Below are 115,343 nucleotides of genomic sequence, written 5' to 3'. Positions count from 1 at the left end.
CGCGTCGTGCCTGGTCGCAATCCCGCTGTCCCGTAATCCCTGTGGATCGGCGCGCGGCGTCGGAGGCGGTGCATCGCAAGGGGAGGGGCGTCATCGCACTGGACGCATTCGGGCGTTCCGACAACGTGGCAAGGTGCCGTAGCTGTCGTCGTGCGCCGCCAGGGACTTACGGGACAGCCCTTTACCACCGTGCCGCCCTACGGCGTTCTCTGACAACACGGCAGCCCCGCCGGGATCCGACGGGGCTGCCAACCAGCGCAACGGACCGTGGCCGTCACACCTGAGCCACTGTGCCGAAATCCGGCTGCCCGGGAGCGGACCGATTCGGCCCCGGCGGGCAGCACCGTCCTCCCGAAGCCCGGGCACTCGGCCACGACGTGCCCGACGAGATTCCTGCATACCCATTTTCCGGACCCACAGCTGTGAACCGGGTCGGCAACCCCGGTGCCGACCAGCTGCAAGCACCAGCGCGGCTGCTGGCGGGAACCTACTTCTGCAGGAAGGACTTTGGCGTCATGACCGCCCTCGCACATCGGACGGCGAGCAGGTCAGCTTCACCACGTCCACGGCCGCGACGTCCAGTGCCTGCGCCGCGGCACAGAATTCTCCCGGCGCCGCCGCGCTCAACATCCGCATCGGTGACAGCTGTTGACCCGGAACTCGTCGAAGCAGGCCAGCCGTTCCTCGTCTGAGTCAGCCGTGCTGGTGCTGGACAAGCGCGGGCGGTGTCCTACTCATGTACCAACCCTCGACGCGGGGGCCGACGAGGTCGGACGGCCAGCCTGCCGTCTCGACGGCGGCATCGTAGACCGCGTCACCGAACGCCACAATGGCCTGGTGCGGGTCCGCTGACTCCCTGAGCTTGGCCCACGGCAGACGAACCAGACCGGCGTCGGGGTGCCAGGCGGCGCCCTCAACACCCCAGGACCGGCCCCCGAGACCGTCCGGCTGGGGCCAGATGTACGCGTACATGCCGACGTTCGGCGCCTTGGCATCCCCAAGTGAGAATCCCACAGACACGTACGCGTCGAGCTGGGCGTTCTGCATGAAGGGCGGCTGGTGGGGCGGCGGCACGGTGGGCTGCGCCCGGTAACGCGTGGCGGACAGGTCGAAGCCGCCCCACATCACACCGACCCGGGGGTGGTGTCCCAGGAAGGGGGCCTGCCACGCCTCGAGCCCGTCGGCGGCGAGGTTAAACGCTGTCCAGATCAGTCGGGCCGCGTGGCCATCCCAGGTGCGTTCGACGTTGTCGTCCTCGAAACGCGGCGGGGCATCCGGAATCTCGCAGATCAACGAGCTGCGTGGTCGGTGTATGCCGAGCTCGTCCACCGCATCGCAGAAGGACGCGTAGAACGTCGCGACTGATCCCTGAGACAAGGGCACCGTCCGCGAGCCACTGTCAGCCTCGATGACCACGCCACCGTCGAGCAAGTTGTAGTGCACCGTGAAGGTCACGCCTTGCTGCCGAAGGGTTGGCGTACTGAGCCCCCGGGGGGTGACATCGAGGACGATGTTTCCCCAGCCGACTTCGAAGGGCTCGTCAAGGGTGTACTTGCCTGCGACCTGTACCACCCGGTTCACGTAGTCGACCGTGGGCGCCAGGTCCTCATAGTCCAGCGTCGGCCACGCATTGAGACGTTCGCTCACGGGGAGCCTCCCAGCGTGTCGATGGGATCAGCGGGAGAGGACGTTAGGTGCCGCGCACGTTCCCCGTGCAGCGACGGGCGGGCCTCGGACACCGAACTGCGATCCAGTACTCAATTTTCACACGCGGGTCAGGGACCTGCCCGCTCGGTGGCGCCGGGCGTCCGACGTGCTGGGCCACCGTTCACGCCATGAACGGTCAGGCACCGCGGAGAGAAGACTGTTCAGCTCTTGGTGCAGGTAGGCGAGCCGGGGGTGACGGCCCGGGTGAACACGAGCGTTGGGGCAGGCCAGGCAGAGCATGAAGTCCGCTCCGCAGCCGCCTATCGCGTCGAGCCAAGGGCTGGAGGTCTCGTCCCCGTCCAGTCCGCAGTCACGATCTGTTCGTGGCCGGGGTGCGGAGCGTCGGCGAGGTCGCCGCGAACACGACAGCTCGGGCTTGTTCGAGCGCCTCTTGGGCACCGGACACGAAGACCCGTTGGACGTGCTCGTCGGGAAGGACGTAGATGCTCTCGTGTGTGCCTTGCGCGTGCTGAAGGGGACGGCCCTCCCGCGTCACCGTGGTCCGGCGGGTCCGCTGGAACGGTGCACCGATCAGGTCGTGCGTGCGCGCCCAGTACTGTGCGGCGCCGTGCCCGATACCGAAGGACGACGGGCCCACCGAGCGGGGCCGCTCCGTGTGCTGGTGGTGTGGCCGTTTGGGGTACTGTCTGCGCGCGACCATCAGGAGGTCGGTGCCGGGCGCCATCCGGATGGCCAGAGAGCGTCCGTGCGCAGTCGCCTCGAGCGCCAGCCATGGGCCGCCCCCGTCTACGGACCGGCGCGCTCCACTGGGACCTCTACCAGGATGCAGCGCGGCCTGACACCTACTTGGAGGTCTTCCTGGTGGCTTCCTGGATCGATCGGCGATGCCGTGCGGCGGACTGACGCCGACGTGCGACGGGCAGTGAACCGTGGCTCCCGATGTCGGCCCGGGCCCGACTTCGCAACACCGGGTTACCGAGGGCCACGCCGAGCCGCCCTCACGGACGCCACTCGTATCCGAGTAGTTGCGAGACGTCTCTCTGCATTTCGACATGCCGTCCGGGTCGCCGTCGGGCACACCGTGACCGGCGTGCCGGTGCCGGCGCATGTACCGCCGCGCGAAGTCAGGAATCAAGCTGAGGGGGAACGTCTGATCGCACGAGACGGACTTGCGCGGCCGGTATGCGACTGGGCAGGTAGACGAATCCGTTGCCGTTGTCGAGGAGCAACCCCTCATCGATGCCGTCTACGGACCAGAGATCGACTGCCCCACCGGTGTTGTTGATGATCTGAAGGAAGAACTCTGCTTCCTCCTCGCCCTGACAGACGAAGACTCCCTCCACCTCAGGGCGGCGACTGCCGGCGATCCCCGGCGCGGCGCCCATACGGGTCCAATCCAAGCCGTGCTGTGCGATCGACTGCCGATTGAGTACGGACGAAACGTGAAAGAGGTTCGACGTATGAAACACGCCAGGAGTATAGGAGGCAGTGAGGCTTCCAGCCTCAGGTTGAGCGGATCTTCGCGTGGGCGAAGATCCGCACCGGCATCACCTGGCGTGACCTGCCCGAACGCTACGGCCGGTGGAAAACGGTCTCCGAGGCCGCGACCGCAACGGCCTAGTAACTGAGCTCTGCGAACCAGTCGTCCCGGCCCCGGCGGGTGAGGTCGAGGATGTGCCACACCGGGCTGAGCAGGTCGATGCCGCGCTGGTCGATGTCGTCGGACATCCGGGGGTGTGCCGAGTAGAAGTGGCGTACGGAGCCGTCGTCGTCGCGGGTGAACACCGATACCGTCGAGTCCTGGTTGCCCTCGGCATCCTCGCTGCCGAGATCGTACTTGAAGGTGCTGGACCCGGCGCTGAGCAGCCGCAGGTTCCCCCACTGCCGGTCTCGTGCGTGCGCGCGGAGTGCGGGCAGGTCGGCTGCGGCGACAATTGCGAGGTCGACGTTCTGCGCGACATGGTGGGCGATTCCGTTGAACCCGTCGATCCACATCGTGCACATGGAACAAGGCTGCGTCTGCTGCTTGCCGTACATGAAGTGATAGACGACGAGGTCTCGCCCGGGCCGGGTGAACAGCTCACTCAGTCGCACGGCCTGCACCGGCGCATCGTCCGAGTGGAGATCCGGGGGGCCTTCCTCGAATACGTAGTCGTCGACGACGGGCCCCAGCGGCAGCCGGCGGCGCCGGTCGGCGACGCGTTCGCGGTGGCGCATCAGCTCGATCTCGGCCAGGCGCAGCTCCTCCCGGGCGCTGACGTGTTCGGCCGACTCCCCGGTGAGATTGGTCGGACGCATCGCTACCTCCTCGAGGGACGGGCACGGAGCTGCTGCCCTGGTCACCATTGTCTGTTCCCGCACGAGGGCTCGCGAGGCGGTGTGAAGAGCCTTCGGCGGGGTGTCAGGCCCGTGCTTCCTGTTCGCTCGGACCGGACAGCACGCCGACCAGGGCGGCCAGCGCCGACGCGAGTGCGGTCGATCCGGCGGGGTGGGCGGCGCCACCCGGTTCGGGCATGTACAAGTCCCGGCGGATTTCGATCATCAGCGCGCTGACACGCGGGTCCACGCCGTAATGCTTCAGCGGCACGTACGTACCGGAGAAGGGGCTGTTGATGCCCGTGCCCCCCAACCCGGCGAACGCCTCCTCGGCCTGGGCCAGCAGACCCGGCGGTGTGTGGAAGGCGTCGGTGCCGAGGCAGATCGGTGGGCGCAGCCCGGTGCCGTGGAGTTCGTAGGGGAGCGGAGCCGACGGATAGGAGTGGACGTCGATGACGACCGCGCGTCCGGTGGCCGCCAGGCGTGCGTCGACAGCGGCGGTCATTGCTGCCGCGTACGGGTGGAAGTAGCGGTGGATCAGCGGCTGCGGATCCACGTGCGGTGGGCGAAGCGGCTCGCGGTGCGTGGTCCGTGTGTAGACCGCGCCCATGCCGACGGCCAGCATCTCCTCGCGTTCGTCGGGGAACCGTTCGGGATCGATGACGAGCCGCGACAGGCCGTTGACGAATCGCCACGGCGTGAGAGGCGCGGCCGCGGCTGCCTCGGCGGCCAACTCGGCCGTGTGGGAGTCCGTGATGTGGTCGAGTTCGAGTTCCAGGGCCTTGTCGTCCAGCTCGATGGCGGCGCGTACGTGATCGGGGAGGACACGTGCCGAGTGCGGTACGTGCAGTAGGACCGGTGACGCGGGCGCGCCGGGCAGAAGCTGGAACGGCGGGAGGGCGTGGCCCATGGGGAAGGGTTCCTTCGGAGTGGCTCAGGTCAGGGGTGCGGGCGTGGGCGAGGCGGAATACCGTTCGTGAGCTCCCGATGCGCCCTACCTGATTGTCTGCGAAGTCGGCCTCGCCCTCTGTGCAATCGCGAGGAACGGGACCCGTTCATGCCACGGCCCGCCGCGCGTACACCTCGATCTCGATCTTCATACGGGGGTCCGAGAGGCCGCACATGAGCATCGTCGCGGCCGGCCGGACTTCGCCGAAGCAGCGGCGCAGGACCGGCCAGCAGCGCTCGAAGTCCTCGCGGTCGGGCAGTAGGTAGCGAACCCGTACCACGTCGCCGAAGGTGCACTTCGCCTCGACCAGAGCGGCCTCGATGTTGCGCAGACACTGCTCGGCCTGGTCGACCACGTCGTCCGAGATCGTCATGGTGGCGTAGTCGAAGCCGGTCGTCCCGGACACGTGAACCCGGTCGCCGTCGACCACGGCACGGGCGTAGCCGATCTGCTCCTCGAACGTCGAGCCGCTGAGGATCGCATGTCGCTCTCTCATGCGCTGAACGCTAGGGGGCCCGACAGTGATACGTCTAATACAGCCACGGGCATGACCTGATATCTCTAGGCGTATGGAGCGCCCCGAACTTCCCCTGCCGCAACTGCACGCCTTCACGGTGCTCGCCGAAGAACTCCACTTCGGCCACGCGGCCGCCCGTCTGGGCATCGCCCAGCCGCCGCTGAGCCAGCAGATCCGCCGCCTCGAGGACAAGGTCGGCCACGCCTTGTTCACCCGTGAACCAGGACGAGTCACCCTCACCCCGGCAGGCCGTGAGCTCCTGCCCGCCGCCCGGCGGGCCCTCACCGATCTCGCCGACGGCCTGAGCGCGGCCCGGGCTGTCGGCAGCGGCCGGGCCGGCCGTCTGCGGATCGGTTTCGCCGCCTCGCTTGCCCTGACCGTGCTGCCCGGCATGCTGCGCACCTTCCGGGACCGGCACCCCGATGTGCATCTGGACATACACGAGATGACCACCGTGCCGCAGGTCGCTGCACTGCACGACAACACGATCGACATCGGCCTGCTGCGCGAGCCCTCCGCCGGTGAAACGGAGCTCGCCCTCAAGACCGTGCTGACCGAACCCTTCGTGGCGGTCCTGCCGGCCGCACACCCCCTTGCCGCCCAACGCACGGTCCGGTTGGGCCAGTTGGCGGACTCCCCCTTCGTTTCGCTGCCCAGGGAGGTCGGACCGCAGTTGCACGACCGGATCACCGGCCTGTGCACCGCAGCAGGTTTCACACCCCGTGTGACCCAGCGAGCGGTGGAATGGCAGACCGTCTGCGCCTTGGTGGAGACCGGCCTGGGGGTGTCACTGGCCCCGGCGAGTATCCGGCGCATCCGTCTCAAGGGCGTCGCCTTCCGCAGGATCGATCCCGATGACGCCCGCACACGCGTCGCCGTCGCGTGGCGTAAGGACGACCCGAACCCCCTGGTCGCACGCCTCTTGGCAACCGTCGACCACCTGCCGGACTGTCCGTAGCCGATCCACCCCCAAGAGCAGACGGGAAAATCTGTCTGCGGCGGTGCGTTGTGGACCGTACTATCGCGCGCATGAAGCTGCTCTCCGTCAATGTGGGCAAGCCCCGGTCCAACCCTTGGAAGGGGCTCAGCGCGACAGGGATCGACAAGCGGCCCGTTCATGGTCCGGTCGCCGTCACTGCCCCGGGCCCCAAGGGCACCGGCGCGGTCGGCCTCGCGGGTGACCGTGTCTATGACGTGAAACACCACGGTGGTTCCGATCAGGCGGTCTACGCCTACGCTCGCGAGGACCTCGACGGCTGGGAGGCCGAGCTGGGCAGGTCGCTGGACAACGGTGTCTTCGGGGAGAACCTCACGACCGTCGGCCTCGACGTCAACGGTGCGCTGATCGGTGAGCGGTGGCGCATCGGACCCGAGGTGGTCCTCGAGGTGTCGTGCGCCCGGATCCCGTGCGCGACGTTCCAGGGATGGCTGGAGCGCGACGGCTGGATCAAGAGGTTCACGCAGGCCGCGTTGCCGGGCGCGTATCTGCGGGTCATGGAGCCGGGAGCCATTCGCGCCGGTGACCCGGTCGAGATCGTGCACCGGCCCGCCCATGATGTGACTGTCGCTCTCTCGTTCCGTGCGATGACACGTGAACCGGAACTCCTGCCGCGCCTGCTGGTCGCCGACGCGCTGCCCGAAGAGGACAGGGAATCGATTCGCAGGCGCACGACCGCATAGACGGTCGATCTACCGAGATCATCCGTGTGCAGTACGACCTTGCCGCGGTCCGCTTCCCATAAGGGTCGTCGGCCGCGGCCGTTCCCAGCCCGCCCGGTCTCCCTCCTCTGTCAGGGCCCGGCTCCCTGTCAGCGGCTGAACTCCCTCCGGCGCCTCCCGGCCACCCGGACCGGGGCCTGTCCGGCCGTACACTCTGTCGGCTTGTCCGCGGCCGTCCCGTTCAAGCGGTCGTGCGGCGCTGAATGAGACCTGTTGCGCCGAGGTTCGTGCGCACCGGTTTCGAGGCCGCGTGTCATCGATGGACTGGTCGTACACCGCCCCGGATTCCCTGTGGGCGCGCGCTCATAATCTGTCGCCCGGCCATGAATTCGGAACGCTTTCCTGCTATTACGGTGAGTGAATTCAGTGCCCTCGATATGACGCAGGCCACATGATCTGCGTCACTCTTGTGCCGTTTTGAGGCATTTGCCGTGTGGGGTGAGCCATATGGCCCGCGTCACTCTGAAGGTGGGTAGTAGGTCGATCAACGGGCGTATCCGGGCCCCGACGGTGCTCCGTGAATCAATTCCGACACCCGGTACTAAACCCCATAGTAAGAGGTGGTCATTGACCAGGGATTCCCTCCTGATTAACAATTCTTGGCATCACCCCCCGACAGAACAGGAATTACCACGTGCGGATCACCACGATGCCCAAGAAGTTCGCTCGCATGACCAAGACCAAGAAGATCTCGCTGGGCATGGTCGCGGCCGGTGCCGCCGTCGTGGCCGGTACCGTCGTCAGCGCCCCGGCCGCCTCGGCCGCCACTCCCGCCCAGTCCGGCGGCAACGTCGACGCCTGGATCAAGGAGTCGCTGAAGGTCATGCACGCCAAGGGCATCCCGGGCACCTACGAGGGCATCCGCAAGAACCTGATGCGTGAGTCCTCGGGCAACCCCCAGGCCATCAACAACTGGGACTCCAACGCCATGAAGGGCATCCCCTCCAAGGGCCTGATGCAGGTCATCGACCCCACCTTCAACGCGTACCACGTCGCCGGCACCTCTACGAACATCTACGACCCGGTCGCCAACATCACGGCCTCCGCCAACTACGCCGCGCACCGCTACGGCTCGATCGACAACGTCAACTCGGCCTACTGATCCGGCCCGACGAACCACCCCGGTCGCCCAGCACGTCCCGGGCGACCAGCACCCCGCACAGAACCACCGGGCGCAGAACCGCAGGCCGCGTCCCCACGACCGGCCTGCCCACGACCGCCGCTCCCACAGCCACCGACGGCACGCCCCCACCCGTGGCGCACCCCCACCCCGTGGCTGCGGTCGAAGCGGCACCGGTCGGCACGACGTACGACGCGGACGATTCCGGGGCGCCGGTCGGCACGACATGCGACGCGGACGATTCCCCGGCCGGCCGGCCGGTCGGCACGGCCCCGCTGAAATCCCTGGCGGGCGCGCGACGACAGCTAGAGCACCTCGCTGCGTCGTCGGAACGCCGGAATGCGCCCGGTGCGATGACGCCCGCCTTGCGATGCACCGCATCCGACGCCGCGCGCCGATCCGCCAGGGATTACGTGACAGCCCTCAGCCGACGGAGCCGATCAGCGGGTAGTGGTCGGAGAGATTCGTGTACGTGTAGTCCGTGCCCCAGCTGGAGACGGTCCAGGGCTCGCTCTGCTCCTTGACCACCTTGTTGGTCCACCCGGACGGCTTCGCGTGCCCGGCGCGGTGGAGGACGTAGTCGAGATCCTCGCGAGGGTCGTCGGGATAGCGGTACGAGGCGATCGAGTTGTCCTGGGTGTCGAAGGAGTACGGGTGCCCGGTGCGGGCATCGGCTCCGGCAAGTCCGGCATCGGCGAGCATCGATGCGTACTCGGGCGAGCGGGAGTCGACGTTCATGTCGCCTGCCACGATGACCTGTTCGGACGCGGGAATGTTCTTGGCGTCGAGGAAGGCGTCGATCTGCTTGAACTGGCGGCTGCGCATCTGCGCCGCCTCACCCGTCGCGCATCCGGAGTCGGTCGACTGCGCGTGGGTTCCCACCACATGCACCTTCGTGCCGTTGACGTTCAGCTCGGCATAGACGAAGCCCTTGTTGGACCACCAGTCGCTGCCGCAGGCGTCCTTGTAGATGAACTGCTCCTTGCGGACGATCGGCCACTTGCTCAGTACGGTGACACCGCCGTCCTCCGGAGTGACGGCCGAGTAGGCACCGCCGGTGGCGTCCCAGCCGCTCTTGCTCCGGCCCACCACCGGCGTCCGATACGGGTACTGGGCGGACGCGTTCTGTGCCAGCGCGTCGGAGGCGGAGTTGTCGAAGGCCTCCTGGAGCACCACGACATCATTGCCCTGGAAGAACGATGCCCGCGCGATCTCCGTCGCCCGGTGGTCCTGACCCCAGTTCGGATACAGGTTCTTGCTCATCAGGAACGTGTTGTAGGTGAGAACCCTCAGCGACGGGGTGTCGGCGGCCGCCGCCTGAGGAGCATGTGCGGCCAGCGTGACGGCGACGAGCGCGGCGGACAGAGTTACGCCGGAGGTACGACGGAGCGCGGTGAGCGGCACGGGGTCTCCTGCTTCTGCTGATGGGGGGTGGTTCGAGCAACCCACATCAAATCAGCGGGAGTTACTCATGGGTAGACGCCGGGTGTCGGGATTCTCTCCATCGGTGTACCAATGGTGTGGGGGATCCGGCGCGCGTCGCTGCCGGTTCCGGTCGACGGGCGGTCAACGCGCCGCCCCACACGGCGACTTCGGTAACACCTCCATCGACCGGTCGGTCCGCGTACGACCCGGGCACCGTGCGGGCCGAGGCCGCAGACGGCCGCGCACCGAGACGTGACATCCGCAGCCCCGGCGCGGCGCACAGCTCGCCGGCTGCCGTCGCGCAGTGCGTGGAGGCGGCGGCGAAGAGTGGAATGGGCAGGGCGAGCACGCGCCCGCCGCCCGCTGCTGTCCGATCGCCGGGACCCACTGGCCGCTGCGACCCGTGGGGCGCCGTCGTTCGGGGCCACATCGCACACCCGAGCCAGGCCCTCGCTCCCGCATCCCGCGCTTTTCGCAGCGCCCTGAACCCGACGGGGAAGCGTTACCGGCAGTTCAGAATCATTTCGTCCTCCCCGTCGGCCTCTGCGCCCGGCGGCGGAGCGGTTACGGTTCAATAGTGACCGCCTGGTCCCGCGGAACCGCGATCTCCATCGGGCCCGGGGCCGCCGGCATGGCGTGGCACGGCGGCCGTACGACAGGACAGGCAGGGCCGGTGTGATGAGGACGTTCTTCGCGCCCGAGGAGTCCGAGGAATTCGAGGCAGCGCGTTCGCTGCTGATCCGTCGGACGGTTCAGTGGGCCCGCGAACGGGGCGAGAGCATGGACCCCTTCGTCGTCGAGACGGCGCTCGACTATCGCCACCGAGGTACCCGCGACGGGCGGCTGGGGCTTTGGGAGCCCCGGCACATCGAGGAGTATCTGCTGGACTGGCTGCCGCGCACGGTCACCGTGCTGCCCGGCGAAGAGCCGGCGGATGCGCCCGGCACGCTCGCGGCCCTGCTGCGCTACCTCGACGCGATGGGCCTCAGCGACCCGCGCGGGGCCTCGTCGGCCGACAACCTTGCTGCGATCGAGACCCTCGCACCTCGGTACGCCCCCGCGATGGCTGACCGAGGCCGCTGGGGAATGGCGAAGTTCTGGGCGGTCACCGCTGCCGAGCAGGGGATCGATGTCCGGGATCCGGCGGCGCTCGAAAGCTTCGTGGAGCAGGCTCAGCAAGGCGAGGCGCCGTACGACCAGGACGTACTGGACGAGGTGTTGCGCAACCACCTGACACGCGGCCCGTCAGAGGTGACACGCGCCGAACCGCAGCTGCCGGTCCTGCTGCCCGCGGAGAAGGAACTGCGGGCACGCGCCGAGATGTCCCCCGCGCTGCGGTGGCTGCGAGGGATCGCCGACTGGGCGGGCCATGAGGGGCGCGTGCTCACCGCCAAGGGCAACCTGCGAATGTCGGACGCTCGAACCCTCGTCGCCGAGCTGGGGACAGGCGATGTGGTGGATACGGTGCGCTCCTCCACGCAGCTGCCGAGGCTTGGGCTCGCGGTCGAGTGGGCGAAGAAGGCCCGGCTGGTACGGGTGGCCAAAGGTCGGCTGTACGCGGTCGCCAAGGCGCAGCCCCTGCTGCGGGACCCGCTCGCGCTGTGGCGGCACGCCTTCGAGACCTTCCCCGAGCTGCGCGTGCCGCTGCTGGGCACCCGCAGCGGCCGACACGCCGGGTCGCTGCTCTTCGACAGCTTCGAGGACACCGTGCCCGATGTCCTCAGCACCCTCTACAGCCTGCCGCACGCCATGCCCTGGCCCCGGCTGCGCGATTCGTTGCACCTGCGCTACCGCGCCGAGCACGAACTGACCGGCCGCTACGCCTGGCAGACGGAACTCGGACACGCGGACCGTGATCTGCGCACCGCACTGGACGTGCTGGAGGACCTGGGCGCGATCAAGCGGCACGACGGGATGGCCGACCCGGTCTTCCTCGACATACCGCTCGAGGAATCCGTGCTGCCGCCCGCCGGGATGCCGCCGGAGCTCGCCGAACTCTTCGGCGCCGTTGCCGGTGGACACGGGGACAGCGAGGACGCCGCAGAGCGGAGCAAGGTGCAGCGGGCGGAACTGACCGATGGCCCCGTCGAGTTGATCCGTCTCACGGCCCTCGGTCACGACTCCGTACGTCGCCGGCTGCTCGCCGAGGGACGTGATGCCCCGCGGGTCGGTGAACTCGCCCATGCCTCCGCCGCCGGGCTCCTCGGTGTCATCGCCGAGCACTACGACCCGGACGCCGCCCGCACCGAACTCGCCGCCTGGGTCGCTGCCCGGGAGAGCCCCGCCGAGGCGCTGCAGAAGCTGACCGACGCGGTGCGCGCGACCCCGTTCCGTACCCGTGCCGAAGCGATGCTGGACGCACTCGTCGACGCGTACCCCGACGGCGAAGCCCTGCTGCGCGGCCTGCGCGGCGACCCGCTCCTCGGCCCCACCGCCCTGAGTGTCCTGGTGCGCCGGGATGTCCTCGGTGCCGAGGACCTCAACGAGCCCGAGAGCCTCGTGATGGTCGCCGAGAGTCTCCTCCAGCTCCTGGAGACAGCGGGCCCGGAAGGGTTGCTCGAAATCCTGGGAGGCCGGGAACTCTCTGCCCACAAGGCTCTTGAGGCCGCCCTCGCATCCGGTCACCCCGACCAGGCAGGTCTGGCGGACCTGAGGACGGTCGCCGAGCAGGCCCGTCGGCGGCCGGCCGCGCATCTCGGCCGCAGCCATCAGCGGCGCCTACCGGGCGCAAGCGGCAGGGGCAGGGACGGCAGGCGGCGGCACTGAGCGCGGCGATCGTCGGCAGCCCCAGCCTGCACGCCGACGTGGTGGCCCTCCTGTCCACCGATCCGGACACGGCGGTGCGCGAGAGAATTGCCCACCGCGCGGACCTCGGACCTGCCGAGCGCCACGCGCTCGCCGCGGACCCTGACCCGAAGGTCCGGCTGGCTTGCTCCCTGGTGTCCGAGCCAGGACTCCAGGGCCGTCACGCAGCGACACACTCCACGATGCCCGGAAAGACGTCGACCTCACGCGGCCATCGCCACCGCGGTCTTGCTGAGCGAGGCGTCAGGCGCCGGGGCCCGGTCGGCGAAGACGACAACCCGCAGTAGCGCGAACCGTCCGATCCCCGCCAGAGCGGACGCCGAAAGATAGACCGCCTGCTCCACCAGGGCCGAGGGCTCGGACCGGACGGCGTACAGGCAGAACAGCGCCCCTGTCGTGAACGCGTAGCTCACGGCGACGGTCACCCCGGACTGAAGATGGACCCCCCATCCCTTCCGCCCGCTCCGGAAGGAGACCCGCCCGTGCAATTCGGTGGCGACGACCGTGGAAACGACGGTGACCAACGCGTTGGCGACGGCCATCGGTATCCGGTCGTTGAGCAGTACGAGTACCCCGCTGGACGCCAGCCCGACACCGCCACCACACACGACGAACCGCACGAAGGCCGCGACGAGCGGATGAGGAGTGCGCGTCCGCGGACGCGAAGGGGCGGTCACGAGGGCCTCCGTGGGCTGGTCGGAACGGTGTTTCGATTCCACCCCGGAACCTACGGACCGGGCGTCGTCCGAGCGACCGGGCTTGTCCCCGACTTCGCTGGGGGGTATCCCCCAGCTGTCCCCTGGGGGCAGCCCCTGGGTACCCCCGCAGAGTTGCCGCAGGGGGACTTCGAGGGGACGGCGGAGGCCGCTGCCGTCGTGACGGAGGGTGAGCCCGTCCGCTGCTGCGGCGCGGTGCCACCGGGCGCGGCGTTCGCGGTCCGGTGACGACCGCGTGGCACGCTCGGGTTGTGTGGGCGCGATGGTTGGTGAGCGCGAGCGCGGGGTCACGGGCGAGGCGGCGGCCGTGGTCGGCCCTGGGCCGACTGACGGATTTCTGAGATGACTTGAGGCCACCGAGCGATGCGGTCCCGGCGGGTGAACCGGTACCTGCGTGGTCGGCCACCGGACTGCTCCACGCACCCGTCGTACCCTTCGGGACCCGGAGCGAGGTGTTTGCAGGCCGCCGTGAGCCGGTGCCGTCCGCACCCCGATGGGCCGCTCGCGGATCCGTGTCCTTGCCCGCAAGAAGGTCCGCGCCGCTGCTGAAGGCGCCAAGGAAATTGGCGAGTACACGCTCATTGTCAGGGTCGCGACGAAGGAGTTACATGGTCCCTGCACGCGGACGAAAGCGCTTTCTGTCGTCCGGGACACCCCGGTCGACTGCCCCTTCGCTGCCGCTGGGAGGCTGTATGACACCGCCCCGCACCAGACGCTACTCACTCGCCGTCGCTGCACTCGCCGCGACCGCCTCGCTCGCCGCCGCCACGATTCCGGCCCAGGCGGCGCGCCCCTCACCCCTCCACACTCCGCTGCGAGCCCAGGCCGTGGCGGCGTACGACTTCGGGCACCCGTACCCCACCGATCCCGGTCGCGAGCGCGACATCGGACGCTCCGGCACCGCGCTCAACCTGATCAACGGCGGCTCCGCGATGCGCGTCGCCGACGAGGCGTACCCGGGAGCTTCGCCTGCCCTGCAGGTGCGCCAGCAGAACCCTGCAACTGCGGGCAACGACGACTGGAAGGCCGGCGCCTGGGACGCCGAGGGCATGTCGTCCCTCGACGCCTTCCGCAGTGCCCGGGGCGCCACCGTCATGGGCTGGTTCAAGATGACGGGCGACAACCCCGCCCTCAACTCCAACACGGCCGATCCGAGCGACCGCTACAACGCGATCGGGCTGGCCGGCGTACTGTCCGGAACCTCCGACGGTCACGCGGTGCGCGCGCTTCTCGAACTCATCCAGGTCAACGGTGAGTTGAAGCTGGTCGCGCTGGGGAGACGGCTGGACAGCGGTGCCTCCCAGACCTTCGCAGCCGACTTGCCCTGGCAGGAGCTGCTGCCCCTCGGTGAATGGGTCCACCTGGCCGCGACGTTCGACTTCCGCGACGGCACCCTCGCCCTCTACCGCGACGGCAAGCCCCTGGACGGCTTCTACGTCACGCCGGGCGACCCCTGGGAACTGGCCACCACGCCGGCGCCACACCGCGCCTCACCCACCGATCCCCGCGGCATCAAGATCGGCGGCAGCTTCCCCCAGAACACCCGGGAGAACAACGCCTGCGACTGCCGCATGGACGATCTCCTGTTCCTGAACCGCTCGGTGTCGGCCGGAGCGGTGGCGGCGGAGTACCGGCGCATGACGCGGGGCCACTGACCCTTCTCGCCCCCGGATCGTCCTTTCCCTACTTGTCACGCCAGCCCGAAGGGACCCGCATGGCGTCACGACGTACATACCGAAGGCACTGGGCGGCCGTGGCCGTCAGCGCAGCCCTCGCACTGGGCGGTCTCGCCGCGCCTTCCCACGCCGACGAGCCCGCCGCGGCGACAGCCGCCCTGACCGACCCCATTCCGCAGAGGCCCGTCCAGTCCAGGACGGGCCTCGTCCTGCAGGAGTTCGCACAGTTCCCCAAGTCGGAACCCGTGCCGGCGCCGACGGATCCCCGCCTGATGCGCCACGCCCGGATCAACACCATCAACGAACTCCCCGACGGCTCCGGCCGGATGGCGACCCCCGACCTCAACGGAACCCTGTACCTCACCGACCCCGGCACTGCGACGCGCACCTCAGGGGGCACCCCGCACCCCTATCTGGACGTCAAGGCGGCATTCCCGCACTTCTTCTCGGGCCGCGGCCTCGGTCAGGGCCTCGGGTACGCCGCATTCCACCCGCAGTTCGGCACGAACGGGCGCTTCTACACCATCCACACCGAACTCGCCTCGCAGGCCACCGAGACTCCCGACTACCGGCAGGCCGGCACGCTCACCTACCACGGCATCATCACCGAGTGGACTGCCGACGACCCCTCCGCGGCCGTCTTCCACGGCACCCGTCGCGAGGTGCTGCGTATCGGCTTCACCGGCCAGGTCCACGGCATCCAGCAGATCGACTTCAACCCGACCGCAAAGCCTCACGACGAGGACTACGGCCTCCTCTACCTCGCGGTCGGCGACGGAGGGCAGGGCGTCGGCAACAGCGAGCCGCAGAACCTCGCGCTCCCGCACGGCAAACTTCTGCGGATCGACCCCGCGGGCCGTGACAGCGCCAACGGCCGGTACGGCATCCCCAGGTCCAACCCGTTCGTCGGTGAGCCCGGTGTACTCGGGGAGATCTACGCCATAGGCATGCGGGACCCGCACCGCTTCAGCTGGGACGCGGGCGGCAGCCACCGTATGTATCTCGGTCACATAGGCGAGCACGCCATCGAGTCGGTGTACGAGGTCAAGGCCGGTGACAACTTCGGCTGGAGCGAACGCGAGGGCCCCTTCGTGTTCGACAAGCAGGCCACCGACCCGTGCGCCCGCATCCTTCCCCTCCCCGCCGACGACGCCCAGTACGGCTACACCTATCCGGTCGCCGCCTACGACCATGACCCCGGACCCGACTGGAACTGCCGGTCCGATGTGGGCCGCGCCATCGCCGGAGGCTCCGTCTACCGCGGCAAGGACGCGCCGGCGCTGCGCGGAAAGTACATCTTCGGCGACCTCGTGGACGGCCGGATCCTGGCCGCGGACACCCGCGACATGCACCGCGGCGGCGAACTCGCGCCGCTCGAACAGCTGATGCTCTTCGACAAGTCCACCGGAAAGACGGTCACCATGCGCGACCTCGCCGGTGACCAGCGTGTCGACCTGCGCTTCGGCACCGACCGCAGCGGCGGCCTGTACATCGTCTCGAAGGCCAACGGCAAGGTCTGGAAGGTGACCGGGACCCGCACCTTCGCCGACTGCGAGATCGGCAACACCCCCACCACCCACACCACCGGTCCCGGCAACTGGGCGCCGGTCACCCCGGCCAAGTGGGCATACACACCAAGGGAGACGATCATGACCGAGCCGGGCGTCGCCCGCCCGGGACCGCGCCGCCCCTTCGAGTACGCCGTCCTGACCGCGGGCCCGCGCTACTCGTCCGTCACCATCGAGGCGGAGGTACGGATCGACACCCCCGTCGAGATCACCAACCGTGACGTCATCCTCATCTGGGACTACCGGTCGGACACCCGGTTCCAGTACGCACACCTGTCGAGCGACAACACCATCTACCCGCACAACGGTCTGTTCACCGTCGACGACGCCGACCGGCTGCGCATCGACGACCAGTGGAACGGAACCTACGGCGCACCTCCGGCGATCAAGGACGACGGATGGCACAAGGTGCGGCTCACCCACTGCGCCGACACCGGTGAGACCGCCGTCTACCTGGACGGCAGCCGCAACCCGCTGATCACGGCGACCGACCCGGTCTTCGCTTCGGGCCGGGTGGGCTTCGGATCCTTCGACAACGCGGGCCGCGTCCGCCACCTGAAGGTGACGGGCACTCGGGCCGACGACTGACCACGCGGGAGCGGGCCGAGACCGTCGGCCCGCTCCCGCACCGTCACGAAAGGTCGGGGCTCAACGTGCACAGGGTGCGCAGAACCACTCGACTGCTACGTCCGTGTCACGGAATTCGCGGGCACGTGGTCTCATGCCGATTCGACGGGAGTCCCGCGGCCTTCCACCCGGTCGAATTCGCCGAGCAGACACGCGCCGCCTGAAACGTCCCGGAAATCCCCTGTGCGCCAAAACCTCTACGCTCGAGGAAGAAGCGGGGAGAAGCAGACGGGAGACGAGCCTGTGGTCGGCGCCCCAGAACCTGAACCGAGCCCGCCCGGAGCGGGCCGCCTGCGCTCGGTGTCCGGGCAGGACGTACCGCTGCGCCACCACGTGGTGCACGGCTACCGTCGTGCGTACCGGATCGCCGGGGACGGTCCCGTGATCCTGCTCATCCACGGCATCGGCGACTCCTCCGCGACATGGGCGGATCTGATCCCCGACCTGGCGCGCAGCTACACCGTCATCGCCCCCGACCTCCTGGGCCACGGGGCCTCCGACAAACCGCGGGCCGACTACTCGGTGGCGGCATACGCGAACGGCATCCGCGACCTGCTCGGGGTGCTGGACATCGAGCGTGCCACCCTGGTCGGTCACTCGCTTGGCGGTGGCGTGGCCATGCAGTTCGCGTACCAGTTCCCCGAGCGGACCGACCGGCTGATCCTGGTGAGCACAGGCGGTGTGGGGCGCGAGGTCAACCCCGTCCTGCGGGCGGTGTCGCTGCCGGGCGCAGACCTCATGCTGTCCTCGCTGAGACTGCCCGGCATGCGCAGCCAGGTCGACCTCTTCACCCGACTGATCAAGCTTCTCGACACCGACCTGGGCCAGGATGCCGCAGAGTTGCTCAACGTGGTGGACGCCCTCCCCGACGCCACGTCGCGCAGCGCGTTCATCAGCACCCTGCGGTCCGTGGTCGACTGGCGGGGCCAGGTCGTGACGATGCTCGACCGCTGCTATCTCGCGGAGGGCATGCCCACGCTGCTGCTGTGGGGATCGCGGGACAGCGTGGTGCCGGTCCGGCATGCCTACGGCGCGCACGCGGCGATGCCCGGCAGCCGCCTGGAGATCTTCCAGGGCGCCGGCCACTTCCCCTTCCACAGCGACCCCGCGCGCTTCCGAGCGCTGGTCGAGGACTTCATCCGCACCACGGCCCCGGCCGACTGGAGCCAGGAACGATGGCGTGAGCTGCTGCGGGTGGGACGGCCCAGCAGCGGGGCGGGGGAGTTGGACGCCCCGTACCACCGGGCCGTGGAGCGCGACCGGCGCGAGGCGAGTGAGCGCAACGCCACGTGAGGGTGACGGTCTCCGCTTGCCGGGCTTTCGGAGCCGGTCCGGTCGTTCCCGGCCCGCCCTCAGACCTCGTCGGACAGAAGCTCCGACGCCCTGCGGGAGGTGAGCGGCCGCGTCGACCGGAAGCGCCGGAACGCGGCTGTCGGCGGCACACCGCTCCCGTGCCTTCCGGGAAGGCGCGCAGCGCCGAAGTCCCTACCGCATAGTCGAGTTGTCCGGGCTGATCAGGGGAGCGTGGCTCTCCACGAAAACCTTCAATGCGCCCTGGTGCTCCTCGGCGTGCGCCGTGGCCGTGCCGCCCAGCTCCCGCACCCGCTGCATCGTGTGGTCGAAGAAGTCACGCGAGGACGGCATCAGTTCGGCCAGTCGGATGTCCTCGTAGCAGGCGGCGAGGCTGTTCCCGTCGGCGCGGAGAGTGATGGCGAACGACTTCTCCTCGGTACGACGGACAAGTTCTTCACGGGCGCCCGGATTCCACGGGGCCCAGTGGCCGACGAACGGCAGGATCCTGTCTGGCCGGCGCTGCCGTGAGTAGGCGACGACGACCGCCTGGAGGTCCTCCCACCACGGCAGCATCAACCGGGGCGGGGCGGCCCAGTACACCGTGCCGTTCGTGTCCTGCACACGAAGGGAGTCGGAGCCCAACTCGTCCGCCTCGTCCTCGAGCTGCTCCTCGAAGGGGGCGGTGAGCTCGATGAAGGCGTGGCAGCACACGGGGTGATCGGAAACGGACACCAGGCCGCGAAGCGGACCTCCCAGTGACACCAGGTTCCGGTCGTACATGTAGCCGAGGTGCCGTTCGATGTCCGTCCCTGCGTGCTCCGGGGGTGCGGCCACGCTGATGGCGTTCGGGTTGTAGGTGTTGTCGGGGCGCAGGACGATCTGCACCTTTACCGGCAGGACTGTTTCATCCCCCGGTCGTGAACCCCTGGTGCTCACCGTTCCGCGCTTCTCGGCGGCGGACAGTTCGCGCTGGACGAAGCGCTGATAAGTGTCGACCGTGTCGTCCCAGAGCCCGACACCGAGCGCGAACTTCGATTCCCCCGCCGGGATCACGAGGTTTCCCGTCCTGGGGTCGAGTGCGAGCGAGCCGAGTTCCTTGCCCACCGGTGCTCCCTATTTGTATGAGGCGTGTCCTTGCCCGCCCGGAGTTGTCTCGCGAACGGTAGGAAAAGGGTATGAGCCCGCCCTTGCCGCTCGTACGCGAGGTCGTCGCACGAGCTCACTCCTTGGCGGGCCGAGCGCAGAGGCAAGGGCCTGGACAGCGGCCGACCGCCCGGACACGACCTGCGCCGGGCGCGTACTGTCCCGCGCCGGCACAACCCTCGGCGCCCTCCGGATGTCCCACAGGTGAACTACGGACCTCGGACACCCTTGGAGCCCCCCCGTGCGCACACGGATACGGACGTACGCCGCAGCAGCCACCGTCGTTGCTGCGGCCACCGCCGGGCTGAACCTCCCGGCCTCGGCTGCCGCTCCCTCGCGGACCGTCGGCGACTTCAACGCCGACGGGTACGCGGACCTCGCCGTCGGAGTACCGGACGGCGCCGTCAGCGGCAAGGCGAGGGCCGGTTACGTCAACATCGTCTGGGGCGGCCCGAAGGGAATCGGAGCCTACGGAAGCATCCGCATCAGCCAGGCCACCGCCGAGGTCCCCGGCACCCCCGAGCCGGGTGACCGCTTCGGTGCCTCCGTGGCACTGGTGGACACCAGCGGGGACGGCGTCGCGGAACTCCTCGTCGGCGCCCCCGGCGAAGACGTCACCGGTCGCGGCACGGACGCGGGCTCGGTCACCGCGGTGGGCGGCGCCAAGGGCGGTCCGGGCCCGGGCTCCGTGGTCCTCAACGGCCCGTCGGCGTCGGCGGCCTTCGGCCTCGCGGTCGCCTCGGCCGACCTGACCGGCGACGGCAGCAGGGACATCGTGGTCGGTGGCAAGGACAAGGTCGTCCTGCGCACCGCCGACGGCATCTACACCACCGTCCTCACCGCCCCGATGGGCGGCCGCTCCCCCGTCCTCACCAGTGGTGACTTCACCGGGGACGGCACGGCGGACCTGGCCGTCGGGTACTGGACGAACACCCCGTTCACCCAGTCGCACGTACGTCTGTGGGCCTGGGACGCGACCGAGCAAGCCATGGCCAACACCTGGAACACCGACAACGCCGGGGTCTCCGCCCTCGCCGCGGGCGACTTCGACGGTGACGGCCACGACGATCTGGCGCTCGGCGAGTGCCGGGAGATCGCCGACGAGAACGTGGACGACCCGTGCGGCCCCGAGGAGATGGCAAAGGGCGGTGCCATCCACGTCCACTACGGCAACACCACACCCGGCAGCTTCGGGTCCCGCGAGCAGACCCTCGACCAGGACACGGTCGGCGTTGCGGGCGTCGCGGAGGCCGGTGACCGTTTCGGCGCCGCTCTCGCCGTCGCCGACATCGACAACGACGGCCGCGACGACCTGATTGCCGGTGCCCCCGGCGAGGCGATCGGTACCCGCGCGGGTGCGGGCGCCGCGACCCTCCTGTTCGGCGGCCCGACCGGCCTCGTCGACGCGTGGGGCGAGGGCCACTCCGTCGGGTTCCAGCAGGACACCCCGCGCGTGCCGGGTGCCGCGGAAGCCGCCGACGCCTTCGGTACCGCCGTCGCGACCGGCGACTACGACCACGACGGCAGGGCGGACGTGGCGGTCGGCTCCCCGGGTGAGAACGTCGGTTCGGGTGGTGTGTGGCTGCTGCCCCGGGCGAGCGTCAACGGCTCCTTCGCCTTCACACCTGCCAAGCTGGGCCTGCCCTCCCCGTCGAGCGCGCTCGCGTACGGCAGGTATCTCAGCGGTCGGTGACGGCCCCCGAAGCTGCCGAAGGCCGGCCGCGGGTTGACCGACGGCCCTGCCACGAACCGTGGTGGCACACGCGCCCGGAGAACCTGGAAGATCGCGCAGATTCGGACGGGACCGCTCACCCGGCGTGTAGGAGTTCATACCTGCCATCGACACTCGGCCCGAGCCCCGAGCGCGCACGTGGACGCCCGGAGTGATGCCCTGGCGGCCCGAGGACCTGGCACACTGCGGGCGAATCGGCCACGGGTGATGCGGCGTTCGGCGCAGTTGCTGCGCCGAACGCGTGGGTGCCGGTCGATGCGATCGGCGTGCCGTGGCGGGTGATGGAGACGCACGGCGAGTCGGTCCACAGTTCGCCCGCGACTGCCAGGACGCGCTGTCCCGCTCCGAGTTGCGAGGTCACATGAGGGTGAATAACGTGACATTCGGTCGCAATGCCCAGAATGTGAACACCGGCATCTCGATGCCCCCTGTTTCCGACTCGAACCCGGGTTGAATATTTCCCCGGGCCGCCGGGGTTGCGTGCCGGATTTCGACTGCCGACGACGAGGAAACCGGTCGCCCGAAAATGCGGAAATGGCCTGAGGAGACATTCATGCCCGAGACGTCCCGATGGCTCTCGCGACGAAAGCTTCTATTCGCTTCGGCCGCTGCGACGACGGCGGCAACCGCGGGAGCCTTCAGCCGGCTGCCCGAGAAGCCGGTCGGTGTGAACGGGAGCGAGAGCGTCGAGAGCATCCGGCCATTCCGCGTCGATGTTCCGGAGTCGGATCTCGCTGATCTCCGTCGGCGGATCATTGCGACGCGATGGCCAGACCGGGAGACCGTCCGGGATCAGTCGCAGGGCGTCCAGTTGGCGACCATCAAAGAACTGGCTCGCTATTGGGGTGCGGACTACAGTTGGCGGAGGATCGAGGCAAGGTTGAATTCCTTGCCGCAGTTCCTGACCAAGATCGACGGACTCGACATTCATTTCATTCACGTTCGCTCCCGTCATGCGAACGCGCTGCCGTTGATCTTGACTCACGGCTGGCCGGGATCCATTCTGGAATTCCTCAAGGTGATCGACCCGCTCACGAATCCCACCGCGCATGGCGGGCGTGCGGAGGATGCCTTCCATCTCGTCATACCGTCGATGCCGGGCTACGGATTCTCCCAAAGGCCGACGAGCGTCGGGTGGGGTCCCGACCGTATCGCGCGCGCCTGGGCCGTGCTGATGGAGCGTCTGGGATACACGCACTATGTTTCCCAGGGCGGCGACTGGGGGGCGGTGATCTCGGACAAGATGGCGATACAGCGACCCGCGGGCCTGCTCGGCATCCACGTCAATTTTCCGGCCACGGTGCCCGCGGACATCGCGAAGAAACTCACTTGCGGAGACCCGGCCCCGGCCGGCCTGTCCGCCGATGAGAAGCGGGCCTACAACAAGCTTGCTGCTTTTTACAAGACGGGATCGGGCTACTCCGCCATGATGGTCACCCGTCCCCAGACCGTGGGATACGGGTTGTCGGACTCGCCGGTCGGACTGGCCGCCTGGATGTACGACAAATTCGCCGCCTGGACGTACAGCAACGGTCATCCCGAGCGTGTGCTCAGCAAGGACGAGATGCTCGACGACATCACGCTCTACTGGGTCACGAACACCGCCGTTTCTTCCGCCCGTCTCTACTGGGAGAACAACGCCAACAATTTCAACGCCGTTTCGGTTTCCATCCCGGCCGCCGTCACGGTATTCCCCGGCGAGATCTACCAGGCACCGCTGAGCTGGACGAAGCGTAGCTACCACAACCTCATCTACTTCAACAAGGTCCACAACGGCGGTCACTTCGCGGCGTGGGAAGTGCCGGACATCTTCACCAGCGAACTGAGGTCCGCATTCAGGTCACTACGCCCCGATGCACAGAGGTCGGTCGGGAAGTGACCTTCTGGTCGGATTCGATCCAGTGGGTCGGTGGGTGCGGACAGTCGGCCGATCAGCGACCGGCGTCGGTCGGTGGTTCCGCAGTGCCGATGAAGTTCCCGGCCATGGATCGGATACGGACCGACCAGCCCAGTGCTGTGAGGTGGTCCGTGAGGGTCCGGGCATCGTGGAACACCTTCACGATGCGGTACCGGCTGCCGTCATCGAGCCGGCGCAGCGCCGTGGGGGTCGGCTGGTTCGTGAGGACCTCCTCGTATGCGGCTGCGGCGGGGCCGTCGTCGATGAAGATTGCTTTGCCGCCGGGCGCGAGCGCGGCAGCGACGGTTTTCCAGAAGTCGGGCAGCCGCGTCGGCGGGACATGGGAGAGCCAGAAGGCGAAGAACACGGTGTCGTAGCGTCGCGATGGCTGCCACTCGAACAGGTCGGCCTGGAGGAACTGGACGGTCGGGGAGGCGGTACGTGCACGAGCGAGGGCCAATACTTCGGCTGCCGCGTCGACAGCCGTCACCGAACGTGCCCGCGCGGCGAGCAGACTGGTCCACTGGCCCGTTCCACAGGCCAGCTCCAGCACATCCCCGGCAATCGGGAGCTCATCGACGACAGCCAGTAACCTCTGCAGGTCTTCGTACTCCGCATAGGGCTGGTCGTATTCGGCAGCACCGGCCCTGTAGTAGGCCATCTGTTCCGTCAGGAGAGCGTCGTCATCCAATGCAGGTTCCTCGCATCCCGGTTCGGCCAGAGGTAAGCGCTCAGCTCGTCGGCTTGGTCACCCCCAGACACTGTCGGCCTTCCCCTTCGGGCAAGGTCAAGAATCATGGGGGCCTCCGTTTGTGGAGCTCCGCACATGGGTGCTCCCGGGGATCCGGTGCGAATCGCCCGGCCGGATCGTGTCGATCACCTGACGGTGAGAGGGCAGCGGGGGCAGGGGTCGGGATGAGCGACTACGACAGGCCCAGGTCGGGGTCCAGAACGGCCCACACCGTCTTGCCGGGCCCGTCGATGCTCGGATACCAACCCCAGCGGTCGGTGAGTGCGGCCACCAGGAGGAGGCCGCGACGTCCGTCCAGGTCTCTGGACGGGTCGGCCAGGGCCGGGACGCTCTCGCCGCGTGAGTCGGTGACCTCCACGCGCAGGCTCGCACCCTCGGCCGACAGGCGGAGGCGGAAGTCGCGGCCGGGTACGCGCCCGTGGCGTACGGCGTTCGCGCTGAGCTCCGCCACGATCAGAGTCAGCACGTCGTGGGCGTCGCTTCCGTAAGGGATTCCCCAGGCTTCGAGGCGTTCCCCGGCCAGGCGTCGGGCGAGACGGGCGCCGCGTGGGGTGGAACTGAAGCACATCGTGAAGTGACGCCAGGGGAAGAGGGGTTGGCTGGTGCGGGTGAGACGTGCGGGGAGTGGCTGCTTGCTCGTCATGCCTTCATGGTGACGCTCGGTGGCGTAGCGTGACCAGCGGTGACGCGCCGTCGGGTGTCGGTTGTACGCGACGGCGTGCGGTGTGTACGAGGCGCGCCGCGTGACGAAGTTCGGGGCGCGGCGTTGGGCCGGTGAGGTGGTGGGGCCGATGGACTCTTCGGAGCCGATGGACAAGGGCGAGCAGGGTGTACGGGATGGTGCCGGGACCCGGCCGGAGGACGAACCGGGATCGGGCGTGGTGACCGCGTTCGGCAGACAGCTGAAGCTGCTGCGGATTCGAGCGGGGCTGGAGCGGCCCGAGTTCGGGGAGCGCGTGGGGTACGCCGGACAGTCGGTCGCGTCCTTCGAGCAGGGGCGGCGTATCCCGCCGCCGAGGTTCATCGACCGGGCGGACGAGGTGCTGGATGCCGGGGGCGTCCTCAAGGCGTTGAAGGAGGAGATCGGGCGGGCGCAGTACCCCGCCTTCTTCCGGGATATGGCGCGCTTGGAGGCGGAGGCGGTCGAGCTGTGTGTGTACGACACCCACGTTGTCAACGGGTTGTTGCAGACCGAGGAGTACACGCGTGCGTTGCTCGCGATGCGTCGCCCTCTGCTGGATGAGGAGACGATCGAGCTGCGAGTGGCGGCACGCCTCGCCCGACAAGAGATCTTCAACCGCTGGCCCGCGCCACTGCTGAGCTTCGTTCTCGAAGAGTCAGTTGTGCGTAGGTGCCTTGGTGGGAAGGCGGTGCTGCGAGGTCAGCTCGAACAGCTGCTTCTCATCGGCAGGAAGCGCAATGTGGAGATTCAGGTCATGCCGCTCGACCGTGAGGACAACGCGGGAGTGGACGGCCCATTCACCGTCATCACGCGCAAGGGTGGCGAGCAGCTCACGTACATGGAGGTCCAAGGCCGAAGCAGTCTGTTGACGGATCGCGAAGAGGTCCGTCTCGCCGCTGCGCGCTATGGGATCATCCGGTCCCAGGCTCTCACTCCGCGAGAGACCCTGGGATACATCGAGAAGTTGCTGGGAGAGCTATGAACACCGCAGAGACCCCGGGTGCCGTTCAGGAACTCACCTGGTTCAGGAGCAGTTACAGCGGTGCCGAGGGCGGTCAGTGCGTGGAGGTCGCCAACGCCCCCGGAGCCGTACACATCCGGGACTCGAAGGTCGCCGCCGGACCGGTCCTGACCGTCTCTCCTCACGCGTGGGCCGGGTTCGTCGGATTGGCCGCCGACCGGTCGGTCTGAGCAGGGCGCAACCTCGTGGGACCTGCCGCGCACCGCCGCGTCGGGTCCCACGCGTATGTCTGGCCCGAGCCATCAGGCTGGGTCGTCCCCTTCCTCATTACGGATGACGGCCGAGTATCCGCCACGCGGTGCGGAAGGCGCCGCGGTTCAGGGCGGACTGGAGGCCCTTGTCGGGCCGATTCACGCTGCGCGTCGTTGACACGCGTCAGGGGCTGTCCGAAGACAACCCCTGACCTCGTGCTCGCTACTTGCGCAGTTCGACCGTGAAGCCGCGCCCCGTGGAGACCGACGGCGTCTTGATCTCCGTGATCCCGGTCGCGGGGTCCGTGTACCAGCCCGACGCGGCCGAGGCGAGGGCCGTTGCGGAGGTCAGCCGCTGGAGGCGGCTGCCGTTCAGGACCACCTGCGACGGTGCGTCCTTGCCGTGCACGGTGAATCGGTACGCCCGGGTGGCAGGCTTGCCCTCGTAACTCCCCACACTCGCACCGACCTCGATGGTGGTGCTCGCCTTTCCGTGGGTGGGTGCCTGCACGCGTACCTGTTGCGTCGCCGAGGCGCCCTCGGTGAACTTCCGGGTCACGCCGTCGTCCTCGTACAGGGTGTACGTGCTCGTGCCCTGGGGGTACAGGTCGTAGTCCAGCTCGTGCCGGTCCCGGGTCTGCCAGGACGTCGTGCCCTTCGGCCACATCGGCACGATGGAGCCGCCCTTGACGAACAGGGGCAGGGTGTCGATGGGCGCGTGGTAGCCGTTGACCGTGGTCGGGCCCTGGTATGTCTTCCCCGTCCAGTAGTCGGTCCAGGTGCCCTTGGGCAGGTAGATGCCGTTGCGGGTGTCGGAGTCCTCGTAGACCGGGGCCACCAGGAAGTCGGAGCCCGCCAGGTACTCGTACTTGGCGTTCGCGCCCAGGGTCTCGGGGTCGTCCGGGTACTCCAGCCACAGCGGGCGCACCGAGCCCACGCCGGTCTTCGTGGCCTCGGCGGACAGGGTGTAGAGGTACGGCAGCAGCCGCTCCCGCAGCTGGAGGTACTTGCGGTTGATGGAGGTGTACGGCTCGCCGTCCACCCAGGGCTGCTGGTTGATCTTCTGCTTGGTCGTCAGGTCCGTCGCCCAGCCGTCCATCGTCATCAGGGCCGGGAGGAACGACTTGGCCTGCAGATCGCGGGCGTACATCTTGGCGTCGTGGCGGTAGATGCTGCCGACGTCACCGGTGTTGTACGCGATGCCGGACATGGTGGCGCCGGCGTAGGTGGGAATCTGCCAGCGCACGAAGTCCCAGGACAGCGACTGGTCGCCGCTCCACAGGACGCCGCAGCGCTGCGCGCCTGCCCAGGAGACGGGCAGCCAGACGAAGCCGCGGGCGTCGCTGTTGTCCTCGATGCCGGCCTTGGCGTCGTCGCAGGCGTCCAGCGCCATGCCGTACCCCTGACCGACCCAGGCGACGTCGAGCTTGGCGACCCGCTGCCCCGCCTTCACCTGGTCGGCGAGCTGGTCGAGGCCGTTCTGGGTCCAGAGTCCCAGCTGGGCGTTGTGGTCCTGGAGGCCCTTGGCGGTCTCCGGCAGGTTCTCGTAGCCGCAGCCGTAGCCGTCGTTGACGAGCATCCAGCCCAGCGGAATCTGGTTCTGCGTATAGCCGTCGGCGACCTTCAGGGCGTCCAGGGTGTGGCGCTCGCCCTGGTTGGCGTTGTGCAGGTAGCAGTCGGCGTCACCCGGTTCGAGGCCGTACACCGGCGGCATGAACGGCTTGCCGACCAGGGAGGTGTACTTGCCGATCACCTTCTTCGCGTCACCGATGAAGTAGTACGCGTCGAGGCGCCGTTCCTGCTGGCCGGTCTGGACCGGGGAGCCGAAGTGGTAGACGCCGGGCGCGAAGGTGTTGCGGTAGACGCCGTAGCCCGCACTGGAGAGGTAGAAGGGCTGGGAGTTGTTGTAGCCCCCTTCGTTCCAGTTGGTGTTGTTGGCCACGTAGACCGTCTTGTCGCGGTGCGAGAAGCTGCCGTTCTGTTCGCCACCGCCGAAGAACTGCTCGTCCGCGCCGCGCTCCAGGCTCTGCCGCATACCGCCGGTGGACCAGCGCAGGGGCTTGTCCTCCTGCCAGATACGGGTGCGGTTGTCGGCCTTGTAGAGGCCGAAGCGCAGTGGCTTCTTGTAGACACGCAGGACGGCGTCGGGGGAGCGGATGCCGTAGTAGTCGCCCTTGTCGAAGGTGCTGGTGTGTTTCTGCACCGTGGGCTGCTTGCGGATGATCGCCGAGCCGGCCGGGTCGGTGAACTCACCCGAGGGGGATGCCTGGAGGCGGAGTTGGCCATCCGTGAGGAAGTCTGCCTTTGCCTTGAGCTCTCCGGCTTCGATGGAGTAGCTGCCGTGCCCCCCGCTGAAGGAGGTCAGGTTTCCCGAGTCGGTGGTCTCCGGCAGATAGGCCTTACCCGTGAACGAGTTGTCGGTGACGTCGTACGGCACGACGATCACGTGGTACGTACCGTCGGCCCGGGGGATCACCGTGGCCTCGGGGTCGGCCGTGCCCGCGCTGGAGGCGACCTGCTTGCCGGCGGAGTCGTAGATGTACATGTCGAAGTCCTCGGCGGGCTTCTGCCACTCGATGGAGATCGGCACACCACCCTCCGGGTTGTCGTCCCAGTAGCCGTCGGGGGTCGACACGGTGAGGTCGAAGCGGTCGCAGACCTTGTTGTCCGGGTCCTCGGCGGCCGGCGGACAGTCGTCGGGGCCGCCGACCGTTCCCTTGGGATAGACGGGGCTCTGCCACGTCACGCTTCCGTGGGCGTCATCGAGCACGGCACTCGCGGGGGTCGCCGCGTGGGCGGGTTCGGCGGGGGCGCCGAGCAGAGCGGCGGCCAGAGCGGCGGCGAGTCCTGCCGCGGCCAAGGCCGGGCGGCGGGCTCGTTGGTGAAGTCTTCGCACGGGATACATCCCTTCGAAACAAGCACTGGATGTTTGCAAATGCTCGAACATGCGTCAGATCGCGCAACTTCTCGCGCGAGGATTCACCATTACGCAGGTGCATGTCAACGGGTGGTTGCAGGGTCCGGAGCAACTCGGAGGGTGTTGTGATCAGAGTTGTGGAGAGAGTGATCGCGATTGGCATCGAAGTTTCACTCCGCATCCCTATAGTGGTGCCGCGTTGATCGTGGGTACGCAACGCGAGTCGCCGCCACCGAAGGAGTCAGCTCGATGACGCGCCCCTCAACCACCGAACCCACGCCCGCGGAACCACGGGGCGCCGGCTGCCCCGTTCGGCACGGCGCGGGCGCAGTGCCCCTCAGCGGCCCCGAGTTCCATACCGAGCCCCAGACCCTCTACCGCACCGTGCGGCGCGAACACGGTCCCGTCGTGCCCGTCGAGCTGCCCGGCGGGTTCCCCGCCTGGCTGGTGATCGGCTACCGGGAACTCCACCAGGTCACCAGCGACGGCGAGTTGTTCCCCCGGGACGTCGGCCTCTGGAACCAGTGGCCGCACATTCCCGACGACTGGCCACTGCTCCCGATGGTCGGGCGCCCGATGCCCTCGATCTACTTCACCGCGGGCGCCGAGCACCGCCGCCACGCCGAAATGGTGGGCGCCGCCCTGGAGGGCGCGGACCCGTTCGAAATCCGGCGCCACTGCGAGGAGTTGGCGGACCGGCTCATCGACGGCATCTGCACACGCGGCACCGCCGATCTGGTCGCGGACTTCGCCGAGCCGCTGCCCGTGCTGGTCCTCGCCCGACTCGTCGGCTTCCCCGACGCGGAAGGGGCGGACATCGCCCGGGTGCTGAAGGACCTGGCCGACGGCGGGCCCGACGCGCAGAGCGCGTATGCGAGGTTCGGCGAACACATGCAGCGGCTGGTCGCGGCCAAGCGGGCGGCGCCCGGGGACGACGTGACCTCTCGGATGCTTACGTACCACGAGCCGTTCACCGAGGAGGAGTTCGCCCTCGACCTGATGGCCATCACGGCCGCCGGGCACCTGACCACCGCCGACTGGATCAGCAACTCCCTGCGGCTGATGCTCACCGACGAGCAGTTCGCCGACTCCCTCTCCGGCGGCCGGCACAGTGTCGCCGAAGCGATGAACGAGGTTCTCTGGGAGGAGAGCCCGACCCAGATCCTGGCCGGTCGCTGGGCGGCCCGGGACACCCGGCTCGCCGGCCGGTCGATCCGGGCCGGGGACATGCTGCTGCTCGGCCTGGGCGCGGCCAACTCCGATCCGCATGTGCGGCAGCATCTCTCCACCGGCCACCCGTCCGGCCAGGGCGGCAACAGTTCACATCTGGCGTTCAGTTACGGCGAGTACCGCTGCCCGTTCCCCGCCCAGGAGATCGCCGAGACCATCGCCCGTACCGGAATCGAGGTGCTCCTCGACCGGCTGCCCGATCTCGCCCTGGCGGTTGCCGCGCAGACACTCGTCCGGCGGCGGTCCGCCTTTCTGCGCGGGATGGAATCGCTGCCCGTCCGGTTCAGCCCCGTACGTACGACAGGAGACTTCTCTTGAACTGCCCTCACGCCGCTGCCCACGAGGCAGCCTCGGCCGGCGCGACCGTGGTCATCGACCCCATGGTCCAGGACCTGGACGGTGAGACGGCGCGGCTGCGCGATGTCGGACCGCTCGCCAGGATCGAGCTGCTCGGTGTGCCGGCCTGGACCGTCACCCGGCATGCCGAGGCCCGTCAACTGCTGGTCGACCCGCGCCTGGTGAAGGACATCGAGGCGTGGGGGCTCTGGCAGAGCGGAGCGGTGACGCACGCCTGGCCGCTGATCGGCATGATCGATGCCGGGCGCTCCATGTTCACCGTGGACGGCGAGGAGCACCGGCGGCTGCGCACCAAGACCTCCCAGGCGATCACACCGCGCCGGCTCGAAGCGATACGGCCGAACATCGAGAAGTTCACCGAGGAGCTGCTGGACGCTCTGGCCGAACAGGGCAAGGACGGCGTGGTCGACCTCAAGTCCGTGTTCGCGCAGCCGCTGCCGATGCGGGTGGTCGGCATGCTCATGGGCGTCGAAGAGTCCGAGCACGCCATGCTGACGAAGAAGTACAAGGCTTTCTTCTCCATGCTCACCCCGCACGAGGAACGGATGGCCCTGCTCGCCGAGCTGGACGTCTTCTACGCCGGACTCGTCCGCGAGAAGACCGCTCGGCCGACGGACGATCTCACCAGTGCGCTCATCCTTGCCGAGGAGGGTGGGGACCCGCTCACCGAGGAAGAGGTGGTCGGCAATCTCAAGGCCATGGTGGCGGCGGGGCACGAGACCACCATCGGGCTGATCCTCAATGCGGTACGGGCCCTGCTCGCCCATCCCGACCAGCTGCGCCTGGTTCTCGACGGCGAGATCCCGTGGGAGACGGTGATCGAGGAGACGCTGCGCTGGGACACCCCCACCACGCATCTGCTGATGCGGTTCGCCACGGAGGACATTCAGGTCGGCGACGACGTGATCGCCAAGGGGGAGGGTGTCGTCATCTCCTACCGGGTCATCGGCCGTGACATCGAGCAGCACGGACCGGATGCCGATGCCTTCGACATCACCCGGCCGACTCCGATCCGCCACATGACCTTCGGTCACGGCCCGCACATCTGCCCGGGAGCGGCACTCTCGCGGGTGGAGGCCGGGGTCGCTCTGCCTGCGCTGTTCGGGCGCTTTCCCGGGCTGCGGCTTGCCGTGCCGGACGAGGAGATCCGCAAGCTGCCGGTGATGACGCAGAACGACATGGAGGCCTTCCCGGTTCTGCTGAACGGATGAGTCACGACGGGGGCCGCGGTGTCGAGCGGCCCCCGTACCGGGCCGGTCGGCTCGCGACCGTGGCCGCGGCTCAGGGAGACCGAATGAGTCGCGCCGCTGCCTCGCGGGTCTGCTTGGATCCGAACCGGGCGACGTCAACTCCCCAGTCGTGGAGGGTAGATGGACGGGCTTCGGTGAGACATCCCGTGAGTTCCCCTGAGCGCTAGAGGGAGTCCGGCCTGCTGGCCGGGGGTTTCGGGTCCGCATCCTGACTTCCACCGATTCAACCGGGCCGGGTGGAGCCACCCACTGCTGGTCGGTGCCATCGACCTCGACGGCTGCCCGGTGCTCGGTCTCGTCTGGGACCCCGGGGACCACTCCGTACGGCACCACGGTGAGCGGGCATACGGTCAGGTCTACCCTGCCACTCTTGAAGCCCGCGCCGGCGAAGCGGTACTGCGCTGGACCATCCCGCCGTACGACCCTGACCGGTGAACCGCACCCAGGCAGGAAGAGCGCCGGAAGAATCCGGTTGAGCTGGATCGTTCAGCCAGGCGCACGGTCTCATCGTTTCCGCGATGGTCGAGCTGCGGCTGTCTCAGCGCCACATCCTGCACCGGGACTCAGCCCGTGATCCGAAAGATTCGGACAGTCGGGGGACCTGACCCAAGGATTTGACGGCTACAGGCCTGCCCGGGTCAGCAGCCACTCCATGCGCTCGACGGGAAGGAACGGCGAGGCCCCGGCGGACTCCGCGACGCGCTCCGAGGAGTCGGTGAGGAGTCGGAACAGGGAAGGGAGCGGGAGATTGCGGTGGGGCGCGACCGCGCGGCGGACACGGTCATCGGGGTCGGAGGCCAGCTTCTCGGCGAGTTCCGAGGGTAGATCCGGATCGCGGGGCGCGAAGGAGCGGAGCCGGGGCTCACGGTCCGTGGCGAAGCGGCGCAGGACGTCTGAAGCGAATGTCAAGACCTCCCTTTCGTCCCACCAGAATGTGAACTTGTCCCGCGGGCGGTAGCGGCGCTCGATGCTCTCCGCGGTCGCCGGATCAACCAGGTGCGGGGCGGTGCGCGCCATGGTGAGGCGAACCATCTCCTCCTCGTCGTCGAGCAGCCGGGCCACCGCGTTGGCGGGAACGGCCTTGCTGGCTGCCGCCGAGACGCGGAAGCTGACATACGGCGAGTCGATGTGCGGCAGCGGATCGGCCGTAACCCAGTCCAGGCGCAGGATCCGCAACTCCATAGGTGCGGCGACGCCTTGATACCACTGCAGGACTGTTTCGTCGTCGGCGTCGGGGCCCGGGTCGGCCATCGAACGAGCAATTTCATGGACCGAGGCGTGGATCTGGGCCCGCACGTGTTCCGGCGTGTCAGGCCGGGCGAAGACCTGCACCCGCACGCTCAAGGCCGGATCGACGGCAAGGACCTCGCGGACCGATGGCGGCAGATCGGGATGCCGGGCGAGCTCAGCGCGTACCTCGCTGTCCGGATCCTCGGCGAGCCGCTGGACGGTGTTCGCGTCGAGAACGGCGTGAATCACCGCGCCCGCCCGGGTCACGGGGTCCGCCAGCAGTGCCGGCAGCAGGTCCGCGGGCGGTATCGGGTGCGGCCGATGCGCGAAGTAGGTCGAACAGGCTGCGGCGCGGACCTTGGCCTCGGGATCGGTCAGCAGGATCCGGCGGACCGCTTCGGGCGCTTGTGTCCAGCGCTCGGCCAGCGTGGCGCGGATCGCGGGGTCGGAGTCGGTGGCGAGGCGGGCCCGGAGGTCGGGCGGCGTGTGATGGCCCTGGGCCAGGTATCGGCGGACCTGTGGATCGGGATCGTCGATGAGCTGTTCCAGCATCTCCCTCGGTGCCGTCGCGGCGTGGACAACGAGCGCGGACCGAACCGCCTTGTCCCGGTGGGTGGCCAGACGGATGCGAAACCGGTCCGGCAGTCGGTCGTTGAGAGCCAGGCTGTGCAGGAGCCAGTGGTCGTCGATCGCGATGATCTCGGCGAGCATGTCCTCGGTAAGGTCCGGACGGCTCGCCACCTTTCCCCCACCTCGCCGCCATGCGAACAGTCGCCGGACCATGGGAGCCGGCAAGGCGGAGTTCATCGCCAACCCGTCCATCACCCTGTCGAGGTGGACCGGTGTCAGGGCTTCAGCGTCCATGCGGCCAGGATGCCAGGCGGGCTTCGATGCGACACTGCCAAGCGGCTGATGATGCAGACCGAGCAGGTCCTGGCCCAGAACCACGGCGAGGGACAGTGAACTGCCGAAGAGGGCGACCTTCTACCGGCTCGTGAACGACGTCGCCAAGAACGACGAGCTCTTCGGCTCGGCAACGGTGCGCCCTCGGTGGGCACTTCGCCCTGCAGGCCCGTTCACTCCGTCCATGGCCCCCGGCCCGGAGAGATCGTGTCGATCGATTCCACCCGGCTGGACGTGATGGCGGTGCTGGACGACGGCGTCGTGGCCGTCCGGAGCTGACGATCGGGGTCGATGGCACGACGCGCACGATCTGTGCGCCCACGGCGTACCCGAGGCGGCATCGCGTGAGGCCTGTAGGCGGCGGATGCCCGCGGGTATCCGCACAGAGGTCTCCGAGATATGCGTGCGCGATGCGTTGACGCAAGGTCTGTTCGACTCTACGGTCCCGTTCGAAGTTACGAGCGCCATCCGATATGTCGAACAATCCGGAAACGATCAAGAACGCTGAGGTGGGGTGTGAACCAACCTTCTCTTGACCGCAGGAAGGCACTTGCGGGTCTGGGCGGCCTGGCCGCTGCCGGAGCCGTCGGCTTCGGGGCGGCGGGCTGTGCGGCTCCCGCGAGTGCCACCGCAGGCAAGACCGGTCTGCGGTACTGGCACCTCTTCGGAGGTGGCGACGGTGTCAACATGGCCGCGCTCGTGGATGCCTTCCGCAAGGAACACCCCGACATCGACACCGAGGCGACCCAACTCCAGTGGGGCACGCCCTACTACACCAAGCTCGCCATGGCCGGCGCCGGCGGACGGGCGCCCGATGTGGCGGTGCTGCACCTGGCCCGGCTCGCCGGCTTCGGCCCAGGCCGACTGCTGGACCCCTTCGACCTGGACCGGCTCGCCGATGCGGGGATCACCCCGGACCGCTTCCCCTCGGACGTCTGGCAGCGGGGCGCGGTCGACGGCAAGCAGTACGCCATCCCGCTCGACACCCACCCGATGGTTCTCTACTACAACACCGAGGTCTGCAAGAAGGCAGGACTGCTCGACGGGTCGGGGAAGCTGCGGTCCATCACCGGCGCCGCGGAGTTCACCGACGCCCTGCGGGCTGCGAAGAAGGCCACCGGTGCGCCCGCTCTGACCGCCGAGACCCTGGGCCCCGACTGCATCACTCCCTGGCGTCTCTTCGCCACCTTCTACTCGCAGACCGGCGGCACCGTCCTCACCGAGGACGGCAAGGGCCTCGCCCTGGACGACGCCAAGGCGCTGAAGGTCCTCGACTACATGGCGACTCTCACCAGCGAGGGACTGATGGTGCGCCGCACCGACTACCCGGGTGCGATCGGCGTGTTCAACGGCGGCAAGACGGCTTTCCATCTCAACGGGGAGTGGGAGGTGTCCACCTTCACCAACTCCAAACTGCCGTTCTCCATGACCCGGGTGCCCGCCCTCTTCGGCCGGCCCACCGCCCAGGCCGACTGCCACTCCTTCGTCCTGCCCCACCGCAAGGACCGTACCGGCTCCGCCTCCGACGAGGCCGCCCACACGTTCGTCGCCTGGATGCTCAAGCACTCCGTCGACTGGGCCAGAGGCGGCCACGTGCCCGCCTATCTGCCCACGCTGTCCGACCCGGACTATCTGGCCCTCCAGCCGCAGTCCGCGTACCGCGACGTCATCGACGACGTCGCACTCGACCAGCCCGCCTGGTTCGCCGGCTCGGCCTCGCCCATGTGGATCGAGCTCGGTGCCGTCTTCTCCGGAGTGCTCACCGGATCCCGTACCCCCGGCGGCGCCCTGCGCGAGGCGAAGAACCGTCTGCGCAAGCTTCTGGACACCCGGAACCCGCTCGGAAACGGAGGCGCCACATGACCGCCACCACCACCGTCGCCGCTCCCGCCGCGCCGGACGAGGCTGCCGCGCCCCGCGCCGTGGGTGTGCGCCGCCGCTGGACCGAGCACGGACTCCTCTTCATCGCACCGTTCCTCCTCGTCTATGCGCTCTTCCTTATCTGGCCGCTGGCCTCGGGTGTCGGGATGAGCCTGAGCAGCGACAACATCAGCGGAGCCGGCGGCGAGTTCATCGGCTTCGACAACTACGCGGAGGCGCTGCGGGACCCGAACGTCTGGTCCTCGATGTGGAACACCGTCTGGTTCACGATCCTGTCCACGGTCCCGCTCGTCCTGACCGGAATGGTCCTCGCGCTGCTCGCCCACCACCTCCGTGTCGTCCAGTGGCTGTGGCGTCTGTCGTGGTTCGCGCCGTTCCTTCTCCCGTCCGGCGTGGTCGGACTGCTCTTCCTCTGGGTGATCTTCCCGTCCGACTTCGGCTTCGCGGACCAGCTGCTCGCCTCCTTCGGCCTGCACCCCGGCATCGGGTGGCTCACCGACGAGCGGTACGCGATGCTGTCGATCGTCCTTGCCACCGTGTGGTGGACGGTCGGCTTCAACTTCCTGCTCTACCTGGCCGCGCTCCAGTCGATCCCGCAGCACCTCTACGAGGCGGCCGAGCTCGACGGCGCGGGGGCCCGGCAGCGACTGCTCCGCATCACCCTGCCGATGCTGCGACGGACGACGGGTGTCGTGGTCGTGCTCCAGGTCCTGGCCTCGCTGAAGATCTTCGACCAGGTCTACATCATGACCGGCGGCGGCCCCGACGCATCCACCCGGCCGATCCTCCAGTACGTCTACCAGGCGGGGTTCACCGGCTACCGCATCGGCTACGCGTCCGCCGTCTCGTACATCTTCTTCGCCCTGATCGTGATCGTTTCACTGGTGCAGCTACGGCTGTCCCGGCGCAACGGTGAGGAGTCCAAGTGAGTGCCGCAGCCGAAGCAGGACGCAAGGCCCGCTGGACCCCGGGGCGCATCGCCATGCTGGTCGCGGCCGCAGTGCTGGCCGTGGCCTGGCTGCTGCCCCTGGCCTGGGCGTTCGCCACGTCGCTCAAACCCGAGGGCGAGACGACGAGGACCCCGCTCGAGTGGATCGGATCGAAGATCACCTTCGACGCCTACCGGCAGGTGTGGGCGGCCGGGGACCTCGGGCGCTGGCTGTTCAACACGGCGTACATCTCGGTCATGACGACGCTGCTGACCGTCACGCTGTGCGCGATGGCGGCGTACGGATTCGCGCGCACCGACTTCCGTGGGCGGAAGGTTCTCTACGGCATCGTGCTGGCCGGGATCATGGTGCCTCCGCAGGTTCTCATCGCTCCGCTGTTCGCGGAGATGCTGCAGCTCGGTCTCGTCGACACGTACTGGGGTGTGATCCTGCCCCAGGTGGCCGTCCCCGCCATGGTGTTCATCCTGGTCAAGTTCTTCGAAGGGGTGCCGCGGGAGCTGGAGGAGGCGGCGTTCGTGGACGGCGCCGGGCGGTGGCGGGTCTTCTGGACCATCGTGATGCCCCTGTCACGACCGGTGCTGGCGGCCGTGGCGATCTTCACCTTCATCTCGACGTGGAACAACTTCCTGTGGCCGTTCCTCGTCACCACCGACCCGAACGGTATGACGCTTCCCGTCGGGCTGGTCAACGTCCAGACCTCGTACGGACTCCGCTACGCGCAGATGATGGCGTCCGTCGTCATCGCCGGGCTGCCCCTGCTGATCGTCTTCGTGCTCTTCCAGCGCCAGATCGTCCGCGGGGTCGCGCACACGGGTCTCGCGGGGCAGTGACGCAGCGCCGGGTGCGCCCGGCGGCCGTCGGCCCGCAATCGCCGGACAGGCTCGAACCCGAGCCTGTCCGGCGATTGCGTGACCGGACGTCGTAGGCTTCCTTGGTCGCTCCGCGTCAGGCAGTCGAAGCGCTTCGACGCATGCTCTGGACTCGCTGGGTGAGTCGGTCTAGGCTCGCACTGTCCGTACACGTCGCAGGCGAGTAAGTCGGAATCGAAGCGCTTCGCCAACCCTGTCGGCACGTGTCAGCGCCTGTGCCGGAATCCGCCGTCGTCCTGTGATGGAGAGCCGAATGGTCACCCTTGCCGAGGTCGCCCAGCATGCCGGAGTCTCCGCGAGCACGGTGAGCTACGTCCTCAGTGGGAAGCGGTCCATCTCCATGTCCACCCGCGAGCGGGTGGAGCGAAGTATTCAGCAACTCGGATACCACCCCAACGCCGGAGCCCGCGCACTCGCCAGCAGCCGGTCCAACATCATCGCACTCATGGTGCCGCTGCGCACCGACATGTATGTGCCCGTGATGATGGAGATCGCCATCGCCGTCGCCACCACCGCACGCGCGCACGGCTACGACGTCCTGCTCCTGACCGGGGAGGAAGGTCCGGCGGCCGTTCGGCGGATCGCGGGCAGTTCGCTCGCCGATGCCATGATCCTGATGGATGTGGAGCTGCACGACGAACGCCTGCCGCTGCTCCTGGAGACCGACCGGGCCGCCGTGCTGATCGGTCTGCCCGCCGAGACCGACGGACTGACCTGCGTGGACCTCGACTTCGAGGCCACCGGGGCGCTCTGTGTGGAGCACCTCGCCGGGCTCGGCCACCGTGAGATCGCGGTGATCGGCGAGGCGGCCGCGGTGTACGAGCGGCACACCGGCTTCGCCGAGCGGACGATGGACGGCGTGCGGACGAAGGCGCAGCAGACCGGGGTGCGGGTGCTGCACCGGCCCTGCGACGGCGGGTACGCGGCGATGGAGCGGACGCTGGCCCGGATCTTCGACGAGCGGCCGGGCACCACCGGGTTCATCGTGCAGAACGAGTCGGCGGTCGAGCCGCTGCTCAATCTGCTGCGTCAGCAGGGGCGTGCGGTGCCGGAGGACGTGTCGGTCGTCGCCATCTGTCCCCAGCAGCTCGCCTCCGAGGCATCCGTGCGGCTGACCTCGGTCGCCATACCGGCGCAGGAGATGGGGCGACGCGCCGTCGAGCAGGTCGTCGCGAAGCTCGGTGGTCGCGGCACGGACGAAGTCGATTTGCTGGCGCCGGAGTTGACGGTTCGGGCGAGCAGCGGCCCGGCCCCCGTGCGTTGACGTCACGCAGTGAACGAGCCGGCCCCGTGAGGGGCCGGCTCCTTCCTGTGCGGGTCAGCTCGACGAGACGCTGAACCCGTTCGTCGTGAAGTCCAGGCCGCCGGGTGACGAAGTGATCTCGTAGCCGAACTGGACGTCACCGATGGTCTCGTTGCCCCACCAGCCCTTGGTGTCCTTGATCCACTTCAGGATCGGCAGGATGTTCACCGTGCCCGAGGAGGAGTCCGAGGTGCGCAGGAACGAGAAGACCTGGTTGGACCCGTTGTCGCCCTTGTAGACGGTCCAGGTGTGGCCGCCGAGTGTCGCCGTTCCCTGCGGGGTGCCGAGCGCGCCGACATCGCCGTTGTAGTTGACCCAGAGCATCACTTCGTAGTCGTAGTCGGTGTCCCAGATGTCGTACGACGTGTTGTAGTCACCGGTCGACGGGACGGTGACGTTGTAGCTGCTGGCGAGCGACGTCAGCGAGGTGATGGACCTGCCGACGACCTTCTTGGCGTTGGGGTACGACTTGATGCCGCCGGTGTCCGGGTGGTTGGCCCAGACCCCCCAGTTGCTGGAGGAGTTGACCCAGATGGTCTGGGAGCCCGCGCCGGATCCCCAGATGTTGTTGTAGAGGGTGTATCCGTCGCTGGTGGTGTAGTTGCCCCACTGGTCCGAGGAGGACCAGATCGCGGCCTGGGCAGGTGCGGCGGCGAAGCCGATCAGGGCGGCGACCGCGGCCGCCGGCGCCAGTACGAACCTGCTGAGGATGCGTCGTGCCATCGCTGATCTTCGCAGGGAATCCCGGCCTTCCGGCCGGGCGGGAATGCGATCCTCGGCCCGGAGGCGCGGAGCGCCGGAGTGCCCTGCGTTGTCAGTGGCGCCAGCTATGTTGACCGTACTGACCGCAAAGGGGGGTGGGTTGGATGATTCGTGCGTACAAGTTTCTGATGCGGCCCACCGCCCGGCAGTCGGTCGCGCTCGGTGAGATGCTGCGCGATCATTGCTCCCTGTACAACGGGGCGTTAGAGGAACGGCGCGATGCCTACCGTCATCCCTCGAAGACGAGCATCAGGTACGGGCAGCAGTCCGCCCAGCTCAAGGACATCAGGGCGTTCGATCCGGAGCGTCAGGGGCGTTGGTCGTTCTCCTCGCAGCAGGCCACGCTGCGCCGTCTGGACAAGGCGTTCGCCGCGTTCTTCCGCCGGGTCGCAGCCGGTCTGGCGCCGGGGTATCCGCGTTTTCGTGGGGTGAACTGGTTCGACACGGTGGAGTTCCCGAAGGACGGCGACGGGGTCCGATGGGACTCCACCCCGCACGACCGGGTCACCCGCGTCCGCTTCCAGGGCATCGGACACGTCAAGGTCAACCAGCACCGGCCCGTGGCCGGCAAGGTCAAGACCGTCTCGGTCAAGCGTGAAGGCCGCAAGTGGTTCGTCGTGCTGACCGCCGAACAGGACCAGCCCGAACCGCTCCCGGCAACGGGCAGCATGGTCGGCATCGACCTGGGCATCGCGAACTTCCTCGCCGACTCGGGCGGCGGGTTCGTGCCCAACCCCAGGCACGCCCGCAAGGCCGCTGCGAAGCTTCAGGCCGCGCAGCAGGCCCTGTCCCGGTTCCCGCGGCGCAAGGCGAAGGACCGTACCCGCAACCACCAGCGTGCGGCGGAGAAGGTCGTGTCCCTGCACGGCAAGGTTCGCCGTCAGCGGCTCGACCACGCGCACAAGACCGCCCTCCACCTGGTCCGTGAGCACGACTTCATCGCGCACGAAGACCTCAAGATCCGCAACATGAGCAAAACCCCCGCACCGAAACCCGACCCCGAGAAGCCGAGCAGTTTCCTGCCCAACGGGGCCGCCGCCAAGGCCGGACTCAACCGTTCCATCACAGATGCCGGATGGGGGGTGTTCCTCGCGATCCTGAATGCCAAGGCTGAGAGTGCCGGACGGGAAGTGATGGCCGTGGACCCCCGCAACACCTCCCGGCGGTGTCCCGAATGCGCGCACACCGCGAAGGAGAACCGGCCCACACAGGAGAAGTTCCACTGCACCGCGTGCGGCCACACCGCGCACGCCGACACGGTGGGCGCCCTGAACGTACTACGGGCCGGGCTGGTCCGTCGCAACGCCGACACGGCTTAGCGAGAAGCCCCGGCGTTCACGCCGAGGAGGAGTCACGGTGCGGGGAGTCGGGGTGGGGGATGCGCTACCGCTGCCTCAGAGTGAGGACGCGGTCCACGCCGGCCGTCAGGTCCAGCAGAGCTACGGGAGTTCCGGCGGAGGTCTCGGTGGGGGGCTCGGCAGGGGTGTCGGTGCAGCGCCGTGTCGCGGTGTCGGTGAGCGTGAGCCCGCCGCCCGTGCGTACATCGACACGGGCGTCACGGGTGGGGTGCAGGACGGCCGTGGCGTGACCGTCCTCGTACCAGGACAGATCCACGCGGGCGCCGAACCTGGTGCGCACCCCGCGCAGTTCGCCGGACGGAAACGTGCTGGGGAGCGCGGGCAGGAGCACCAGCCGGTCCGGGGTGGACTGGACGAGCATCTCGATGACCGCCGCGGGCAGTGCATGGGCGGCGTCCGCGTTGTAGACATCGCGGGACGGATAGTGCGAGGACATCAGCGAGCGGTGGAAGAAGTCGCCCGCCAGCACGGCGTTCAGTGCGTCCAGGGCCCGCGTACCGTCGTGCAGCCGTGCAGCGATCAGGGCGTGGTGCAGATGGCCGTGCGCGGAGTCGTTCTCCGCGCCGCGCAGCTCCAGTGCGCGGTGTGCGGCGTCCGCGAGATCAGGGGTGTCGTACGGGTTGATCACGCCAAGCGGCCACACCGGGTAGAGATGACTGAGGTGCCGGTGGTCGTACGTCTCCCGCAGGCCCGGCCAGGCCCATTCGGCGAGCGCGCCGTCCTCGTTGACGTGGTACCGGGGGAGCCGGTCGGCGAGCGCGCGCCAGCGGCCAGCGGCCGGATGGCCGGGGGAGCGCCCGGCTGCGGTGGCCAGGGCGTGACGGGACGCCGCGATGTCCATGGTGGCGTTGATCGTCCCCCAGCTCGCGTTGGCCGGACGGTTCTCCGGTGAGTACGAGGGGACGATGGCGAGCGTGCCGTCCGAGGCGTTCCGGGTGAGGAAGTCCTCGTAGAACTCCGCCACTTCGGTGAGCGCGTCGGTCAGCCAGCGGTCCGTCACGCCGGTGGTCTCGGCGTGCTCCAGAAGGGGCTGCAGCAGCCAGTCCGCACCCGCGGTCCACAGATGGTGCGGATAGGCGCGCTGGAAGTGGTGGTTGTGGCCGGACTCGCCGTCCGTGTGGGTCGGGGCGACGATGCCCCGGGCGCCGAAGATCGCGCGGGCGTTGTCCCGCCAGTCGGCCAGCTGGCCGCGGACCAGACCGGCATGGGCTTCGGACACCTCCGGCAGTGCCGCGGCGGCGGCCGAAGCGATCTGGAGATTGAGATTGGCATTGGTGGTGAACGCACCGGACCAGGCGGTGTCCCAGTCGCCGGTCCAGAGACCGGTCAGCCGTGGCGGCAGCACCCCGGCGGCGGAGAGCAGGTGGTAGCGGCCCGCTGCGAACAGCCGCTCCAGGAGCGCGGGGCTCTCGGGGCGACGTATCAACTCACTTCCCGGCAAGGCGCGTTCCTTCGCCTCGGCATGCAGGGTGAGGGTGGCGCGCTCGTAGGCGGTGCGGTGCAGGGGCCGATGCCGGGCGAGCAGCGTCTCGTAGTCGGCGTACGGCAGGGCTTCCCATTCCTCGGCGAGGTCCAGGTCGCCCGTATGACGCCGTACCCGGGTCAGCAGGAGCAGAGTCCGCGCGCCGTCGATACGGATGCCCTCGCCCGACACGGTCACGGATCCCCGGTCCACCCGGGCCACGGTGACGCCCGTGTAGGCCAGATCACTGGACGGGTAGCCGGCCCGCAGGGCCAGCCGGGCGCCGTCGGCCGTCAGTGCGGTGCTGCGGCCGACGGCGAGACGCGGGGGCGCACCCGGCAGTGCGTGGTCCAGGGTGAGCTCCACGGCGAGCCCGAACCCGGTGATGCACTGGACGATGACGTCGTCGGCCCGTGAGACGAAGACCCGGCTCCGCCAGTCCTTGTGTGAGGCGCAGATCTCCCCGGTGGCGAAGTCGACGGAGCGGCGGTAGCCGGCCGTCCCCGCGCGACGGTCGACGGTCGACGGCAGGCGGCGGACCCGGGTCTGGAAGGCGGGGTGGAACGGCTGGACCCACAGCAGCGGGTGTTCCGCCCCGAACTGTTCGGCCGCCGTCGTGTCCCCGGCGAGGAGCGCGTCCTGAAGCTGCTCCAGCCGGTCTGCGAGCAGGGGCGGTCCGGCGTGCTCGCTGCCGTTGGGGCGGACGAGGGTGTGATGGTTGACGACGACCCGGTCGTCGGCCGGATCTCCGTACACCATGGCTCCGTGCCGGCCGTTGCCGCCGAGGAAGGCGTCTTCCCAGCGGGCGGCGGGGTGTGGCTCCCACGTGCCGTCGCGGCCCGGGGCGCCGGCCTCCGTACCTGCCGCGGTCACAGGGTTGCGCCGCGCAGCACGGCCACGCCGTAGCGGCCCAGCTCCACGGAGCCGTTGACCGCCGCCCCGGTCAGCAGATCCACCTGCGCACCGGGCACCGGTACGGTGACGCTGCTCCGGCCGTGGTGCAGCAGGAACAGCAGATCGCCGCGGCGGACGGCCTCCACACCCTCGGGCAGCCCGGTCAGCACGGGCGCCGTCCCGGCCTCGGCCGCCACCCGGCCGAGCAGGGCGCGCAGCGCCTCCGGTTCGGGCAGCGTCGAGACGTAGTACGCACGGTCGTTGCGGACTACGGCGGGCAGCCCGTCCAGCTCGCCGCCCCGGTACGCGGAGACGACCTCCGCGCCCGGATCCGCTTCCAGCTCCTCCGACCAGACCGAGGCCCGGAAGCCGTCGCACTCCACCGTGGTGTCCGCGTCGAGCGGCCACCACTCGTGGAGCGTACGGATGCCGCACAGCTCACGCATCCGCACGTCCATGCCGCCCGGCCTGATCCGGTCGTCCGCGTCGGCGATCCCGCTGAAGAAGCCGCAGACGAGAGTCCCGCCACCCCGTACGTAGGCGACCAGGTTGTCGATCGCGGCATCCGTCAGCAGATACAGCTGCGGTACGGCCACCATCCGGAACCCGGTCAAGTCGCCCTCGGGGCGGGCGAATTCCGTGCTGATGCCTGATTCCCACAGGGCCCGGTGCCAGCTCTGCACGATTTCCGTGTAGTCGAGGAGCCTGGACGGCCTGCCCTCCTGGGCGCCCGCCCACCAGGAGTCCCAGTCGTGCAGGATCGCCACCTCGGACGGCACGTCCGCACCGCTCACCGCCGCCCCGATCGTGGCCAGTTCGGCGCCGAGCTGCTTGACCTCCCGGAACGTGCGGCCGTTCTCGCCCGCGTGCGTGAGCATGCCGGAGTGGAACTTCTCCGCTCCCTGGCGGGACTGCCGCCACTGGAAGTAGCAGACGGCGTCGGCGCCGCGCGCGACCGACTGGAGCGACCAGAGCCGGTTGAGGCCGGCCGGCTTCGGATGGTTCACACCCCGCCAGTTCACCGGCCCCGCGGCCTGCTCCATCAGCATCCATGGCCCGGCCGCCTGGGAGCGTGTCATGTCGGCGAGCATCGCGTTGTACTGGGCAGCCTGCGGGTCCTTCGGGTCGGGATAGACGTCGACGGAGACGATGTCCTCCTGGGCCGACCACGCCCATGCGTCCTGCCCCGACCACAACGGCATGAAGTTGGTGGTCACCGGGATCTGAGGGGTGTGCCGGGCGACGATGTCGCGCTCGGCCAGATAGCACTCCATCAGCGCGTCGGACGTGAACCGCTTGAAGTCCAGCACCTGCGTCGGGTTCTTCATGTACTGCGCCTTGCGTGGGGGCAGGATCTGCTCCCACGTTTCGTAGCGCTGGCTCCAGAAGGCCGTTCCCCAGGCCTCGTTGAGTGCCTCGACGGTGGCGTATCGAGCGTGGAGCCACCGGCGGAGGTGCGCGGCGGTCCCGTCGCACCAGCAGTGCGTGCAGTACTCGTTGTTGATGTGCCACACGGTCAGCGCCGGGTGATCGGCGTACCGCGCCGCCAGGTCCTCGGTGAGGGACGCCGCGTAACGCCGGTAGACCGGCGAACTGGCGCAGAACTGCTGCCGTGATCCGTACCAGACGACCGAGCCGTCCTCGCCACGCGGCAGCGTCTCGGGGTGCTCCGCCCCCATCCACGGCGGCGGGGAAGCGGTCGGTGTGGCGAGCACGACCCCGATGCCATGGGTGTGCATCAGGTCCATCAGACGATCCAGCCAGCCGAATTCCCGGGCGCCCGGGCGTGGTTCGATCTTCGCCCAGGAGAACACCCCGAGGGTGACGGAGTTGACCCCGGCGTCCTTCATCAGCCGTACATCGTCCTCCCACACCTCCTCGGGCCACTGCTCGGGGTTGTAGTCGCCGCCGAAGAGGATGCGGCCACGGGCTGCGTCGCGCAGGGACGGCATGGACTTCACGCTCCTCATTCCGGGTCTGCGTACTGGATGCCGCGGCCGTTGGTGCCCAGGTAGACACGGCCGTGGACGCGGGGGTCGCCGGTGATCACTTCGCCGGTCCAGCCCCACTGATGGCTGTCGTCGTTGATCCGGACCCAGGTGGCGCCGGCATCGTCCGAGCGCAGCACCGCCACCCCGTCGAAGGTGGCGGAGACCCGCCCGGTCTGGAAGATCGCCGGGTAGGGGTCGCGGACCCGGCGGCCGGACTTCCTGGGGCCGGCCGGCGCGGCCGCGCCGAAGCCCAGTGCGTGCGAGGCCTGGCAGCCCGCCACGGCGTCGAAGGTCAGTCCACCGTCCGTGGACCGGAACAGTCCGTTGTCCTTTGCCGACAGCCACAGGTCACCGCTGCGGCCGGGAGCGGCGGCCATCTTGAACTGGACGTCACCGGAGGGGAGTCGAGTGGCGCCCGGAGTGAAGGTCGTGCCGGAGTCGGTGGAGCGGAACACCGTCCCGGTGTCCGTGTCGTACACGTAGAACCGCGTCGGGTCGAGCGGGTCGGCCAGCGGTGTGCCGCCCTTGGGGAAGGTGGCCACCTCGGTCCAGGTCGCGCCGTCGTCCGTGGAGCGGTGCGCCGGATACTTCGTGCCGTCCCAGTGGATGAACGACCAGAGCAGAGTCGCCCCGTCCGCCCCGACGGCGACCGGTCCCGGGGCCGCGGCCGCGATCTCCGGCTGCGCGGCGAACGGCTGCCAGCTCCTGCCGCCGTCCTCGGAGTACGCCCCGGCCGCACCGGAGCCGGACGGCCAGCCCGTACGTACGACATAGGACGGTTCGAGCGCGGCCAGCGCCAGGCCGGTCGCGGTGCCGAAGACCGGGTTCGACGCCATACCGCGCGACGGGGACGTGGTCAGCGACTCGTGATACATCACGCCGATGTCCCCCAGTCCGCTGAGCAGTCGTGCACCGTCCGTCGGCGGGGCGATCAGGAACTTGACCGCGGATTCCTCCAGACCGCGGATCTGTGGCGCCCAGTGGACGAGATCGCGGGTCCCGAAGACCGTGGCGCCCGTGCCGAACACGATGTGGTGCGAGTCGTACGGATCGACGGCCAGGGCCTGGATCCACCAGCCGAACTTGGCCGTGTCCCCGCCCCAGCGCAGATACGGCGTCTCCGACACATCGAGGACCGCCGTGTCCTTGAGCGATGTCCAGGTGGATCCGCCGTCGGTCGACCGGAACAGGGTGTCGACCTGCGCCCACCGGTTGTTGGTGGTGACGACCACCGTGCCGGGCCGCCCGGCATCGACGGCGACCCCGCCGTACCCGAAGCCGTCCCCGGCGCCGGAGTTCGGCGCCACCGGAGTGACGTCCGTCCAGCTGCCGGTGACCGTGTCGAGGCGGTGCACCGAACCGTCGGCCTGCCCGTTGGGGCCGGGTGCGTCCGCGTAAGTGACGTACAGGGCACGGGCATTGGTGTCGTAAGCCGCCCGGATCGGTACCTTCGACGCCGCGACACCGCCCGACGGCTGACCGGGCACCGCCTCCCAGCCGCCGGAAGCGTTCGTACGGTAGAGCGGCGTCCCGCCGTCTCCCCAGCCCGCGTACACCGCACGGCCCGCGGCGACGAGGAACATGATGCCCTGGCCGTTCGCCGCCGGTGTGGCAGGGAAGTCGGCCGACGCCCAGGTGGCACCCCGGTCCGTGGAACGCAGCAGCCCGTCGTGGCGGGTGCCGAGCCAGAGCCGCTCACTGTCGCACGGGTCGACGAGCAGCCGCTCACCGGCGCCCCGGCCGTCCTCATTGGCCCCGAGCCGCACCGTCAGATCCGTACGGGCCCAGGTCGCTCCCCGGTCCTCGGACCGCAGCACCGCACCGGGTCCGGCCCACGACTGGGCGTACGTGCCGAGCGCGAGATACAGCCGGTCGGGGTGGGCCCGGTCGACGGCCAGCGCCTCCACGCCCAGCAGGTTCCAGTCGTCCCAGCCCAACTGGTCGGTGAGCGCGGTCCAGCGGGACCGCGCGTCGTCCCAGCGGTAGGCGCCACCGATGTCGGTACGGGCGTAGGCCAGTCCCTTCACCGACGGGTGGAACAGCAGACCCGTGACGAAGCCGGTGCCGCCGAGCGCCGCCGTGCGCCAGCGGTATGCCTGAGCCCCCCGCACGCCATGGGGCGTCCGCCGGCTCGTGGCGTGGGCGGCGGCGGGAGCCGCGACCGGGAGAGCGACGGCCGCAGCCGCGACGGCTGCTCCCGCCAGCACGTTGCGACGACTGGGCGTGGGCGCGGACGAAGCGCGCATGGCGAACACCTTCCGGTGGAGGAAAGGAGAGGGAGAGAGCGGAGGAAGTGGTGAGGTCCGGAGCGTGCGGTGCGTGTCAGCCCTTCACGGCGCCGGTGAGCATGCCCTTCTGGAAGTGCTTCTGGACGAACGGCGACAGCACGGCGACCGGGATCAGCGCCAGCACCATGACCGCCATCTGCACGGCGAGACTGTTGATCGCCCCGCTGCTGACCGCGGCGCCCATGGCGCCGGGCGGCACCTGGTGCTGGAGGACGAGCTGGCGCAGGATCATCTGGAGCGGGTACTTGTCACTGTCCTGGATGTAGAGCATCGCGTTGAACCACTGGCTCCAGTAGCCGACCGCGTAGAACAGCGAGATCACGGCGATCACCGCTCGGGACAGTGGCATGACGATCTGCAGCAGGATCCGCCACTCGCCCGCGCCGTCGATACGGGCCGCGTCGATCAGTTCGGGCGCGGTGTCCATGAAGAAGCCGCGCAGCACCAGGATGTTGAAGACGCTGATCGCGCTGGGCAGGATCATCGACCAGTAGCTGTTGCTCAGTCCGATGCCGGTGACCAGCAGATAGGTGGGGATGAGCCCGGCGCCGAAGAACATCGTCGCCATCAGCGTCATCAGCAGCTTGCTGTGCGCGAAGGAGTCCCGCCGGCTCAGCCCGTATGCGCAGAGTACCGAGACCACCATGCTGAACGCCGTACCGACGAGGGTCAGGCCGACGCTCACCAGGGCCGCCCGGGTGACGGCGCCGCCGCCGAGCAGCTCCTTGTACGCGACGAAGGTGACGGTCCTCGGCCAGACGACCAGACCTCCCGCGTCGTTGATCGTCTTCGTGTCGGAGAGGCTGGTGACGACCACCACCCACAGAGGTACGAGCACGATCGCGCAGATGGTGACGAGACCGAAGCCCTTGAAGGCGAGACCTACCTTGGTGGGCTCCTCCTCCCACACGGGGCGGGGCTCGATCCGCAGTGCGCGCTTGAGCGGTGACTCCTCCGGTGTCGTGGAGGGCTGCTCCGTCCGGCGGTTGTCCTTGTCCGTTTCCAGGAGAGTCGTCATTTCTTGGAGTACACCCCCTGCTCGCCCAGCATGTGAGCGACCTTGTTCGCACCCAGCACCATGGCGACGCTGAACAGTCCCTTGAAGATTCCGGCGGCGGCCGCGTAGCCGAAGTCGCCGGTCTTGATGCCCGTCCACCAGATGTAGGTGTCGAGGATTTCGGAAGCGCCCGGACCCACCTGGTCGCGCTGGAGCAGGATCTGCTCGAAGTCGAGGTTGAGCGCACTGCCGACCCGAAGGACGAGCAGCAGCGCGATGACCGGACGCAGCGCGGGCAGAGTGACGTGCCACATGCGGCGCCAGCGCCCCGCACCGTCCACGGCCGCCGCCTCGTACAGATCGGTGTTGACGGCGGCGAGTGCGGCGAGGAAGACGATCACGCCCCACCCGGCGTCCTTCCACACGGCCTGTGCGGTGACCAGGAACTTGAAGAAGCTCGCATTGGTCATCAGGTCGAAGCCCTCATGGCCGTGTTCGCGCATCCACTGCGCGACCAGGCCGGCCCCGCCGAACATCTGCTGGAAGACGGTGACGACGAGCACCCAGGAGAAGAAGTGCGGCAGATAGACGACGGCCTGCACCCAGGCCCGTACCCGCGCACTCATGATCGTGTTGAGCAGCAGGGCGATGGCGATCGGGATGGGGAAGAAGAGGAGCAGCTGGGTCAGGAAGATGACCAGCGTGTTGATGAGGACTTGCCAGAAGCGGTAGTCCTCGAATATCCGGGTGAAGTTGTCGAAGCCCACGAAGGGGCTGCCGGTGATGCCCAGGTCGTACACGTCGTAGTCCTGGAAGGCCACGATGTTCCCGAGCAGCGGGATGTAGTTGAAGATCAGCAGCAGAGCGATGGCGGGCAGTGTCATCAGGACCAGCGTGCGGTCCCGGCGCAGGCGCAGGCGCCAGGTGATGCCGCCCGCCACCGGTGGGGTGCTGTCCGCGGCCGGGGGCTTCCTGCCGCTGTCCCTGACGCCTGCGGTGCCGTTGCTGTCTCCGCCTCCGCTGTCCTCGCTCCCGCCGTCGCCGAGCGGGCCCGTCGGCCGGTTGGCCGCTCGGTCCGTCTCGGTCGCAACCGTGGCCCGTGGCTTCACCGTGTGCTCCCCATGTCGTGCTCTCCGCCCTGGCCGCCGGGGATCCCTGTGCCCGGCGGCCGTCTCGCTGTCGTACGTACGGGTCCGTGTCCGTCGTACGCGTCAGTTGCCGGAGCCGTTCTTGTCGAGAATGCCCTGGTACCAGTCGCGCAACTTGTCGCCGCCGCTGTTCTTCCACGTCGTGACCGCGGCGTCGACGTCGCTGACCTTCTTGCGGCCGCGACGGATGTCCTTCTGCAGGTCGTCGAAGGGCGTGTACAGGGAGGCGTACCGCTGCGGTTCGACGATCTGCATGCCGAAGAAGAGCGGCTTCTTGACGTTCGGGGCCTGCCGGGCCATCCATCCCGCGTAGTCCTTCACCAGTTGCGGCTCGTCGGGGAAGGCGATGGTGTGCGGAGGCGAGGCGAGGAACAGGAACGTGGAGGGCTGGGCCTCCTGGATGCCCTGCGGGGTGAAGGTCGGCACCCCGTCCTTGATCGTGTAGTGGGTGTCCTGCACGCCGTAGTTGGTGAGCATGAACTCCTTGGTGCCGTACGGCGCCGCGGCGAAGTCGGCGATACCGAGGAATTCCTCGATCTTCGCCTTCGGCAGCGTCTTGCTGAGGAAGGTGAAGATGCCGGCGGGGTCGTCCTGCCACAGGACCGGCTTTCCGCCGTCCTGGTTGAAGAAGTCCAGCGCCTGCATGTCGAACTTCGGGTTGGCGGCGGCCTGCTCGGTGACCATGCCCTTCCAGCCGCCGGTGCCGTCGTTGTACATCAGGACGCGTCCGCCGGTGAAGCGGATCTTGGAGTCGGCGTCCTTGCCGGCCTCGGCGTCCGGGTGGACGTAACCGCCGTCATGGAGTTTGCGGGCGAAGGCCAGTGCCTCGCGGTACTCCTGCGTCTCGATCTTGTGGACGAGCTTGCCGTTCTCCAGCTGCCAGTAGTGCGGGGCGTCGGGCAGCAGCCCGAAGATCTTCTGGATGCAGGTCCACAGGTCGTCGAAGGCCCAGACCTTCTTCTTCGCGTCCGTGTACTCCTTGCCGAAGGCCAGCAGATCGGCGGCGCTGCCCGGGACGGCGCCGGAGCCGATCAGGTCCTTGCGGTAGAAGATCGCGTTGCCGAGGATCGGCGACGGCATGGGAAGACCGCGCAGCTTGCCGCCGAAGACGGAGTACTGCCAGGCACCGGTCGGGATGTTGGCCAGGTTCCGGTACTTCTTGATCGCGTCACCGGCCAGGTACGGGCTCAGGTCGGCGAACTTGGCGGTGATCGCGTTGCGGATCTGGCCCTGCATGTTCCAGCCGGGGATGGTCACGACGTCCGGTATGTCGGAGCCGGCGAGGACCGCGCCGATCTTGTCCTGGTAGGTGTTGCCGTCCTGCGGGTCGAAGTTCAGCGTCGCGCCGACCGCCTTGTTCACGGCCGTGTAGTACGGGTTGTTCTTCTTCGGGACGGTGCCCCACAGCGGAGTCATGATCCGGAACGCGGAACCCTTGCCCGGCGCGGACTTCACCGAGGTGGCCAGCGGGTCGGGCAGCTCGGTGAAACCGGGGCTCGAGCCGTTGACGCCCGCCACGTCGGGCTGGACCAGGTTCGACGGGACGTAGTTCGGCAGGACCTTCTTGAGCGCCTTGCCCGTCGTCGTACCTTCCTTGCTCCCGGAACCGGAGCCGCCGCCGCAGGCGGCGAGCAGCGGCACCCCGCCGGCCACGGCGACCGCGGCCACAGCGCTCGAAGCGAGAAAGCTCCGTCGGCTCGGGGTGGTGGAGGCGGGGGAGGAATTCGGCGTCATTGCGTCAACCCTTCGAGGCGCACCAGGACGACACGCGGCGGGCGACCGCCGTTCGGCTCCTGTGTCTGAGGTGGGGCGTTACTGGCTGGGCCGGAGGGGCCGGTGGAACCGGCTGGACCGGCCGAGGTGAAGCGGTTCAACAAGAAGGTGACACGGTGACAGAACGCGTCACCGTCCCAGGAGATGAAGAAGATTGCGGGTGACCGGCACCCCATCGAAATTCTGTCGAAGCGCTTCGATGTTGCAGCGAGATTAAGTGAAGGGTCCCGGAGGCACAAGAGTCCGTTTCCAGATTCCTCCGACCTGTTTCCGAACCGTCTCCCGGTGCGATCGAGCCCCGGTTGGCCGTGAATGACAAGGCCGCACCCTTGACACCCGCGGGGGTTGACGCAGAGCATCGAAGCGCTTCGAAAGATCTTCCGAGGCCTGGACGGATCCTCAACAGGCCCGGACCTCGCAAAACCTCCCACCTCTCCAAGGGGACCCGCACGTGACGGAACATCCGCAGCCCTTCCGCGACCCGCAACTGCCCTTCGCCCGGCGCATCGACGATCTGCTTCAGCGGCTCACCCTCGACGAGCGGATAGCGATGCTGCACCAGTTCGCACCCGCGGTCGACCGGCTCGGGATCGGTGCCTTCCGCACCGGTCAGGAGGGACTGCACGGCGTGGCCTGGATGGGCCCCGCGACCGTCTTCCCGCAGGCCGTCGGCCTGGGTGCCACCTGGAACGACGACCTGGTGCGCCGGGTCGGCGAGGCGGTCGGCAACGAGGTCCGGGCCAAGCGGGCCAAGGACGACCGGGTCGGCCTCAACGTCTGGGCCCCGACCGTGAATCTGCTGCGTCATCCGCTGTGGGGGCGCGGTGAGGAGGGGTACGCGGAGGACGCCGCCCTGACCTCCGCGATCGCCGTCGCCTACACCCGCGGACTGCGCGGCGACCACCCGCACTACTGGCGCACCGCGCCGGTGCTCAAGCACTGGCTCGCCCACAACAACGAGACCGACCGGGACACCTCCTCGTCGTCGGTCCGTCCGAGGGTGCTGCACGAGTACGACCTCCGGGCGTTCCGCCAGGCCGTGCGGGCGGGCGCGGTGGCAGGGGTCATGCCCGCCTACAACCTGGTCAACGGGCGGCCCAACCATGTCTCGCCCCTCCTGTCCCAGCAATTGCGACGCTGGACCGAGCAGTCGCTCGTGGTCTGCTCCGACGCCGGGGCGCCGTCCAACCTGGTCGACTCCGAGCACTACTTCGACACCCACGAAGAGGCCACGGCCGCCGCGCTGAAGGCCGGAGTCGACAGCTTCACCGACCACGGCCAGGACTCCACCGTCATGACCGGCCGTATCCGCCGCGCACTGGAGCAGGGCCTCCTCGACGAGATCGACATCGACACCGCAGTCCGCCGCCTGCTGGAACTGCGCTACTCGCTGGGGGAGTTCGACCCCGGACTCGACCCGCACGCGGACACCACCGCGTTCGACACGGCCGAACACCGGGCGCTCGCCCAGGAGGCCGCCGAACAGGCCGTGGTCCTGCTGAAGAACGACGGTCTGCTGCCGCTCGACCCCGGGGCGCCCGGGACCATCGCGGTCGTCGGCCTGCTCGCCGACGCCTGCAAGCTCGACTGGTACAGCGGCACGCTGATCCACCGGTCCACCCCGCTCGACGGAGTGCGGAGCCGGTTCGGCGCGGACCGGGTGACCTTCGCGGAGGGCGCCGACCTGGTCCGCCTGAAGTGCGCAGCGGGCTGGCTGCAGATCCCCGACACCGACGCCTGCACCGGAACCCAGGGCGCGGAAGGCGCCCTCGACCCGGCGCTCCTCACCGGCCGCACCGACCTTCCGCCGCTGACGTGCGGCGACAGCCCGTCCGAGCTGGCACTCGTCGACTGGGGCAACGGTGTGCTCACCCTGCGGGACCCCGACGGCCGCTATCTGTCGGTCGCCGAGGACGGGTACGTACGCGCGTCCGCGGACGAACCCGGCGGCTGGATCGTCCAGGAGACGTTCCGCTGGGAGAAGGTGGAAGGTCACGCCGGGGGGCACCGCCTTGTGCACATCGGAACGGGTGGGTACGTCTCGGTTGCCGCCGACGGCGTAAAGGTTGCCGGGGTGGACGAGAAAGATTCCGGACACGCCGGGGTGGCGGACGCCGGACCGGCCGCGACCGTCTTCGAGATCGAGGTCGTCGAGCGCGGCGAGGACGCCGTCGCCCGCGCGGCCGCGGCCGCCGACACCGTGATCGTCGTCGTCGGCAACGACCCGCACATCAACGGCCGCGAGACCGAGGACCGCACCACCCTCGACCTGCCCGTCCACCAGGAACGCATCTGGCGCGCCGCACACGCCGCGAACCCACGCACCGTGCTGGCGGTCACCTCCGCCTACCCGTACGCGCTCACCGACGCCGCGGCCGCGCTTCCCGCCCTGCTCTGGACCGCGCACGGCGGTCAGGCAGCCGGGACCGCGCTCGCCCGGATCCTGTCCGGCGACGTCTCCCCGGCCGGCCGGCTCCCGCAGACCTGGTACACCTCCGACGCGGAGCTTCCCGGTCTGCTCGACTACGACATCATCGGCTCACGGCAGACGTACCTCTACTACGAGGGCACGCCGCTCTACCCGTTCGGCCACGGACTGTCGTACAGCGCGTTCACGTACACCGGGCTGACGGCGGAGCGTGACGGAGACCGGCTGCGCGTGTCGGTGACCGTCACCAACTCGGGCGTCGTTGCCGCCGACGAGGTGGCCCAGCTCTACGTGCGAGCCCTGGCACCGTCCGTCGTCAGGCCCCTGCGTCAGCTCGTGGGCCACCGACGCCTGCACCTCGCGCCGGGTGCCGGGCAGCGCATCGAGTTCGCCGTCCCGGTGACCGAACTCGGCCACTGGGACGTGGCGCACGGCCGCTGGACCGTCGAACCCGGGGCGTACGAAGTCCGGGCCGGAGCCTCCGCCACGGACATCAGGCTCACCACCGTGGTCACGGTCGACGGCGAACGGTCCGGTCCCCGCCCCGTCCTGTACCACGGACTCGAAGCGGCCGACTACGACGAGCAGCTCGGCACCGAGATCGTCGACCGCACGAAGACGGACGGCGACGCCGTCACCGCCACCGCACCCGGGAACGAACTCCTCTTCCGTAGCTGCGACTTCGCGGCCGGTTCCCGCACCGTCGAGGTGTCCGCGGCGGGGGAGGGCTCGGTGGAGATCACGGTCGAAGGCCGTACGACAACCGTGGACATCCCCGCCACCGACGGCCCCTACGACTACCGCGGCCACGAGACGCCGCTGACCGCCTCCGGCGTGCGCGACGTACAGGTCATGCTGCGGGGCACGGTGCGTCTGGCCCGAATCACCTTCACAGGAGCGGCCGAGTGACCCCGCCGTACCCACGTCCTGACTCCCACCTCCCTCCAGTTGCCCCCGGCAAGGAGTCCTCATGAAGTTCACCGACGGCTTCTGGCTGATGCGAGAGGGCGTCCGCGCCTGCTACGCGACCGAGGTCCGCGACCTGCGGGTCGACGCCGACCGGTTCACCGCCTACGCCGCGGTCAAGCAGGTGCACGAGCGCGGCGACACCCTCAACACCCCTCTCATCACCGTCGATTGTTTCTCCCCGGCCGAAGGGATCATCGGCGTACGCACCACCCATCACGCCGGCAAGGTCAACCACGGACCGGACTTCGAGTTCCCCGGACTCGACACCACGACCGCCGCGGCCCGCGCCCGCCGGGACGGCGCGGCAACCGAACTGACCAGCGGCCCGCTGACGTTGCGCATGAACGGTGACGGCCCGTGGGGCATGACGTTCCTCGACGCCCGGGGCAGCCGCCTGACGGCGGTGGACAGCAAGGGCACCGCCTTCGCCACCACCCCTGACGGGGCACACCACATGATCGCCCAACTCGCCCTGGACGTCGGCGAGAACGTCTACGGACTCGGCGAGCGCTTCACCCCGTACGTCAAGAACGGCCAGACCGTCGACATCTGGCAGGCGGACGGCGGGACCAGCAGCGAACAGGCCTACAAGAACATCCCGTTCTACCTCTCCTCGCGCGGCTACGGCGTCTTCGTCAACCACCCCGGCAAGGTGTCCTTCGAGATCGGCTCGGAGTCGGTCGGTCAGGTGCAGTTCAGCGTCGAGGACCAGTCGCTGGAGTACTACATCGTCGCCGGACCGACGCCGAAGGACATCCTCGCCCGCTACACCGCACTCACCGGCCGGCCCGCGCTGCCTCCGGCCTGGTCGTTCGGCCTCTGGCTGACCACCTCCTTCTGCACGTCCTACGACGAGGAGACCGTCAGCTCGTTCGTCGACGGCATGGCGGAGCGGGACATCCCGCTGTCGGTCTTCCATTTCGACTGCTTCTGGATGCGCGAGTACCAGTGGTCGGACTTCCAGTGGGATCCGGACGTCTTCCCCGACCCGGCCGGCATGCTGGCCAGGCTCAAGGAACGCGGCCTGCGCATCAGCATGTGGATCAACCCGTACATCGCCCAGAAGTCGCCGCTCTTCGCGGAGGGCGCCGAGCACGGCTACCTGGTGCGCCGTCCCGGCGGCGACATCTGGCAGTGGGATCTGTGGCAGCCCGGCATGGCACTCGTCGACTTCACCAACCCGGCCGCCCGCGAGTGGTACAACGCCAAGCTGCGGGTCCTGCTCGACCAGGGCGTCGACTGTTTCAAGACGGACTTCGGCGAGCGGGTGCCGACGGATGTCGTCTGGCACGACGGCTCCGACCCGGAGCGGATGCACAACTACTACGCGCAGATCTACAACCGCACCGTCTTCGAGCTCCTGGAGAAGGAGCGCGGACACGGCGAAGCGGTGCTCTTCGCCAGGTCGGCGACGGCAGGCGGCCAGCAGTTCCCGGTCCACTGGGGCGGTGACTGCTTCGCTTCGTTCACCGCGATGGCGGAGTCGCTGCGCGGTGGTCTGTCGCTGTCGCTGTCCGGCTTCGGTTTCTGGAGCCATGACATCGGCGGTTTCGAGGGCACCCCCGACCCCGCGGTGTTCAAGCGGTGGCTCGCCTTCGGCCTGCTCTCCTCGCACAGCCGGCTGCACGGCAACGTGTCGTACCGCGTGCCCTGGGCGTTCGGCGACGAGGCCGTGGACGTGGCCCGGAAGTTCACCCTCCTCAAGCACCGCCTCATGCCGTACCTGTACGGGGTGGCGGCCGAGGCCCACCGCACGGGCATCCCGATGATGCGGCCGATGCTGCTGGAGTTCCCCGCCGACCCGACCACCCGGATGCTGGACCGCCAGTACATGCTCGGCCCGGACCTGCTGGTGGCGCCCGTCTTCACGGAGGACGGCCAGGTCGAGTACTACGTCCCCGAAGGCACCTGGACCCACCTCCTGACCGGCGAATCGGTCACCGGACCGGCCTGGCGCCACGAGACGCACGGCTACGACAGCCTTCCGCTCCTGGTCCGTCCCGGCGCGGTACTCCCGTGGGGCGCGGACGACCAGCGCCCGGACGGCGACTGGCTGGACGGTCTGACGTTGCGGGTTTTCGGCCCGGCGACCTCGACGACCGACACGGTCGTCACGTCGGTGGACCTGACGGGCACCGCTGCGGCGGTCTTCCGGGTCGTGCGGGACAGCGCCTCGGGCTCGACGTGGGTCACGGCCGAGGGGACGGACCGTCCGTACCGCGTGATCGTGGAGGAGACCGGGGCGACGGGGCAGGGAGCGGGGACCGTGGAGGTGGCGACGGTCTGAGGGGGCACGACACCCGCACGGACGTGCCCTCAGCCCGCGCCACGGGGGCGGGCTGAGGGCACACCGGCGGGCCGGCCCTCAGCCCAGGGCGTCCGCCAGTGCCGAGGAGGCCGTCGCCGCCGAACCGTGCCAGAGCGTGGTGATCGGTTCCCAGACGTGGATCCCCTGCGGCATGCCTACGGCGGCCGCGCCGAAGCTGACCCCGTGGTGCGAGGGATCGGCCGACACACTCAGGGCGCCGACGAAATGCCCCTCGGTGCTCGCCGGGTCCGCGGTGCGCAGGGTGGCGTACGCCCGACCACCGCGGGCGAGGGTGTACGGGCCGCTCTCGGCGGGCGGCACGGTCTGGGCGGAGCCGTCCAACCCGGCGAAAGTGATCGTCGGGATCCTGTCCACGACGCAACTGGAACCGCCGTGGTTGGTGACGCTGATGTGCACCACGTTGGCCGGGCCGCCGGGCGCCGCCTTCACACCTAGGGCCTTCTCCTGACACGTACGGAGCCGGCTGAGCCCTGCCGAGTGTGCGCTGCCCACCGAGGCCGAAGCGCTGGTGGTGACCAGCAGGACGGCGGTAGCTGCGGCGACCGGGACGGCGAATGCGGAGGTCGGCGGACGGCGAAGACGCATGGTGGTGCTCCCGGTTGTTCGACGGCCTGATTGCGGCAGGGCGGCCGGTGTCCCTGCGAAGTCCGGTGCGGACAGACCTGATCAGTATCTGCCGTCCGGTTGCGACCTGCCCGCTGTGAGGACGGCGAACCCTCGGCGGGAGAGCGCAGGGGCGGGGGAGAACCCGTCGGACGCCCTCGGCCGGCCGGTGGTGGCCGCGGTGCTCGGGGGAGGGCTCCGCCACGAGGGGCGGCGCATTGTGGTTCCGGCAAGGAGCCGTGATTCCGTCCATGTACCCGTCCCCGACTGTGGGCACGACGGGGGTGCGGCCCGGAGGGCGGGCGTCCCGCTCGGCGGGACGCCCCCGTGTCGGCCGTCCGACGCCGACGGCCGGTCGACCCGGCGTGCCCGGTGGCGCCGCGTCGCACGGACGCCTGGGTCACTGGGTGAACCGCGGCAGCCACTTCGCCTGGTAGTCGGGGTGCCCGGCATCCTCCGCGGCCATCTGCCGTACCACGAAGCCCAGTCCGACCGCGCGGCCGGAGGCGAAGTCGTGGTGGGGGCGGTCGATGTCCAGGGCCGCGACCTCTTCGTACTCGTCCAGCAGGACTCTGCTCGTTTCGACGCGGCGGAGCGTGCGCGCGGGATCCTGAAGGGCGATGTGCTCGTCGTAACCATGGGTCCGTAGGCTGAACGCGATGGCGCCGGTCCGGTCATGGACCTCCCCCGGCGTCTCCGCCGGGCACCGCCAACTCTGGCCGCCGGCCGCTCGTGCAACCTGTTCCTCCTCGGCCAGGCGCGCCCGCACGAAGGCCACCATCTCGGAGTTGTCAGTCATCGGGTTCCGCATCCTCCGCCGTCAGGTACGGCCCCGGACCGGCGTGATCACCCACGGAGTCCGGGGCCGGACTACTCGTTCAGCACGAGGATGCCGTACGGCGGAAGGCGGTTGCACACCGCGCCTGCGACCGTTCCGCCATACGGACACGCTCCCGGCGGACTACCGGGCCCGTACGGTCGCCATGACATCCCGGTCCGGCTGGAGTGTCAGCGTGGGCACGGGGTTGACGTCGCCCGCGTCCACCTCCAGTTCGAACCGGCGCGCCAGCACGGCCAGGATCAGCACCGCCTCGACCATCGCGAACCGCGTACCGAGGCAGACCCGGGGCCCGCCGCCGAACGGGAACCAGGCGTACTCCGCGATGTCGTCGCCGCTCTCGGCGTCCCAGCGCTCCGGGCGGAACTCCTCAGGCTCCGGGAACCACCGCTCGTCGCGGTGCGTCGCCCACTGGCTTGTCCACACCCTGGTGCCCTTCGGCATGTCCACGCCGCCGATCCGCGCCCCCTCCTTGGCGACCCCGGTCACCAGCCAGATCGTCGGATACAGCCGCAGCGTCTCCTTGACCACGGCCTGGGTGTACGTCAGTCGCGCGTAGTCGTCGAACTCCGGCTCCCGGTCGCCGAGTACCCGGTCCAGCTCCTCGGTGAGTGCGGCGCGCGCCTGCGGGTTGCGGGACAGCAGGTACCACGCCCAGACCAGGGTGGAGCTGGTGGTCTCGTGCCCGCCGATGTAGAGGGTGACGGTCTCGTCGCGGATCTCCTCGTCCGTGAGCTGCGCGCCGTTCTCGTCCACCGCGGTCAGCAGCCGGCTCAGCAGGTCGGGGCGCTCGCCGTCCCCGTCGCGGTGCCGGGCCACGACCCGGCCCACCTCGGCGTCGATGACCGCGGCGGCCTTCTTGATCCTGGACCGGCCCGGCGTCGGCACCCAGTCGGGGAGCAGCGCGCCGATGCCGCTGAACTCCTTGCCGATCTCCTGCTGGGCGACATCCATCGCCCGGCCCATCGCCTCGGCGTCCGCCGGGGTGTCCACCCCGAAGATGGTGCGGACGGCGATCCGCTGCGTCAGCGCGGCCATCTCCCGCTTGATGTCGATGCGTTCACCGCCTGACCAGGTGTCCGCCAGCTCCACCGTGCTCCCTGCCATCGTCGCCGCGTACGACCGCACCTGCTTCGGCCGTACCGACGGCTGCACCAGCGACCGCTTGCGCCGCCAGTCCGGACCGCGCGCGACCACCACGCCGTTGCCCATCACGGTGCGGAACGCGATGCCCAGCGCCGGTTGGTCGAAGGTGCGTTCCGTCTCGGTGAGCAGGTCGCCTATGCATTCCGGATCGGCGATGAACACACAGGGGTTGGGGCCGAATCGCCAGCTGACCATGTCCCCGTACCCGCGCAGCCGCTCGAAGAACGCCAGCGGATTCTTCCCGAACTGCGGCAGATTCCCGAGGAACGGTAGCCCTTTGGGGCCCGGTACGGGAACGTGGCCGCTCGGCTCGGCATCGACGGCCGGGCCGGTCTCCGTGGACATGAAAGGTCTCCGCTCGCTGGTGGCGTACCCGGATCCGGTACGCGGCGACATGACTGGACTCCATGGTGGCCGATGAGTCGAAAAGCTCATCTGCCTTGTGGGGTACGTGAGTTGTTGAGGGTAACCGTGCCACGTTACGGGACTGTGGTCGGGCGTGCCGACCTCGTCGGCGCTCCCTACGCGGACCTCGCCGGCTGCAACCCCGTGTACACCCCGCCCCGCCCCACCAGCTCCTCATGGGTACCCACCTCGGCTATACGGCCACGGTCCATGGCCACGATGCGGTCCGCCGCCCGGATGGTGGAGAGCCGGTGGGCGACGACGAAGACCGTACGGCCGTCGATCAGCCGGGCGAGCGCCTCCTGGACCAGGGCCTCCGAGCGGGTGTCCAGTGCCGACGTCGCTTCGTCCAGTATCAGTACCCGGGGATTGCGGATCAGCGCGCGGGCGATGGCGAGTCGCTGCTTCTGGCCGCCCGACAGTCGCGCCCCGCGCTCTCCGACGACCGTCGAGAGGCCGTCGGGCAGGTCTTCGACGAAGTCGAGCGCGTTCGCGTCGCGCAACGCCTGACGGACCGTCCGTTCGTCGGTCTCGCCCATGCCGTAGGTGACGTTCTCCCTGATGGTGCCCTCGAACAGGATGGACTCCTGCGGTACGACGGACAGGAACCGGCGGTAGCTGCGCAGATCCAGGGTGGCCATGTCGGTGCCGTCCAGCAGGATGCGGCCCGACGTCGGGCGGATGAAGCCGATGAGGAGGTTCAGCACCGTCGACTTGCCCGCCCCCGAGGCGCCGACCAGAGCGACCGTCTCGCCCGGGCGCGCCGACAGGGTGAAGTCCTCGACAGCGGGGCTGTCCACTCCCTCGTAACCGAAGCCGACCCCTTCGAAGTCGATACGGCCCTGCACCTCGTCGACCCGGTCCTTGCCCGCGTTGCTCTCCAGGTCCGGGGCCTGAAGGACCTCGCCGGCCGAACGCACGGACTCCAGCCCCTTGCTGATGATCGGCGCGAGGCTGAGCAGCGTGGTCATCGATCCGGTGAGCGTGGTGAAGAAGGCGCTCAGCATCACCACGTCGCCCGCCGTGATGGGAAGCCAGCCGTGGTACGCGACCAGGGCCGATCCCGCCAGGCAGGCCACGCCGAGCGAGTTCAGCAGGATCCAGGCGAGCGCTCCGAAGCGGCCGTTGAGCAGATCGAGGCGCAGGCCGGCCGTGAAGACCTGGCGCAGCGAACCGTCGACGCGGCCGAGCGCCGTGCGCTCCAGGCCGTGGGCGCGGGTGATGGGGATCAGGCTCGTCATCTCGCTGACCCGGGCGGAGAGCTGTTCCACCTCCTGGCGGAACGACTCGTTGTGGCTCCGCAGCCGGGCCCGCAGCCGCATGACCAGCAGGGCGGCCGTCGGGACGACCACCAGGAACACCGGCAGGAAGGACGGAACACGGACGGCGATGACGGTGAGCCCGCCGATCAGCGTGATGACGGCGGCCAGCCCCATGTCGGCGGACTGCTGCACCATCTGTTCGACGCTCTCCACATCCCGGACCACCTTGGCCTGGAGAACGCCCGCGCTCGTCCGCGAGTGGTAGCCGATGGACAGCTGCTGCATGCGGCGGCAGAGCGCGTCGCGCAGCACGGTGCCCATCCGACGTACGCTGCCGCCGAGAAGGCGTACGTAGAGCAGATGCATCGGGTAGTTGAGTACGAGCACGCACAGCAGTGCGCCCGCGTTGAGCCACAGCTCCTGTTCGGGGCGGTGCTGGACGACCACGTCGATGATGTTCGCCGTGATCAGCGGAAGCAGCCACACGGGGCTGTGCTTGACGACGAAGACGGCTGCGGCGATCGCGATGCGTCGACGGTCGGGGCGCAGAAGATAGCCGAGGGTGCGCACCGGGTGCTCGCCCCGGTAACGGTGATCGAGCGTGCCCGGTCGGTGGGATGCGTGGTCATGAAAAGGGTGGTGCGAAGAGACCGTTCGCTGCATGGGGACAAGCGAATCCCGGCGGAACGAACTGCACAAGTCCCTTTCCAGCAGCTGGATCCGACCGTCGCCGGCCCCGTCCGTGAGCCGGTGGGATCGTGGTCGTCCGGCGGGCATGATGAGGGCGTCCCGCCCGAGCCGGCCTCCGGAGCATGTGATGGCGTCGCGCAGTCTTCCGAAGATCCTCGTCTTCACCCGTACCACCGCGTACCGGCACGACTCGATCCCCGACGCAGTCACCGCGTTCCGTGAACTCGGTGCCGGGCACGGCTTCGCCGTCGACGCGACAGAGGCGCCGGACGTCTTCGAGAGCGGGCTCGCCGACTACGCCGCCGTGGTGTTCCTCTCCACCAGCGGGGAAGTCCTCACCACTGCCGGACGCACCGGACTTCGGGCGTACTGCGCCGCGGGCGGCGGGTTCATGGGGGTGCACGCCGCGGCCTGCACGGAGTACGACTGGCCGTTCTACGGCGAACTCCTCGGAGCCAGGTTCGACCGCCATCCCGCCCTCCAGCCGGGAACGGTGATCGTCGAGGACCGCCGTCACCCGGCGACCGCGCATCTCGGTGCCACCTGGGAGCTCACGGACGAGTGGTACGACTTCCGGGCGAACCCGCGGGGCAGTGTGCGAGTGCTGGCCCGCGCCGACGAGTCCACGTACGAGGGCGGCGGCATGGGAGTCGACCATCCCCTTGTCTGGGCCCATGAACACGCCGGCGCCCGGGTCTTCTACACCGCGCTCGGGCACACCCGCGAGGCGTACCGGGACCCCACGTTCCGCGCCCATCTCCTCGGCGGACTCCGTCATGTCGGCCTGTCGCGCCACGGCGCCCCCGCCCCGGAAACGAGGGGCGAAGGCGCCGCGGAGCGGGCCGGAGTACGGCCGAAGGGCGGTCAGACGCCCGGCGGGACCCGGGACGGGCGGCCGCTGCCGCGGGTCAGGGAGTAGCCGAACACGGCCGCGAGCGCGCCGAGGACGCCACCGCCGACGGTCCAGATCCAGCGGTCCGTCCACCAGCCGGAGGCCCAGCCGTCGTCCGGCTCGCTGCCGAGCGACACCCGGGTCGTGGACTCGCCGCCCGAGGACGCGTCGCCGGACGTCTGCTGCACGGAGGACGCCCCGGGCACCAGAGGCTCGCTCAGTGCGCCGTCGACGTCGTGGGCTCCGCCCTTGTCGGCCGCCGTCACCTCGACCTCGGTCCGCACCGGCTGCCCGAGATCCGCCGACGGCAGATCGACGACGGTGAGGCGTACGTAGTAGCTGCCGGGCAGCGGGTCGTCGGCCCACGGCTCGGACCAGGCGCGTACGGTCCGCAGGACGCAGGAGAGTTCGACCGTCGACGCGTCCGCGGCCGCCTTCCGGGTCTGGTTGCCGTACATGCAGGCCTGCCGGCGCCGCAGCCCGTCGTACACATCGACCTGCCAGGTCGACACGCCGTGCCGGGTGGCGCTCTCGGGCAGCGTCACCGTCGCCTTGACGGTGGCTCGCTGGCCCGCGTCGGCGGGGAACACCCAGTACAGGTAGTCACCCGTGGACGCCCCGGCGGTGGCGCGCTGGTTCTGCTGGATCGCCGTGGCGGTACGGAATGTGGTGCCCGCCTCGGTGGGACCCGCACTGCCGTCGGACGCGCTCGGGCTCGGGCTCGCGGACGGGTCGTCGGCCGCGGCCGCCCCCGCCGACGTCAGCAGGGCGAACCCGGCCAGCAGCGCACCCGCGAGTACTCGTCTTGCACGCACCATCAGTTGGTCCTCCATACGGCGATGCGCCAGCGCGAGATCCAGCCGACGAGCAGGCCCGCGATCAGTCCGGTCAGGACGAGTACGCCCAGCAGCCACCAGCCGCGGCCGAGACCGAACGCCGCGGCGTCGGCCGCGTCGTCCGGCGCGTCCACCACGTCGACGGTCAGCTCGACCGGCATGCCCGGCGAGGTCTTCACGGAGGCGGGGGCCGAGAAGGAGTTGCTGAGCTGGAGGCAGACGGTCTCCGCGGCCGGTTTGTCCTCGCTGTCCGTGCTGTCCGTGTCGTCCTGCTCGGGCTTGGGGTAGCGCAGACCGGACGAGATCGCGTCGGTGCGGCCGGTGCCGGACTCCGATCCTCTGACGATCTCGCGGCCGTGCACGGTGACGGCGCGCAGCAGCACGCCGTAGTCGTTGTTGACGGCTCGGTCCGCCGACACACTCACCGAGGCACGCAGCTCCTGACCCGGCAGCACATCCACCCGGTACCAGCGGTGTTCGCCGAGCTTCTCGCGGTCGGTGTAGAGACCTGCCTTGAGCTGCGGGGCGGCGGAGCAGCTGGCCGCGCCCTCGGTCGCCACCGGGGTGACGACGGGCTCGGCCGCCCGGTCCACCAACTGCGTGACGCGGTCGGAGAGTTCATCGGTGTGCTGGACGGCTGTGTACGTCCCGCCGGTCGCTTCGGCGATGCAGGTGAGCTGCTGGCGGATCTTGGCGTTCGGCACCAGGCCCAGTGTGTCGATGACGAGGTGGATGCCGCGGGCCGCGATGTCGCGTGCCACCTCGCAGGGGTCGAGCGGGCCGCAGGTGTCCTCGCCGTCGCTGATCAGGACGATCCGGCGGGTGGAGTCGCCGCCCTCGAGGTCGTCGGCCGCGCCCAGCAGGGCCGGGCCGATCGGGGTCCAGCCGGTGGGGGCCAGTGTCGCGACCGCGGTCTTCGCCTCGGTGCGGTCGAGCGGGCCGACCGGGTAGAGCTGCTTGGTGTCCTTGCAGCCGACCTTCCGGTCGTCGCCCGGGTAGTCGGCGCCGAGGGTCCGGATACCGAGCTGCACCTGCTCGGGCACCGCGTCCAGGACCTCGTTGAACGCCTGCTTCGCCGCGGTCATCCGGGACTGGCCGTCGATGTCACGGGTCCGCATGGAGCCGCTGACGTCGAGTACCAACTCGACCTTGGGGGAGGCTTTGGTGGGGGCTTCGTCGGCGGCGGCGGGGAGGGCCGTGCCGAGCCCGGCGGTCAGGGTGGCAAGCAGAATGCCCACCCCGACCGTCAGCCTTCTTCTTATGATCATCGCCGGATACTAGTGAAGATCACATGGCATCCCCAAACCGGCGGTCGAGCCCGTCCGGCGATGGGCGGCCGATGTGTGAACGGGGGCTGTGCAAACCGGTGAACGCGGGTGGTCTGCAGGCTAATTGACCCCGCCCAGCAGCGGCTGCGCGGCCCGCTCCAGGACCGAGCCGACCCGCTCCCAGGTCTCCGTGTCCCTTTCGACGGACGGCAGTCGGGTGTCGTCACCGGTGTCCCACGCGGTGGCGATCGCGACCGGGTCCTGGCCGGTGGCCGCCGCCTGGGCGAGTGCGGCCGCGCCCAGCGCCACCAGTTCGCCGCTGCCGGGCACGACGACGGGCCGCCCGGAGAGCCGCCGTACCGTCTCCACCCAGGCGTGCCCCTGCGCGCCGCCACCGATCAGGCGGAGCGGCCGGGCGGCCACCTCGGGGTCGGCCGGGTCGAGCCCGCAGGCCAGCAGCAGCTCGTCGAGGGCGCGCAGCACGGTGACGACCGCACCTTCGTAGGCGGCGCCGAGGAGTTGCTGCGGGGTGGTGTCGTGCCGGAGGCCGGTGAGCAGGCCGGAGGCCGTGGGCAGGTCAGGGGTGCGTTCTCCGTCGAGGTAGGGGAGGAGCACCGCCTCTCCACCGGGTGCCGTGTCGTTGCGGTCCAGGCCGAGCAGGGCGGCGACCTTGTCCACGGCGAGTGTGCAGTTGAGCGTGCAGGCCAGCGGGAGGTACGTACCGTCCGCCGCGGCGAAACCGGAGAGCGCCGCCGATGCGGGCCGGGTCCCGGAGGCGGCGAAGACCGTACCCGAGGTACCGAGGCTCAGTACGGGGTGGTCCAGCAGTCCGGCGCCGCCGAGACCCAGGCCGACCGCGGCGCTCATGTTGTCCCCGGTGCCCGCCGCCACGGCGATCCCGGCCGGCAGTCCCAGCGTCCGTGCCGCCTCGGCGGTCAGCGAACCGGCCAGGGCCGCTCCGGTCGTGGCCACCTCGGGCAGCAACGTGGGGTCCAGACCCAGCAGTTCGAGAAGCTCGGGGTCGTACGCACCGGTGGCGGTGGAGTACCAGCAGGTGCCCGACGCGTCGCCGGGGTCGGTGACGGCCACGCCCGTCAGTCGTTCGGTGAGGAAGTCGTGCGGGAGGCGGATCGCCGCGGTCGCGGAGGCGGTCTCCGGCTCGTTCTCGCGCAGCCACTGCCACTTCGACGCGGTCATGGAGGCCACCGGCACCGATCCGGTGCGGGCGGTCCAGGCGGCCGGACCGCCCAGTGCGGCGGTGAGGGCGGCGGCCTGCGGGGCGGAGCGGGTGTCGTTCCACAACAGGGCGGGCCGCAGCGGCCGGCCCTCACGGTCGAGGACGACCAGGCCGTGCTGCTGACCGGCCACCGCGATACCGGTGACGTCCTCGGCGGGGACGCCGGACTCCTTCAGCCCGGCGGCGACGGCGTCGCGCAGCGCCTGCCACCACACCTCGGGGTCGGTCTCGCGGGCCCCCGCCTCACCCGTGACGACGTGCGGGGAACGTCCGACGGCGAGCAGCTGACCGGTGGCGGCGTCGACGAAGGCCGCCTTGGTGGACTGGGTGGAGCTGTCCACGCCGATGACGACGGTACGCGGCGGCATGGGTTACCTCATTCTCGCGGTGCGGGTGTGCGGGTGTGCGGGTGTGCGGGTGCACCGGTGTGCTGGTGGGCACAGGTGCGAACGATTTGGTCGTGCTGAAAACAAATTACGCGATCGCATGCGTTCGGACCAGGGGTGTCCCCCGATTCGCGAACGCGATGCGTGACAGGGGGTTACGGTGCGGAGGGGTGCCGTGCAAGATTAGTCATGACACTGAACAAATAGGGGTTCGACGGCCTCGATCGGTTGCGGACCCGACTGCACCGAAGGTGGTCAGACGATGACGGAACGCTTCACGCCCACCCCGGGAGACCGATTCACGTTCGGTCTGTGGACGGTGGGCTGGCAGGGACGCGACCCGTTCGGCGACGCGACCCGCGCGGCGCTCGACCCGGTCGAGTCCGTCCAGCGGCTCGCGGAGCTCGGTGCGTACGGTGTGACCTTCCATGACGACGACCTGATCCCGTTCGGCTCCACGGACACCGAGCGCGAAGGCCTCGTGAAGCGGTTCCGGCAGGCGCTGGACGCGGCCGGTCTCGTCGTACCCATGGCGACGACGAACCTGTTCACCCACCCGGTGTTCAAGGACGGCGGCTTCACCTCCAACGACCGCGACGTGCGCCGCTACGCGCTGCGCAAGGTCATCCGCAACATCGACCTCGCCGTCGAGCTCGGCGCCACCACGTATGTGGCCTGGGGCGGCCGCGAGGGCGCGGAGTCCGGCGGCGCCAAGGACGTACGGGTCGCGCTGGACCGGATGAAGGAGGCCTTCGACCTGCTCGGTGAGTACGTCGTCGAGCAGGGCTACGACCTGCGGTTCGCGATCGAGCCCAAGCCGAACGAGCCGCGCGGCGACATCCTGCTGCCCACCGTCGGCCACGCCCTCGCGTTCATCGAGCGCCTGGAACGCCCGCAGATGTACGGGGTCAACCCCGAGGTCGGCCACGAGCAGATGGCCGGGCTGAACTTCCCGCACGGCATCGCGCAGGCCCTGTGGGCCGGCAAGCTCTACCACATCGACCTCAACGGCCAGTCCGGCATCAAGTACGACCAGGACCTCCGCTTCGGCGCCGGCGACCTGCGCCAGGCCTTCTGGCTCGTCGACCTCCTCGAGACGGGCGGATACGAGGGCCCGCGCCACTTCGACTTCAAGCCGCCGCGGACCGAGGGTTACGACGGGGTCTGGGCGTCGGCCGCCGGCTGCATGCGCAACTACCTGATCCTCAAGGAGCGCGCCGCCGCCTTCCGCGCCGACCCCGCCGTCCAGGAGGCACTGCGTGCGTCCCGGCTCGACGAACTGGCTCTGCCCACCGCCGAGGACGGCGTGGCGGGGCTGCTTGCCGACCGATCGGCGTACGAGGACTTCGACGTGACCGCGGCGGCGGAGCGCAGCATGGCGTTCGAGGCATTGGACCAGCTGGCGCTGGACCACCTGCTCGGGGTCCGCTGACGTCCGGGCGCGGCTGCCGGACAGGCCCGGCGGCCGCGCCCCACGGTCCGGCCCGCAGCCCGCACATTCCCCGTGGTCAGCCCGTCGCCTTCGCCGCGTAGGCCGCCGGGTCGGCCAGCACGTCCTGCATCACCAGCGCCGCCGCACCCCGCGCGGCGTCGCCCGCGACCGACGAGGCACGCAGCCGCCCGCAGCTCGTGGACCACAGCCCGGACACCACCCTGCCCGTGAGCTCATCGTCGGCGGGCGCCGACAGCCAGGGCATCAGGCCCCGGTAGATCCCGCCGAGCACCACCGCGTCCGGGTCCAGCAGATTCACCGCCCCGGACAGCACCCGGCCCAGCATCCGGCCGGCCTCGGCCACCGCGGCCACCGCCCGCTCGTCCCCGGCCCGGCTGCGCCGCTCCAGCTCGGCCACCCCGCTGCCGCGGCCGGTCTCCTCGATCCCGGCCGCCCGCAGGAGTGCCGACTGTCCCGCGTACTGCTCCAGGCAGCCACGCGATCCGCACCGGCACTCCGGCCCGTCCGCGTCGACCACCACATGCCCGATCTCCCCGGCGAAACCGTGCGCGCCGCGCAGCAGTTCGCCGTCGATGACCAGGGCGCCGCCGACGCCGATCTCACCCGTCAGGTACAGAAAGCTGCGGACCTCGTCGAGGCCGCCGAACCAGAGCTCGGCCAGCGCCGCCAGATTGGCCTCGTTCTCCGAACTCACCGGCAGTTCCGGGCGGCCGGGCCGCAGGGCGGCCAGCGAGGCTGCGAAGAGTTCCTCTGCCGGAACCTGGTTCCAGCCCAGGTTGGGTGCCTGGCGCACCGCGCCGCCGGACACCAGACCGGGCAGTGCGAGCGCCACCCCGACCGGGAACAGCTCCTGCTCGGCCGCCGATTCCAGGGTGCGCGCCGCGATCCCGGCGGCCCGCGCCAGCACCTCGGCGGGCGGTGCGCCCCGGTTGTCGAGGTGCTCCGTCAGCCGGACCCGGCCGGTGCCGGCCAGATCGACGACGCACACCGACACATAGTCGATGTTGACCTCCACACCGAGCCCGGCGGGGCCGGTGCGCGCCACCTTGAGTGCGGTGCCGGGGCGCCCGGCCTGCCCGCTGAACGTCTTGCCCGACTCGGTCAGGAACCCGCTGTCGAGCAGCTGCTCGACCAGCGAGGACACGGCGGCACGGGTCAGCCCCACGCGCGCGGCCACCCCGGCCCTGGTCGCCTCGCGGTCGCCCTCGTCACGGACGGCGCGCAGCACCAGGCTGAGGTTGCTCCGTCGCACGGTGTCCTTGTCGGCCTTGGGCCCCAAGGTCGTGAGGTTGCTCTTCATATCGCTGATGAGCCTATGCGATGCCGTACGTCAGTACGGTCCGGAGCCTGCTCCGGACCCGGCTCGGTGGTCCCCTGCGCGCGGGACCACCGAGCCCGGACCGTCCGGCTCACACCGTGGCGCCGCGCTCCTCGATCATGTCGGTCATCAGCGCGATCTCCGACTGCTGGCCACGGACCATGCCCGCCGCCAGGTTCCTGATCTCGTCGGTGTCCGCTCCGGTGGCCGCCGCCCGTGCCATCTCCGCACCGGCCCGGTGGTGCACGGTCATCAGCCGGAGGTACATCACCTCGGCGTCCTTGCCCTTCGCCGCTCGCAGCGCGTCCAGCTCGGTGTCGGTCGCCATGCCCGGCATCAGCGAACCGTCGCCCCTCGGCTCGACCTGGTGGTCCATCCACACCATGGGCGGGCGGCTCGAGCTCTTGGCGCGGCCCCACACATCCAGCCAGCCGAGCATCATTCCGCGCTGATTGGCCTGGGTGTTGATGATGTCGTACGCGAGCCGCCGCACGTCCTCGTCGGCCGTCCGGTCACGGACGACGAACGACATCTCGACCGCCTGCTGGTGGTGGATCGACATGTCACGCGCGAACCCCACATCGACCGAGGTGTCCGCGGGCACGGCCGTCCGGTTCGCTTTCTGCGGGGTGGTGGACGACGAGGTCGGACGTACGAGCATCAGCGCGACCAGCCCCAGCGCCAGCAGCAGCACCGCGGCTCCCGCCGCACCCATCCGCCACGGAGTGCGTACCGAGGACGTCACCGGGCGATCCCGCCGGTGCAGGCGGCGCCCGGCTCCGGAGTCTGCGGCCCCTGGACGTACTTGGTGAAGAACTGCGCGACGCGTGCGTCGGTCGCGCTCTTCACCGTGACCTGCTTGCCCCAGGCGCTGAGGATCAGCGGGGCGTCCTGGTCCTTCACCGGGCTCATGAGGGAGTACGGCGTCCTGGCGACGCGTTCGGTGAACTTCTCGATGTCGGCGGGCTTCGCCTTCTCGTTGTACGTGACCCAGACGGCGCCGTGCTCCAGCGAGTGGACGGCGTTCTCGTTCGGGATCGGCGCGGTGTAGACGTCGGCGTCGCAGTTCATCCACACCGGGTTGTGGTCGCCGCCGACCGGCGGGTTCATCGGGTAGTCGACCTTCTTCTCGACATGGTTCTGGGTGAGCTTGTCCCAGCTCCGTTCGCCTCGGACGGGGGACGACTTGGCCTGCTCCGCCGCCGCGTCCTGCTTGTCGGCGGCGGACATCAGATAGCCGCCGCCGGCGACGAGTCCGGCGACGACGGCGATGGACGCGGCGATGGTGATGATGCGGCTACGGCGCTCGCGGGCCCGCTCCTTGCGGCGGGCCTCCTCCAGCTTGGCGCGGCGCGCGGCGGCAGGGTTGTGCTGCTTCTTGGCGGAAGCCATGGGGAGTCCTCGGGTTCAACACGATGTACGGAAAGTGGGCAGGCGGAGGAACCGGGCCTGCTTCTAGGTCCGTTGAACCTGGAGACGGAGGCGGTCGACGGCGCCCGCGGCATCGTTGGAGGGGCCGCGGATACCGGCGGCGCCGGTGAGCCGGCCCTCCGGTGCGGCGACAGTGGAGGTGGGGAGTGCGGCGGGGGCGGCCTGGGGGGACAGGACGACGGGTGTCGCGTGCTCCGAGGCGCCGTGGCAGGAACTGCCGGCGCCCCGGCCGCCCGGAGGCTCGGCCACGACGACTACGCGCGCGGTCGACGGGGGAGTCGCGCCGGGAGCCGTGACCGGAGTGGGAGTCGCGGTCACCGTCGCGGTCGTGGCGTGGTGCGCGGCCGCGCCGGTCTCGACGAGCGAACAGCACGAGACCACGGCGAGCACGGCGAACAGCCAGCCGAGAACGGCAGACACACGCACGTCACCGCGCCGTGCGTAGGGCCGTTCTCCGAACCTGGTCATCGCCGACATCGTAGCGGTGTGTGAATTTTCAAGAAGTATGGGGAGCCTGTGGATGCGGCCGTTGAGGGTTCCACTGTCGGACCGGCGGGATAGTGTGCCCCGGTGACAACGCACTCGAACGTATCTGCGGGCTGGTATCCGGATCCTCATGGCGCGCCCCAGCTGCTGCGCTACTGGGACGGCTCCCAGTGGACCGAGCACACCAACCCGGCGGGCGGACAGCAGCCCCAGGCGCCGGGCCAGGGGCAGGTGCCCCAGCAGCAGGCCGCCCCTCAGTACCAGCAGGCAGCCGCCCAGCCGCAGGCCGCGCCGCAGCAGTTCGCTCCTCAGCAGATGGCGCAGCCGCAGCAGGGCGGCGTCCCGGGTGGCGCCTCGCTCTTCAACCAGCAGGTCCTGGTCGTGAACCAGAAGGCCAAGCTGATCGAGGTGACGAACGAGTACAGCGTCTTCGACCAGAACGGCAACACGATCGGCTCGGTCATCCAGGTCGGTCAGAGCGCGCTGCGCAAGGTACTGCGGTTCGTCTCCAGCATCGACCAGTACCTCACCCACAAGCTCGAGATCCGTGACGCGTACGGTCAGCCGCAGCTGCTTCTGACCCGCCCGGCGAAATTCATCAAGTCCCGGGTCGTCGTGCAGCGCCCGGACGGCAGCGCCGTCGGCGAGATCGTCCAGCAGAACGCCATCGGCAAGATCAACTTCGCCATCATGGTCGACGGTCAGAAGATCGGTGCCATCAAGGCGGAGAACTGGCGCGCCTGGAACTTCGCGATCGTCGACCACAACGACGCGGAGATCGCCCGGATCACCAAGACCTGGGAAGGCCTCGCGAAGACGCTGTTCACGACGGCGGACAACTACGTGCTGCAGATCCACTACCAGCTGCCCGAACCGCTGCTGAGCCTCGTCGTGGCGACGGCACTGACCGTGGACACCGCCCTCAAGCAGGATGCCCGCGGCCTCGGCTGACGACCCCTTCCGCACGGCATGCACCGCCCGCACATCCGTACACGGTGTACGGATGCGCGGGCGGAGATCTGTCCCCAGGACGGCCGCACGGCCGCTGCCCGGGACGGGCACCCCTCGGTGGGACGATGACGGACATGCCCTACCTGGTGCCGCCCCACATCCCTTCCGGCCGTCTCGCGGAAGGTCCGCAGCCCGCCCTGCCGGTCGCCGGCGATCTGCTCCTGCGACCGTGGGAGGGCACCGACGCCCCCGCCGTTCTCGCCGCCTTCTCGGACCCGGCGATCCAGCGCTGGCACCTGCGGCGGGCCGACTCCCGGGACGAGGCCCGCGACTGGATCGAGCAGTGGCAGGACGCCTGGCACGCCGAGACCGGTGTCCACTGGGCGGTCGTCCGCCCGACGAACGGCGCACCGGACCGAGCCGAGGAACTGCTCGGACGGATCTCGCTCCGCTCGCTGATGCTGGGCATCGGACAGGCCGAATGCGCCTACTGGACCCTGCCCGCCGCCCGTGGGCAGGGGGTCGCACCCAGATCCGTGGCCGCCGTGGCGCGCTGGGCGTTCGACGAGGTCGGCTTCGAGCGTCTGGAACTCGCCCACTCCGTCATGAACGAGGCGTCCTGCCGCGTCGCGACCAAGTCGGGTTTCGCGCTGGAGGGCACCCGGCGGCGGGGACATCTGCATGCCGACGGCTGGCACGACATGCACATCCACGCCCGGATCCGGGGCGAGGGGGCGAGCACGGCCGCCGGTCGGGGTGCCCGTCCTGACAGCCGTTAGCGGTTCCGGCCTGGTGACCGCCCGGACCGGTGTGCCGACACCGAGAGGCGGCAGGGCCGAGCGGAGGAGTCATCGGCGTTCCAGTGCCCGGTCGGTGAGGGGGCCCGCGCACCCGGTGTACCGGGTGGGGTCGGTCAGTTCCGCCAGATCGAGGCCGGCGAGCTCGGGTTCCTCGCGCAGGACGTCGAAGAGCACATCGGCGAGGTCCGTCGTCTCGGAGTGAGCCCGCTCCGCCGCGGCAGCGAGCACCTCCCTGGCCCGCGCCCGGCCGATCCGGTCGGCGAACACGGCAGCCAGTCGCTCCGCGACGATCAGACCGTCGGTGAGCTGGAGGTTCTCCCGCATGGTGTACGGGACGACCCGCAGTCCGGCCGCGAGTGCGGCGCCGTCGTGCGCCGCGCCACCGACGAGCCGCAGCAGATCGCGCAGCGGCTCCCATTCGGCGTGCCATGCCCCGGCGGGCCGCTCGTCCTCGGCAGTCAGCGAGCCGTACAGGGTGGCCGCCAGGCCCGGTGCGCGGCGGGCGGCCGCCGCGATCAGCGTGGCGTGCACCGGATTCGCCTTGTGCGGCAAGGCCGACGAATCGCCACCCTCCTCCTCCTCGACCTCACCGATCTCGGTGCGGGAGAGCGTGAGCACATCAGCGGCCATCTTGCCGAGAGCGCCCGCGGTGAAGGCGAGCGCACCGGCGAGATCGGCGATCGGGGTACGCAGGGTGTGCCAGGGCAACACCGGTTCCGCCAGGCCTAGTTCATGCGCATAAGCGGCGACCAGAGCGAGCAGGTCGACCTCCCCCTGCCCGTCGTCGCCCTCCTGCCCGGGGGTGTCCTCCTGGGCGATGGGGGAGGGGGCGGAGAAGGCGGAGAAGGCCGCCAATGTGCCTGCTGCGCCACCGAGCTGGGCGGGCAGCGACGCCCGTACCGCACTCAGCCGGTCCCGGGCGTCGAGGATCAGCGCACGCCACCCCGCAGCCTTCAGTCCGAACGTGGTCGGCACGGCGTGCTGGGTGAGCGTGCGCCCCGCCATCTGTGTGTCGCGGTGCGTGGCCGCGTGCCGTGCCACCTCGCCCGCCGCCCGCTCCAGATCGTCGAGCACCGTTGTCAGCGTCCGCGAGGCGACCAGCATCGCGGCCGTGTCGAGGATGTCCTGGCTGGTCGCACCCCGGTGCACATACGGCCGGGCGTCCTCGGGAACAGCCGCCGTGAGGTCCACGACCAGGGGGATGACCGGGTTGCCGCCGGAGCGGGCGCGCAGCGCGAGATCACGTACGTCGAAGCGGTCGGCGTCCGCCGTCCGAGTCACCGCACGCCCCGCCTCGGCCGGGGCGAGTCCGCAGGCGGACTGGGCGCGGGTCAGCGCGGCCTCGGCGTCGAGCATCGCCTGAAGGAAGGCGCTGTCGCCGGTGGTGGCCTCGGCGGGGGAGCCGGCCCGCCCGGGGGCGAGCAGGCCGGCATCGCTCTCGTACATCAGCTGAACTCCAGGAGGACCGTTTGGCCGGCACCGTGCGGACGGATGTCGAACCGGTGGCTGCGCCGGTCCGTGGGCGTCGCGATCAGTGTGGCCCGGCGCTCCGCGTCCAGCGACTCCAGCAGCGGGCGCGCGGCATGGACGGTGCTGTCGGCGACCGGTGACAGGTCGGGGTGACGGCCCCGGCCGTGATCCGCCGGACGCCCCGTGGGCTGTCCCCAATTCCCCGGCGGGCGCGCGACGACATTCCCCCGCGCGACGACATTCCCCGGCGGGTGCGCGACGACAGCTACGGCACCCTCGCTGCGTTGCCGGAACGTCCGAACACGCCCGCTACGAGGACGCCCCCCGCCTTGCGATGCACCGCAGCCGACGCCGCGCTGATCCACCTGGGATTACGTGACAGCCCTCAGCCTTCCTCGCCCGCCAGATAGATGCCGAAGACCGCGCCCTGCGGGTCACGTACCACCGCGATACGTGGGCCGCCCGGGACGCTCGTCGGCGGCATCATCAGCTCGCCGCCCGCGCCCTGCGCGGTAGCCGCGGTCGCGTCGACGTCGGTCACTGCGAAGTAGGGCAGCCAGTTCGGCGGTGCCTCGGGCGGGAACTTGTCGTCCATCACCAGCATCCCGCCGAAATCGGCGCCGTCCACGCCCCACTGCGGGTATGTCTCCGACGCGGTGACCGTCCAGCCGAAGACCGCAGGGTAGAAGGTGAGGGCGGTATCGGCCTCTCGGGTGACGAGTTCGACCCAGCCGAGCGCGCCCGGCTCGTTCAGCAGGTCGGCGCCCGCGAAGGCGCGGCCCTGCCACAGCGAGAACACCGCGCCGGTCGGGTCCGCGACCACCGCGAACCTCCCCTGGTCGAAGACGTCCATCGGGCCGACCAGCTGCGAGCCGCCTGTCGCCGTCACCTTGTCGACCGTGGCGTCCGTGTCCTCGGTCGCGAACGAGACCGTCCAGGCCGGCGGCTGGCCCGGCTGATAGACGGGGCTGAGTGCGGCGACGCGCTCGTCACCGAGGTGCGCCAACGTGTAGCCGCCGGCCTCCTCGCGCGGGTCGGTCTCGGACCGCCAGCCGAAGAGCGCCCCGTAGAACGCCTTGGCTGCCGCGATGTCGGGCGTGCTGAGCTCGACCCAGCAGGGGCCACCGGACACCGGTTCGGTGAGCTTCATTGCGTTTCCTCTGTTCCCTCTGTCACTGCGTGGACGCGTGGAGGTCCGTGGTCTCGCACGCTATGGCGGGTCGGGGAGCGGGGCCAGCGCGCCGCCTGATGAAGGAAGTGTTTTACGAGTGTAATATCTGCTAAAGTGTTTGGGTGAGTGATTCAACCATTCGTACCCGGCAGCCCTCCTCCGTCCGCAGACTTCCCCTGGTCGGCCCGTTGCGCCTGGCCCGCCCCTCGGACATGTGGTTCAAGCCGGCGCTGAGCGTGGTCGTCGCCTCCGCCGTACCGAATCTCGCGCTCTTCGCCTTCGGCCGGCTCGACCTCGTGATGTACACGATGGCCGGCTCCCTCTGTGCGCTCTACGGGCACAGCCTCCCGTACGCCCGCCGCGCCCGTACCGTCGCCGGAGTCGTCGTCGGCATGCTCATCGGTATGGCGATATCCCTGGTCACGGCCTCACTCACCGACTCGACAGCCGTACTGATCGCCGTAGGCGCGCTTCTCGCGGCCGGGCAGAAGGTGCTCTGCGACGCCACCCGCATCGGACCGCCCGGGCCGGTGATCTTCACCTTTGTCACCTCGGCCGCACTGTTCGCCCCGCAGCACCTCGGCCAGGTCCCCGGACACCTGGCGCTGACCGTGGCCGCGGGCGCGGTCTCCTGGCTGGTCACCGTCGGGCCCGCGCTGCTGCGCCGGGAGGGTCCGGAGCGGCGCGCGACCGCCCGAGCCCTGGCCGCTGCCGCCGCGTACGCGGACGACCCGGGGCACCGCACCCGGCACGCCGCGGCCGCCGCCGTCCACACGGCCTGGCAGACACTGCTCGCCGCCGGACGCCCCACCCCCGTACGCAGGGAGCTGGAGCGACTCGTCGTCCACGCCGAAGCCGCGCTCGCCCGGGGAGCCCTCGGTGCGCACCCCGGCGTCCACGGGCGTCCGGTCGGTGACGCCCACGGTGGTGGCCACGCCCGCACGGCGGACCGCGACAGCGAGCGCGCCCTCACCGCCGTCGTCACCCGCACCGGCGACCACGAGCTCGAAGCGCGCGTCGCCGGCCCCGACCGGCTCCGAGCCTGGGCCCGGCAGACCCGGGCCCGCGGCCCCGTCCCCACCCCGCCGCCCGCCCCCGGCACCGCCGAGGAGCTCTTCGGGATCGACGCCGAGCGCGCCGCGCGCCGGACCGCAGGCCGACGCGACGCCCGGCGGGCGGTTCTGCGCGCACTCGCCCCCGGCTCCCCGCTGCTGCCCATCGCCGCCCGCGCCCTCATCGGCTGCGCCCTCGCCGGATATGTCTCGATGGCCGTCGGCGTCGGCCGCCCCTACTGGGCGATCGTCACCGCCGCCTCCCTCTACCAGGCCAATGTCACGCTCTCCTGGAACCGCGCCCTGCAGCGCACGCTCGGCAACCTGCTCGGTGTGCTCGTATTCGCCGCCGTCCTCCCCGTCTCCCGGACGAGCTCGCTCGCACTCATCGGCTGCTGCCTCTTCTTCAACTTCGCCGCAGAGGCCCTGATCACCCGTAACTACTGGCTCGGTTCCATAGCCGTGACCCCGATGGCCCTCCTCGTCCTGGAGTTCGGCGGCACGCACCCGGCCGGCGAGCTCATCGGCGACCGGGTCCTGGACACCGTCATCGGCGCCGCCGTCGGAATTCTCGCCGCCATGGCCGTCACCAACCGACGGGCCACCGGGCGGCTGGAACGGGCCCTCGCCGCCACCGACCGGGCCCGGGCCCACGCCGTGCATGTCATCGCCGCCCCGGCGCCCGCGCCCGCCGCACTCGACGCCGCCCGCCGCGGGCTCACCGGATCGCTCGTCGAACTGCGCGAGGCCGGCGACACGGCAGCAGGCGAATGGTGGCAGCGCGCCCTGCCCGAGGAGCACATTCTCGCGGCCGAGCAGGCCGGACACCGTACGCTCGCGGCGACAGCAACACGGCAGGGGCTGATCGCCCCCGCCCCGGAGAACGGAGCGGTGTGACCGACGACATCGTCGCCTCGGTGGTACGGCAGTGGCACGCCGTCAACCCGGAGCTGGACACCGGACCCATGGAACTCATCGGCCGCATCAACCGCTGCGCCGCGCTGCTCCAGCAGGCGGAGGACGCCCCGCTGCGCGCCGCCGGACTCTCCCGCGCCGAATTCGACCTGCTGGGTGCCGTACGGCGTACCGACCGCGAGCTCACCCCCGGTGAACTGGCCAGGGAGACGTTCTCCTCGGGTGCGGCCGTCACCAAGCGCCTCCGGATCCTCCAGGAGCGCGGCCTGGTCGACCGCCGCAGCGACGAGCGCGACCGGCGCGTCACACACGTCCGTCTCACCGAGGAGGGGCGCACCCTGGTCGACCAGCTGCTGCCCCGGCAGTTGGCGTACGAACGCGCCGTGCTCTCCGGCCTCGACGAGCGGACCCGCGGCGAACTCAGCACGCAGCTCAGCGAATTGCTGGTCCAGCTGGAGGGACGCATCGGCGGGGCCCGGCGCTGACCCCCGCACCGGCTCCTGCTCCGCCCGGCCGTCGAGGGTGCTCGGCAGGCCGGCGCCGACGAGCAGAACGGTCAGGACGTGTCCGCTGCCGTGGAAATGACGGCGAATCCGCCGCACGGGCCGGGTGCCTCGGGCGGTCACGGTGCTCCGGCTCCGTGCACAGTCCTGCGTGCGACCGTGCCGGTTGTCGGGGGTGGGGTGCGGCGGCCCGTCCGGTCGAGCCTCGTCGGGCTTCTGCCAGGCGGCGTCCAACAGTGCGGCGAACCGGTGCAGCTCTTCGGGCCGCGGGGCGCGATCAGGACCGGCCGGACCGGCCGGCTGGACCCGGCCGGCGGTACGGCGACGGCGTCCATGGCCGACACCGACTTGCCGCGGCTGAGCGCACGGCCACGCTCACGGACCACGTCCCGTTCCACGACCAGCGCGGAGCTGGACCTGAAGGTGCGGGGGGTGACCTCCGGGCAGCGAGCGGACCCGCTCCCGCGTCGGCCCCGCGAAGTGCCCGTTCTCCCTCGGTCGGCGGTCCTGCTGCCGGTACGTCCCGTGGTCACGGCCCGAGGTCGTGATCGGGGGCATGCGCCTGGGTGCCTCGGAGGGGGACGACGGGGCGGCCCGCTCGGGACTCGATGCGGTCTGTCAACTCCTCTACCGTCGTACCTCTCTCCGCAAGTAAGTCCTGACGACGGTCCGCGCAGCGGTGCGTGAAGCGGCAGGTCTCCCGTGTTCCGGCACTTCGTCACTCCTCGCGCACGGTCGAAGGCGGTGCGTGCAAAAACTCGTGAGTGTATTACCGCCGGAGCGCTCGCGCAGGGGGTTGGGTGAATATGCCGAAGCACTGTTTGTATCTGGCTAAGCTCACGCACAGTGAAGTCGAGTTGATATGAATTCGAGCACTTGTTCCTGCGCGCCCTGGATGCGCGCATACCTCCCGAATCAACCGTCAGAGGTCTTAGATGGTTCGAGTTGAATCACCGCCGATCGACAGAGAAATTTCCGTCGCTCGCGCCGCGTTGCTCCCCGTGCTCCTGATGGCCGGCGCGACCGCCGGCGCCGTGGCACTGGTTTCCGAGCCCGCGCGGATCCCAGTCGTCTGGTGCGGAGCCGTCGCCACCGTCGTGGTCGCCTCGCTCGGCGTCGTGCTCGCCCGCCGCGGACGCGCGATGCGCCGGCAGCGAGCCGAGTACGAACGCCGCCTCACCGTCCTCGAACGTCGCCTCGCCACCCATGACGAAGAGGCCATCCGGATCAGCAAGGAGCTGCTGCCGGCAGCGATCCACCGGCTCCGGGTGGGCAACTCGCCCGACGAGGTACTGCGCGACGTCGTCGACACCGACGAGACGTACCGCGATCTTCCCGACGCCCAACGCGCCCTCGTCCGCACGGTGCTGGACATCATCGACAACGAAGAGGCGATGCGCGACTCCGGGCAGCGCGCCTTCGTCAACGTCGCACGACGCGTCCAGGCGATCGTCCACCGCCAGGCCTCCGAGCTGCGGGAGATGGAGGAGCACCACGGTCGCAACCCCGACGTCTTCGACGACCTGCTGCGCATCGACCACGGCACCGCGCTGATCGGCCGTCTGGCCGACTCCATCGCGGTGCTCGGTGGCGCCCGTCCCAGCCGCCAATGGCCCAAGCCCGTACCGCTGTTCAGCGTGCTGCGTGGCGCCATGTCCCGGATCCTCGAGTACCCGCGCGTCGATCTGCACTCGATCGCCAAGGTCGCCATCATCGGCACCGCGGTCGAGCCGCTCATCCACGCCTGCGCCGAACTCCTCGACAACGCGACCCGCTACTCGCCGCCGCAGACCCGGGTGCACGTCACCGCGGTCGAGGTGCAGTCCGGCATCGCCATCGAGATCGAGGACGGCGGCGTCAGCCTCAGCGAGGAGGCCCGCGCGCGGGCGGAGAACATGCTCGCCAGGGCCCAGGCCGGATCCAATATGAACGACCTCGGCGAGTCCCCGCGGCTCGGCATGGCCGTCGTCGGCCGGCTCTCCCGGATGTACGACCTGCAGGTCTCGCTGCGGCAGTCCGCGTACGGCGGGGTCCGCGCCGTCCTCATCGTGCCCCGCGCCATGATCACCACCGGCCCCGCACCCGGTATCGCGCACGGCATCGGCGCCACGTCGCGACCCACCAGCGACATCGACCTCTCCAACATGAAGCACGTCGTTCCGCCGCGCAGCAAGCGCCGCCAGCCTCTCCCCGTGGAATCCCGCCCGGCCACCGGACCGGTCGCCTCCGAGCCCCGGCCGGCCGCCCCCGCGTCCGCCCTGGGGGACGACGCCCCCGTGGTGACCGAGTGGACCGCCGGCGGCCTCCCGCAGCGCCGCAGCCGCGGCCGCGCACCGCTCGGCTCGCACAATCTCCCCGCGCAGTCGGCCGCACCCGCCGCAGGGCAGCGCAACGGTAGCGACAGCGCCAAGGAGCCGCCGCCCGGACTCTGGCTGGAGGCATTCACCAACGCCGTCAACGGCGTGCCGCAGGAGCCGAAGACCGACGAAGACCCTGACGATGCGTGGGACAAGGGAGATCTGAAGTGATCCAGCAGCGGGGCAATATGGACTGGATGCTCAAGGAACTGGCCGACGACGTTCCCGACATCCATCAGATCGTGGTGCTCTCCGCGGACGGTTTGCGCATCGCCCGGCACGGCGGCGACCCCGATGTCGCCGACCGGCTGGCGGCCGCCTGCGCCGGACTGCAGAGCCTGGCCGCCGCCGTCGCCTCCGAAATCCCGTACAGCGACGGGATGATGCGGCTGGTCGTCATCGAAGTCACCGGCGGTTTCTTCTACTTGATGGCCGCCGGGACCGGTGCGTACCTCGCGGTCCTCGCCGGGGAGACGGTGGACGCGGGACTTGTCGGAGCACGGATGCGCGACATGGTCGTCAGGATCGGCGCGCACCTCACGAGCCCGCCGCGTCATGACGGGCAGGCCGGATGAGTTCTCCCCGACGAGAACGCCGAAAGGCCGATCCGGCACAGATTGATCCGGAACGGCTGTACGTGATCACCGGCGATCCCGACGGCAGCGAGCGGGCTGCGCTCGACCTGGTCACGATGATCGTCGCGAAGGTGGAACCGACGCCGACGGTCCAGCCCGAACAGGCCGTGATCCTGCGGCTATGCCAGGCGCCGTTATCCGTCGCCGAGATCTCGGCCTACCTCGGCCTGCCGTTCAGCGTGGTGACTTCGCTCCTCACCGATCTCCTCACGACCGAACTGATCGAATCGCGCGCGCCCATCGTCCGCGCCACACTCCCGGACAGGTCTCTTCTCGAAGCGGTGATGCATGGACTTCAGAAACTCTGACACGATCACCGGCCCCAGGACGGAGGACATCCTGCCCACGACGGCCACAGCGGCCGTGAAAGTGGTGATAGTCGGTGGGTTCGGGGTCGGCAAGACGACCATGGTCGGATCCGTCAGCGAGATCCGGCCCCTGACCACCGAAGAGACCATGACCCAGGCCGGCGTCGGCGTGGACGACAACGTCGGGGTGGAGAGCAAGACCGCCACCACCGTCGCCATGGACTTCGGCCGGATCAGCATCAGCGACGAGCTGATCCTCTACCTCTTCGGCACCCCGGGCCAGGAACGCTTCTGGTTCCTGTGGAACGGCCTCTTCGAGGGCGCGCTCGGCGCCGTCGTGCTCATCGACACCCGACGCCTCGAAGTCAGCTTCGACGTGATCGGGCGTCTGGAGGAACGCGGCGTGCCGTTCGTCGTCGCCGTCAACACCTTCCCGGACGCCCCGAAGCACCCGGTCGAGGCATTGCGCAGCGCCCTGGACCTGCCGGACGAGGTTCCGATGATCGACTGCGACGCCAGACTGCGCGCGTCCAGCCGCGATGTGCTGATGACCCTGATGCGCTATCTGCACAGCCTGGCCGTCCCGCTCGGCTGATCCCACCGCACCGCACCGCAGCGCACCGTGCCCGCCCCCACGCGCACCCCGCTGGACACCCTCTTGGCACCCGCTCGATCCCTCGCCCGTACACATCCGATCTCGGCAGCCTCATCCCTGGAGCGATCGTGACAACCCCTTTCCACTACGAGCCCGGCGCCGCCACGGGGCCGGTTCCACCACCCGAGTGCCCGGCCCACGGCCTCGGTGTCGGACCCGGCGGGCTGCGCCGGTTCTACGGCCCCGAGGCGGAGCGGGACCCCGCAGGGCTGTACGACAAGCTGCGCGCCGAACACGGCACGGTGGCACCGATCCTGCTGCACGGGGACGTGCCCGCCTGGCTGGTGCTCGGGCACAGCGAGAACCTGCACCTGACCCGCACCCCCTCGCAGTTCTCCCGCGACTCCCGGCGCTGGCGGGCCCTGCAGGACGGCAGTGTCGCGCCGGACCACCCGCTGGCCCCGATCTTCACCTGGCAGCCGGTGTGCGTGTTCGCCGACGGCGACACCCATGAACGGCTGCGCGGCGCCGTCACCGACAGCATGGCGCGCATCGACCACCGCGGCGTGCGCCGGCACATCAACCGCTTCAGCAACCGCCTCGTCAACGACTTCTGCCAGGAAGGCCGTGTGGACCTGGTCAGCCAGTTCGCCGAGCAGCTGCCGATGATGGTGATGTGCGCGATCCTCGGCATGCCCGAGGAGTACAACGACCGTATGGTCCAGGCCGCCCGCGACATGACGCGGGGCACGGCGACCGCTGTCGCGAGCAACGCCTATGTCGTCGCCGCGCTGAGCCGGCTGGTCCAACGGCGCCGGACCGAACCCGCCTCCGACTTCGCCACCTGGCTCGTCGAGCATCCCGCGGGAATGACCGACACCGAGGTCACCGAGCATCTGCGGCTGATCCTCATCGCCGCGTACGAGGCGACCGCCAACCTGATCGCCAACGTGCTCCGTATGGTGCTCACCGACCCGCGGTTCCGGGCGCGGCTCAGCGGCGGCCACATGACCGTGCCGGAGGCGGTCGAGCAGACGCTGTGGGACGAGCCGCCGTTCACCGCGGTGTTCGGCCGCTGGGCGGTCGGCGACACGGAGCTCGGCGGTCAGCGCATCAGGGAGGGCGACGCGCTGATCGTCGGCATCGCACCCGCCAACACGGACCCGGTGGTACGGCCCGATCTCACCGCCAACATGGAGGGCAACCGCGCCCACCTGGCGTTCAGTGGCGGCCCGCACGAATGCCCCGGCCAGGACATCGGGCGAGCGATCGCGGACGTCGGTGTCGACGCCCTGCTGATGCGCCTTCCGGACCTCGAACTGGCCGTCGACGAGAGCGAGCTGAAGTGGATCGGGAACATCATGTCCCGGCATCTCGTGGAACTGCCCGCGGACTTCGCCGCCCGCCCGCCGCAGGACGACGACGAACCCCCGTCGACGGGCCGGCGTAACCCCGCGCGCGAGAACTGGGAAGTTCAGTCGCCGGTCCCGCACACGCCGCCTGTGGGGGTGCGCAATCCCGCCCACGCACCGGACGGGGCGGGAGCGCAGGCCGCCCGCGGCGGTGCCGGTGCCGTGCAGGGGGGCGGGGTGCAGACCGAGACGGAGCCCGACAGTACGGCCGCCGGCCAGTCGGCAGCAGGCCGGATCCCGCGTCAGCGCAGGCCGGCCGCGCCGACGAGGCTGTGGCGCGCGGTGACGCGCTGGTGGAGTGGCTACTGACCTGGCAGTCCCCGCCACGGGCGGCACGATCGGCACGAGCGCAGTCACGGGCCGGTGGCCCCGGACCGGGAGGTCCGGGGCCACCGGCCCGCCCGCGCTTGCCGCGGTGACGGTGGCGGGCCCGGTACGGAGCTTCGGGCCCGTACCATGCGGAAGCGTGAAGCTGACAATTCTGGGCGGCGGCGGATTCCGGGTCCCCCTGGTGTACGGGGCGCTGCTCGCCGACCACGCCGAAGGCCGCGTCACCGCAGTCACCCTCTACGACACCGACGCCGACCGGCTCACCGCCGTCGCCCGCGTCCTCGCCGATCAGGCCGAGGGGGTGCCGGACGCACCCACCGTCCTCGCCACCACCGAGCTCGACGAGGCACTGCGGGGCGCCGACTTCGTCTTCTCCGCCATCCGGGTCGGCGGCCTCGAAGGCCGTGCCGCCGACGAGCGGGTCGCGCTCGACGAAGGCGTGCTCGGCCAGGAGACGGTCGGCGCGGGCGGCATCGCCTACGGGCTGCGCACCGTCCCCGTCGCGGACGGACTCGCCCGCCGCATCGCGCGGCTCGCCCCGCACGCCTGGGTCATCAACTTCACCAACCCGGCAGGCCTGGTCACCGAAGCCATGTCGCGCCACCTCGGCGACCGGGTCATCGGCATCTGCGACTCGCCGGTGGGCCTCGGCCGCCGCATCGCCCGGACCCTGGGCGCGGACCCCGACCGCGCCTGGATCGACTACGTCGGCCTCAACCACCTGGGCTGGGTCCGCGGACTGCACATCGACGGCCGCGACGAACTGCCGCGTCTGCTCGCCGACCCGGAGCTGCTGGGCTCGTTCGAGGAAGGCAAGCTCTTCGGCACCGATTGGCTGCGTTCACTCGGTGCGATCCCCAACGAGTACCTGCACTACTACTACTTCAACCGGGAAGCCGTCCGCGCCTACCAGGACGCCGAGCAGACCCGCGGCGCCTTCCTCCGCGACCAGCAGGAGGGCTTCTACGCCCGGATGAAGGACCCGGCCACGCCCGCCCTGCCGACCTGGGACCGCACCCGCGCCGAACGCGAGGCCACCTACATGTCGGAGAACAGGGAGGTCGCCGGAGCGGGTGAGCGGGACGAGAGCGATCTGGAGTCCGGCGGGTACGAGCAGGTCGCCCTCGCCCTCATGCGGGCCGTCGCCCGCAACGAGCGGACGTCGCTCATCCTCAACGTCCGCAACCGCACCACGCTCTCCGTGCTCGACGCGGACGCCGTCATCGAGGTGCCCTGCCTCGTCGACGCCAACGGCGCCCACCCCGTCGCCGTCGACCCCCTCCCGTATCACGCCGTCGGCCTGGTCACGGCGGTGAAAGCCGTCGAGCGCGCGGTCCTCGACGCGGCGGCCACCGGCTCACGCGCCGGCGCCGTTCAGGCCTTCGCACTGCACCCCCTCGTCGACTCGGTCTCGGTCGCCCGTCGACTCGTCGACGGGTACACGAAGGTCCATCCCGGACTCGCCTATCTGAACCGGGCCTGACCGGGACACCGTCGCTCACGCCCGGAGCGAGTGTCCTCAGCCTTCGGCGCCGCGCAGCTCGCTGCTGACCGGGAGACGGAGCCGGGCCTTCAGCCAGGCGGCGGTCCGCCCGCTCTCCGCCTGCCCGTCCAGCGCGTTCAGGAACGACCGCAGCAATGCCGCCGCGCGGCAGGCCCGCTTCCGCGTCGCCGATGCCGAGCCTGCGCGTCGCCCGCAGAATCAACTCCCGGCCCGACGGCCGCGGATCGCGGTAGCCGGCGCGCAGCGCGGCCGGCTCCTGGGTGTACCGGACCTCGGCCGCGGACCGTTGCACGCACGGCCCGGCCGCCGCACCGTACGACGGCCCGGCCGTCCGGCACCGGCTCCGCATGCGTCTTCACGGTCATGACGCGACGCCCTCGGTCAGCTCCGTCAGATCGGCCAGCAGTTCGGAGACGGTCACCGGGTCGAGATCGGCGAACCGCAGCGGATAGGTGCGCAGCGGATGATGGTCGTTGGGCCGACCGTCCAACCACACCGTTTCGAGGGTCTGGTCCGGGAACATGTCGACGACCCCGACCGCGATGCCGCTGTCCAGCGCGATCACCAGACAGACGTTGTCGGCGAGCTGCTTGGAGATCCACCGCTCGACCCCGGCGTCCTGCGGCACACCCCGCTCCCAGCCGCGCCGCTCCAGCCCGAGCACCTTGCCCGTCGGCACCTTGAGCCCCTCGAACCGGGTCAGCCGGTGGCCGCCTGCGTCCTCGTCCGTCAGCCGGAACACGGCGCGCCCCAACTGCGGGAACGGCTGCCGGATCTCGTGGTCCGCGAACACCTTTGACCAGTCGTCGAGCTCCTCGCCAAGCTCCAGCGGGTGCGCGATCCGTACCGCCGCGCCCTCGGCCGGCCGGAAAGGGTCGTCCTCGACATTCGCGAACGTACGGTCGTCCGCCACCCGGAACGCGGTGATCGCCCCGTCGGTCTCGCTCAGCCACACCAGCCGGCGCACCAGGTGCCGGAGCAGCGGGTGGCGGAGGAACAGCTCACGGAACTCCGCCATCGTCCAGGAACGCTGTGCCACCATCGCGGCCTCCAGCCGCCGCACCTGGTCGGAGGCGACCGTCCGCACGTCCTTCTTCAGCGCCATGAACCGCTTGCGCTCCGCGGGGGCCAGCTCCGCGTCGTCCCGCGCACCCGGCATCGGCAGATCCTTGCGGCGCCTGCCGTCGCCGTCCAGCACGTACGGCCGCAGCTGCTCGTCGAAGCCGACGGTGAAACGGCGGGTGCCGTAGTCGACGACCGTCGAACCCCCGGCGTCCAGTCCGAAGTCGGGCACCAGCCGGTCGGAGAGCTGTTCGCCGGTCAGGCCGAGCCCCGAGGCCACCTCGGCGATCTTCTCCTGGGCCCGGACCTTCAGCGCCTTGAACTTCACGCGCTGCGAGATGCCGTGCAGATGCAGCAGCGCCGCATCGGTGCCGATGGCCGCCAGCACATCGAGACCCTCGACCGCCCTGTGATGTGCGCCCTCGCCCGGCCAGGCCCTGATGAGCGGTGTGAGGCCGCGTACCGTCCCGTCGTCACCGAGCAGCCCGAGAGCGTGCAGTGCCCAGGACTCCTTGGCGGGCATCCCGGACAGCCGCCACTGCTCGAACAGCGCCCAGGCGAACGTGGCGAGCGACTGCGGCTCCGCCGTCTCCCTGAGGACGGCCACCCCCGGACAGGTCTCCCCGGGCCGGGACAGCGCCAGCAGCATCAGAGCATGGCGGACGGACTCCTCCGGCAGCGCGCCGCCGGCCCTGACACGGATCTGCGGCAGCAGGGCCGGCTCCGCCCACGCGGGCACGACCGGCATCCTGGCGGGCAGCGCCCGCTCCAGCGGGTCGGCCGACAGCAGCTCGTCGATCACGCCTGCCGCACCGGCGCCGTATCCGGCGGCGGCCTCCCGCACCACCGCGTCCCCGTGGACCGCGGCGATCTGCAGCAGTGCCTGCTCGGCGGCGCGACGGCCGGCCCCGGCCTTGCCGACCGCGTCCGGCACCAGATGCGCGGCCGCTGTGGCGCCGTGCCGGGTGAACCAGGAACGGGTCGTCGTCGCAGTGGATTTGAGCCGCATCGACCAGTCCGCCATGAGCCGGGCGACCGTGACGTCCACGTACGGCAGGAACAGCGAGGCGAGCGAACTCGGCTGGTGGGGCGCCGCACGGAGCAGCACCGGCAGTGCGTCGAGTCCGAAGCGGGCGGCGATCGGTTTGAGCGTCTCCGCGGCGTGCCACAGGTCGTCCGGGGCCCATTTGCCGAGCCACGGCCGGACCGTCTCCTCGGGGCCGTGCAGGAACATCCAGGCAGGGTGGAGGTCGGTCAGGGTCTCCTCCGCCGTGTACGAAGCCGTCTGCTCCTCCCAGTACTTCGCGTTGCCGCGCATGTCCTCAGGCTCGCGGTTGTACCAGGTGCGGCAGGCAGCCCACTCCTCCTTCTCGCCCGGCAGCCAGGCGATACCCGGCTCCGCCTCGGCCGTCAGCCCGTCGACGACCGTCGTGCGGGTGGGCTTCCGCGGCCGCGACCACGGAGGGGAGACCAGCAGTTCCGGCAGCGCTTCCGACAGGGCGTCGGCGACCCGGCCGGCCGGGTCGAGCAGCGGATCGACCAGCGCGGCGAGGCCGGCGTCGAGTGTGGGGAGCACCGTCGACACCAGCTCGCGGTGGGCGCCGATGTGCCTGGCGAGCAGCAGCCGGGTGGAATCGGCGGAGCCCGGGCCGGAACCGTCGCGCACGGCCGCGGCGAACAGCCGCAGCGCGCGTACCGGATAGCGGTGCGCCGCTTCGAACAGCGCGGCCCGGACGTGCTTCGCCTCCGAGTGGGCGAGGAGAAGCCCGAAGGCCTCGTCCGACGGGAGCTCCACCAGGGCGTTCGCGATCAACTTCTGATGGTCCGTGCGGTATCGGTCGCTCACGGCGCCGGCCAGCAGCGGTGCGACCGCCGGTCCGATGCCCTCCGCGACCGTCCCGATCACCGCGATCGACCAGCCGAGGCCGGGCCGCTCCGCGAGCTCGCTGAGCTGCTCGGAAGAGTTGAGCGAACAGAACACCATGGAGCGCAGGGTGGTGTCGTTCTCGGCGATCACCTGAGGGTCCGCACAGAGCTCGGCCACCCACACCGTCTCGCTCGGCACCAGATACGACACGACGATCCGGCGCACCGCATCGTCGCGGCAGCGGGCGAGCGCGGCGACCGTGGACCGGTAGGTCTCCTCGTCGGCGTTCGCGAGGAGGGCGCGGATCCGGTCGGCGGCCGGCCGGCGCGCCGCCGTCCAGTACCCGTTACGGGGGCCCGTGAGGGCCTCGAGCCACGGGTCGTACCGCCGCGTTCCTTCCTGGGTCCAGTGCGCCTCGACCGTGAAGAGCTCCACGGCCGCCCGGGCGGCGAACGGCAGCCCGTACTCCTCGGTCCAGCTGTCCGCCCATGCCGCCGGTGTCAACGGGTGGAGGCCGACCACCGCGGCGAGGACCGCCGCCCCGACGGGATCGGGACTGCCCGCCAGATGCGCCCGGGCGGACTCGACGAGGCGGTCGTCGCTGGGCGGAGCCGCCAGAAGCTCGGCGATCCACCCCCGCTCCTCGGAGAGCCTGCGCTCCACCGTGTCCAGTGCTTCCTGCGAGGCCTTGCCCGCAGGGCGCCGCACACCCCCGCGCCGTGGGTGCAGCCGGCGCCGCCAGGCGGCCGGCAGCTCGAAGGTGTCCTCGTCGGGCAGCGCACCCGCAGTCGCGCCGGCGTCGGCGGCTTGCGTGAGGGCCCGGGGCGGCGCCTCGGCAGCCACCGTGGCCCCGCCCACCTCCCGGTAGCCCTTGCGCTCCTTCTCCGCGACCGTCCTGCGGACCTGCTCCTGCGCGGCGTCCGCCGACGCGTACTCCTTGCTCTGCGTGCGCCCGTCGGTTCCGCACCGCCCGTACCGCACCGTCACCAGGACGCCGTCGGCCCCGGTCTCCCAGAACTTCGATGCACTGCCCTCGACGTACTCCCAGCGCCGCACCGGCCCGCCCCCTTGGCACCTGGACAGCCCGCTCGGTGGCGGGCTTCTCGATCAGTGCCACCACACTAGAACCCGCCACTGACAACGCAGCGTGACGGTGCGCCGAGCGGAGAAAACCCCAGGTCAGGGCAGTGGTAAGGGGGGTAGGGGTCAGCCGGCGGGCACCGCGCGGGGACCATCGGTCACTGCCCAGGACGGTGTCACCCCGGTGACCTGGCACACCATCAGGAAGAGCGGAATGGGCGGGGTGTAGGGGGTACGGCTGTCGGGTGCGTGGATCAGCCGCGGCCGTACCGCGGGGACGTAGGCACCCCTGGCGTACGCGACCTGCGCCGGCCAGTCCAGTTCGAGGTCCGAACCTGCCGGGACGATCCACCACCAGCGGTCGGCGTCCGCGAAGACGCAACCGGTGCGTGGCAGATGGGACAACAGCCGGAAGCCGTAGGCGGCCGGGACCCCCACCGCGTCGCAGCCCAGACTCGCCGACAGCGCGGGCGGCACCGGCAGCTGTACCCCGCTGTCGCCGGCGCCGGGCGGCTGGGGCTCACGGGAGCGGCGGGTTCCGAGCAACTGGGCCATTGCGTTCCTCAACATGACGGCTCCGTGCGGTGCGGCAGTTCTGCCCAGACGATGCGGCCGGAGCCGTCGCCGGCGTCGCGGGATCCCCAGGCGCTGCTCATCGCGTCGACGAGCAGCAGGCCGCGTCCGTGTTCGTCATCGGCGGTGCGGCGCAGCTTCGGGCCACCGGGTTGGTGTCCTTGATCCTGTACGGCTATGCGCAGCCGTCTGTCGAGGCAGTGCAATTCGCACACGACGCGGGCGCTCGCGGTGTGCACCACCGCGTTGGTGACCAGTTCCGAGACGACCAGGACCGCCGCTTCGTGTGCGTCCGCGTCCAGGCGCCACTCGTCCAGCCGGGCCCTTGTCAGCCGCCGCGCACCTGCCACCGATTCCGGGTGGGCGGGCAATGCGAAGCAGTACCGGAGCGCTTCCGTCCCGGGGGTGAGGTCGACGTGCCGGGGGATGAGCGCACTGCCAGGTGCCACGACCGATTCCTCACAGTGGGGGGCTGCGCCACGCTTCGCATCCCCGGGGGAGGGAGCGGGCATGACTAAGTGAACTGGTTCACTCACCAACTCTCCCCCTGTCGCGAACACTTGGCAAGGGGCACTCTGAAAATTCCAGAGTGACTGTGTCTTTGAAGGCATACGCATGGCACACTGCTCGCAAACACCGCATCGGGAGGTCTGAAGTGAGCGAACCGCGGTCCGCCCCGACCGTGGGTCAGGTCGTTCTCGGCAAGCGCCTGCAGGACCTGCGGGAGCGTGTCGGCCTGAGCCGTGACCAGGCTGCCAAGGTGTTGCGGGTCGCTCCTGCGACGATTCGCAGGATGGAGACCGCAGAGGTCGCTCTCAAGATCCCCTATGTGCAACTGCTTCTGAAGGCCTACGGGATCACCGACGGTGAGGCCGACTCCTTCGTCGAGCTCGCCGAGGAGGCCAACAAGCCCGGCTGGTGGCAGCGGTTCCACGACGTCCTGCCCGACTGGTTCAGCATGTACGTCAGCCTGGAGGGCGCCGCGAGCCTCCTGCGCATGTACGAACCGCACTTCGTCCCGGGACTCCTGCAGACCGAGGACTACGCACGTTCGGTGTTGCGCACCGGCGCCGTCGGCCAGACCCGGCCCGAGGACATCGAGCGCCATGTGGCGCTGCGGATGGAGCGGCAGGGGCTGCTGACCCGCCCGGACGCCCCGAAGCTTTGGGTGGTGATGGACGAGACGGTCCTGCGCCGTCCCGTCGGCAGTGCCGAAGCCATGCGCGAGCAGATCGACCGGCTGCTCCACGCGACCGAGATGCCCAACGTGACGTTGCAGATCGCGGAGTTCACCACCGGCCACCACCCCGGCACCTACGGCCCGTTCGTCCTCTTCCGCTTCGCCGTCCCCGAACTGCCCGACATGGTGTACAGCGAGTACCTGACCGGCGCCGTCTACTTCGACGCGCGTCCCGAGGTGGCCTCCTACCTCGAAGTCATGGACCGCATGGCGGCTCAGGCCGCAACTGCACAACGCACGAAGGAAATCCTCCGGGACTTCCGCAAGGAGCTGTGATGATCGACCCCATATACAACGGCATGCCGGCCGCCGAACTCGGCTCCGAAGGCTGGTACAAGCCGTGGAGCGGCGGCAACGGGGGCAACTGCGTCGAGGCCATGAGGCTGGCCGACGGCAGAGTCGCTGTACGCCAGTCCGCGGATCCCGACGGCCCCGCCCTCATCTACACCCCCCGTGAGATCGCCGCATTCATCCAGGGCGCCAAGGCGGGTCAGGCGGACTTCCTCCTGACCGGAACCTGACTTGCGCCTACCGGACCCTGAGGAGCGGGCGACCGTTCCTCGCCACACGTCAGTCTCTGTTCGCCGATCCACGGACCCCAGGAGCGCGCTATGACCGGGCACGACCCTCAGCCCATCGAGATCGACACCAGCAAGCCGCATCCCGCCCGGATGTACGACTGGTTCCTCGGCGGCAAGGACAACTACCCGGTCGACGAACAGATGGCTCAGCAGCTCCTCGCGCTCGACTCACGGGGCCGTGACATGGCCCGGGTCAACCGCGCGTTCATGCACCGCGCCACCCGTTGGCTCGCCGAGCGGGGCGTACGCCAGTTCCTCGACATCGGCACCGGCATCCCGACCGAGCCCAACCTTCACCAGATCGCCCAGCAGACCGCCCCGGATGCGCGCATCGTCTACTGCGACAACGATCCGATCGTCCTCGCGCATGCGGCGGCCCTGCTGCGCTCCACCCCCGAGGGCGCCACCGAGTACATCCAGGTCGACGCCCGTCGGCCGGAGGCCATCCTGGAGAACGCGGGCAAGGTCCTCGACTTCAGCCGCCCCATAGCGTTGTCCCTGCTGGCCCTGCTGCACTTCCTCGACGACGAGGACGGTGCGGCCGAGCTCGTCGACCGGCTGGTGGCGCAGCTCCCCTCGGGCAGCTATCTGGTGCTCTCGCACACCACCGGGGACTTCAACCCCGAGGGTGCCGCCCAGGCCTCCGCCATGTACAAGGCCCGCGGGATGACGCTGCGTCCGCGCTCGCATGCCGAACTCAGCGCGTTCTTCGACGGGCTGGAGCTCGTCGAGCCGGGCGTCACCCTCTCCGCGGACTGGCACCCGGAGCTCGGCGAGGTCATCGACGTGCCGGGCGACGAGCCGATCCCGGGATACGCGGGTGTGGCCCGCAAGCCCTGACCCCGAACCCGCATGACACCCTTCGGCGCAACGGGCCGACGGCAGCGCACAACGCCTGCCGTCCCCGCCGAGTTCAGGTCCCCAGTACGTGTCCGGTCGTCGCCTCGACATGGTCGGGCACCTCGTCGTGCCGGTCGCCCACCGATGACGTCCCGGACGGCTCGAACAGCAGGAGCGACGCACCGGCGGCCGAGTACGGCCGGTGCCAGGTGGTCCGCGGGACGACGAACACCGCGCCCCGGTCGAGTGTGACCGTGCGCTCCCCGCCGGCCTCGCGCAGTGCGATGTCCAGGGCGCCGTCGAGGACGAGGAAGAACTCGTCGGTCTCCTCATGGACGTGCCAGACATGCTCGCCCCGGACCTTGGCGACCCGCACGTCGTAGTCGTTGACGCGGGTCACGATCCGGGGGCTCCACAGCGCCTCGAACGTTTTCAGGGCATCGCTCAGCAGGACGGGGTCCGGTCCGGTCGTCGTCATGTGATCGCTCATGGCTTCCATCCTCGGCGGTGGACTCCGCTTCGGGTGAGTGCTACGAATCGCACATGGCGCAAGAATCCTCGCACCGGGTCGTGATGATCGTCTCCGCCGGCTCCAACCCGTTCGAGCTGGGCGTGGCCACCGAACTCTTCGGGCTGCGCCGCCCCGAGCTGCCGGTGCCCTGGTACGACTTCGAGCTCTGCGCCGAGACCCCGGCCGTGCGCATGCATCACGGCTTCTTCCAGCTCACCGGGGTCGCCGGACTCGACGCCGTCGACCGGGCCGACACCGTCATCGTGCCGAACCGCCCCGACCCGGAGACCGACCCGGACCCGGCCGTCCTCGACGCGATCCGTCGCGCCGCCGGCCGGGGTGCCCGTCTGGTCAGCTTCTGCACGGGCACCTTCACGCTGGCCGCGGCCGGTGTGCTGGACGGTCGCCGCGCCACCACCCACTGGCGCTGGGCCGATGCCTTCGCCGCCCGCTTCCCGCAGGTCCGCCTCGACCCCGATGTGCTGTTCGTCGACGACGGGCAGATCATCACCGCGGCGGGCAGCGCCGCCGCCCTCGACACGGGCCTCCATATCGTCCGAGGCGACCACGGCGCGGAGATCGCCGCAGCCGTCAGCCGCCGGCTGGTCTTCGCCGTCCACCGCGACGGTGGCCAGCGGCAGTTCGTCGAGCACCCGCTGCCCGACGTGCCCGACACCTCGCTGGGGCCGTTGCTCGCCTGGGCCGAGGAGCGGCTCGGTACGGAGCTCACGGTGTCCGGCCTGGCCGCGCACGCCGCCGTCAGTCCTGCGACCCTGCACCGCCGCTTCCGCTCCCAGCTCGCCACCACCCCGCTCGCCTGGCTGACCGAGCGGCGGATCACCTTCGCCTGCCGGCTGATGGAGCGCGGCGAGGAGCGTCTCGACGTGGTCGCACGCGCCAGCGGACTCGGTACGGCGACGAACCTGCGGGCCCAGCTGCGCCGCCGCACGGGGCTCACCCCCACCGAGTACCGCCGCCGATTCGCCGGGACACCGTGACGCACCGGTCGGGCACGGCAGCGCCGCCCTGGCGCACCTGTCCGGTCCCGCCGCAGGTCACAATGGGGCCATGTCCCGACGCAGCTCACGCCCCCGGCAGACCTCCGCCGCGAGGACCCACATCGCCCCGGCCACCGCGATCACTCCGGCCTCGCCGTGCCCCTGCGGCCTTTCCGCGACGTACGCCGACTGCTGCGGACGACTGCACGCCGGTTCCGCTGCGCCGACCTGTGAGGCCCTGATGCGTTCGCGGTACGCCGCGTTCGTCGTCCAGGACGCGGCGTACCTGCTCCGCACCTGGGACCCGGACACCCGGCCGCCCGTCATCGACTTCGATCCCGCAATGCGCTGGGTGCGCCTGGAGATCCTGGCGACGACGGACGGCAGCGCCTTCCACACCACGGGAACGGTCACCTTCCGCGCCCAATACACGCACGACGGCCGGCCGGACTCGCTGCACGAACAGAGCCGATTCGTCCGGCACCAAGGAGCCTGGGTCTACTCGACAGCGGTCTTCGCCGACTGATCACTTTGAGGTCCGCCGAGTGGTGGCATCACGCCGAAAGTGCACCGCGACTCTGCGGGCGTGGAGTGCGACGGACTCGGTCGAAGGAGGAGACGGCGGCGCCGGTGTCAGGCAGGGGCGGGCACCCGTGACGCACCGGCCGTGTCCGCCGGGGACAGCTCCTGCGTCAGGTCCTCCGCCAGCAGCCGCTTGGCGATGACATGGACCGCGGCCCGCAGCTGCTTGTCGTCGGGGCGGGCGCCGTCGCGGTCCACCTGTTCGTTGAGCCAGGCACCCCAGGCACGGGAGATCGTCGCCGCCTCCCGGCGGCCCGCCTCGGTGTGCGTGAAGAGATGACCGTCCCCGCTGAGATACCCCTCCTCGATCATCCGGTCGAAGACCGGCACCAGCACCTCCGGCGGAATCCGGTGCCTCGTCGCGATCAGACCGAGGCCCGCATGGCCGACCATCCGCGTGAACAGCTCGACCTGCATCACCGCCCAGGCGCCCGCCATGTCGAGCCGGGTGTCCGAGTCGGCGACGATCCGCCGGGCCGTGTCCGGGCCCATGCCCCGAAGGATCTTCGCCACCGAGTACTCGAGCAGCTTCGCCGAGTCCCCGTCGCCCGGGGAGGCAAACCCTTCGCCCATGTCGGTCGAGGCGACCCGCGCGGTGTCCCGCAGTTTCACCTCTTTCAGGAAGAGAGCCACGACGAACCCGAGAAGTGCGACCGGCACCGTCCACAGGAACACGGTGTGGAGCGTGTCCGCGTACGACTGGACCAGCGGCGCGGACTGCCCGGGCGGCAGGCTGTGCAGCCCCTGCGGGCTCTGCGCCGCCTTTGCCACGGCCAGGGGGTCGCCGCCCGCCCGCGCCGCGGCCTCGACCCCCTGGGTCAGGTTCGGCCCCAGCGCGTTGGCGTAGATCGTGCCGAATACCGCGGTGCCGAAGGAGCTGCCGAGCGTCCGGAAGAACGTCACGCCCGACGTCGCCGTGCCCAGATCCGCGTAGTCGACCGTGTTCTGCACCGCGATCGTCAGCACCTGCATGGACAGCCCGATGCCGACACCGAGCACCAGCATGTACAGCGACTCCAGCCAGACCCCGCTGCCCGGACCCATCCGGGACAGCAGGTACAGCCCGACCGCCATGATCAGCGAACCGACGATGGGGAAGATCCGGTACTTGCCGGTCTTGCTGACCACATTGCCGCTGAAGATCGACGCCGCGAGCAGACCGATCACGAGCGGCAGCGTCCGCACGCCCGACAGGGTCGCCGAGTTCCCGTCCACGAACTGCAGATATGTCGGCAGGAAGATCATCGCGCCGAGCATCGCGAAGCCCACGATGAAGCTGAGGACCGAGCACACCGTGAAGACCGGGTTCCGGAACAGCCGCATCGGCAGCATCGGTTCCTTCGCCCGGAACTCCACGAGGCAGAAGAGCGCGAGCGCGACGACACCACCCACGAAGAGACCGATGATGGTCGGCGACCCCCAGGCGTACTGGTTGCCGCCCCAGCTCGTCGCCAGGATCAGGGCGCTCGCACCGATCGTGACCATGGTGATGCCCAGATAATCGATGACCGGCCGCCCGGCCGCCTTGACCGCCGGGATCGTCCGGGCGGCGGCGATCACCACCACGATCGCGATCGGCACATTGACGTAGAACGCCCAGCGCCACGAGAGATGGTCGGTGAACAGCCCGCCGAGCAGCGGCCCGACCACTGTGGCCACCCCGAAGACCGCGCCGATCGCGCCCTGGTACTTGCCGCGTTCGCGCAGCGGGATCACATCGGCGATCAGCGCCATGGAGGTGACCATCAGCCCGCCCGCACCGATGCCCTGCAGCCCTCGCCAGATGATCAGCATGGACATGTTGGTCGCAAGACCGCACAGGAACGAGCCGGTGATGAAGATGATCGCCGAGACCTGGAAGACGATCTTCCGGCCGAAGAGGTCACCGAACTTGCCGACCAGGACCGTCGCCACCGTCTCGGCGAGCAGATACGCCGTGACCACCCAGGACATATGGGCGGCGCCGCCCAGATCCGCGACGATCGTGGGTAGCGCCGTGCCCACGATCGTCTGGTCCAGGGCGGCCAGCAGAATCCCCAGCACGATGGTGATGAAGACGATGTTCCGGCGACGCGGGTCGAGCACGGGCGGCGCGGCGGCACTCTGCGCGGCGGGGACGGTCTCGCTGGCAGTGGTCACGCTTGCACCCTCACACCGGCCCCTGTCGCCCGCATGTGGGGGACGGCCGGACGGGTCAGCCGATCAGCTCGCGCACCGACGTCTTCATCCGGGCCACGAACGCCTCCCGCACCGGCTCCGTGACCCGGTCCAGCGAGAGGTAGGGATTGAGGTCCTCCAGCTCGACGAGCAGCAGCTCGCCGTCGGCCGTCCGGCAGGCGTCGACCCGCTGGATGCCGTGTGGGAGTGCGTTCCACTCCACGAACCGCCGGGCGAACTCCAGATCCGCCGCCGTCGCCCCGTACGGCTCCAGCACCCAGCGCCTGTCGGTGTGCGGTGCGTACAGCGCGTACTGGAAGTCCCGGTCGATGAAGTAGAAGGACACCTCGTAGCTGAAGTCGATCCTCGGCTGGACGAGCACGGTTCCGTCCGGCTCGGCGGCCACCTCGGCGGCGAGCAGCTGCGGTGCGACGAACCGCAGCCCGACCGAGTCCGCACCCAGCTTCGGCTTGATCACATACTCCGCGGCCTCGGGCAGCAGCCCCAGATCGGCTGCCCGGTCCACCGTCGCGATCACCGGATGCTTCGCGGCGCTCAGATCGACCAGGTACTGCTTGCCGGCCATGTCCCCGCGGCCGGTCAACGGGTTGTACACCGGCACGTTCCGCTCGCGTGCGCGGGCGCGGAACGCGTCGTACGCCTCCTGGTAGTGCAGCACCGGACCGCTGTTGCGTTTGACGACGACGTCGAAGCCGTCCAGGAGTGAGGCCGCGTCCCGCGGATGGCAGAGCGCTATGTCGAACTCCTCGCGGAGCCGCGAGGTCAGAAATATGTCCTCGTCGCAGTAGCGCCGGCCGCGTGCCTCGTAGGCAAGATCGGTGACGAAGAGGACGGACGGGCGCGGACCGGCGGGCATGGCGTTTCCCAGGGGGTGTGCGAACAGCGGATCGGTGGCATTGCTGCCCGACATTCTCTCCCGGTCCACTTCACCCTGGTCACCGCGGTCCGACCGGCGGCCGTCAGGCCGGCCGAGGAGGGTGCGGATGTTCTCCGTGGTCCTGTGGACCATGTGCTGCCGGTGTCGTCGGCGCTGCAGTCACCAGGAGCTGCCGGGGCGCACCGGCAGGCCGGGGTGGTGGGCGGCGAGCACCTTGTTGGCCCAGGCCAGCTCGGACAGGGCCTGCTCGCGATCGGCCTGGTCCTCGATGCCGAGCCGGGGGCCGCGGAACCTGCGGACCTCGCGGGCGGCGCACTCGGCGTCGAACTCCGCCTGCACGATGTGCGGCGGGATGCAGGACCCGATCAGTGCGGCGACCCGGTCCGGGATCGGAACGGGGACGAGGAGGTGCGAGGCGGTCATGGGGGGTTTCCCTCTCGGATGGTTGACCAGGAGGTGGTGCTGCGCGGCCGCCGGATGGGCGGTCGACTCCTCCTTATGTAACGGGACGCAGTTCCGGTTTTCTCGTTGAGAACGTCTCCGTCTGGCAACCGTTCGGGAGTGACCGGCTATTTCCCCTTACCCGTAAGTAAGTTGACTCCACGTGAGGTACGTGCTCGGGTCGTGATCCGCACCGCGTCGCCCAGTGCGGCGCGGTGCTGCCGCGGGCACGCGACTGCATCGGCACACGGCACGGCCTCGGTCGAGAACCGTGACCAGGGGGCCACGAGTCACTCGCCGAAGACGGACTCCAGATTACGCATCCGACAGCGGACCGTCTGCGGGTGTACATCGAGCAGTTTCGCCCATCCGGGCCGCGGAGAGTCTGCCCCGCTCATCCTTCCGCGACGTCCGGGGAAGCGGGACGAACCGGACTCGGGGCAGGTCCGGCCCTCCGCCACGAAGAGAACTAAGGTGGTATACGCCTCACGCCGGACCGCTCGGAGGGGCCATGCGTCACCACCGCACCACCCACGTCGACAGCGCTCAGGAAGCCCTGCTCACCCTAGGTCGTCTCGTCGATCAGGCGCTGGAACGGATCAGGATCCAGCGGGCCCGGGTGGAACTGGCCGAGGCGCTGCAGCGCCATCTGCTCCCGCCCCAGCTGCCTCAACTGCCCCGTATAGCCATCGCGGCCCGTTACACCCCTTCGCGCGACGGGCTCGATGTCGGCGGCGACTGGTACGACGCCTTTCCGATGACGAACGGTTCGGTCGGGGTCACGATCGGTGATGTGCAGGGGCACGACGTGGAGGCCATCGCCTTCATGGGGCAGGCCCGCACCAGCCTGAGGGCCCTCGCCGGTGCCACGACCGATCCGGGCGAGATATTGAGCGGTACCAACGACCTGCTCATCTCGATGAGCTGCGGCCTCTTCGCGACGTGTTGTTTCCTCACCTTCGACCCGGTCACCGGCGCGCTCGCCATGTCCCGGGCGGGCCACATCCCGATGGTCTGGGCCACCGACACCGACACCGACACCACCACCGGTTCGTCCGGCATCGTTCTCGACCGCGGGGGCCCGCCCCTGGGGATTCTCCCCGGCGAGACCTATCCGGTGACGCGACGACGGCTGACGGAGCCGGGTTCGTTGGTCCTGGTCACCGACGGGGTCGTGGAAGGGCCGTCCTGCCCGCTCGAAAAGGGGCTCGACGAAGTGGTCCAGCTGGTGCGCGGTGGTTACGACGGGGATCCCGACCGGCTGGCCGGTGAGGTGATCAAGGTGGCCGACCTGACGGGGCACCGCGACGATGCCGCAGTCCTCGTCGTCCGCTACGCCGGCATTCCTTCGGCGGGGTAGCCGTCTGCGGTCGTCCCGCATGTTCCGTGTTGCGAGGATGGAGATGTCCTCCGGCGCGTCCTGGTCGGCAGGGCCGTTCCGGGTGGTGTCTGATGACTGGCGTGGTGACCAATCAGGAGCTCCGGCGCAGGGGCGCCGAGACTCTGCTGGTCCTCGCTGTCGCCGCCGTCTACTACGGGGCTGCCCGGCTGGGCCTTCTCGAACAACTGGTGCGCGGGCAGGTCACGCCGCTCTGGCCGCCCACGGGTATCGCCGTGGCCGGTTTGCTCGTCTTCGGACTACGGGTCTGGCCGGGCGTCGCGCTCGGCGCCTTTCTGGCGAACGTCGCGATCGGGCCGACACCTCTTACCGTTCTGGCCATCGTGGTGGGAAACACGCTCGCACCGGTCGGCTCCTACCTGCTGCTGCGGCGTGCCGGGTTCCACAACGAACTGGACCGGCTGCGGGACGCGCTGGCGCTGGTCTTCCTGGGTGCGCTGGGCGGGATGCTCATCAGCGCGACCGTGGGCAGCAGCGGCCTGGTGCTCTCCGGCGCGCTGCCGGCCGGCGATTTCTGGCCCACCTGGTCGGTGTGGTGGACGGGTGACGCGATGGGTGTGCTGGTCGTCGCACCGTTTTTGCTCGTCCTTCGCGAGGCGCGGTGGCCACGGGGTGTGGCATTGCGGCGGTGGGCGGAGGCAGTGGCCCTGTCGCTCGGCACCCTTGCGGTCACGCTCCTGGCGACGGGCAGCAGCAGCGCATCCTTGCTCTTCCTTGTCTTCCCGTTCCTGATCTGGGCCGCGTTCCGCTTCGGGCGCGCCGGTGCCGCGTCGTGTGCGCTGGGAGTCTCCACGTTGGCGATTCTGGCCGCCGGCCACGGGGTCGGACCGTTCGCGCACAAGGATCTCTTCACCAACATGGTCACGCTCCAGGCCTTCAACGGCGCCACGGCACTGACCGCGCTGCTGCTCGCCGCGGTCATCACCGAGCGGAACCGCACCCAAGAGGAGATCAACCGGCTCTGTGCGCGGCTCACGGACATGGTGGCGGCCATGCCGGACCACCCGGTGACCGATCAGTGGCAGACGTCCGACGACCCTGAGGACCCCGGCGGCCGGCCCGGCGACGGTCAGCCCTGAGAACTCCGTCCCGCGATGCGCCTTTTTACGCCACGGTGGGGCCACCTCCGTCAGGAGAGTTGTCCCACCGGTCGTTCCGCACGCCACCACGCAGTGGCTGACGGGCGGCCGAGCCCCAGTGCTGCGACAGCGGCCTGCCCGCGTCGGGGGCGACGCTGCCGGGGTCGTTGATCGTCGTACGTCCGGGTGTTGTCGAGGACCACGTCGTCGGTGCCCGAGGCGGAGGGCAGCCCGCCGGGGAGCTGGGCACATCTGGCCGAGCAGTCTCCGGGGACCGGCGCGGAGCCGGCGACGGGAGCGCCGCCCGGAACGGAGACCCGGCGAACTCCGGGCCACACCGTCGGACTCGACATCAGTGGGCTGACAGCACCTCGGCCAGGTCGTATCCCACCACTTCCTCCAGCTGTGCGTACGTGCAGCCGCCGGGGGTGCGGTCCGGCCGCCACCGGCGGAACTGGGCGGTGTGCCGGAACCGGTCACCCTCCATGTGGTCGTACGCCACCTCGCACACCCGCTCCGGTCGCAGGGCCACCCATGACAGGTCCTTCTTCGCGGACCACCGGCTCTGCGCACCGGGCAGCCGGGCGCTCTCGTGCGCGGTGGCGTCGGCCCAGGCCGCCCACGGATGGTCGGCGAAGTCCGTGCGCAGCGGCTCCAGCTCCGTCACGAGTTCCTCGCGGCGCTTCATCGGGAAGGCGGCGCACACCCCGACGTGCTGCAGGACGCCCGCGGAGTCGTACAGTCCGAGCAGCAGCGAGCCGACGATCGGGCCGCTCTTGTGGAAGCGGTAGCCCGCCACCACACAGTCGGCGGTGCGCTCGTGTTTGATCTTGTACATGACGCGTACGTCGGGGCGGTACGGCAGATCGAGCGGCTTGGCGACGACACCGTCGAGCCCGGCCCCCTCGTACCGCTCGAACCACTCCTGGGCGACGGCCGGGTCCGTGGTCGCCGGGGCGAGATGGACGGGGGCCGCGGCACCGGAGAGCGCCGCCTCCAGCACCGCTCGCCGGTCCACCTGCGGGGCGTCCAGCAGGGAGTCGTCGCCCACCGCGAGGATGTCGAAGGCGACAAGGCTGGCCGGGGTCTGTTCGGCCAGCAGCCGCACCCGTGAATCGGCCGGATGGATGCGCTCGCTGAGCCGGTCGAAGTCCAGCCGCCCGTCGTACGCGACGACGATCTCCCCGTCGATCACACAGCGCGGCGGCAGATTCTCCCGAACCGCCGTGACCACCTCGGGGAAGTAGCGGGTGAGTTGCTTGCCGGTGCGGCTGCCGATCACCACCTCGTCACCGTCGCGGTGCACGATCGCCCGGAAGCCGTCCCATTTGGCCTCGTACTGCATCCCGAGCGGGATCCTGGACACGGACTTGGCGAGCATCGGTTTCACGGGTGGCATCACCGGCAGATCCATGGAGCGATTCTTACCCGGATACCTCGATCAGGCTCCCGATATGCGGCATATGTGAGCCCGGCCTAGCGTGGCCCCATGGGCGCAGCGGGAACAGCGGTGGAGCTGGATGCGGACGGGCGGGCGGTACGGCTGTCCAGCCCGGACAAGGTGTACTTCCCGGAGAAGGGCTACACGAAGAGGGACGTCGCCGAGTACTTCCTCTCCGTGGGCGCCGGGATCACCCGCGCCCTGCGGGACAGACCGACCACCCTCCAGCGCTTCGTGGACGGCGTCGACGGTGACTTCTTCTACCAGAAACGGGCCCCGAAGAACCTCCCCGACTGGATCCCCACCGCCCGGATCACCTTCCCCAGCGGCCGGCCGGCCGACGAGATCTGCCCCACCGAACTCGCGGCCGTCCTGTGGGCGGCCAACCTCGGCACGCTCACCTTCCACCCCTGGCCGGTACGGAGCGCCGACACCGACCACCCCGACGAGCTGCGCATCGACCTCGACCCGCAGCCCGGCACGGACTACGCCGACGCGGTCGGCGCCGCCCATGAACTGCGGGCCGTCCTCGACGACCACGGGCTGCGCGGCTGGCCCAAGACCTCCGGCGGACGCGGCATCCATGTCTTCGTACCGATCGAACCCCGCTGGACGTTCACCGAGGTCCGCCGAGCCGCCATCGCGGCCGGACGAGAACTGGAACGCCGGATGCCGGACCGGGTGACCACCGCCTGGTGGAAGGAGGAACGCGGCGAACGCATCTTCGTCGACTTCAACCAGACCGCCCGCGACCGGACGATCGCCTCGGCCTACTCCGTACGGCCCCATCCGCACGCCCAGGTCTCCGCACCCCTGCGCTGGGACGAGATCGACGACGCCGAGCCGCGTGACTTCGACATCAGGACGATGCCGAAGCGGTACGCGGAGGTGGGCGATGTGCACGCGGACATGGACGACCACGCCTTCCGGCTCGACGGTCTGCTCGAACTGGCGGACCGTGACGAGCGGGAACGCGGGCTCGGCGACATGCCGTACCCACCGGAGTACCCGAAGATGCCCGGCGAGCCCAAACGGGTCCAGCCGAGCCGCGCCCGGCACGACGAGGACGGGGATGCATGAGCGCTCCCGACCTGGAGCCCGTCACACCGCACGGGGAACATGCCCGGCCCCCGGCCCGCGGTGACCGGTGGGCGGCGTTCAAGGCGTCCCCGTATCTGCCCGCCGTCGTACTCCTGTTCATCATCGCGGCCGCCGCCGGTCTCTTCGCAGGCTCCTACACGTACGCGATGGCCAACCCGACCCCGCGCAACATCCCGGCCGCCGTGGTCGGCGACCTCGACACCGTGCACGACAAGATCTTCCTCGACCGGTTGGAAGCCGCGCTCGACACCTCGCTGGTGCTGCGTGAGTACGCCACCGAAGCCGACGCCCGCACCGCACTGGAGGAGCAGAAGATCTTCGGCATCCTGCGGCCCGAGAACGGCGGGGTCGGCCTGGATGTCGCGAGCGCGTCCGGCGCCTCGGTCGCCCAGCTGCTCGCCGAATCCACCCTGAAGACGGGGGAAGCGGCCCATGTGCAGGTGAAGGTCACGGACGTGAAACCGTTGCAGCGGGGCGACCCGCGCGGCCTCGCCCTCTTCTACATCTCGCTCGCCGCGGTGATCATCGGATTCGTCGGCGCCATCCAGCTGAGTGTGCACGCCAAGGGGCTGACCCCCCTGGAGCGGATCGGGTTCACCGTCGCCTACGCCCTGCTCGGCGGGTTCGTGATCGCCGCCGTGGTCGACTGGGTGCTCAGCTCCGTCAAGCTGCCGTTCCTCCAGTCGTGGATGATCCTCTCCCTCACCATGTTCACCACGGGCATGGTCTTCACCATGTTCAACGCCCTGATGGGGCGCTGGGCGATGATTCCCACCTGGGGACTGATGGTGTTGCTGGGCAATCCGTCCTCAGGCGGCGCGGTGTCCTGGCCGCTGCTCCCGTCGGTCCTCGGGTTCATCGGCCGCTGGCTCCCCCCGGGCGCCTCGGTCAACGCGCAGCACGCCGCCGTCTACTACCAGGGGCACCAGCGGGTCCTCCCGTACCTGGTGCTCGCCGGGTGGCTGTTGGTCTCCTGCACCGTGTTCCTCGTGTGGCGCTACCGGCACCCGGAAGGCCGCAACCACATGCCTGAGCATGCGGCCGCGGCCACCTGACAGATCCCTGAGCGGTTACAGCTCCTTGATCCGGATGTCGCGGTACGAGATCACATCCGAGGTGCTGTGGACCTGGAGTCCGATGTAGCCGGACGAGTACCGCCTGCCGTCGGTGCCCGGGTCGTCGCCCCGCGGCGGCTCGAAGACCTGGCCGCCGGTGTTGTCGAACTCGTTCAGCAGGACACCGTTGCGGTAGATCGAGTAGTGCTGGTCCACCACCCGGATCTCGTAGTCGTTCCAGGTGCCCTTGGGCGTGACCCCGGCGCCGGCCAGACCGATCCGGTCGAATCCGTAGATCGAACCCGTCTTGTACATGTCGCCGTCCGGCTTGTCGAGGATCTGCACCTCATGGCCGTACTTGATGGCGACCCACTCCGGGCGGGACTCCTCCGGGTTGTCGTGGACGTTCGGGAAGCGGACGAAGACACCTCCGTTGGCGTTGCCCGTGCCGGGGGCGTCGTCGCGCCACTGGAGCTTGAGCGAGAAGTCGCCGTACTGCCGTCCGGGGAACCAGAGCATCCCCATGCCGTCCACGGTCGTGGAGCTGGTGATCGAGCCGTCGGCGTTGAGCCCGAACTTGCCACCGCCGACCTGCTGCCACTTGGCGAGCGACGCCGCCGTGCCGTCGAAGAGCTTCTTGTACCCCTCGTCCTGGCCCGGCTTGCCGATGCCCGACTGCTTGGCCGCCCGGTAGATCTTCTTGTGCTCGCGGGCGTCGATCACCCCGTCGGCGAGAAGCTTGTCGAGGACCTTGTCGACGTGCTTGAGGAACAGCGCGTGCGACGACCAGTCCTTCTCGTCCTCGATCAGCTCATTGATCGTGCAGCGGTTGCCGGTGATCCGGTTGGGAACGCCGGTGTCGACCGTGCCGACGATGACGGTCAGCCGCTCGTCGAACTCCGGGCAGTTCGGCGCGGGGACGCCGCCGCTCTCCGCGATGGTGAACGACACCTGCTTCGCCTGGGAGGTGTTGCCCGCCTTGTCCGTCGCCCGGTGGGCGACGGTGTGGTAGCCGACGCGGTCGACGATGACCGTGGCCGTGTACGCGAGGTACGGGCCGCCGTCGAGCGAGTACTCGATCCTGTCCACACCCGACTCGGCGTCGGTAGCCGTCACCGTCACCTTGGCGCTGGTGAGGTAGGCGTTGTCCGAGTTCTTGTCGCCCTCGACCTTCGCCGTCGTCTCCGGCGCCGTCTTGTCGTCCGTCGGCGGCGCGACGACGGTGAAGTCGACGGACTTCTCGGCAGCGGTGTTGCCCGCCTTGTCGGTGGCGCGGTAACGGACGGTGTGCGTCCCCACCTCGTGGACCATCACCGGTGCGGTGTACGGCTGCCAGGCGCCGTCGGCCCCGACCGCGTACTCGATGGAGTTGACACCGGACCCGGTGTCGGACGCGGTCACGGTGACCGTGGCCATACCCAGGTACGCACCCTGGGCGTCCTTCTCACCGGAGACGGTCGCCGAGGTCTCCGGCGCCGTGCTGTCGTCGGTCGGCGGCGCGGCGACCGCGAAGTCGACGGACTTCTCGGCGGCGGTGTTGCCCGCCTTGTCGGTGGCGCGGTAACGGATGCTGTGTGTGCCGACCTCGTCGACCACCACCGGCGTGGTGTACGGCTGCCAGGCGCCGTCGGCCCCGACCGCGTACTCGACGGTGCCGACGCCCGAACTGTCGTCCGTCGCCGAGACGGTGACCGCCGCCTGCCCGATGTACGCCCCGTCGGCGTTCTTGTCGCCGTCGACCTTCGCCGATGTCTCGGGTGCGGTGGTGTCCTCGCCGCCACCGCCGTCGGTCACGGTGAGAATGCCCTGCATCGCCTGATGCCCCGGCATGGTGCAGTGGTAGAAGTAGCGGCCGGGCGTGAGCGTGACCTCGACGGTGTGCTTGCCGCCCTGGTCGTCACCCGGGTTGGCCAGGATGTTCAACGGCACGTCGTTGTTGAACTCCGGGTCCGAGACGCTGAACGTCAGAGTGTGCGGCATGCTCGTCGTGTTGCCGGTCGCCGTGCTGTTCTCGAAGACGATGGTCGCCTTGCCGGCCACCGCGGTCGTGGGAGCCGACAGATAGTGGTCGATGGGGTCGCCCGCGGTCCAGGTGAGGACCTGATCGGCCGCCGCTTCCTGCCGGCCGGCGTCCCGGCCGTATGCAGCCGTGGAGGTCAGCCCGAGCATCATCAGGAACGAACCGAGCAGCGCAAGCCACAACAGCAGGGGCCGGTACCGGGGTTGAGCGAGGAGCGAACGGTGTCTCACTGCACTGCCGCCTTCCTGGCCAGATCCGCGGCGGCCGGGGTCGGCTCGCCGCCCTTGTACGTCACACGCCACAGCGCGGACTTGGAGTCGGAGGTGAAGAAGCCGCGCCCGTAGTCCAGGACGTACAGCGAACCGTCCGGAGCGAACTTCCAGTCCATCAGGTTGCGGATGCCGTCCGCGCCGACCGGGATGATCTTCTTCAGGGACTCGGCGTGGGTGGGCAGACCGCCCTTGCCGACCGTCTTCGGGTCGGTGAGCACGGCATGCCGCGGCTGCGTGTCGTCGTAGAAGTCACCGACGAACCACTTGCCGTCCCAGTACGACGGCCACTTGTCGGCGCTGGTGCTCGCCGCGTCGTACCGGTACACCGGCCCGTTCATCGTCGCCTGGCCACCACCCTTGAGCCACGGCAGCAGCTGCTTCTGATCCTCCACCTTGTAGCTCGGGATGCCGTTCGCGTCGCGCGGGTAGTCCACGCCACCGCCCTGCGGCGAGTACCAGATGGTGTTGGACGTGATCGGCGGCAGATTCACCAGACCGTCGTTGTTCGGCGACTCGTTCCTGGGGTGGTCGCAGTCGTACCAGCCGAGCGGCTTGCTCGGGTCCGGCAGATTGCGGTCCCGGTACGGCTGCTTGTTGCCCATGCAGTACGGCCAGCCGTGGTTGCCCGCCTTGGTGATCGCGGCGAACGTGTCGTACTTAGCCGGACCCCACGTGGTGCTCGGCGCGCCCGCGTCGGGGCCGACCCAGCCCGCGTACAGGGTGTCGGTGGTCCTGTCGACGGAGATCCGGGCCGGGTTGCGTACGCCCATCACATAGATCTCGCCGCGGGTCTTGCCGCCGCCCTCGTCCGGTTCCTTGCCGGTGAAGAGATTGCCCTCGGGCAGCGTGTACGTGCCGTCGTCCTCGGGGTGGATCCGCAGGATCTTCCCGTTGAGGTTGTTCGTGTTGCCCGCGGTGCGCCGGGCGTCGGCGAACGACATGCCCTTGTAGTTCGGTGCCGGGTTGTTGCCGGAGTAACCGTCGCTGAAACCGGAGGAGTTGTTGTCACCGGTCGCTATGTACAGGTTGCCCTTGGAGTCCCAGGCCATCCCGCCACCCGCGTGGCAGCAGCTGTGGATCTGGACCGGCCAGTGCAGCAGCACCTTCTCGGACGAGAGATCCAGCTTGTTCGTGGCCAGGTCCAGGGTGAACCGGGAGACCTGACGTACCGCCATCTGCTTGTCGCGGTCGATCTTCGAGTGGGGCGTGTAGTGCAGATACACCCAGCCGTTGGTCTCGAAGTCCGGGTCCAGCTCGATCCCGAGCAGCCCCTCCTCGACCTTGACCAGCTCGTCGCCGCCACCCTTGTTGCCGAACACCGTCAGCTCTCCGGCGAGGGTGACCTTCTTGGTCTTCGGGTCGTAGACATGGATCTGCCCCAGGCCCTTGCCGACGTTCGGGTCGTTCCAGTCGGTGACCACCGGCTTGCTGCTGTCGGCGCCACCGCGCCCGATGTACAGCGCCCGTCCGTCGGGCGCGACGACGAGTCCGTGCGGCTCACCGATCTGGTCGTTCTGACCGGGTTGATTGGGATGGGTGACCCGTTCCGCCTTGTAGTTGGAGGTGATCGTCGCCTTGCAGTCGGCCCGCGAGATCCGGGTCGTCCAGGCGAGCGCGCCCCGCAGATGGTCGCGGAAGTCCGTCTCCGCGAAGCTGTCGACCGTGCCGCCCATCGCGGTGTAGAAGGAACGGCCGCCGTCGTAGTCACGACACCAGGACACCGGGTGGTCCCAGCCGTTGGCACCGGCCCCCGGCTTGTACGTGATCTCGCGGACACGGGCCACGGTGTGCACATCGCCGGACGGGTTCTTCGTCCAGTTCAGCCATCTGTCAGGGCGCTTCCACTCCAGCGGCAGGTTCTTCGTCGCCGGGTGCTGCCGGTCCCCGATCTCAACCGTGGCCCGCTGTACGGCGGTCGGGCTGCCCGCCGCCGGACGGGCGCCGACCAGTCCGGTGAACCAGTCCGAGTACGGTTCGGTACGTGCCGCGTCATGGATGCCGAGGAAGCCGCCACCGGCCTCCATGTACGCCTCCAGACCCGCCTCCTGCTCCGGGTCGAGGACATCGCCGCCGCCGGTCAGGAAGACGACGGCGTTGTACTTGCCGAGCTGTTTGCCGTTGGTGAAGACGGCCGGGTCGTCGGTCGCAACAGTCTTGAACCGCCCCGCCTCCGGGCCGGTGAGTCCGATCTTCTCGATGGCCGCGATCCCCGCGTCGACGGTCGGGGACTCGTCGGTCGCCGAAGCGTGGAAGACGAGCACCTTCACGTTGGCTCCGCCGGGTGGAGACGGCAGGGACAACGTTGTCGCCATCGACTGCGTGTCCACCGGCTGAGGTTTCGCATCGGCTGCGTTCTGGCCGAGTAATGAGACGGTCAGTGCGCCGGCCGCCACGGCCGCCGCGAGTCCTCGTCGTGATCTGGACCGGTGATGTGGTGTGCGCTGCATGTGGTCACCCACCCCTCTTTGGTCACTGCAACAGCATGGAGTCACTGCAACAGCCGATGAAGCTAGACCTCTTTTTGCGACTCGCCAATAGCTATGGCGGGAATGGCACGAACTTTGTCCTTAGTGTGGATAAACGAAGATCCCCGGGCTACCGTATGGCCCGTCCCGGGGGTCACGTGCGCCCCGCCGGTCTCTGGAAACCTCCGCAAATACCCTTATGACAGTCGGGAGTTCGACATGGATCGAAGGAGCTTCAATCGCCGGTTCCTGGTGGGCGGCGGGGTCGCGGCGGCGACCGGAGTGACATCGTTGTCCGTCGGAACGATCGAGGCCAGCTCGGCGGAACCCCCGCCGAAAACCGCTCCGGCGGGCGGCGAGGTCCGCCATCTCAAGCTGTATGCGGAGAAGTTGGCGGACGGTCGAATGGGCTACGGATTCGAGAAGGGCAAGGCAACGGTCCCGGGGCCGCTCATCGAGATCAACGAGGGCGACACCCTGCACATCGAGTTCGAGAACACCATGGATGTGGCCGCCAGCCTCCACGCGCACGGCGTCGACTACGACATCGCGAGCGACGGCACCCGGATGAACAAGAGCATCGTCGAGCCTGGTGGCACACGCACGTACACCTGGCGCACCCATGCGCCGGGCCGCAGGAAGGACGGCACCTGGCAGCCGGGCAGCGCGGGCTACTGGCACTACCACGACCATGTCGTCGGGACGGACCACGGCTCGGGCGGCATCCGCAAGGGGCTGTACGGTCCGGTGATCGTCCGGCGTAAGGGCGACATCCTGCCGGACAAGACGATCACCATCGTCTTCAACGACATGACGATCAACAACAAGCCGGCGACCGAGAGCCCCAACTTCGAGGCCACCGTGGGGGATCGGCTCGAAGTCGTCATGATCACGCATGGCGAGTACTACCACACGTTCCATGTCCACGGTCACCGCTGGGCCGACAACCGCACGGGCCTGCTCGCCGGCCCCGACGACCCCAGCCGGGTCATCGACACGAAGATCGTCGGCCCGGCGGATTCCTTCGGCTTCCAGGTCATCGCGGGCGAGCACGTGGGCGCGGGCGCCTGGATGTACCACTGCCATGTGCAGAGCCACTCCGACATGGGCATGGCCGGGCTGCTGTTGGTCGCCAAGGCGGACGGCACGGTCCCGGGCTACGACCCGCACGACATGCATGAGATGCACGGGATGAAGACCGACCCGTCGAAGGCTGAGAAGTCCTGAGGGTCAGCCTCCCGGCGTGCCGGTCGCGAGGCGCAGCTGCTCCTCCTCGACGATGCGCCGGGCCAGGCTTCTCTCCGACACGTCCACGGCGTCCGGTGTCGTCTCGGCGACATCGCTGCGCCGTGCGTACGCGTCGAACAGCCGCTCCTTGCGGGCCAGGATGTCCAGCATGCGCTGGTCGACACTGTCCGTCGCGAGCAGTCGGTGCACCTGGACCGTGCGTATCTGCCCCATCCGGTGGGCGCGGGCCACGGCCTGGTGCTCCATCGTCGGCTTGATCTGCGGCTCGCAGAGGATGACCACCGACGCGGCCTGCATGTTCAGTCCGACGCCCCCTGCCTGGATCTGGCTCAGCAGGACCGCGTGGCCGTCCACCGCACTGAACCCGTCGATCAGCTCCTGCCGCCGGGCGGCCGGGACTTTCCCGGAGACCGGTCCGAACGCCCCTTCGCCCAAGGTCTCTTGGACCGTGGCGAGCACCTCGCGGAAGTACGAGAACACGACGACCTTGAGTCCGTTGCCGGCGGCCTCGGTGACCAGCTCGCGCAGCCGGTTCAGCTTCGCCGAGGTCTCGGGGCGCGCGTACGCCGCCCGGCGCATGCGCGTGAACTGCCCGGCGGCGACCGCCTCGCGGTAGACGGCGAGATCGGCCTCGCTGAACTCCTCCCACTCGTCGACCTGTACCAGCGCGGGGAGTTCGGTCAGCACGTCCTCCTGGTTGCGGCGCAGATAGGCGGGCGCGACAGCTCTGCGAAAGGCGTGCGAACCCGCGACACCATGGGTGGTGCTGATGGACGGGGCCAGTTCCGGCTGGAGATGGCGGACCAGGCTGCGGAACTCCTCGACGCGATTCTCCATCGGCGTGCCGGTCAGGAAGAGCACCCGTTCGGTGTGTCCTGCCCAGCCGGACACCGCGCGCGAGCGGCGGGTGGCCGGATTCTTGACGTAGTGGGCCTCGTCGACGACCAGCATGCCGGGCCGCTTCCCGCCGTCCCGGGCGGCCGGCAGCGTGTGCAGAGCGTCGAACGTGGTGAGGGCGACCCCGCCGCGCTCGTGCCACTCGGCGAACGCCTCCTGCCGCTCGGGGCCGTGCACCGGCAGGACCCGCAGGGTGGAGCGGGCCCGGACCTCCCGCGCCCAGTTGATCAGCACGCTCGCCGGGCACACCACCAGGAAGTGCGTCTCGCCCCGCGCCGAGAGATGCGCGAGCGCGGCGATGGCCTGCACCGTCTTGCCGAGCCCCATCTCGTCGCCGAGAATCACCCGCTTCTGCGCGAGCGCGAAACGGGCGCCGAACGACTGGTAGCCGCGCAGCGAGACCCGCAGGTGCGCGTCGTCGAGCCGCACCCCGCGCACCCGGTCCGCGATCCTCGAGGGGAGGAACCCCTCGGCGGCGTGCCGGTCGGGCCCGGTGCCCGACACCTCGGCGAGCAGGCTGTAGTACTCGGTGGACCGCAGCTCGAAGTCGACCCAGGCCGCGACGTCCGACTCCGGGGCCCGCAGCAGATCGACCGACACCTGCCCGAACAGCAGTGGAAGTCCGCGCTCCGCCGCGTCCGCGACGACGGTCCGTACGGACGCGACGGCGGCGAGCGCCGTCGCTCGGGCCTGCCGGCCGGAGAACAGCATGCGCAGCCGCCTACGGGCCGGCCCGGCCTCCGCCAGCAGCGGCTCCAGCAGGCCGACGAGCCGTCGGGCCGCGTCCACCGCCCGCCGGACGTCCGGTCCGGCCTCGACCAGCCGGTGCAGGGCTGCGATCAGGGCGGTGGTGGACTCGTCCGGCGCTTCCACATCGATCCGGACGGCGACGGTGTCCCGGACCGCGTGGGCGATCTGCCCGGCGGCGGCCAGCACCTGGTCGGCGGTCTGCGCACCGACGCCGGGGATCTGACGGAGCTCGTACCGGTTGGCCTCGTGGACCTGGCCGACGGTGGTGTAACCGGCCTGCTCGACCGCGCCGATGCGCAACCGGCCCTCGGTGACGTCCTTGAGCCGGGAGACCGGGATGGCGGCCAGCTCGCGGCGGATCAGGGAGTCGAGGATCGGGGTGAGTTCGGTGTGTATGGCCTCTACGGCGCGGGCGTGATCGGACAGCACCGCGTGCGCCGCGCCGAGCAGTTGCTCGGCGTGCGCGAGCAACTCCCGGGCGGCCTTCCCCCTCGGAGCCCCGGTATCCGTCTCCCCGGCCTCTGTCATGTACGTTCCTCTGTCCGCGCAGCCCCGCTGCCGCCTAGCCCGACACCTGCCCGAGTGAGACATATCGTGCCATGGGCCGATGACAGGGACGGCCGGGCGGGGCGCGGGTGGACGACGTCGGACCGGGTACAGCGGGCCGTGACCGAGGAGAGCGACGCCACCGCAGGACGGTTGTCCGATGTTACGGACGCAGACCTGCGCCCACACTGGCGTCCTTGTGGTCCGCATCCTCGCTCACGAGCTCATCGGGCCGGCCGCACGGCGGTGCTGGGGGTGCGGCGGCACCGGGGCGAATAATCTGCGCGGCCGGCGGGGGCCGTGCCCAACGCTCCGGCCACGAGCGAATACGCCGTCTGCCACAAGATCACCAAGTACGACCCTGCCGACTTCGGTGCGGGCGGCAGTTGTGCCGGCGCCGAGTACTCGGCGCGCGTTCTTCGTCAGAGCTCGAACGCGGCGGTGACCTGCTCGGCCAGATCCTCCTCGGTCATGGTGGTGTCGACCTCGACGGTACGCAGCTCGAGCCGCGACGCTTCCTCGTGGACGTGGTTCGTGAACATTCGGTCTCGTTCGGCCAGGTTGCGGTCGGCTCTCTCCGGATCACCGGTCCTCCAGGTGAAGCCTTCCCCCGGCGTCTCCCGACCGCGGATCGCGGCCTGGCGGAACTCGGGCGTCGGAAGGAGCCACACCGCGTGCTCCGGCACGGCGAGCAGCGGCTTCACGAGGTGTGGCAGCAGCCGGAAGCCCTCGACGACGACACAAGGTTCCCGTGGCAGTCGAAGCAGGTCTTCCACGATCAGACCGAAGCCCTCACCTCGAAACCAATGGAACGTCTCGAGCATGGTCTGCGGAGACCGGTTCACCCAACGCTCGTCCATGTCCATGGCGATGAACTTGTGCAGGAACGGGGCGTCTTCGGGTGTGGTCCGCCGAGCGTGATCCCCCATCACATCGTCCGTCGCGTAGAGGTGCCAGCCGCGGCGATCCGCCAATCGGCGAGCGATGGTCGACTTACCTGCGCCGCTTCCGCCCCCGATCCAGTAGACGTGCCGCAGCTCCGCACGGAGCGCACCGGCGTCGGCAGCCTCCTCGTGTCGTCGCATCCTGCTCCTCTCCGGTGCGACGACCCCACGATCAGGTCAAGGCCCGACACGGGATCCCGTCACCGCCCGCTCAGCCGGCCGACCGAGCCGCTCGGCTGCCGTGGCGTCCTCGGTCCAACTGTCACTTGTATGCCGGCTGCAGTCCAGCGCGAACCGGGCCAGGCCGTGCGTGTGGTCCGGCCCCCGGGCGCTCGGCCCCCGCAGTCCCGTAAGCGATCTCGGGGCCGGTTCCGGTGCGGCTCGCGGTGGGGCAGCCGTGCAGCCGGTGGTGGCCATGACACCCGGTCGCCTTCCAAGCCGGTGCGGTCGGCCGCGGATGGGAACGGGGACCGGCGGTGCGTGGGCCGAGGGGGCCCAGCAGCGGGCCCGCGTGGCACGGTTCCTCTGGTCGCCATGTGCCGATCGACCAAGAGTGTCGCGCCCCGGCGCAACGGATTCCGGCGTTGCGCGGACCGTGGTTGTCGGTGCCCGATGCAAGACTCGGGAGGTCAGGAGACACCGCTGCAGTACAGGTACGGGACTCGCTGAAGGAGCCGTGCGATGCTCACCACCGATTTTGTCACTGGATCCCCGAACTGGCTCGATCTCGGCACGCCCGACCTCGATGGGGCCACCGCCTTCTACCGAGGCCTTTTCGGATGGGAATTCGTGCCCGGCGGTCCCGAGACCGGCGGATACGGGATGTTCGTGCTGGACGGGAAGTCGGTCGCGGGAGCGATGACCGTCCCGCCGGAGCAGGCGAAGTCGTCCTGGTCGGTCTACTTCCGGACACCTGACGTCGATGCCACCGCGAAGTCGGTCGAGCAGGCCCGCGGCGCGGTGCCGTTCCCACCGATGGACATCCTCGACTTCGGCCGGATGGGCGGCTTCACCGACCGGGGTGGGGCGTACTTCGGGACCTGGCAGCCGAAGAAGGTCCCGGGCCTGGGCGCGGTGGGCGTCGCGCGCACGCTCTGCTGGGCCGAGCTGTACACCCCGGACGTGCCCGCGGCCGCCGCGTTCTATCGCGCTGTCTTCGGGTGGGACACCGCTCAGACGCCGTTCCCCGGCGGCGGCGGGTCCTACACTGTGATCCGCACGGAGGGCGGCGGTGAAGAGGCCGGCTTCGGCGGGCTCGTACCCCTCAAGACCGTTCCGACCCAGGCCGTTCTGGGGCCGCACTGGCTGCCGTACTTCGAAGTCGACGACTGCGACGCCGCGGTCGCCGACGTCGAGCGGCTGGGCGGCGAGCTGACGATGGAACCCATGGACATGCAAGGCGTGGGCGAGCTCGCCAATGTCGCCGATCCCTACGGTGCGCACTTCGCGGTGATCAGGAGCGCCGAGTCGCCGGGGAGCTGACCGGAGGCCGTGCGAGCGCCGCATTGATGCGTCGTTGATCAGTCGTTTATCGCGACCGGGCACTGTATCCGTCATGCTGATCAACACCGTGACCGACCCCGCACTCGCCTGGCAGGAGACAGCGCTGTGCGCGCAAGCGGGACCCGAATTCTTCTTCCCTGCCCCCGGCAGCTCCACGCGTGAGGCCAAGCAGTTGTGCAATGCCTGTGAGGGCCGGGAGGCCTGCCTGGAGTACGCCCTCGACAACGACGAGCGGTTCGGCGTCTGGGGCGGCCTCTCGGAGAAGGAGCGGGAGCGACTGCGCAGAGTTGAGCGCAAGCAGGCCTGAACCTTCCCTGTACATGCCACAATTCGGCCCTGCGCGTTCCTGAATCCACAGTCCACGGGGAGCCGAGTTGAGCGAGTACGACTACATCGTCGTCGGGGCGGGATCGGCCGGCTGTGTGCTGGCCGCA

At 69.7% G+C, this 115,343-nt stretch carries 91 protein-coding genes and 1 pseudogene (1 of these 92 only partly in view); 47 read left to right on the top strand and 45 right to left on the bottom strand.

Annotated elements, in window-relative coordinates:
* Positions 1 to 693 precede the first annotated feature (693 nt).
* From OG963_RS10115 to OG963_RS10090, 6 genes are all read right to left on the bottom strand, one after another.
* The gene (locus OG963_RS10115; protein ID WP_093779009.1) at positions 694 to 1,647 is read right to left on the bottom strand and encodes a DUF5996 family protein; all 954 of its coding nucleotides are present in this window, start codon (positions 1,645 to 1,647) and stop codon (positions 694 to 696) included.
* 370 nt (positions 1,648 to 2,017) lie between these two features.
* A complete protein-coding gene (locus tag OG963_RS10110; protein WP_143020027.1) occupies positions 2,018 to 2,368 on the bottom strand; it encodes a hypothetical protein in 351 nt (116 codons plus the stop codon).
* Positions 2,369 to 2,792: 424 nt separating this feature from the next.
* On the bottom strand, positions 2,793 to 3,137 hold the full coding sequence (locus OG963_RS10105) for a hypothetical protein (protein ID WP_030934695.1): 345 nt from the start codon (positions 3,135 to 3,137) through the stop codon (positions 2,793 to 2,795).
* Positions 3,138 to 3,285: 148 nt separating this feature from the next.
* Positions 3,286 to 3,966 carry a DUF899 family protein gene (locus OG963_RS10100; protein WP_319330491.1) on the bottom strand — a complete coding sequence of 227 codons (681 nt, stop codon included), beginning with the start codon at positions 3,964 to 3,966 and terminating at the stop codon, positions 3,286 to 3,288.
* Positions 3,967 to 4,069: 103 nt separating this feature from the next.
* The gene (locus tag OG963_RS10095; RefSeq protein WP_371798785.1) at positions 4,070 to 4,894 is read right to left on the bottom strand and encodes an N-formylglutamate amidohydrolase; all 825 of its coding nucleotides are present in this window, start codon (positions 4,892 to 4,894) and stop codon (positions 4,070 to 4,072) included.
* Between the two features lie 145 nt (positions 4,895 to 5,039).
* Positions 5,040 to 5,429, bottom strand: a complete 390-nt coding sequence (locus OG963_RS10090) for a RidA family protein (RefSeq protein WP_093779017.1) — start codon at positions 5,427 to 5,429, stop codon at positions 5,040 to 5,042.
* Between the two features lie 73 nt (positions 5,430 to 5,502).
* On the opposite strand from OG963_RS10090, the gene OG963_RS10085 reads away from it, so the two are divergent.
* The 3 genes from OG963_RS10085 (at position 5,503) to OG963_RS10075 (ending at position 8,271) form a co-directional block, all read left to right on the top strand.
* Positions 5,503 to 6,408: a LysR family transcriptional regulator gene (locus OG963_RS10085; RefSeq protein WP_371798784.1), complete on the top strand. Its 906-nt coding sequence runs from the start codon at positions 5,503 to 5,505 to the stop codon at positions 6,406 to 6,408.
* Between the two features lie 71 nt (positions 6,409 to 6,479).
* Positions 6,480 to 7,130, top strand: coding sequence for an MOSC domain-containing protein (locus tag OG963_RS10080; RefSeq protein WP_093931044.1), 651 nt, complete (start codon positions 6,480 to 6,482; stop codon positions 7,128 to 7,130).
* A gap of 709 nt (positions 7,131 to 7,839) precedes the next feature.
* Positions 7,840 to 8,271 (top strand): transglycosylase SLT domain-containing protein, encoded by a 432-nt coding sequence (locus OG963_RS10075; RefSeq protein WP_319330875.1) that lies wholly within the window; start codon positions 7,840 to 7,842, stop codon positions 8,269 to 8,271.
* Positions 8,272 to 8,712: 441 nt separating this feature from the next.
* Here OG963_RS10075 and sph read toward each other — a convergent pair whose 3' ends face one another.
* Entirely contained in the window at positions 8,713 to 9,693 is a 981-nt protein-coding gene (gene sph / locus OG963_RS10070) for a sphingomyelin phosphodiesterase (RefSeq protein WP_371798783.1), read from the bottom strand.
* Between the two features lie 699 nt (positions 9,694 to 10,392).
* Here sph and OG963_RS10065 point away from each other — a divergent pair.
* Entirely contained in the window at positions 10,393 to 12,480 is a 2,088-nt protein-coding gene (locus tag OG963_RS10065; RefSeq protein ID WP_371798782.1) for a hypothetical protein, read from the top strand.
* 242 nt (positions 12,481 to 12,722) lie between these two features.
* On the opposite strand, the gene OG963_RS10060 is transcribed toward OG963_RS10065, so the two are convergent.
* Complete coding sequence (locus OG963_RS10060; protein ID WP_051879220.1) at positions 12,723 to 13,196, bottom strand: hypothetical protein; 474 nt, start codon at positions 13,194 to 13,196, stop codon at positions 12,723 to 12,725.
* A 731-nt stretch (positions 13,197 to 13,927) separates the two neighbouring features.
* Here OG963_RS10060 and OG963_RS10055 point away from each other — a divergent pair.
* The 3 genes from OG963_RS10055 (at position 13,928) to OG963_RS10045 (ending at position 18,399) form a co-directional block, all read left to right on the top strand.
* Positions 13,928 to 14,890 (top strand): hypothetical protein, encoded by a 963-nt coding sequence (locus OG963_RS10055; RefSeq protein WP_371798781.1) that lies wholly within the window; start codon positions 13,928 to 13,930, stop codon positions 14,888 to 14,890.
* Between the two features lie 59 nt (positions 14,891 to 14,949).
* Positions 14,950 to 17,067 (top strand): sorbosone dehydrogenase family protein, encoded by a 2,118-nt coding sequence (locus tag OG963_RS10050; RefSeq protein ID WP_371798780.1) that lies wholly within the window; start codon positions 14,950 to 14,952, stop codon positions 17,065 to 17,067.
* A gap of 330 nt (positions 17,068 to 17,397) precedes the next feature.
* Complete coding sequence (locus tag OG963_RS10045) at positions 17,398 to 18,399, top strand: alpha/beta fold hydrolase (RefSeq protein WP_093931088.1); 1,002 nt, start codon at positions 17,398 to 17,400, stop codon at positions 18,397 to 18,399.
* A gap of 192 nt (positions 18,400 to 18,591) precedes the next feature.
* Here the strand turns inward: OG963_RS10045 and OG963_RS10040 are convergent, their stop codons facing one another.
* Positions 18,592 to 19,503, bottom strand: coding sequence for a hypothetical protein (locus tag OG963_RS10040; protein WP_093931038.1), 912 nt, complete (start codon positions 19,501 to 19,503; stop codon positions 18,592 to 18,594).
* A 280-nt stretch (positions 19,504 to 19,783) separates the two neighbouring features.
* Between OG963_RS10040 and OG963_RS10035 the strand changes: the two genes are divergently transcribed.
* Complete coding sequence (locus OG963_RS10035; protein ID WP_093931037.1) at positions 19,784 to 21,235, top strand: FG-GAP-like repeat-containing protein; 1,452 nt, start codon at positions 19,784 to 19,786, stop codon at positions 21,233 to 21,235.
* Between the two features lie 592 nt (positions 21,236 to 21,827).
* Positions 21,828 to 23,153, top strand: a complete 1,326-nt coding sequence (locus OG963_RS10030) for an epoxide hydrolase family protein (RefSeq protein ID WP_371798779.1) — start codon at positions 21,828 to 21,830, stop codon at positions 23,151 to 23,153.
* 52 nt (positions 23,154 to 23,205) lie between these two features.
* Here the strand turns inward: OG963_RS10030 and OG963_RS10025 are convergent, their stop codons facing one another.
* Together OG963_RS10025 and OG963_RS10020 are read right to left on the bottom strand one after the other, a co-directional pair.
* A complete protein-coding gene (locus tag OG963_RS10025; protein ID WP_256223967.1) occupies positions 23,206 to 23,862 on the bottom strand; it encodes a trans-aconitate 2-methyltransferase in 657 nt (218 codons plus the stop codon).
* A 232-nt stretch (positions 23,863 to 24,094) separates the two neighbouring features.
* Positions 24,095 to 24,565, bottom strand: a complete 471-nt coding sequence (locus OG963_RS10020; protein ID WP_371800279.1) for an ATP-binding protein — start codon at positions 24,563 to 24,565, stop codon at positions 24,095 to 24,097.
* A 166-nt stretch (positions 24,566 to 24,731) separates the two neighbouring features.
* Here OG963_RS10020 and OG963_RS10015 point away from each other — a divergent pair, with 166 nt between their 5' ends.
* Positions 24,732 to 25,586 carry a helix-turn-helix transcriptional regulator gene (locus OG963_RS10015; protein WP_362273647.1) on the top strand — a complete coding sequence of 285 codons (855 nt, stop codon included), beginning with the start codon at positions 24,732 to 24,734 and terminating at the stop codon, positions 25,584 to 25,586.
* Positions 25,583 to 25,795 (top strand): DUF397 domain-containing protein, encoded by a 213-nt coding sequence (locus OG963_RS10010; protein WP_362273649.1) that lies wholly within the window; start codon positions 25,583 to 25,585, stop codon positions 25,793 to 25,795. Before OG963_RS10015 ends, OG963_RS10010 begins: the two co-directional genes overlap by 4 nt.
* A gap of 244 nt (positions 25,796 to 26,039) precedes the next feature.
* On the opposite strand, the gene OG963_RS10005 is transcribed toward OG963_RS10010, so the two are convergent.
* Entirely contained in the window at positions 26,040 to 28,712 is a 2,673-nt protein-coding gene (locus OG963_RS10005) for a TIM-barrel domain-containing protein (RefSeq protein ID WP_371798778.1), read from the bottom strand.
* A gap of 270 nt (positions 28,713 to 28,982) precedes the next feature.
* On the opposite strand from OG963_RS10005, the gene OG963_RS10000 reads away from it, so the two are divergent.
* From OG963_RS10000 to OG963_RS09990, 3 genes are all read left to right on the top strand, one after another.
* Positions 28,983 to 30,281: a cytochrome P450 gene (locus OG963_RS10000; RefSeq protein WP_371798777.1), complete on the top strand. Its 1,299-nt coding sequence runs from the start codon at positions 28,983 to 28,985 to the stop codon at positions 30,279 to 30,281.
* Complete coding sequence (locus tag OG963_RS09995; protein WP_371126485.1) at positions 30,278 to 31,531, top strand: cytochrome P450; 1,254 nt, start codon at positions 30,278 to 30,280, stop codon at positions 31,529 to 31,531. Before OG963_RS10000 ends, OG963_RS09995 begins: the two co-directional genes overlap by 4 nt.
* A 324-nt stretch (positions 31,532 to 31,855) precedes the next feature.
* Positions 31,856 to 32,005: a hypothetical protein gene (locus OG963_RS09990; RefSeq protein ID WP_319740886.1), complete on the top strand. Its 150-nt coding sequence runs from the start codon at positions 31,856 to 31,858 to the stop codon at positions 32,003 to 32,005.
* A gap of 186 nt (positions 32,006 to 32,191) precedes the next feature.
* On the opposite strand, the gene OG963_RS09985 is transcribed toward OG963_RS09990, so the two are convergent.
* A complete protein-coding gene (locus OG963_RS09985) occupies positions 32,192 to 33,664 on the bottom strand; it encodes a hypothetical protein (RefSeq protein WP_371798776.1) in 1,473 nt (490 codons plus the stop codon).
* A gap of 555 nt (positions 33,665 to 34,219) precedes the next feature.
* Here OG963_RS09985 and OG963_RS09980 point away from each other — a divergent pair.
* From OG963_RS09980 to OG963_RS09965, 4 genes are all read left to right on the top strand, one after another.
* Positions 34,220 to 35,566 carry an extracellular solute-binding protein gene (locus tag OG963_RS09980; RefSeq protein WP_371798775.1) on the top strand — a complete coding sequence of 449 codons (1,347 nt, stop codon included), beginning with the start codon at positions 34,220 to 34,222 and terminating at the stop codon, positions 35,564 to 35,566.
* Entirely contained in the window at positions 35,563 to 36,513 is a 951-nt protein-coding gene (locus OG963_RS09975; protein WP_319330394.1) for a sugar ABC transporter permease, read from the top strand. Before OG963_RS09980 ends, OG963_RS09975 begins: the two co-directional genes overlap by 4 nt.
* A gap of 53 nt (positions 36,514 to 36,566) precedes the next feature.
* Positions 36,567 to 37,364 carry a carbohydrate ABC transporter permease gene (locus tag OG963_RS09970; protein WP_093779391.1) on the top strand — a complete coding sequence of 266 codons (798 nt, stop codon included), beginning with the start codon at positions 36,567 to 36,569 and terminating at the stop codon, positions 37,362 to 37,364.
* Positions 37,365 to 37,656: 292 nt separating this feature from the next.
* Complete coding sequence (locus OG963_RS09965) at positions 37,657 to 38,667, top strand: LacI family DNA-binding transcriptional regulator (protein ID WP_030933363.1); 1,011 nt, start codon at positions 37,657 to 37,659, stop codon at positions 38,665 to 38,667.
* Positions 38,668 to 38,721: 54 nt separating this feature from the next.
* On the opposite strand, the gene OG963_RS09960 is transcribed toward OG963_RS09965, so the two are convergent.
* A complete protein-coding gene (locus OG963_RS09960; RefSeq protein ID WP_371798774.1) occupies positions 38,722 to 39,429 on the bottom strand; it encodes a hypothetical protein in 708 nt (235 codons plus the stop codon).
* Between the two features lie 143 nt (positions 39,430 to 39,572).
* Here OG963_RS09960 and OG963_RS09955 point away from each other — a divergent pair, with 143 nt between their 5' ends.
* Entirely contained in the window at positions 39,573 to 40,787 is a 1,215-nt protein-coding gene (locus OG963_RS09955) for an RNA-guided endonuclease TnpB family protein (protein WP_093931004.1), read from the top strand.
* A gap of 64 nt (positions 40,788 to 40,851) precedes the next feature.
* Here OG963_RS09955 and OG963_RS09950 read toward each other — a convergent pair whose 3' ends face one another.
* From OG963_RS09950 to OG963_RS09925, 6 genes are all read right to left on the bottom strand, one after another.
* Positions 40,852 to 43,161, bottom strand: a complete 2,310-nt coding sequence (locus OG963_RS09950) for a glycoside hydrolase N-terminal domain-containing protein (RefSeq protein WP_371798773.1) — start codon at positions 43,159 to 43,161, stop codon at positions 40,852 to 40,854.
* On the bottom strand, positions 43,158 to 45,134 hold the full coding sequence (locus tag OG963_RS09945; RefSeq protein WP_371798772.1) for a beta-galactosidase: 1,977 nt from the start codon (positions 45,132 to 45,134) through the stop codon (positions 43,158 to 43,160). The genes OG963_RS09950 and OG963_RS09945 overlap by 4 nt, the downstream gene beginning before the upstream one ends.
* A 14-nt stretch (positions 45,135 to 45,148) precedes the next feature.
* On the bottom strand, positions 45,149 to 47,419 hold the full coding sequence (locus OG963_RS09940; protein ID WP_371798771.1) for a 1,4-beta-glucanase: 2,271 nt from the start codon (positions 47,417 to 47,419) through the stop codon (positions 45,149 to 45,151).
* Between the two features lie 76 nt (positions 47,420 to 47,495).
* The gene (locus OG963_RS09935) at positions 47,496 to 48,479 is read right to left on the bottom strand and encodes a carbohydrate ABC transporter permease (protein WP_371798770.1); all 984 of its coding nucleotides are present in this window, start codon (positions 48,477 to 48,479) and stop codon (positions 47,496 to 47,498) included.
* On the bottom strand, positions 48,476 to 49,567 hold the full coding sequence (locus OG963_RS09930) for an ABC transporter permease (RefSeq protein ID WP_371798769.1): 1,092 nt from the start codon (positions 49,565 to 49,567) through the stop codon (positions 48,476 to 48,478). The genes OG963_RS09935 and OG963_RS09930 overlap by 4 nt, the downstream gene beginning before the upstream one ends.
* A 102-nt stretch (positions 49,568 to 49,669) precedes the next feature.
* Positions 49,670 to 51,274: an extracellular solute-binding protein gene (locus OG963_RS09925; protein ID WP_371800278.1), complete on the bottom strand. Its 1,605-nt coding sequence runs from the start codon at positions 51,272 to 51,274 to the stop codon at positions 49,670 to 49,672.
* 556 nt (positions 51,275 to 51,830) lie between these two features.
* On the opposite strand from OG963_RS09925, the gene OG963_RS09920 reads away from it, so the two are divergent.
* Complete coding sequence (locus tag OG963_RS09920; protein ID WP_371798768.1) at positions 51,831 to 54,716, top strand: glycoside hydrolase family 3 C-terminal domain-containing protein; 2,886 nt, start codon at positions 51,831 to 51,833, stop codon at positions 54,714 to 54,716.
* A gap of 61 nt (positions 54,717 to 54,777) precedes the next feature.
* Positions 54,778 to 57,063, top strand: a complete 2,286-nt coding sequence (gene yicI, locus OG963_RS09915; protein ID WP_093779278.1) for an alpha-xylosidase — start codon at positions 54,778 to 54,780, stop codon at positions 57,061 to 57,063.
* A 78-nt stretch (positions 57,064 to 57,141) separates the two neighbouring features.
* Here the strand turns inward: yicI and OG963_RS09910 are convergent, their stop codons facing one another.
* The 4 genes from OG963_RS09910 to OG963_RS09895 all read right to left on the bottom strand — a co-directional run bounded on the left by OG963_RS09910 (position 57,142) and on the right by OG963_RS09895 (position 62,022).
* Complete coding sequence (locus tag OG963_RS09910) at positions 57,142 to 57,690, bottom strand: DUF4232 domain-containing protein (protein WP_371798767.1); 549 nt, start codon at positions 57,688 to 57,690, stop codon at positions 57,142 to 57,144.
* A 418-nt stretch (positions 57,691 to 58,108) separates the two neighbouring features.
* Positions 58,109 to 58,507 carry a DUF6221 family protein gene (locus tag OG963_RS09905; RefSeq protein WP_093779274.1) on the bottom strand — a complete coding sequence of 133 codons (399 nt, stop codon included), beginning with the start codon at positions 58,505 to 58,507 and terminating at the stop codon, positions 58,109 to 58,111.
* A 162-nt stretch (positions 58,508 to 58,669) separates the two neighbouring features.
* Complete coding sequence (locus OG963_RS09900; protein WP_093779389.1) at positions 58,670 to 60,037, bottom strand: cytochrome P450; 1,368 nt, start codon at positions 60,035 to 60,037, stop codon at positions 58,670 to 58,672.
* Between the two features lie 176 nt (positions 60,038 to 60,213).
* The gene (locus OG963_RS09895; protein WP_093779272.1) at positions 60,214 to 62,022 is read right to left on the bottom strand and encodes an ABC transporter ATP-binding protein; all 1,809 of its coding nucleotides are present in this window, start codon (positions 62,020 to 62,022) and stop codon (positions 60,214 to 60,216) included.
* Between the two features lie 154 nt (positions 62,023 to 62,176).
* Between OG963_RS09895 and OG963_RS09890 the strand changes: the two are divergent.
* Positions 62,177 to 62,824: pseudogene (locus OG963_RS09890) on the top strand (ThuA domain-containing protein); the annotation flags it as partial.
* A gap of 89 nt (positions 62,825 to 62,913) precedes the next feature.
* Here the strand turns inward: OG963_RS09890 and OG963_RS09885 are convergent.
* From OG963_RS09885 to xylB, 3 genes are all read right to left on the bottom strand, one after another.
* Positions 62,914 to 63,759 carry a hypothetical protein gene (locus OG963_RS09885; RefSeq protein WP_093779268.1) on the bottom strand — a complete coding sequence of 282 codons (846 nt, stop codon included), beginning with the start codon at positions 63,757 to 63,759 and terminating at the stop codon, positions 62,914 to 62,916.
* Complete coding sequence (locus OG963_RS09880; RefSeq protein WP_176902393.1) at positions 63,759 to 65,045, bottom strand: VWA domain-containing protein; 1,287 nt, start codon at positions 65,043 to 65,045, stop codon at positions 63,759 to 63,761. The genes OG963_RS09885 and OG963_RS09880 overlap by 1 nt, the downstream gene beginning before the upstream one ends.
* Before the next feature lie 120 nt (positions 65,046 to 65,165).
* Positions 65,166 to 66,650, bottom strand: a complete 1,485-nt coding sequence (gene xylB, locus OG963_RS09875) for a xylulokinase (RefSeq protein WP_371798766.1) — start codon at positions 66,648 to 66,650, stop codon at positions 65,166 to 65,168.
* 280 nt (positions 66,651 to 66,930) lie between these two features.
* Between xylB and xylA the strand changes: the two genes are divergently transcribed.
* Entirely contained in the window at positions 66,931 to 68,100 is a 1,170-nt protein-coding gene (xylA, locus tag OG963_RS09870; RefSeq protein WP_371798765.1) for a xylose isomerase, read from the top strand.
* 76 nt (positions 68,101 to 68,176) lie between these two features.
* Here the strand turns inward: xylA and OG963_RS09865 are convergent, their stop codons facing one another.
* From OG963_RS09865 to OG963_RS09850, 4 genes are all read right to left on the bottom strand, one after another.
* Positions 68,177 to 69,421 (bottom strand): ROK family protein, encoded by a 1,245-nt coding sequence (locus tag OG963_RS09865; RefSeq protein WP_093779404.1) that lies wholly within the window; start codon positions 69,419 to 69,421, stop codon positions 68,177 to 68,179.
* 109 nt (positions 69,422 to 69,530) lie between these two features.
* Complete coding sequence (locus tag OG963_RS09860) at positions 69,531 to 70,154, bottom strand: DUF305 domain-containing protein (protein ID WP_371800277.1); 624 nt, start codon at positions 70,152 to 70,154, stop codon at positions 69,531 to 69,533.
* Between the two features lie 26 nt (positions 70,155 to 70,180).
* A complete protein-coding gene (locus OG963_RS09855) occupies positions 70,181 to 70,831 on the bottom strand; it encodes a DUF3105 domain-containing protein (RefSeq protein WP_093779406.1) in 651 nt (216 codons plus the stop codon).
* 63 nt (positions 70,832 to 70,894) lie between these two features.
* Positions 70,895 to 71,338: a hypothetical protein gene (locus OG963_RS09850; protein ID WP_177309393.1), complete on the bottom strand. Its 444-nt coding sequence runs from the start codon at positions 71,336 to 71,338 to the stop codon at positions 70,895 to 70,897.
* Between the two features lie 102 nt (positions 71,339 to 71,440).
* Between OG963_RS09850 and OG963_RS09845 the strand changes: the two genes are divergently transcribed.
* Complete coding sequence (locus OG963_RS09845; RefSeq protein ID WP_093779410.1) at positions 71,441 to 72,307, top strand: phospholipid scramblase-related protein; 867 nt, start codon at positions 71,441 to 71,443, stop codon at positions 72,305 to 72,307.
* 134 nt (positions 72,308 to 72,441) lie between these two features.
* Entirely contained in the window at positions 72,442 to 73,086 is a 645-nt protein-coding gene (locus tag OG963_RS09840) for a GNAT family N-acetyltransferase (RefSeq protein ID WP_093779412.1), read from the top strand.
* Positions 73,087 to 73,155: 69 nt separating this feature from the next.
* On the opposite strand, the gene pcaB is transcribed toward OG963_RS09840, so the two are convergent.
* Positions 73,156 to 74,553 (bottom strand): 3-carboxy-cis,cis-muconate cycloisomerase, encoded by a 1,398-nt coding sequence (pcaB, locus tag OG963_RS09835; RefSeq protein WP_093779414.1) that lies wholly within the window; start codon positions 74,551 to 74,553, stop codon positions 73,156 to 73,158.
* Between the two features lie 45 nt (positions 74,554 to 74,598).
* Here pcaB and OG963_RS09830 point away from each other — a divergent pair, with 45 nt between their 5' ends.
* Positions 74,599 to 74,730, top strand: a complete 132-nt coding sequence (locus OG963_RS09830; RefSeq protein ID WP_371798764.1) for a hypothetical protein — start codon at positions 74,599 to 74,601, stop codon at positions 74,728 to 74,730.
* A 232-nt stretch (positions 74,731 to 74,962) separates the two neighbouring features.
* Here OG963_RS09830 and OG963_RS09825 read toward each other — a convergent pair whose 3' ends face one another.
* On the bottom strand, positions 74,963 to 75,727 hold the full coding sequence (locus OG963_RS09825; RefSeq protein WP_030929964.1) for a VOC family protein: 765 nt from the start codon (positions 75,725 to 75,727) through the stop codon (positions 74,963 to 74,965).
* Positions 75,728 to 75,960: 233 nt separating this feature from the next.
* Between OG963_RS09825 and OG963_RS09820 the strand changes: the two genes are divergently transcribed.
* The 8 genes from OG963_RS09820 (at position 75,961) to OG963_RS09785 (ending at position 85,338) form a co-directional block, all read left to right on the top strand.
* Positions 75,961 to 77,697 carry an FUSC family protein gene (locus tag OG963_RS09820; protein ID WP_093779418.1) on the top strand — a complete coding sequence of 579 codons (1,737 nt, stop codon included), beginning with the start codon at positions 75,961 to 75,963 and terminating at the stop codon, positions 77,695 to 77,697.
* Positions 77,694 to 78,200 (top strand): MarR family winged helix-turn-helix transcriptional regulator, encoded by a 507-nt coding sequence (locus OG963_RS09815; RefSeq protein WP_030929970.1) that lies wholly within the window; start codon positions 77,694 to 77,696, stop codon positions 78,198 to 78,200. Before OG963_RS09820 ends, OG963_RS09815 begins: the two co-directional genes overlap by 4 nt.
* Positions 78,201 to 79,153: 953 nt before the next feature.
* Positions 79,154 to 80,746, top strand: coding sequence for a sensor histidine kinase KdpD (locus tag OG963_RS09810; protein ID WP_093779420.1), 1,593 nt, complete (start codon positions 79,154 to 79,156; stop codon positions 80,744 to 80,746).
* Positions 80,743 to 81,150 (top strand): roadblock/LC7 domain-containing protein, encoded by a 408-nt coding sequence (locus OG963_RS09805; protein ID WP_030929977.1) that lies wholly within the window; start codon positions 80,743 to 80,745, stop codon positions 81,148 to 81,150. Before OG963_RS09810 ends, OG963_RS09805 begins: the two co-directional genes overlap by 4 nt.
* Positions 81,147 to 81,518, top strand: a complete 372-nt coding sequence (locus OG963_RS09800) for a DUF742 domain-containing protein (protein ID WP_093779422.1) — start codon at positions 81,147 to 81,149, stop codon at positions 81,516 to 81,518. Before OG963_RS09805 ends, OG963_RS09800 begins: the two co-directional genes overlap by 4 nt.
* Positions 81,499 to 82,113 carry an ATP/GTP-binding protein gene (locus tag OG963_RS09795; protein ID WP_093779424.1) on the top strand — a complete coding sequence of 205 codons (615 nt, stop codon included), beginning with the start codon at positions 81,499 to 81,501 and terminating at the stop codon, positions 82,111 to 82,113. The genes OG963_RS09800 and OG963_RS09795 overlap by 20 nt, the downstream gene beginning before the upstream one ends.
* A gap of 128 nt (positions 82,114 to 82,241) precedes the next feature.
* Positions 82,242 to 83,834, top strand: coding sequence for a cytochrome P450 (locus OG963_RS09790; RefSeq protein WP_371798763.1), 1,593 nt, complete (start codon positions 82,242 to 82,244; stop codon positions 83,832 to 83,834).
* A gap of 157 nt (positions 83,835 to 83,991) precedes the next feature.
* Positions 83,992 to 85,338, top strand: a complete 1,347-nt coding sequence (locus tag OG963_RS09785; RefSeq protein ID WP_319329074.1) for a 6-phospho-beta-glucosidase — start codon at positions 83,992 to 83,994, stop codon at positions 85,336 to 85,338.
* Between the two features lie 382 nt (positions 85,339 to 85,720).
* On the opposite strand, the gene OG963_RS09780 is transcribed toward OG963_RS09785, so the two are convergent.
* The 3 genes from OG963_RS09780 to OG963_RS09770 all read right to left on the bottom strand — a co-directional run bounded on the left by OG963_RS09780 (position 85,721) and on the right by OG963_RS09770 (position 90,390).
* A complete protein-coding gene (locus OG963_RS09780) occupies positions 85,721 to 89,344 on the bottom strand; it encodes a DUF4132 domain-containing protein (RefSeq protein WP_371798762.1) in 3,624 nt (1,207 codons plus the stop codon).
* 150 nt (positions 89,345 to 89,494) lie between these two features.
* The gene (locus OG963_RS09775; protein ID WP_030929991.1) at positions 89,495 to 89,938 is read right to left on the bottom strand and encodes a hypothetical protein; all 444 of its coding nucleotides are present in this window, start codon (positions 89,936 to 89,938) and stop codon (positions 89,495 to 89,497) included.
* A complete protein-coding gene (locus OG963_RS09770; RefSeq protein ID WP_093779432.1) occupies positions 89,932 to 90,390 on the bottom strand; it encodes an ATP-binding protein in 459 nt (152 codons plus the stop codon). The genes OG963_RS09775 and OG963_RS09770 overlap by 7 nt, the downstream gene beginning before the upstream one ends.
* 206 nt (positions 90,391 to 90,596) lie before the next feature.
* Here OG963_RS09770 and OG963_RS09765 point away from each other — a divergent pair, with 206 nt between their 5' ends.
* The 3 genes from OG963_RS09765 (at position 90,597) to OG963_RS09755 (ending at position 92,602) form a co-directional block, all read left to right on the top strand.
* On the top strand, positions 90,597 to 91,457 hold the full coding sequence (locus OG963_RS09765; protein WP_030930004.1) for a helix-turn-helix transcriptional regulator: 861 nt from the start codon (positions 90,597 to 90,599) through the stop codon (positions 91,455 to 91,457).
* 2 nt (positions 91,458 to 91,459) lie between these two features.
* Positions 91,460 to 91,702: a DUF397 domain-containing protein gene (locus tag OG963_RS09760; RefSeq protein WP_030930006.1), complete on the top strand. Its 243-nt coding sequence runs from the start codon at positions 91,460 to 91,462 to the stop codon at positions 91,700 to 91,702.
* Positions 91,703 to 91,792: 90 nt separating this feature from the next.
* Positions 91,793 to 92,602 carry an SAM-dependent methyltransferase gene (locus tag OG963_RS09755; protein WP_030930008.1) on the top strand — a complete coding sequence of 270 codons (810 nt, stop codon included), beginning with the start codon at positions 91,793 to 91,795 and terminating at the stop codon, positions 92,600 to 92,602.
* A gap of 73 nt (positions 92,603 to 92,675) precedes the next feature.
* Here the strand turns inward: OG963_RS09755 and OG963_RS09750 are convergent, their stop codons facing one another.
* Positions 92,676 to 93,092 (bottom strand): cupin domain-containing protein, encoded by a 417-nt coding sequence (locus tag OG963_RS09750; protein WP_256224090.1) that lies wholly within the window; start codon positions 93,090 to 93,092, stop codon positions 92,676 to 92,678.
* Positions 93,093 to 93,145: 53 nt separating this feature from the next.
* Here OG963_RS09750 and OG963_RS09745 point away from each other — a divergent pair, with 53 nt between their 5' ends.
* Entirely contained in the window at positions 93,146 to 94,111 is a 966-nt protein-coding gene (locus OG963_RS09745; RefSeq protein WP_093931429.1) for a GlxA family transcriptional regulator, read from the top strand.
* Positions 94,112 to 94,181: 70 nt separating this feature from the next.
* A complete protein-coding gene (locus OG963_RS09740; RefSeq protein WP_371798761.1) occupies positions 94,182 to 94,637 on the top strand; it encodes a YchJ family protein in 456 nt (151 codons plus the stop codon).
* A 107-nt stretch (positions 94,638 to 94,744) separates the two neighbouring features.
* On the opposite strand, the gene OG963_RS09735 is transcribed toward OG963_RS09740, so the two are convergent.
* From OG963_RS09735 to OG963_RS09725, 3 genes are all read right to left on the bottom strand, one after another.
* Positions 94,745 to 96,832, bottom strand: coding sequence for an MDR family MFS transporter (locus OG963_RS09735; RefSeq protein ID WP_093779438.1), 2,088 nt, complete (start codon positions 96,830 to 96,832; stop codon positions 94,745 to 94,747).
* 55 nt (positions 96,833 to 96,887) lie between these two features.
* Positions 96,888 to 97,727, bottom strand: coding sequence for a hypothetical protein (locus tag OG963_RS09730; protein WP_093779546.1), 840 nt, complete (start codon positions 97,725 to 97,727; stop codon positions 96,888 to 96,890).
* 180 nt (positions 97,728 to 97,907) lie between these two features.
* Positions 97,908 to 98,171, bottom strand: a complete 264-nt coding sequence (locus tag OG963_RS09725) for a hypothetical protein (protein ID WP_093779440.1) — start codon at positions 98,169 to 98,171, stop codon at positions 97,908 to 97,910.
* Positions 98,172 to 98,700: 529 nt separating this feature from the next.
* Between OG963_RS09725 and OG963_RS09720 the strand changes: the two genes are divergently transcribed.
* Together OG963_RS09720 and OG963_RS09715 are read left to right on the top strand one after the other, a co-directional pair.
* The gene (locus OG963_RS09720; RefSeq protein ID WP_093779442.1) at positions 98,701 to 99,549 is read left to right on the top strand and encodes a PP2C family protein-serine/threonine phosphatase; all 849 of its coding nucleotides are present in this window, start codon (positions 98,701 to 98,703) and stop codon (positions 99,547 to 99,549) included.
* A 92-nt stretch (positions 99,550 to 99,641) separates the two neighbouring features.
* Positions 99,642 to 100,667 (top strand): MASE1 domain-containing protein, encoded by a 1,026-nt coding sequence (locus OG963_RS09715; protein ID WP_176902401.1) that lies wholly within the window; start codon positions 99,642 to 99,644, stop codon positions 100,665 to 100,667.
* 352 nt (positions 100,668 to 101,019) lie between these two features.
* On the opposite strand, the gene OG963_RS09710 is transcribed toward OG963_RS09715, so the two are convergent.
* Complete coding sequence (locus tag OG963_RS09710) at positions 101,020 to 102,081, bottom strand: ATP-dependent DNA ligase (protein WP_093931425.1); 1,062 nt, start codon at positions 102,079 to 102,081, stop codon at positions 101,020 to 101,022.
* Between the two features lie 96 nt (positions 102,082 to 102,177).
* Between OG963_RS09710 and ligD the strand changes: the two genes are divergently transcribed.
* Together ligD and OG963_RS09700 are read left to right on the top strand one after the other, a co-directional pair.
* Entirely contained in the window at positions 102,178 to 103,188 is a 1,011-nt protein-coding gene (gene ligD / locus OG963_RS09705) for a non-homologous end-joining DNA ligase (RefSeq protein WP_093779448.1), read from the top strand.
* Complete coding sequence (locus OG963_RS09700) at positions 103,185 to 104,264, top strand: ABC transporter permease (protein WP_371798760.1); 1,080 nt, start codon at positions 103,185 to 103,187, stop codon at positions 104,262 to 104,264. Before ligD ends, OG963_RS09700 begins: the two co-directional genes overlap by 4 nt.
* Before the next feature lie 15 nt (positions 104,265 to 104,279).
* On the opposite strand, the gene OG963_RS09695 is transcribed toward OG963_RS09700, so the two are convergent.
* Positions 104,280 to 106,514 (bottom strand): OmpL47-type beta-barrel domain-containing protein, encoded by a 2,235-nt coding sequence (locus OG963_RS09695; protein ID WP_371798759.1) that lies wholly within the window; start codon positions 106,512 to 106,514, stop codon positions 104,280 to 104,282.
* The gene (locus tag OG963_RS09690; RefSeq protein WP_371798758.1) at positions 106,511 to 109,003 is read right to left on the bottom strand and encodes a ThuA domain-containing protein; all 2,493 of its coding nucleotides are present in this window, start codon (positions 109,001 to 109,003) and stop codon (positions 106,511 to 106,513) included. Before OG963_RS09690 ends, OG963_RS09695 begins: the two co-directional genes overlap by 4 nt.
* A gap of 237 nt (positions 109,004 to 109,240) precedes the next feature.
* Here OG963_RS09690 and OG963_RS09685 point away from each other — a divergent pair, with 237 nt between their 5' ends.
* Positions 109,241 to 110,248 carry a multicopper oxidase domain-containing protein gene (locus OG963_RS09685; RefSeq protein WP_030930053.1) on the top strand — a complete coding sequence of 336 codons (1,008 nt, stop codon included), beginning with the start codon at positions 109,241 to 109,243 and terminating at the stop codon, positions 110,246 to 110,248.
* A gap of 3 nt (positions 110,249 to 110,251) precedes the next feature.
* Here the strand turns inward: OG963_RS09685 and OG963_RS09680 are convergent, their stop codons facing one another.
* Together OG963_RS09680 and OG963_RS09675 are read right to left on the bottom strand one after the other, a co-directional pair.
* The gene (locus OG963_RS09680; protein ID WP_371798757.1) at positions 110,252 to 112,444 is read right to left on the bottom strand and encodes a DEAD/DEAH box helicase; all 2,193 of its coding nucleotides are present in this window, start codon (positions 112,442 to 112,444) and stop codon (positions 110,252 to 110,254) included.
* Positions 112,445 to 112,884: 440 nt separating this feature from the next.
* Positions 112,885 to 113,547 (bottom strand): AAA family ATPase, encoded by a 663-nt coding sequence (locus tag OG963_RS09675; RefSeq protein WP_093779458.1) that lies wholly within the window; start codon positions 113,545 to 113,547, stop codon positions 112,885 to 112,887.
* Between the two features lie 540 nt (positions 113,548 to 114,087).
* On the opposite strand from OG963_RS09675, the gene OG963_RS09670 reads away from it, so the two are divergent.
* From OG963_RS09670 to OG963_RS09660, 3 genes are all read left to right on the top strand, one after another.
* On the top strand, positions 114,088 to 114,888 hold the full coding sequence (locus tag OG963_RS09670; protein WP_093779460.1) for a VOC family protein: 801 nt from the start codon (positions 114,088 to 114,090) through the stop codon (positions 114,886 to 114,888).
* A gap of 73 nt (positions 114,889 to 114,961) precedes the next feature.
* On the top strand, positions 114,962 to 115,216 hold the full coding sequence (locus OG963_RS09665) for a WhiB family transcriptional regulator (protein ID WP_093779462.1): 255 nt from the start codon (positions 114,962 to 114,964) through the stop codon (positions 115,214 to 115,216).
* Between the two features lie 67 nt (positions 115,217 to 115,283).
* A protein-coding gene (locus tag OG963_RS09660; RefSeq protein ID WP_093779464.1) for a GMC family oxidoreductase crosses the window boundary here: on the top strand, positions 115,284 to 115,343 show its start. 1,560 nt of this gene lie beyond the right edge of the window; only the first 60 of its 1,620 coding nucleotides appear in the window; the start codon lies at positions 115,284 to 115,286; its stop codon lies off the right edge, out of view.

It is taken from the genome of Streptomyces sp. NBC_01707, assembly GCF_041438805.1.
Lineage (GTDB): Bacteria > Actinomycetota > Actinomycetes > Streptomycetales > Streptomycetaceae > Streptomyces.
Note: the sequence above shows the minus strand (reverse complement) of the source record. Positions and strands in the feature narration are given on the sequence as shown.

What these genes read in the sequence shown, in the direction of transcription:
- OG963_RS09830 (WP_371798764.1), top strand. Translation starts at nt 74,599, where the DNA reads ATGTCGAACCGGTGGCTGCGCCGGTCCGTGGGCGTCGCGATCAGTGTG.
- OG963_RS09880 (WP_176902393.1), bottom strand. Translation starts at nt 65,045, where the DNA reads ATGATCATAAGAAGAAGGCTGACGGTCGGGGTGGGCATTCTGCTTGCC.
- OG963_RS10065 (WP_371798782.1), top strand. Translation starts at nt 10,393, where the DNA reads ATGAGGACGTTCTTCGCGCCCGAGGAGTCCGAGGAATTCGAGGCAGCG.
- OG963_RS09690 (WP_371798758.1), bottom strand. Translation starts at nt 109,003, where the DNA reads ATGCAGCGCACACCACATCACCGGTCCAGATCACGACGAGGACTCGCG.
- xylA (WP_371798765.1), top strand. Translation starts at nt 66,931, where the DNA reads ATGACGGAACGCTTCACGCCCACCCCGGGAGACCGATTCACGTTCGGT.
- OG963_RS09910 (WP_371798767.1), bottom strand. Translation starts at nt 57,690, where the DNA reads ATGCGTCTTCGCCGTCCGCCGACCTCCGCATTCGCCGTCCCGGTCGCC.
- OG963_RS10090 (WP_093779017.1), bottom strand. Translation starts at nt 5,429, where the DNA reads ATGAGAGAGCGACATGCGATCCTCAGCGGCTCGACGTTCGAGGAGCAG.
- OG963_RS10100 (WP_319330491.1), bottom strand. Translation starts at nt 3,966, where the DNA reads ATGCGTCCGACCAATCTCACCGGGGAGTCGGCCGAACACGTCAGCGCC.
- OG963_RS10080 (WP_093931044.1), top strand. Translation starts at nt 6,480, where the DNA reads ATGAAGCTGCTCTCCGTCAATGTGGGCAAGCCCCGGTCCAACCCTTGG.
- OG963_RS09795 (WP_093779424.1), top strand. Translation starts at nt 81,499, where the DNA reads ATGGACTTCAGAAACTCTGACACGATCACCGGCCCCAGGACGGAGGAC.
- OG963_RS10110 (WP_143020027.1), bottom strand. Translation starts at nt 2,368, where the DNA reads ATGGTCGCGCGCAGACAGTACCCCAAACGGCCACACCACCAGCACACG.
- OG963_RS09750 (WP_256224090.1), bottom strand. Translation starts at nt 93,092, where the DNA reads ATGAGCGATCACATGACGACGACCGGACCGGACCCCGTCCTGCTGAGC.
- OG963_RS10095 (WP_371798785.1), bottom strand. Translation starts at nt 4,894, where the DNA reads ATGGGCCACGCCCTCCCGCCGTTCCAGCTTCTGCCCGGCGCGCCCGCG.
- OG963_RS09900 (WP_093779389.1), bottom strand. Translation starts at nt 60,037, where the DNA reads ATGTCCACGGAGACCGGCCCGGCCGTCGATGCCGAGCCGAGCGGCCAC.
- OG963_RS09860 (WP_371800277.1), bottom strand. Translation starts at nt 70,154, where the DNA reads ATGGGTGCGGCGGGAGCCGCGGTGCTGCTGCTGGCGCTGGGGCTGGTC.
- OG963_RS09855 (WP_093779406.1), bottom strand. Translation starts at nt 70,831, where the DNA reads ATGGCTTCCGCCAAGAAGCAGCACAACCCTGCCGCCGCGCGCCGCGCC.
- OG963_RS09740 (WP_371798761.1), top strand. Translation starts at nt 94,182, where the DNA reads ATGTCCCGACGCAGCTCACGCCCCCGGCAGACCTCCGCCGCGAGGACC.
- OG963_RS09715 (WP_176902401.1), top strand. Translation starts at nt 99,642, where the DNA reads ATGACTGGCGTGGTGACCAATCAGGAGCTCCGGCGCAGGGGCGCCGAG.
- OG963_RS10075 (WP_319330875.1), top strand. Translation starts at nt 7,840, where the DNA reads ATGACCAAGACCAAGAAGATCTCGCTGGGCATGGTCGCGGCCGGTGCC.
- OG963_RS09985 (WP_371798776.1), bottom strand. Translation starts at nt 33,664, where the DNA reads ATGGACGCTGAAGCCCTGACACCGGTCCACCTCGACAGGGTGATGGAC.
- yicI (WP_093779278.1), top strand. Translation starts at nt 54,778, where the DNA reads ATGAAGTTCACCGACGGCTTCTGGCTGATGCGAGAGGGCGTCCGCGCC.
- OG963_RS09905 (WP_093779274.1), bottom strand. Translation starts at nt 58,507, where the DNA reads ATGACTGACAACTCCGAGATGGTGGCCTTCGTGCGGGCGCGCCTGGCC.
- OG963_RS10030 (WP_371798779.1), top strand. Translation starts at nt 21,828, where the DNA reads ATGCCCGAGACGTCCCGATGGCTCTCGCGACGAAAGCTTCTATTCGCT.
- OG963_RS09730 (WP_093779546.1), bottom strand. Translation starts at nt 97,727, where the DNA reads ATGCCCGCCGGTCCGCGCCCGTCCGTCCTCTTCGTCACCGATCTTGCC.
- OG963_RS09850 (WP_177309393.1), bottom strand. Translation starts at nt 71,338, where the DNA reads ATGACCAGGTTCGGAGAACGGCCCTACGCACGGCGCGGTGACGTGCGT.
- OG963_RS10015 (WP_362273647.1), top strand. Translation starts at nt 24,732, where the DNA reads ATGGACAAGGGCGAGCAGGGTGTACGGGATGGTGCCGGGACCCGGCCG.
- OG963_RS09720 (WP_093779442.1), top strand. Translation starts at nt 98,701, where the DNA reads ATGCGTCACCACCGCACCACCCACGTCGACAGCGCTCAGGAAGCCCTG.
- OG963_RS10085 (WP_371798784.1), top strand. Translation starts at nt 5,503, where the DNA reads ATGGAGCGCCCCGAACTTCCCCTGCCGCAACTGCACGCCTTCACGGTG.
- OG963_RS09935 (WP_371798770.1), bottom strand. Translation starts at nt 48,479, where the DNA reads ATGACGACTCTCCTGGAAACGGACAAGGACAACCGCCGGACGGAGCAG.
- OG963_RS09710 (WP_093931425.1), bottom strand. Translation starts at nt 102,081, where the DNA reads ATGGATCTGCCGGTGATGCCACCCGTGAAACCGATGCTCGCCAAGTCC.
- OG963_RS09725 (WP_093779440.1), bottom strand. Translation starts at nt 98,171, where the DNA reads ATGACCGCCTCGCACCTCCTCGTCCCCGTTCCGATCCCGGACCGGGTC.
- pcaB (WP_093779414.1), bottom strand. Translation starts at nt 74,553, where the DNA reads ATGTACGAGAGCGATGCCGGCCTGCTCGCCCCCGGGCGGGCCGGCTCC.
- OG963_RS09800 (WP_093779422.1), top strand. Translation starts at nt 81,147, where the DNA reads ATGAGTTCTCCCCGACGAGAACGCCGAAAGGCCGATCCGGCACAGATT.
- OG963_RS09965 (WP_030933363.1), top strand. Translation starts at nt 37,657, where the DNA reads ATGGTCACCCTTGCCGAGGTCGCCCAGCATGCCGGAGTCTCCGCGAGC.
- OG963_RS10050 (WP_371798780.1), top strand. Translation starts at nt 14,950, where the DNA reads ATGGCGTCACGACGTACATACCGAAGGCACTGGGCGGCCGTGGCCGTC.
- OG963_RS10020 (WP_371800279.1), bottom strand. Translation starts at nt 24,565, where the DNA reads ATGACGAGCAAGCAGCCACTCCCCGCACGTCTCACCCGCACCAGCCAA.
- OG963_RS09675 (WP_093779458.1), bottom strand. Translation starts at nt 113,547, where the DNA reads ATGCGACGACACGAGGAGGCTGCCGACGCCGGTGCGCTCCGTGCGGAG.
- OG963_RS10010 (WP_362273649.1), top strand. Translation starts at nt 25,583, where the DNA reads ATGAACACCGCAGAGACCCCGGGTGCCGTTCAGGAACTCACCTGGTTC.
- OG963_RS09700 (WP_371798760.1), top strand. Translation starts at nt 103,185, where the DNA reads ATGAGCGCTCCCGACCTGGAGCCCGTCACACCGCACGGGGAACATGCC.
- OG963_RS10000 (WP_371798777.1), top strand. Translation starts at nt 28,983, where the DNA reads ATGACGCGCCCCTCAACCACCGAACCCACGCCCGCGGAACCACGGGGC.
- OG963_RS09755 (WP_030930008.1), top strand. Translation starts at nt 91,793, where the DNA reads ATGACCGGGCACGACCCTCAGCCCATCGAGATCGACACCAGCAAGCCG.
- OG963_RS09955 (WP_093931004.1), top strand. Translation starts at nt 39,573, where the DNA reads ATGATTCGTGCGTACAAGTTTCTGATGCGGCCCACCGCCCGGCAGTCG.
- OG963_RS09865 (WP_093779404.1), bottom strand. Translation starts at nt 69,421, where the DNA reads ATGAAGAGCAACCTCACGACCTTGGGGCCCAAGGCCGACAAGGACACC.
- OG963_RS09970 (WP_093779391.1), top strand. Translation starts at nt 36,567, where the DNA reads ATGCTGGTCGCGGCCGCAGTGCTGGCCGTGGCCTGGCTGCTGCCCCTG.
- OG963_RS09945 (WP_371798772.1), bottom strand. Translation starts at nt 45,134, where the DNA reads ATGCCGTCCCTGCGCGACGCAGCCCGTGGCCGCATCCTCTTCGGCGGC.
- OG963_RS09665 (WP_093779462.1), top strand. Translation starts at nt 114,962, where the DNA reads ATGCTGATCAACACCGTGACCGACCCCGCACTCGCCTGGCAGGAGACA.
- OG963_RS09745 (WP_093931429.1), top strand. Translation starts at nt 93,146, where the DNA reads ATGGCGCAAGAATCCTCGCACCGGGTCGTGATGATCGTCTCCGCCGGC.
- OG963_RS09975 (WP_319330394.1), top strand. Translation starts at nt 35,563, where the DNA reads ATGACCGCCACCACCACCGTCGCCGCTCCCGCCGCGCCGGACGAGGCT.
- OG963_RS09670 (WP_093779460.1), top strand. Translation starts at nt 114,088, where the DNA reads ATGCTCACCACCGATTTTGTCACTGGATCCCCGAACTGGCTCGATCTC.
- OG963_RS09810 (WP_093779420.1), top strand. Translation starts at nt 79,154, where the DNA reads ATGGTTCGAGTTGAATCACCGCCGATCGACAGAGAAATTTCCGTCGCT.
- OG963_RS09960 (WP_371798774.1), bottom strand. Translation starts at nt 39,429, where the DNA reads ATGGCACGACGCATCCTCAGCAGGTTCGTACTGGCGCCGGCGGCCGCG.
- OG963_RS10055 (WP_371798781.1), top strand. Translation starts at nt 13,928, where the DNA reads ATGACACCGCCCCGCACCAGACGCTACTCACTCGCCGTCGCTGCACTC.
- OG963_RS09885 (WP_093779268.1), bottom strand. Translation starts at nt 63,759, where the DNA reads ATGGTGCGTGCAAGACGAGTACTCGCGGGTGCGCTGCTGGCCGGGTTC.
- xylB (WP_371798766.1), bottom strand. Translation starts at nt 66,650, where the DNA reads ATGCCGCCGCGTACCGTCGTCATCGGCGTGGACAGCTCCACCCAGTCC.
- OG963_RS09820 (WP_093779418.1), top strand. Translation starts at nt 75,961, where the DNA reads ATGTGGTTCAAGCCGGCGCTGAGCGTGGTCGTCGCCTCCGCCGTACCG.
- OG963_RS09775 (WP_030929991.1), bottom strand. Translation starts at nt 89,938, where the DNA reads ATGTTGAGGAACGCAATGGCCCAGTTGCTCGGAACCCGCCGCTCCCGT.
- OG963_RS09940 (WP_371798771.1), bottom strand. Translation starts at nt 47,419, where the DNA reads ATGCGCGCTTCGTCCGCGCCCACGCCCAGTCGTCGCAACGTGCTGGCG.
- OG963_RS09685 (WP_030930053.1), top strand. Translation starts at nt 109,241, where the DNA reads ATGGATCGAAGGAGCTTCAATCGCCGGTTCCTGGTGGGCGGCGGGGTC.
- OG963_RS09840 (WP_093779412.1), top strand. Translation starts at nt 72,442, where the DNA reads ATGCCCTACCTGGTGCCGCCCCACATCCCTTCCGGCCGTCTCGCGGAA.
- OG963_RS09895 (WP_093779272.1), bottom strand. Translation starts at nt 62,022, where the DNA reads ATGCAGCGAACGGTCTCTTCGCACCACCCTTTTCATGACCACGCATCC.
- OG963_RS09825 (WP_030929964.1), bottom strand. Translation starts at nt 75,727, where the DNA reads ATGAAGCTCACCGAACCGGTGTCCGGTGGCCCCTGCTGGGTCGAGCTC.
- OG963_RS09680 (WP_371798757.1), bottom strand. Translation starts at nt 112,444, where the DNA reads ATGACAGAGGCCGGGGAGACGGATACCGGGGCTCCGAGGGGGAAGGCC.